Consider the following 99,806-nt stretch of genomic DNA (forward strand, 5'->3'; position numbering starts at 1 on the left):
GCACCGCGATCTCGGACTTCTCGTCCGAATCCAGATATTGCACAACGCGGGAGATGCCGCCGAAAGCGGCCCCGGCGATCTCCGCGATCCCCTTGTTGTCACTACTGACTTTCATCGTCGGGCAGCCTCACAAAGTGGTCTGTACGATCTTCACCGGCGTGGCTCAGATTCGAAGCCGCCAGTTCGGGTCGGTATCGGCGCCAGTCATAGTGTTCGTCCAGGAATTCCTCTCTGGTGATCCCGCGTACCGCGGCATCACGTTGATGCTTCCAGAATTCCATACCGGGCCGATGCCCCATATGCCACGGATCGTCGAACTCGATCGCTCGACCGGTCAGTGGATCGCGAACGACACCGTCGCCGTCACTGTTGCGTTCGAATACTTTCTCCCGCATACCTTTGCGATACCCGGACGGACGACTGTAAGTCTTGGGCTCCTCGGGCGCGGCATCCCGCGAGGTCGCCGGCGGCGCGTTCAGGTCCGCCAGCGCTTGCCGGGTCTGCTCCAACCGGATCCGCGGCGACCGCTGCCCACTGGCAAGGCCCGCACGATGCCTGTTCTGAACGGCCCCGAGCTGCAACCGGATTTCGGGCAGCGGCATCCCTCGCTCCACTGCCCGCTGCGCCGCCTGCATGACTTTCGCGGTGAGTCGAGGATCCATGTGCTCGACACTCCGGACCATCCACTCCAAGTCCGCGCCCGATCGGTGGTACAACCGTGCGAGCACATAAGGGGTCCGTTCACCGAGTGAGACCTCGAGGCGTCCCGCGGCTTCCCGCCAAGCCATCGCCAGAATGTCGTCGACCATAGAACTCTATGACTACCATTTCTCGCCGGTGACGCCCTCCCATAACCGGCCGGTGTTCCGCCGGCGATCACACCCGGTCACGTCGCGGCCGACATCCGGCGATGGGATCGAATCGGGTGCCGGGATTACCCTCACCACGTGACCACCTCCCAGCCGACCCCCCGCACCGCCCCCGGCGCCGCGGTCGCCGACGCCGTGCGCGAGGACATCCTCACCGGACGACTGGCGCCCGGTGACCGGCTGCGCGAAGTGGACCTGGCGGAACGGTTCGGGGTGTCCCGGGTACCGGTCCGCGAGGCGCTGTCGCAGTTGCAGAGCGAGGGGTTCGTGACGCTGGTGCGGTATCGGGGGGCCACCGTATCGGCGCCGTCGGGGCCGGCGGCGCTGGAGCTGGTGCAGATCCGGCGCGGGCTGGAGGTGCTGGCCGCACAGCTGGCGGCGCGGTCCAGGGGCGGGGCGGTGGCCGCGGATCTGGCGCGGGTGGTGGAGCTGGGGCGGTCGGCCGATCTCACCCATGCCCACGACGAGTTGCCGCCGCTGATCCTGCGGTTCCACACCCTGGTCGCCGAGGCGTCGGGTAATCAGCAGCTGGGGGCCATGCTGGAGCAGATCCTGGAGCGGGTCTCCTGGATCTTCGGGCAGCGGCTGGAGAGCCGTACCCATATTTCATGGAGCGATCACGCGGCCATCGCGCAGGCGATCCTCAACGGGTCGCCGGTGCAGGCGGGGTATCTGATGGACGAGCACATCGCCCGGGACGAGGAGTTGCTCGCCGATATGGACGCCGAGGCGACGGCGGACTGAGACCAGCTGTCCGGACCGTCGGCTCCACCCGGTCCGGTACCGCCGGCGAGCGCGCGGATCACCGCGGACGCCCGGCCCGCGCCTTCTCCAGGGAGCCGCCGATCGATGGTCCGCGGCCCCGGGTGAGCACCTCACCGGACAAACCGAGCGGTATGAACCGCAAGGTTTGTATACAAGAATTTGAACCCCACCTCGCCTTCTTGCATAGTTCACAACCCTGGAACCTCTGGCAACATGAGTGAAACAGTGTTTGTATACAAATTCTGGTGTTGGTTATTTCTTCTGCCCGAGGCCAGGTCCCATGTCCACAGACGCTGCCCCGACCCAGTCGCCGCCGCTGATTCCCTCCGCTTCCCTACCCTTCTGGCGCACAACACTGTTCGGTCTCCAGCACGTGCTGGTCATGTACACCGGCTGCGTCGCGGTCCCGCTGGTCTTCGGCGCGGCCCTGGGGCTGGACACCTCCACCATCGCCACGCTGGTGAACGCCGATCTACTGGTCGCCGGTGTCATCACCCTCGTCCAGGCCCTCGGTATCGGGAAACTGCTCGGCGCCCGGATGCCGGTGGTGGCGGGCGCCTCGTTCACCGCGGTGATGCCGATGATCCTGATAGGCGAGGAATACGGGCTGTCCGCCGTCTACGGCGCCATGATCGCGGCGGGTATCTTCGGCATGCTGGTGGCGATCCCGTTCTCGAAACTGGTGCGGTTCTTCCCGCCGATGGTGCGCGGCGCGGCGGTCACCATGATCGGGCTGTCGCTGATCGGCAAGGCCGTATCCATCACTTTCGGCGACGAACCGGCCGGTGGCGCCCCACTGGCGCTGGCGCTCGGGGTGGTCGTGCTGATCGTCGTCCTGATGCGCTACGGCCGCGGGATCGTCGCGCAGTCCGCCGTCCTGATCGCGCTGGTGCTGGGCACCCTCGCCGCCGCCGCGCTCTCGCTCACCGATTTCAGCGCGGTCGGCACCGCCGCCTGGTTCGGCCTGCCCGACCCCTTCCTCTTCGGCACTCCGACCTTCCCGATCGCCGGAATCATCTCGATGTGCCTGGTGATGCTGGTGATCTTCACCGAATCCACCGCCTACCTGATGGCCACCGCCGATCACCTCGGCCGGCCGCTGGAACCGAACCGGCTCGCCCGCGCTCTCGGGGCCGACGGCGCCTCGGCTGTCCTCGGCGGATTCCTGACCTCGTTCCCGGACACGATCTTCGCGCAGAACGTCAGTCTGGTGCGGATGACCGGGGTGTCGAGCCGACGTGCGGTGGCCGTCGCGGGCGGGCTGTTGGTGGCGCTCGGACTGGTGCCCAAGATGGGCGAAGTGGTCGCCAACCTCCCGGGCGCGGTGATCGGCTCGGTGAGCCTGGTCATGTTCGCCACCGTCGCCGGGGTCGGGATCGCCACCCTCGCCCGGGTCGACTACTCCCGTAACGACAACCTGCTGGTGGTGTCCCTGGCCATGGGTATCGGGATGATCCCGGTGGTCGCGCCGGAGGTCTACGAAGGGCTTCCGTCGTCGGTCCGGATCATCGCCGGCGGCGCGATCACCAGCACCGTCATCGTGGCGTTCGTTCTCAATCTCGTCTTCAACCATCTCACCGCGGCCCGCACCCCGAAGGAGAGCGCCGCATGACCGGTATCGCCCTGTTGACCGTGCCCACCGACGACCCCGGCGACACCCGCCCCTTCGAGGTCCTCACCGAAACCGGCTACCGCACCGCCGATCTCGTCTCGGTGATCGGTAAGACCGAGGGCAACGGCTGCGTGAACGATTTCAGCCGCACCCTGGCCACCGCCGTCTGGGAACCGCGTATCCCGGAGGCCGCGGTCACCGTGTTCTCCGGCGGGACCGAGGGGGTGCTCAGCCCGCATGTGAACATGTTCGTCCGGGACGACCGCCACCATCGGGGATTCGATCGCGGCCTGGTCGCGGCGGCCCGCCGCAGCCGGGTCCTGGACCCCGGGGAGATCGGCCGCGCGAACCAGGTCGACACGGTCGCCGACACCGTCGGGAAGTTGCTCGCCGAACTCGGGGTCACCCCGGCCGATGTCCATCTGGTCCTGGTGAAATGCCCGCTGCTGACCTCGGACAAGATCACCGCGCTGCACACCGCCGGCCAGGTGCCCGTCGCCACCGATACCTACGCGTCGATGGGCTGGTCGCGGGCGGCGAGTTCGCTGGGGATCGCCGTCGCGCTGGGGGAATGTGATCGCGAGACCGCGTTGCGCGCCCTCACGGGCGAGGCCGATGTCTGGTCGGCGCGCGCTTCGGCCAGCGCGGGCGCCGAACTCGACGACTGCCATGTACTGGTGGTCGCCGAAAGCCCCACGGCGGCCAACCCGCTGCGCGCCCTGCACGGCCATATGGCCGATGCGATCGACCTTGCCTCGGTGCAGCAGCTGCTGGCGCAGGTGGCGGCGGCCGGGGGCACGGTGCGGCAGATCTTCGCCAAGGCCGAAGCCGACCCCCGCGGCTCGGTGCGGGGGCTGCGGCACACCATGCTCACCGATTCCGATATCAACGCCACCCGGCACGCGCGCGGCGCCGTCGGCGGTCTGCTGTCGGCGCTCAAGGGTGACGGCGCGGTGTACGTCTCCGGGGGCGCCGAACACCAGGGTCCGCCGGGTGGCGGCAGTGTCACCGTGATCTACGAACTCCCCGCTCCCGAAGGAGCCGATGCGCTATGAGCACGGCCACGCTCACCGAACCCGAGAGCACCTGGGAGATAGAGGAGTTCGAGAACGTTCCGGTTCCCGCCGACCGGCGCCGCGGCCTGGGCTCGGTCTCCGCGGTCTGGTTCGGTTTCCCGATGGTGCTGACCTGCGCCATCTTCGGCGGTCTCATCGTCTACTCGCTGGGCTTCTGGCTGGGACTGCTCGCCATCGCGGTGGGCAATATCTGCATGATGCTGTACGTCGGCGCGTTGAGCGTGATCGCCGGGCGCACGGGTAAGAACTTCGCGCTGTCCGCCGCCGAAACCTTCGGCAAGGCCGGCGCGTTCCTCCCCTCCGCCTTCCTGGCGACCGTGGTGATCGGCTGGTTCGCCTTCCAGACCGGTATGGCGGGGGCGATCCTGCACGACACCCTCGGCTGGCACGAACAGTTCACCGCGCTCGCCGCCGGACTCGGCTTCATCGCGGTGACGCTGCTCGGTATCCGGGCACTGTCGGCGATCGGCATGATCGCGGCGCCGGTGTACATCGTGCTGGGACTGGTCGCGATCGGTCTCGCGGTGGCCGACGGCGGCGGTTCGCCGACCTCCTATCAGGGGCAGGCCGGGGCCGCGGCGATGAGTTTCGGGGCGGCGGTCACCCTGGTCATCGCCTCTTTCGTCGATTCGGGCACCATGACCGCCGATTTCACCCGCTGGTCGCGCAACGGCCGCGAAGCCTTCCTCGCCGCGGCCTCGGCCTTCCCGGTGGGCAATTCCATCGCGCTGGTGATCGGTGGGCTCGTGGTGGCCCTGGCCGACCCCGCCGCCGACGGTGGCAACTTCCTCGGACTCCTGGTCGACCACGGCGGCATTCTGGTTCCGCTGGCCGTGGCGTTCGTATTCATCAACCTGGGTTCGGTCTGCGCGCACTGCCTCTACAACGGGGCGGTCGGCTGGAGCCAGCTCTCCGGCGGCCGGATGCGGCGGCTCACCCTCGTCCTCGGCGCCGCCGGAGTGGTGCTGGCGGTCGCGGGTATCTGGTCGTACTTCGAACAGTGGCTCAATCTGCTGGGGGTGATCGTGCCGCCGATCGGCGCCGTGGTCATCCTCGACCAGCTGGTGCTCCCCCGGTTCGGTCTCGGCCCGCACGACCGTCGGGCCCGCTGGCACTGGCCCGCGTTCGCCGCCTGGGCCGGGGGCGCGGTGGCCGCGCTGCTCACCCATCGGTTCGCCCCGTGGCTGTCGGATGCCGTGATCGGTTTCGCCGCCGCCGCAATTGTTCTCACCCTCTGCGCGACCCTCACCGCGCGACGCGACAAGGAGCTCATCGCATGACCCCCACCACCGTGGACGCCACCCCCTACACCTGGCCCTTCGACGGCCCCATCGATCCCGCCCGCACGGCCTTGCTGCTCATCGACTGGCAGACCGATTTCTGCGGGCCCGGCGGATACGTCGACCAGATGGGCTACGACCTGTCCCTCACCCGCGCCGGCCTGGAACCCACCGCCCGGGTCCTCGCCGCCGCCCGTGAACTCGGCCTGACCGTGATCCACACCCGCGAAGGCCACCGGCCCGACCTCAGCGACCTCCCCGCCAACAAGCGCTGGCGTTCGGCGCAGGTCGGCGCGGAGATCGGCAGCGTGGGTCCGTGCGGCCGCATCCTGGTGCGCGGCGAGCCGGGCTGGGAGATCGTGCCCGAGGTCGCACCGATCGCGGGCGAACCGGTCGTCGACAAACCCGGCAAGGGTGCCTTCTACGCCACCGACCTCGACCTGCTGCTGCGCGGTGCGGGCATCACCCACATCGTCCTCACCGGTATCACCACCGATGTCTGCGTGCACACCACCATGCGCGAGGCCAACGACCGCGGCTACGAATGCCTGATCCTGTCCGATTGCACGGGCGCCACCGAGCGCAAACACCACGAAGCCGCGCTGAGCATGGTCACCATGCAGGGCGGTATCTTCGGCGCGGTCGCGACCTCCGACCAGTTGCTGGCCGCGCTCGGCAAGCAGTCCGTACCGGTATGAAGGTCGTGCTGATCCACGGCGTGGCCACCGACAGCCGGGTCTGGGCGGCCACCGTCGCCGCCCTCGGCCCGGCCGTCGAAGTACACGCCCCCGACCGGCCGCAGTCGGGAGATATGGACACCGAGATCGCCGCCCTCGCACCGCTGTGCGAGGGGGCGTTCGTGGTCGGGGTCAGCGGCGGCGCGACGCTCGGCCTGGAAATGGCCGCCCGCGGGGTCGGATTCGCCGGTGCGCTGCTGCACGAACCGGCGGCCGGATCGCTCGCGCCCGGACTGCTCGACGATATCGCCCGGGCCTTTCACCGGGACGGTGTGGCAGGGTTCGGCAGGGCGCTCTACGGCCCGAGCTGGACACCGGAACTCACCGCCGTGGCCCGGGCGACCGTCGCCGGGGAACTCGCCATGTTCCGCGCCTTCGAACCCCGTCCGGTGGGCGCGGCGGCCACCCGGATCACCGTGACCGTGGGACAGAATTCACCGCCCGCCCGGCATCGATCGGTCCGGGATCTCGGCGCGGCACTCGGGCTCGAAACACAGGTTCTCCCGGGTACCGCGCACGCGGTGCACCTCGAGACCCCGGCGCAGCTGGCGCGATGGGTCCGGCGCCGCACCGGTCCGGACCTCGGCTCGTACTGTTTGCCGCCCTTTCCCTGACCGCCGCCCGGTACCGGACCACCGGCGGTGATTCCCGAGATGCCGAGCCCGGCCGTTCTCTCCTGTCTCGGACTGCCCGGGTGACCCTGGTTCCCGCCTTGTGCGCGCAGCACGAGAGCGAGCGGATGTTTCATTACGCGCGCCCATATGCGTGCCGTCCGGGTCGCCCTACGATTGACTCGCCCGAACCCCTCGGGCACGCGACGAAGTCCTCGTCCACGAGCTCCGCGACGAGGAACTCGGCACCGATCGGAGTTCGATATGCCAGGCGATGGAGATATGCGGTACCGGTGACGGCCCCGCGAATCCACGGCTGATTTCTCGGTCGGACCCCAACCGGTTCATTCCACAGAAGTCCCTCGCGAAAGTACGACTCACGAATGTTCGTTCAGCTGTATCGCGCGCCGGGAAATGGATGCTCGTCGGTCCACGGCTGCGCAGATGATTCCCGGTCCCCCGTGCGGAGCGCGATACGCACGGATCGGCACACCGCACCGGGCGGGGTCTGATCGTGCGGCGGGTACACCCCGGCCCCGGCGCCTCCCTGCTGCCCAGCCCCACCGAATTGCTGTACGCGGTCGGCGGCCGGAAGGCCGAGGGGCAGGTATGCGGCCTCGCCTCGGCGCTCTCGGAGCTCTACCGGCTCGAATCCGGATCCGACGGAAATCGGTCGCAATCCCGCAGGCGGACACTGATCGCCGAGATCAATGCCTGGAGTTCGGAATATCTACCCGCGCCCACCGCGGGGATCCGCGTCTACGAACGCACCCTCGGCGAACTCATCGATGTGATCGCCGCCGGTGCCGCCCGCGCCTTCCATCTGCTGCGACACGACGACCCGTCCGGTGAACTCATGCACGCGGAATGGACGCGCCTGGCGGAACTCCAGATCGTCTACCGCGACCTGGTGCACGATATCGAGACCGGCCGCTGCTGCCTCCCGGGCGAACATCGTCCCCGGGCTGCGCCGCACCGGGTACCCACCCGGCCGGCCGCCGGAACGGGAGGTCGGTGGTGAGCGGGACCGATCGGGATATTCCCACCGAACTGGGCACGCTGCGCGTCCGGGTCACCGGGACCGGGCCGGCGATGTTGCTGTGGCCCAGCCTGCTCATGGATCACACACTCTGGGACGGTCAGGTCGCCCATTTCGCGGCCCGGTTCACCACCGTCGCCGTCGACCCACCGGGCCACGGCGCGAGCGCCCCGCTCGACCGGCCGTTCACCTTCGGCGAATGCGCGCGATGTGTCGGGCAGATCCTCGACACACTCGATATCGACCGCGCGCATATCGTGGGGAATTCCTGGGGCGCGATGATCGGCGCCACCTTCGCCGCGCGCTGTCCCGAGCGAGTGCTGACCGCCGTCCTCATGAACGGGACGGCGTCACCGGCCGGACGGCGCCAGCGCCTCGAATACGGTGCCCTGCTCGTACTCGCCCGCGCCCTCGGCGGCTTCCGGGGGCCGCTCGTCGGCTCCGCGCTGTCCGCCTTCCTCGGTCCGACGACCATGCGGACCCGGCCGGATGTGGTCGAGCGGGTACGGCGCACAGTGCGCGCCAACGATATCGGCTCGGCGCGGCACGCGGTGCGCAGTGTGGTGGTCCGGCGGCCGGACCAGCGGGAACTTCTCGGGCAGATCCGTACGCCCACCCTGATCGTCGGTGGTCGCCAGGATGCGACCTTCCCACCCGCCGAGGTCGAAGCCATGGCGCGCGCCGTCCCCGGCGCCGAGCTGTCGTTCCTGGAAGACGCGGCCCATCTGCTCGCCGTGGAAGTACCGGACGCGGTGAACACCCTCATCGACGACTTCCTGGACCGGCACGAACCGCACCGGTGAGACCCGGCACCCGGGTACGTGGGTCACGGACGACCGGCCGGCCCGGTGTTCGCGGTACGCCCGCGCTGCGCATCCAGGATCAGGCCCCGCGCCCCCTCGCCGGTCACCGACTGCCCGGCCAGGGCGTCGAACGCGCGCCCGTACACATCGATCTCCCGGGGCTGGGTGATGGTGAGTTCCGCGGCCGTGCCCTCCACCATCACCAGCCGGTTGTCGAACATGGCGAAATTGGTGGACACCACCAGCGCCTCGGCGGTGGACGGGACGACTCCGATGGTCACCCGGGGCATTCCGATGATCGAGGACAGCCGGTCGAGCTGCCCGAGCATGACCGTATCGTCGCCGACCGTGGTGTAGAGCGCCTGTTCGGCGATGAGGAAATGGAACAGATGGTCGCGCTGGTACAGGATGCGCTGGCGTTCCATACGTTTCGACACAGCATTCTCGACATCGTCGGGTATGCGATGGAATTCGATACCGCGGCGTAGTTTCGCGGTGGCGTATGCCGCGGTCTGGAGCAGACCCGGAACGATCTGCGGCTGGAAATCCCGGATATGGGTGGACGACGCTTCGAGTTTCAGCGATTTCTGCTGCCGGCGGCCGAGCCCGGCGCCGAGGATCTTGCGCCATTCGAGGTAGGCGACCTCGATACTGTTCGACGTCGCCAGCAGATCCGGTAGCTGGTCTTCGGCGCCACAGTGGCGGCAGTAAGCGCGGATATCGTCGTCGGAGGGTCTGATCCGCGCGAACTCGATCTTGCTCACCTTCGACTCGTGCCAGCCCGCGAGCTGGGCGAGTCTTCGGTTGGTGAGTCCGGCCCGGCGGCGCAGCTCCCGGAGCCGTGCCCCGAGAGCTTCTCGCGCGTTGTGCACTTCGTTCATCTGTCGACATATTCCGTGTAGGGCGTTGCCATGTCCCAGAGCCGGTGCTTCACGCAGCGGGCGTACTGGATGATCCCCCGGTCCGTCGTCACCGCGAGACCGGAGGGTTTACCGTGGTCGTCGACCAGGTTGAAGACGACCCGCTCGTCGTCGATCAACCACCAGTCGTCCGACGGCACCTCGCCGGCCAGATGCCGGGGTACGTACCGGATGTCCTCACCGGCGTCGGTGTTGGTATCGGTCACCGACAACAGCCAGCGGTGGTAGTCGGTATGCGGCACCGTCACCACGCGGACCCGGCGCACGGTGACACCGCGGCCGGTCGTTTCCCTGATCAGCGAGTTCCAGCGGTTCTTCTGCTCGTCGGATATCGCGGGCCGGCCTGCCGAGAACCGGTCGAGCCGGCCGGCTTCGGCCGGCACAGCGTAGGCGTCCCGGACTTCCAGGTGGAATGCCTCGGACGCGCATTCGCGCAAGAGCGCGGCCCAGTCCGGCGGCTCATGCGGAAGATAGAGCACCGTAGAACGTCCTCCGGGTCTTCGGGACTTCGATCGCTACTTCGTCGGGCGCCAGATCGAGCTGTTCCAAGATCTCACGCTCGGCGACCGGACGGCCGGCGAGGGTGAACGTACCCCGGCCGGTATCCTTCATCGGCGCGCCGATGAAGGTGTCGGGTTCGGCGTAACCCAGTAGCAGATGCGGAATCTCGACCGTGGCCGGTCTGTCGGTCTCCCACCCCTGGACCAGGTAGCTTCCGTGGTCGGTCGTGTACAGACTGGGGCATCCACCGAGATCCGAGCCCCCCTTACCGAGAAACCGCAGACGCATACTTCAACCCCTGTTCGATGGTTAGCACGAGTTTTCCCGTACTTCGTACATGATGCACTTCTGCGGTGTACTGCGGGAAATACCGAATCCCAGTTGTGCAAACTTGTGCTCACTGCTCGCCATGATCGGCCCGCACTCCTTAACGTCGATGCAACCGTCGCACCGAATATCTGTGCCGGAGAACAGGTGCGCGGGCGGACTACGGACCAAGGGGTGAGCATGCGATTCGAGGTGAAGGTGAGCAGTTACGGAGACCGGTGGCTCCTCTCCGCACCTGCGTTCGGTGTGCGGAAGATCGTGGAGGACGAGTCCGCCATCCGTACCGAGGCGCACCGGATGATCGCCCGATGCGGGACCGCTCCCGCCGTCTTCGAGATAGATCTCGTACCGGGCGGGCCGCCACCGGGAAACGCCGGGCCCACACCGGTGGAGGTGCACGGCCAGGGGCTCTTTCCCCGGGGCGCTTCGCTATCCGAACTGCGGGCCGCCGGGCGCGGCGTGGACGAATCACCGATCGACGACGGCTTCTGATCCGGCACGACCGTCGACCGGGACCCACCGTGCTCGCGGTTCGCGTGGTCGGGTGATCAGGTCGTCGTATTCGGCCGGGCGTGGAACCGCGCGTAACAGCGGGAGGAGATAGAGCCGGGCGGCCGGGGCGGCTACCGTGGCGGCACGCCGGGCCCGGCCGGCGATCGGGTCACAGGAAGTCGGCAAGCACCCGGTTGAACCGCTCGGGCTCTTCGGAGAACGGGGCGTGGCGGTGACCGTACGCGCCGAACTCGCCGGCCACGATGTCCCGGAACCGGCCGATTCCGTTGCAGCCGAAAGTTATCGGGACGAATCCGGACTGCTCCCGGGGGCCACCGCACCGGGTATCCGGCAGTTGCGGCAGCGGATCGGACAGCGGTCCCCGGCCCACGACCGGCGGCATCCCCCGGGCCGACGCCGCCACCGGACCTGCCACTGTGGCGAGCCCGGCCCGCCGGCTCACCCGCGAGCAGGCGAAACAACGCACGTCCCCGGTAGCCACGGCACGGTCGGCTACCGGGGACGCCCTCGGATATCACCGGATCGGGCCGGCTCTCCGAGACAGGGGTATTCAGGGTTCGGTAACTCCCGGCAGGGCGATGGCGGGGTCGATGAATTCGTTGGTCACCAGATCGGTGGCGGTGAGTCCGTCGGCGATCCGATCGCCGCGGGCGCGCAGGATCGGGGTCACCACGTCGATCACCCGGTTCACCCGCGCCTCGTCGAAATTGCCGAGTGTCCCGTCCGGACCGTTGCCGACGATCTTCTCGGCCACCTGTACCGCGACCGAATCGGTGTTACCGGCGGCGGTCATCGGCGGGCCGTCGGGGATGGTCTCGGCGATCCGCAGCAGCGCCCGGTTCACCGGTTCGGGATCGGCGATGTAGTCGACCTGGGCCTGCTGCAACATCGGGACCAGTTCGGTCAGGCAGGGTCGCAGGGCGTCGAGTTCACCGGCGCGCACCGACCAGGCGTGCGGGTAGATCTCGTAACCGGATTCGTGGATCAGCAGATAGTCGGTGGGTTTACGCCAGCCCTCCACATCGTGTTCCCATCGATAGGGTTCGTTGGACACATAACCCTGCTGCATGACACGGCCGCGTTCGGCGACGAAACGACTCGGGGTGCCGTCGAACGAGGCATCGGCCTGATCCGGCCGCACGTAACCGTTGGTGGTCAGATAGTCCATGAATATCTTGCCCTCGCTGTACACCACGGGGGCACCGGTGCCGGGTACGTCATTCCACGACCGGATCTGGTAGGTCGCCGGATCCCACATCACGATCTGCGGATTCACATCGAGCGAGGCGAATACCCCGGTCACCGGGAATTCGGCCTGCGCGCGCACGGCGTCGTCGGTGGGTACGAAACCCAGGGTGATCGAGGTGTCCTGGTACATCTGCGCGGGTACGGGCTGGCCGCCCAGGAACGGGCCACCCAGCCGGACTTCGACATTGACGCCGGTATCGCCCAGCGGGCCCGCGTAGGAGCCCTTGTTGACGTCCACCGTGCCGTCGGGGCCGACGAGCTGGAACGCGGCGGCCCGCTCCGGGGTGGCGTACCAGTCGGTCTGGATCACGACCGTCGACGGGCAGACCCCGGCCAGCGGGCCCTCACCGGTGGGTTCCGGGACCGAACTCGCACCTCCGCACGCGGTGAGCAGCGCGGTGCCCGCGAGAGCGGTGAGGGCAGACAGTGGTTTCTTCATGGCACTTCCTGAGGTGAACTGGATGGGGCGGCGGTGGGATATCAGTGGCCGCGACGGCGGCCGTGGGCCCGCTCCACGCGGACGGCCAGGAAATCGAAGAACCAGAACAGGAGCAGACCGGCGAGCGAGGAGAGCAGCAACGCGGTGAGCAGTTCCTCGGTGGCCAGCCGCTGTCGATAGACATCGATCATCCGGCCGATACCGGGTTCGCCCTGGCGGAAGAAGAAATCGGCGACGATCGAGCCGATGATCGCCATTCCGCCGGAGATCTTGAACCCGGAGATCATCGCGGGCAGCGCGGTGGGCAACTGGAGTTTCAGCAGCCGCTGCCACCGGCTCGCGCCGTGCAGCGTGAACAGATCGTGTTCGGCCGGCGCGACCGCTTTCAAACCGAACAGCGTATTGGTGACCACCGGGAACAGCGCCACCATCACACAGACGATCACCCGGCTGCCGAATTCGTAACCGAACCAGAAGCCGAACAGCGGGACCACGGCGAGGATCGGAATGGTCTGCAGGATCACCGCGTACGGGTACAGCGAGTACTCGGCCCAGCGCGCCTGGCTCATCACCACCGCGAATCCGACGCCCAGCGCCATGGCGATGACCAGACCGCTCAGCGCGACCAGCACCGTGGACCCCAGGGCGGACAGGATCTCCGAACGCACCGCCGAGTCGAGCAGTCCCTCGCTGATCACCTGGTCGGGTCCGGGGAGCAGGAATCGCGATTCCGCGGCGATCAGATGGTGACTCGCGAAGTACCAGAGACCGGTCACGACAACGAAAACCACGACGGGCGCGATGATCCGCACCGGTGCCGGGCGGCGACGAGCCGTGCGCCGGGCCGGTTTCGGCCGATCCGGGGTGACGACCGGAGTCGCGGCGGTATCCGCCGCGACCGTGGTCATGCCGCGACCTCCTGTTCGGCGGCGTGCAGTGTGCCCGAGACCGCACCGGCGATCGCGGCGAACTCCGGGGTGTAGCGCAGTCCCGGTTCCCGGGGAAAGTCCAGCGGCACCGGGATATCGGCGGCCACCCGGCCCGGACGTCCGGTGAGCACGACGACCCGGGTCGACATGAACACCGCCTCCGGAACCGAATGGGTGACGAAGACTCCCGCGAACGCGTCGCGGCGGAAGAGGCTGCCCACTTCCTCGTTCAGCCGCTGGCGGGTGATCTCGTCGAGCGCACCGAAGGGTTCGTCGAAGAGGAACAGCTCCGGCCGCAGTGTGAGCGCGCGGGCGATGGAGGCCCGCATCCGCATACCGCCGGAGAGCTGGGCGGGTTTGTGTTTCTCGAATCCGCCCAGGCCCACCCGTTCGATGGCGTCCAGCGCGGCCGCCCGGCGTTCGGCCCGATCCACCCCGGCCAGTTCCGCGGGCAGTTCCACATTGCGCAGCACCGTGCGCCACGGCAGCAGTGTGGCTTCCTGGAAGACGTAACCGAGGTGTTCGGTGGCGACCTCGACCGCACCGGAGCTGGCTTCTTCGAATCCGGCCGCCAGTCGCAGCAGGGTCGATTTACCGCAGCCGGAGGGTCCGACGAGGGAGACGAATTCGCCCGGGCGGACGGCGATATCGATATCGCGCAGCGCGGCGGTCCCGTTCTCGAAAACCATGGACACATTCCGGAACGTGAGGGCCGGATCCGGTTCGTTCGTATACATTGCCTCCCCCGGAAGGGTCGGCGCCGGGATAGCCTTTGTACTCATGGAACAGTTTTATCGGCTGCGCGTTGCCGATCGCGGTCCGCCGGATTACACCCCTGTTTCGTATACGATCAAGAAACCAATTGTCCGTCCCGAGCCACCACCCGGCCGGCCTTGAGGACCAGTTTCCGGACCGGGACACCGACCACCGCCGCCGCCGGAGTCGCGGCCTCCACCACGAGGAGGTCGGCCCGGGCTCCGGCCGCCAGCCCGTGGTCGGATACCCCGATGACCTGCGCACCGCCGAGAGTCCCGGCGGTGAGGGCCAATTCGATCTCCTCATCGGAGAGCAGCCGATCGCGGAAGGCGACGGTACTGATCCGGCGCAACATATCGCCGTCGCCGTAGGGGGTCCACAGATCCCGGATCCCGTCGTTGCCCAGCGCCAGCGTCGCACCGGCGGCATGCATCACACGCAACGGAACCACGGGCGCGTCACCGACCGCGCAGGTCACCATGGCGACTCCGGCTTCGGCCAGGCGGTCGGCGATCCGCCGCTGCTCGTCGGGCGGCAGCGCGCCCATCGCGTACGCGTGACTGATGGTGACCCGGCCGGCCAGCCCGGTGGCCTTCGTCCGCTCGATGATCAGCTCGAATTCCCAGGCCCCGAGAGTGCCACCGTCGTGCAGGTGGATATCGATCTTCGCGCCGTACCGTTCGGCCAGTCCGAAGATGAGGTTCAGCTGTCCGGTCGGGTCGCCGTCGTATCCGGCGGGGTCGATTCCGCCGACCACCTCGACGCCGCCGGCCAGCGCCTCGTCCAGCAGCTCCGCGGTCCCGGGCTGGCGGATCAGGCCGCCCTGCGGGAAGGCGACCAGTTCGACGTCCACCCGGTCGCGGTGCCGGGCGGCGGCGGTGCGCACCGCCTCCACCCCGGCCAAGCCGACCGAGGGGTCGATATCGATATGGCTGCGCACGTGCGCGGTTCCCCCGGCGATCATGGTCGCGAGCAGACCGGTGCAATAGTCGGCGTTCGGGATACCGAGTTCGGCCCGCCGGTTCTCGCCGTTGGCGATCCGCCCGGCCAGCGAGCGGCCACCGGTATTGGGCACCCACGGACCGCCCCACAGGGTCTTGTCCAGATGACAGTGGGTATCGACGAATCCGGGCAGGACCAGCGCCCCGTCCAGTTCGACGGATTCGACGCCGGGGGCCGTCAGACCGGCGCCGATCTGCTCGATCCGCCCGTCCCGGAGCAGCAGATCGGCGGATTCCAGCGCTTGCCCGGGCATCCACGGGCGCCCGTTGCGCAGCAGGAGATCGGTCATGGTTCCTTCTTTCGGGTTCACGTGAACAACATGGCGATGCCCGCACCGGCACCGAAGACGATGACCAGGGCACGGAACGCGCCGGGGCGCAGCCGGTCGGAGATCTTGGCGCCGACCATGCCGCCGAGCAGACAGGCCGGGGCCAGCACCAGGACCGACCACCAGTCGACCGGGCCGAACAGGGCCACCGCGATGGTGGCGGTGGTGGAGACGGCCAGGGTGAGCACACTCTTCAGGCCGTTGAGCAGGTTGAGGGAGGCGTCGATACCGAGCGCGAGCGCGGTGAGCAGCACGATGCCCATACCGCCGTTGAAGTAGGCGCCGTACACACCACCCAGGAACACCCCGGCGAAGAGGGTGAACCGCGAATCGCCGCCCTTCTCGGAGAGCTTCCGGGAGATCAGCGGTTGTGCGGCGAACAGCCCGGTCGCGGCCAGGATCAGGTAGGGAACCAGGGCGGTGAACACCTCGGGCGGCGCGGCGAGCAGGGCCACCACTCCGCCGATCGCACCCGCGGTGCCGACGATGATCAGCCGGGGCAGCAGGCTGCGATGTTCCACCAGCCGCGAGCGCAGCGCCGCCGCGCCACCCAGGTATCCGGGCCAGACGGCTACGGCATTGGTCACCGTCGCGGTCACCGGCGGCAGGCCGGTCGCCACCAGGGCGGGAAACGACAGCAGGCTGCCGCCGCCGGCGATGGTGTTGCACACGCCGGCGCCGAAGCCGGCCGCCAGCAGCAGAACCGCGTACACGGGATCCATGGCGTCCTTCCGATCACAAGTGACTCCGGATCGTATACGAAACCCGCTGCCTCTGCCGTCCGTGTGCTGCCGGTCACGCGGGAAACCCGCCGCTCCGGGAGGCCGCACCGGCAATTCGAATGCTTTCCTGGTATCCAGGTGAAGTACCGGGCGGCAGATCGTATGCGACCGCTCGCCGATTCATTCCCAGCCGAACCGAGGACGATGTGGACAGCACCAACCCGCGGATGACCAAACAGCAGGTGTGCCGCGCCATCCGCGACGACATCATCCGCGGCGTGTTCGCACCGGGGCAACGGCTGACCGAGGACACACTCGCGGAGAGCTACGGGGTCTCCCGGGTACCGGTCCGGGAAGCACTGCGCACCCTGGAAGCCGAGGGTTTCGCGTATTCGCGCCCCTACGCCGGTACCTTCGTCGCCGAATTGACCGAGGCGGAGGCGGCCGATCTGCTCGAGATCCGCGCCCTGCTCGAACCGCTGTGCGCGAGCCGGGCCGCGTCTCGGCGCACCCCCGAACAACTCGGCCGGCTCAAGGAACTGACCGCACTGGGCCAGGAATCGGTGCGCTCGGGCCGGCTCGACGATCTGACCAGGCTGAACAGCCGCTTCCACGAAGTACTCGCCGAGGCCTCGGGCAGTAGTCTGCTGGCCGGTCTGATCACTCAGCTCGGCTGGAAGATCGCCTGGGTGTACGCGGTCGAACTCCCGCGCCGGGCCACCGATTCCTGGGACGAGCACGAGCGGATCTGCGGCGCACTCGAGGCGCACGACGCCGAGCTGGCCCAGCGACTGGTCACCGAGCATATCGCCCACGCGACCACCGCCTATCGCCTCCGCCATGCGCGCCCGGCGCCCTCGGGCGCGGGGTCGTAACCTCCCGGAAGCAATTCGCCGGCCTACCGGAAACACCCGGGTCGTATACAAAATATGTGACCTCTTCGGCCCCTCAACTGTCCCCGGCGGCCCCGGCGCCACTCGGCACCACGGATCTGCTGCTCCGCAACGCCCGTATCGACGATGAATCAGCCCTGGTGGATATCGCCGTGGTGGATGGTGTGATCATGGCGATCGGCCCGGCGCTGCCGGTCGGCGCCGCCGACGAGATCGATTGCGCCGGCCGGGTGGTGATACCGGGGCTCGTCGAATCGCATGTGCACCTGGACAAGGCGCTGCTCGACGGCGAACGCGCGAACCCCGACGGCACGCTGGCCGGGGCCATCGCGGTCACCGCGGAGCTGAAACGAGAGTTCACCCCCGCCTCGATCCGGGACCGTGCCCGCCGCGTACTCGAACAGGCGATCGTGCACGGCACTACAACCCTGCGGGCGCACCCGGACGTGGACCCGATCGTCGGCCTGCTGGGGGTGCACACCCTGCTGGAACTGCGGGAAGAATTCCGCGGCCGGATCGATCTGCAGATCGTGGCCTTTCCGCAGGAGGGGATCTTCCGGGCGCCCGGCACTCTCGAGCTGCTGCGGGAAGGTCTGCGCGACGGCGCCGATGTGATCGGTGGCTGCACCTACAACGAGGATTCCCTCGCCCAGTGCCGGCGTCATATCGATATCGTTTTCGACCTGGCCGCCGAATTCGGGGTCCCGGTCGACCTGCACGCCGATTTCGCCGACGACACCGCCGATCCGCGCTTCGCCCTGGCCGATTACATCGCCGAGGTCACCGATCGCACCGGGATGGCGGGCCGGGTGACCATCGGCCACGCGACCTCACTGGCCGCTCGCACTCCCGCGGACCGGCAGCGGGTCCTGTTCCGGCTCGCCGACGCGGGTGTGGCCGTGGTGCCGCTCCCGGCCACCGATATGTTCCTGGGCGGCCGGGCCGATACCGCGAATATCCGCCGCGGTATCGCACCGGTCCGGGAGCTGTGGGCGGCCGGGGTACGCACCGCTTACTCCTCCAACAACATCCGCAATGCCTTCACTCCGTACGGCAATGCCGATCTACTGGATATCGGCCTGTTCCTGGCCCAGACCTCGCATCTGGCCGGCCCCGCCGAGCTGACCCGGGTCCTCGGAATGGCCACCTACGAGGCCGCCGCCGTCGTCGGGATCGCCGACGACTACGGAGTACGGGTGGGCGCGGCGGCCGATCTGGTGGTGCTGTCCACCCGCCGGATCGCCGACGCGCTGCTGGACCGGCCCGACCGCTGCTATGTGGTGAAAGCGGGCCGGGTCGTCGCGCGGACGACCCGGACCCGGGAACTGCTACCGGCGATCCCGGTCTGAGCGCAGATCAGGCGACCGCCCGCGCGCCCTGGTGGATCAACCCGTCGATCCGACGCTTGTAATCGTTGAACTCCGGAGCGGTCGCCTCCCGCTCGCGCGGCAGATCGATGGTGACCACCTCCCGTACATGCCCGGCCGTACCGTGCGCGGTACCGCCGGCCATCACCACCACCCGGTCCGACAGGTACACCGCTTCTTCGACGCTGTGGGTCACGAAGACGACCGTGACACCGGAATCCTCGTGGATACGGGCGAGTTCGGTCTGCATATCGCTGCGGGTGAGGGCGTCGAGAGCCCCGAAGGGTTCGTCCATCAGCAGCACCGCGGGCCGGTTGGCCAGTACCCGGGCGATGGCGACGCGCTGCTGCATACCGCCCGAGAGTTGGTGCGGGAACGAATCGCGCACCCGGGTCAGCCCGACGGTCTCCAGGCTGCGATCGGTGGTCTCGCGGATATCGGGCCGGGTCATTCGAGCCTGTTTCGGTCCGTAGGCGATGTTCTCCGCGACGGTGAGCCACGGGAACAGGCCGTAGTCCTGGAACACCACCCCCCGATCCGGACCCGGCCCGGTGACCGGTTCGTCACCCACCGAAACCGTGCCCTGGGAGGGGCTTTCGAAGCCGGCGAGAATCCGCAGCAGCGTCGATTTCCCGCAACCGCTGGCACCGACCACACAGACGAATTCCCCGGCGGCGATATCGAGGTTCACCCCGTCCACCGCGAATCCGGCAGCGCCCGGATAGCGTTTACCCAGTCCGTCGAGCACGATTCGCGCGGGCCGGTGCGGCCGGCGGCGAGTGGAGTAGATCTTCATGGTCGGCTCCTGGTCCGAGAAAGGGTCACGGAAGCAGCGGTCGCCGTCCGGCGACCAGGCGTACGGCGAGCATCATGAGCCGGTCGGCCAGGAATCCGGCCAACCCGATCACGATCATGACGGCGACGATGAGATCGGTACGGGACTGCTCCCGCGCCTGGGTGATCAACGCGCCCAGCCCCACCCGGATACCGACCGTCTCCCCGACGACCAGAATCACCCAGGACAGTCCGAGCGCGATCCGCAATCCGGAGACGATCGTCGGTATCGCCGCCGGTAACACCACCTTGTACAGGGTCTGCGCCGGTGGTGTGCCGAGCATCGCGGCCGCTTCGAACAGCCGGGCCGGAACGGCGCGTACCCCGGCGATGGTGTTGATCAGGATCGAGAACACCGCGGCCAGGAACACCAGGAAAATGGTGGCCCGGTCGCCGAATCCGATGATCAGCAGCGAGAGCGGCGCCCAGGCCGTCACCGGAATCGGGCGGATCAGGTTCAGTGTCGGTTCGAGCATCCGGTAGACCAGCGGTGACCGTCCCATCACGATCCCCAGCGGTACCGCCACCGCCGCCGCGATCGCGAACCCCTGGAGCACCCGGACCGTACTGGCGTACAGGTGCAGCCACAGGGTGCCGCTGTAGGAATCGTCGACGATCCCACCGACCGCCAGATCCGCCAGCCGCCGCGCCACCTCGACCGGAGTGGGCAGGAACTGCATCTGGATACCGAACGGCAGGGTCCAGCCGCCGCCGACACCGCGGTCCCACAGCAGCAGTATCACCAGCGGCACCGGAAGTGCCCACAGGAGCGCCACCGCCCGGGACCGGAAGCGGTCGCGCCGCGGCCCCGTATCCGGTGAACCGGTCCCGGCCGTGGTATCCGGCTCGGCCGTCCGCCCGGCCCTGGTCTTCAGCGTGGTCATCGCTGGGTGTCCACGGAATCGAGGAATTCGGTCCGGAAGACCTTGCTCATATCGGGGGCGGCGGGCAATTGATCGAAATCCACCATCTGCCGGGCCAGTTCGGTGACCCGCTGCCGGTACTCGTCGTCGAGTTCCCAGCGCAACTGCACATTGTCGATGGCGATATCGGTGACCGCGCGATCCAGGCCGAAGGTCTCCACGAGACCGCTCGCCCAGGCCGCGCGGTCACCTTTCATGAAACCGATGGCGCGAGCGAAGGTCTGCACGGTGTCGCGCGCACGGTCGGGGTGTTCGTCGAGGAAGCGCCCGTTGCCGCCGAGCACGATATTGGTGGCACCGATCGGGGTCTCGTAGGGCGAGACGATCTGGTGGGCACCGGCCTGCCGGGCGATCGACACACCCATTTCCGCGCTCAGGAAGGCGTCGACCCGACCGGAGCTGTAGGCGCCGGCCATATCGGAATACGCCAGATTGACCAGCTGTACATCGGTCTCGGGGTCCAGGCCGAGCTCCCGCAGAGTGAGTTTCAACGCGATCTCCTGCGAGGAACCCGCCGGGAACCCGATCCGCTTACCCCGCAGCTCCTCCGGGGTCCGGATCCGCGGCGATCCCACGAACCCGGATCCGCCGTCGGCCGCCGAGGCGATGATCTGCACATCCTGTTCGGCCGCGACGCCGGAGAGCATCGCGGGCGCGCCGAGCACGCCGATATCGATGGCGCCCGAGGCGAGCGCGTTCTTGATATCCGGCGAGTTCTCGAACAGCACGATCTCGTAGGTGGTGTTCTCCGGTGCGAACCGCTGCATGAAATACGGGGCGTAGAGATGGGGCTGGCCGCGCAGCGTCCCGATCCGGATGGCGCCGGAGTCCCCGCCGGCGCTGTCGGGTGTGGCGATACAACCGGTCAGGCCCGCCACCGCCAGCAGCAGCACCGCGACGATCGAGAAGATGTGACGGAGTGGTCGTTTCATGGTCGGTCCTCACTGTGGAGCGGTCCCCCGGCAGCGCCGAGCGCGAGACGGAGCAGGGAAAGGTCGGTGCCCGGTGCGCCGAGCAGGCAGAGGCCGGCCGGGAGACCGGTGCCGGACCGCAGCGGTACCGTCACCGCGGGCAGACCGGCGAGGGAGGCCAGACAGGTCAGGCGCAGGGTGCGGGCACGGGCCTGTCCCCAGGCCACCTGCCCGCCCGCGCGCGGCGGTGGCGGGGTCGCGACGGTCGGCAGCAGTAACGCGCGATCGCCGATCGTGGACCGCAGGCTCGCCGCGGCGGCGGCCAGGACCGCACGCGCGGCCGCCGCGTCCGCCGCCGTGACCGTCGCGGCGAAGGCGAACCGTTCGGCCACTTCGGGTTCCAGTACTCCCGGATGGGCGGCGACCCACCCCCCGTGGTTCGCCCATGCCTCGTAGGCCTGGACGGTACGAAAGGCCACGATCCAGCTGTCGGCGGGGCGCAACTCGACCGATGCCGCGCCGACCGAATCCGCCACCCGCTCGACCCTGGCCGCGAGCTCGGGGTCGGCGTATCCGCATACCGCCGGGTCCACCGCGAACCCGGAGGCGGTGGCGGTATCGGCGCCGAGTACGCATTCCGCGACGGCGGCCAGAGTCGCCCCGTCGCGGGTGATCCATCCCACGGTGTCGAAGGACTGGGCCAGCGGCAGCAGACCCGAGGTGGCGGCCCGGCCGGAGGTGGTCCGGATACCCCACAGCCCCTGATAGGCAGCCGGAACCCGGATCGAGCCCGCGGTATCGGTACCCAGACCGATATCGGCCTCACCGCGGGCCACCGCCACCGCCGGTCCGCTCGTGGATCCACCCGGAATCCGGTCGGGCGCGGCCGGATTCACCGGCATACCGAATTCGCCGTTACCACCGGTGAGGCTGTAGGCGAATTCGTCGGTCCGCGCGATACCGCCGATCCGGGCTCCGGCCGCCAGCAGTCGCGCCACCGCGTCCGCGTGACGCGGCTCCGCCACCCGTTCCCGCTGATAGGCCGCCACTCCGGCGCCGATGGGGTATCCGGCCACCGCGAACAGATCCTTCACCGCCACGGTCCGTCCGGACAGCGGCCCCGCCGCGGCCGCTTCCACCAGCGGTGCACCGGTCACCCGCCAGACGCTGGTATCGATACCGGGATCCGCGGCAACCCCGCTCATCGCACTCGCTCCAGCACCCGGCGGGCGAACGCGGTATCGGCCACCCGGTCGAAATCCGCACAGCGGACGGCGGCGTGTACCCCGCGGACCTGGTCGACCGCCTGCGAGATGGTGAAATCGGCGGCGGCACTGAGGTACAGGTACGCCTGTCTGGGATCGGCCTCGAACAGCCCGCTCACCAGTTCCACGGCGTGCGTCACGCACAACTCCAGGGCAGTGTTCAGATCCGCGTGCAAGCCGGTCGGGATCAGCAGCCCGTGCGCCGCGGCGAACGGGCCGATCCGGCCGCCGAACCCGCCCGCGATCTCGGTCGCGGGGATCAGGTCCAGGGTCAGCCGCGCGCGCAGCGGGGCCTCCAGGGCTGTCAGCGCGACCTCGCCGTCGCCCTGCGCGAAATGCGGATCCCCGATGTAGAGCAGCGCTTCCGGCACCTGGACCGGGAGGAACAGCGTGGCACCCGCGGTGAGGAGTTTGACGTCGATATTGCCGCCGTGCGGACCGGGCGGTACCGAATTCACCCGGGTCCCGGTATCGGTGGCCACCCCGATGATGCCCAGGAACGGCGCGAGCGGAAAAGTCGCGTGCCCGGCCTGTCCGGATACGTCGAGCGGCATCGTGGCGAACCAGCGATCGTCACCGGGGACGACCCGGCAGAACTGCCCGTAGTCACCGTCGAATCCGGCCCGGCCGCTGAGTACCCCCCGGCCGTGCCGGGTCGATACCACTCCGTAGGGGGCGCGCATGGTCAGCGCCTCGATCCGGATGGCGAGCAGATCACCGGGCCGGGCACCGGCGACCGCGATCGGCCCGGTCACGATATGCGGCCCGGCCCCGGGTTCGCGGGTCCGCCGCGCCGCCACCGCCACCGCGTCGGCCAGTACATCGGCGCGATCCACACCGTGGTTCCCGAAGTACCACAGCGGATCCGAGCCCTGATCCTCCAGGATTCCCTCGTGGCTGACGGTATCGATCACGACGGTGGATCCCGGCTCCACAGTGGCTACCGCGGTATCGGTCCGGCAGGGCAACCGCCCCCAGAGGACCCGATCGGGTTCGGCCGGTACGTACACCGTGCCCGGATCGATTCCGGTGTCCTGCTGCAGAACCGGAAAGGCCGGGGCCTGTTCTTGCGATGCCAGCGTCGTCACGGCGCTCCTTATTGGTCCGACCACCTGATGTACCGACCGTAAGAGCCGCTGAACCGGGACGCGACCGCTGCGGCGGAACGTAACGACCGGTTTACGGGCCCGCAATACAACCACGGAAAGTGCTGACCATCGGTAACTTTGCCGAATCATCACAGCCTGCTGGAAACCCGCGGCGACAATCGGCGGACGGCTACGTACAATCCACAACGAAGCAATCTCCCGACATTGGCCGGACCTTTTCCGGCCAGAGTTCTCCGCCGGGATTCACCAGCCGTGGCCGTTCGGCCGGTATCAGGAGGGGCCCGTATGACCTTCGCATCGATCCCACCGATGCGCCGTCAGTCGCGCAGTGTCAGCGCGGAGGTGGCCGCGCATCTGGAGAAGCTGATCATCAGCGGCGAACTACGCGCCGGCGATCGGCTGCCCCCGGAGCGGGAACTCGCCGCGAGTATGAACATCTCGCGTTCGTCGCTGCGCGAGGCCATGTTCGAACTGGAATCGAAGAAGCTGGTGCTGCGGCGTCAGGGCCGGGGCAGCACCGTCGCCGATATCCCACGGGGCGCATCCCAGTTGCACGGAAGTCTCGCCGATCTCGATGTCGAACTCGGCTACGCCACCGAACTGCGCGATCTGGTCGAACCGCGGATCGCCGAACTCGCCGCGTTACGCGCCGTGGCGTCCAATCTGCTCTCCCTCGACGACGTACTGACCCGTTCGCACGAAACCCTGCCGCCCGCGGAATCCATGCGCCTCGATATCGAATTCCACACCCTGCTGGCCCACGCGGCACAGAATCCGCTGCTGGTCACGCTGTGCACGATGACCACCGAATGGACGCAGCGCACCCGGGCGCTCTCCCATCGCACCGCGCTGGGCCGCCGGGTCTCCATCCAGGGCCACGAACAGATCTACCGCGCGGTATCCGAACACGACGGAGCCGCGGCGGCGGCCGCGATGGAGCAGCATCTGCGCGAGGTCCGCGAGATCAGCACCTCGAACAGCTGAGCTGCCGCGGACCGCGCACCGCCGGTTCCGTAGCGTGGCCCGGTGGTGGCGCAGACGAGGAGGTCCACTCATGACGGCGATCGACGGCGGGCAGACGGTACGCGCCGGTGACCGGGACATCTACTACACCGAGCACGGGACCGGCCCGGCCGTGGTGCTGCTGCACGGCGGCGGACCGGGCGCCTCCGGCCGGGCGGCCTACGCGCGCAATATCGAGGAGCTGTCCCGCCGGTTCCGGGTGATCGTCCCGGATATGCCGGGATACGGCCGGTCGGCCAAGCGGATCGATCAGTCCGACCCCTTCGGCGACCTCGCCACCGCCGTCGCCGGCCTGCTGGACGTCCTGGACCTGCAGCACGCCCATCTGATCGGCAATTCCTACGGTGGCGCGGCGGCGCTGCGGCTGGCGATGGACCGGCCGGAACGCGTGGGCCGGCTGATCCTGCTCGCTCCGGGCGGTATCGGCACCACCCGGAACCTGCCCACCGAGGGGCTGCGGGCACTGCTGGCGTACTACGGCGGCGACGGCCCGAGCCGGGAGAAACTGGCCGTTTTCCTGCGCGAATACCTGGTCCACGACGGTAGCGCGATCACCGAGGCCATGATCGACGAGCGCTACCGGGCCAGTCTGGACCCCGAGGTCGTCGCGAATCCACCGTTGCGCCGCCCCGCCGGTCCCGGAGCCGTCCGCACCCTGTTCCGGATGGACCTCAGCCGCGACCCCCGGCTGCGCCGGGTCGAGCACCGCACGCTCGTGGTCTGGGGCGCCCGGGACCGGGTGAACCGGCCCGTCGGCGCACGTCTGCTGGCGGACCGGATGCCGGCCTGCGATGTCGTGCTCCCGGCGGCCACCGGTCACTGGGCGCAATGGGAGCGCGCCGAGCTGTTCAACGAGCTGGCCGCGGCCTTCCTGAACGAGCCGTCGCACCCCTGAGTAAGAACGGCCACCGAAATACCGGACGGCCCGCGAGTTCCGGAAAACCGACGAATCGCTGTTCACTTTCCGCTATCGTCGCGATCGCCGGGCGATTGCCCGGCGGGGGCCGGTGACGCGCGAGCGACACGGGCCCCTTCTCGGCCAGGCGGTCGGCCTCCGATCGCGTCGCTTCCGTGAAGGAGCACTATGTATCCCGGCGCGCATGTCGATAAAACCCCCGATAAGCCAGCAGTTATCGTCGCCGAGACCGGCGCGGCGCTGACCTATCGGGAGCTGGAGGACAACTCCGTCCAGCTCGCCCGGCATCTGCACGCCGCCGGGTTGCGCAAGGGCGACCACATCGCATTGCTCTCCGGTAATGACCCGAAGGTGTACGAGGCCTACTGGGCTGCTCTGCGATCGGGGCTTTACATCACGGCGGTCAACCGGCATCTGTCCCCGGCCGAGATCAGCTATATCGTGAACGACTGCGGCGCGCAGGCACTGATCGTCTCGGCCGAACTGCGCGAAGCGGCGGAGGCGATCGTCGAGCAGACGCCCGACGTGGAGATCCGGCTGGCCTTCGGCGGTCCGGTCAACGGCTACGAGTGCTACGAGGACGCGCTGGCCGCGCAGCCTCCGCAACCGCTGCCCGATCAGCCGCGCGGCGCCGATATGCTCTACTCCTCCGGTACCACCGGACGGCCCAAGGGCATCGAACAGCCACTGTCGGACGCCCAGGTCGGCGACGCACCCGGCGACCCCTACACCGCCGTTTTCGGACCGCTCTACGGTTTCGGCCCCGAATCGGTCTACCTCTCCCCCGCGCCGCTCTATCACGCCGCGCCGCTGCGTTTCGGCGGTGTCGTCCAGGCACTCGGCGGCACGCTCGTGGTGATGGAACGGTTCGACGCCGAACAGGCACTGGCCGCGATCGAGCGCTACCGGGTCACCCACAGCCAATGGGTCCCCACCATGTTCGTCCGGATGCTGAAACTCGACGCGGCCACCCGCGCCCGCTACGACCTCTCCAGCCTGAAAGTGGCCGTACACGCCGCCGCCCCCTGCGCCGTCGACGTGAAACGCGCGATGATCGAGTGGTGGGGCCCGGTGCTGTTCGAGTACTACGCCTCGACCGAGGCCAACGGTGCCACCTTCATCGACAGCGAACAGTGGCTACGCAAACCGGGTTCGGTGGGCCCGGCCGGGATGGGGTCGATCCGGATCTGCGGCGAGGACGGCACGGAACTGCCCACCGGCGATATCGGCACCATCTATTTCGAACGCGACGAACTCCCCTTCGCCTACCACAACGACCCGGCGAAAACGCAGCAGGCGATCCACCCGGATCACCCGACCTGGACCACCACCGGCGATATCGGCTACGTCGACGACGAAGGTTTCCTGTTCCTCACCGACCGCAAAGCGTTCATGATCATTTCCGGCGGAGTGAACATCTATCCCCAGGAGATCGAGGACGCGCTCACGCTGCATCCGAAGGTCTTCGATGTCGCGGTGATCGGTGTTCCCGACGAGGAGATGGGCGAATCGGTGAAGGCCGTGGTCCAACCGGCACCGGATATCGCCCCCGGCCCCGAACTGGCCGCGGAACTGCGCGAATACCTACGCGAACGGATCGCCCACTACAAGGTGCCGCGAAGCTTCGACTTCGCCGACGAACTGCCCCGCACACCGACAGGAAAGCTGGTCAAGGGCAAACTGCGCAGTATCTATGGCGTCGCCTCCGGCGCCGCGGGGGCGGGGCCCTATCAACCCCGGTTCTTCACTCCGTAATATCGGCGCCGCCTCCGGCAGCGCGGGGCGGGGCCCTATTAACCCCGGTTCTTCACTCCTTCGCTCAGTCGCTGCGCTCCTTCGCTACGTCGCTCCAGAACCGGGGCGGGCCCCGCCCACCGAGGTGGGCCGTCCGGAATACGGCGGAAGGGTGGCCGGATAGCTTGCTCGCGACTCCGTGCCGGTGGGGTACCCAGGTCGGCGCGACGGCGGGTGGCCGCGACGTCGAAAATCCATCGCATCCAGTACCCGCCCGGTCCCGCCGTGATCTGGTAGCGGCACAGCGATACTCGGTCGGATGTTGGTCGCGCCGCCGTCGGCGCGGCGGCGTCCGCTCCGGTTCTTCACTCCGGCGCTCCAGAACCGGAGCGGGCCCCACCTACGAATGCCGACCGTCCGGAGCAGACGGAAGGTAGCCGGGTTGTTCTGCGGACAGGCCCGGCAATATCGGTGCACAGTGATCCGGCCCGCTCTACAGGCGACCCGGCGAGATCGACAGCTGTGCGGGGAGTGGCCGGCCTGCACGCAGCCCTCCGGCTCCGCCCCGTTCCCGAGGCCTTGTTGTCCGGCTCCGCACCGGCCCGGCCGACGGGATCGGGCCGGGGACGCATGCCGCCGGCGAGTCGACGAGTTCCGCTTGGCGGTAGCGGGCCCGACGTATGTTCCGCGCCAGTTGGGGCCGAGCCTCGCCGACCGCGCCGGCGGGGATGTTTGTCCGGCCACCGGCTGGCAATACCGCGGCCAGGAGGACCGAGCCATGAGCAACGATGCGGAGAAACGCTGGCCCGATGACGGCAGCTTCCGCCGGGCGGTGCGCTACAGCCTGGCGGTGCTCGTGCTCGCGGCGCTGGTCGGCGCGATCGCGGCGGTCTGGGCGGCGACCGGGCGGTGCCGGGACGCCGATGCGCTGATGTGCGATACGGCGGCCGCGACCGCCGTCCTGTTCGGGCCCGGAATCATCCTGTTCGCGGGTGGCGTCGGCGCCTTCGTGGAAACGATCCGGGTCTGGCGGCGCGAAGGCCCGTGGCCGATCTGGCAGGGGGCCGGTTGGTTCCTGTTCTTGATCATGCTCTTCTACCTGGGAATGGGCGCGAGCACAGTACCCGCGGACTGACCGGCGGTCCGCACCGGCCCGGGCACCCCCACGCTGGTGGGAGCAACCGCCCGGTAGCGCTGCTAACTCACCGGCACCTGTGGCAGACTTTCGAGGAATGCTCGGACTACGGCCGCTCGACGACCGTGCGCGGAAGGTGAAGCGGGAATTGAGATCGCGATGGATCTGATCGCCATCGAGGGCCGGGTGGCCGCGGACCGGCTCACGGCGCGGGACCGAACACCCGAGGCAGAACTCCAGCTCGCCACCACCCTCTGCGAGCTGGCCTCGGCCTATCTGGCCACCCAGACCGACGGTTCGGTGCGCAACCGGGTGGCGGGCGCGCTGGAACCCGCGCAGGAAGCGGTGATGATCCGGCTGCGCTGGTTCACCTCCGGTCATGTGTCGGCTGTTTTCGCCAACCAGGTCCAGGACACCCTGCGGCTGCTCGAACAGGCGGCCCGCGCCATCGGCCATCGGGAACTCGCCACGGCCACCATCCGCGATGCCTGCAACGCCTATACCCGGGTGGCGCACGACCATCCCAACGCGGCCGGAGTCTGCGCGGACGGTCTGTCGAAATGTGGTGTGTGGTTGTGCCGCCTGGATCCCGGCGCGGCGGTGGTCGCCACCGACGAGGCGGTCCGGATCCGCGCCGGTCTGTTCCAGGCCGACGCCGAACAGTCCCGGAAATACCTCGCCACCCTGAACACGCTGCTGCGCACCCTCATGGTGGGCCGCCAGCGCAAACAGGCGGTGGCCATGTATCGCGAGCGCTACACCGCGCTCACCACGCCGGCCATGGCCGCGCAGCTGCGAAACCTGAAGATCGAGGAGATCGGTTTCACCAACAAGACGCAGTCCGCGCTGCGGAAGCTGGAATGCCGGACCCTCGAACGCGCCGGTTATCTGACCCAGCAGCAGATCCTCTACCAGAGCGCAGGGGATCTGGCCACCATCGAGGAGATCAACTGGCAGCTCGCGCTGGTGGGGCTGAAACCGCTGGTGGCCGGAGCGATGCCGGATCAGCCGGCCAAACCGGTGGAGATCGGCTCGTCGTTCGGTGCGCTGAGCGTGCTGTGCTCGGCACCCGATGCGCTGGAGCAGGTGCGCGACGCGATCGTCGCCGCCTATACAGCGGCCGGTGCCGAACCGGTGGATATCAACACCGCCTACGGAGTGGACAAGGCGCACTGGGGCACCCGGGATCCGCAGCTCAACGCCGCTGCCGAACTCGGCGAGGATATCGTGCTGGTCGAGCGGATGTCGGGCAGCTGGATCGGTGTCAAAAGCCTCAAATGGGAGCTGACCCCGGTGGCGAAGAACCCGCTGGCGCTCTCGCTCTCCCAGCACTGGCCCGTGATGAGCGTGACGAGTACGGAGAATCTGGCCTACGAGTTGTGCTGGTACGAGCAGGGTGCGGCCACGCAGTACGCCGCACTCGGCCGGCCCGCCGAACCGGTGGCCCTGGATACTCCGTTGGCGCCGTTGGACTTCGGCAAACTCGCCGACTACGGCGCGGATTACGCCTCGGAGACCCAGATCCGCTCCGCGTTCGGTAATGCCACCATGTTCGCCAAGCTCACCGAGCTCCCGGCCAGTGGTATCCGGCAGGCTGCCGAGGCGCAGCCGCTGGCCGGATACGGCGAGCGGGTGCTGTGTTTCCGCGTCGCGACCTCGAAACGTCCGGGTGTTACGCGCGGGTAGCACCCGAGCACATCCGATCCGCGAATAAACCGTAACGCCCCGGCTTCGAATCCCGAAAAGAATGCCTGGTGAGAGTAGTAGTTTTCGAGACTGAAACGCCTTGCTTTCGCTAATGTCTGGGACCGAAGCACGATGCATTGCCGGGTGACCGCAGTGCCGGGATAGTGGGGCGGTGAGCGGGACCGATGACGGCGTTCGCGCGCATCCCCGGGAACGAGTTGATCTACTGTGTCCAAGCGGCTGCCACTCCCCGAATTCGCATCGGCGTTCCGATCGAGACCGAGTCGAACGCGCGGCCGCGTCGGTATCCGGACCCGGCTGCTCGCGATCGTGCTCATCACCAGCATCGCCCTACTGGCGATCGGGGTCGGCGCGACTGCGTACCTGGTGAAAATCGGCCGTCAGGCGCAGGATTGGGCAGATCTGGCGAGTAGCACCACCACCCCCGCCATCCTGATGGTGCAGGGACTCCAGGAGGAGCGGCGGCTGTCGCTGCTGTATCTGGCGGGCGATCCCGGCGCGCCGGCCGCGCTGCTGGACGCGCGGAAACGCTCGGATATCGCCCTCGCCGAGGTCACCGCCAAAGGCGACGCCGCCCAGCGGCTGGACCCCGACGGGTCGGCCGGCCAGATCGAGGGCTACCGCAAACTCTTCGAGGCCGTCCCGAATCTGCGCGCGGCCATCGACGCTCGGGCGCTCGCACGGGAAGAGGCGTTCGGATTCTTCAGCTCGGTCATCGACACCATCATCGGAGCGTCGGTCCTGGCCGCCCGGGTCGCGCCGGACGCCGGAGTCGGTATCGCGCTCAACTACGGTGTCGAACCGTTGCGGGCCGCCGAAGCGCTGTCCAAAGCCGACACCCTGGGCGCTGTCGCCTCGACCCTCGGCGAGCTCACCGATGTCCAGCTGCTCGAATTCAACCGGCAGGTCGGCGAATTCCGTGGCGAGGTGGCGTATTCCGCCACGCTGCTGAAGGGTCCGCGGCTGGCCCAGCTGCAGGCACTCACCTCCGCACCGTCCTGGCATCAGGTGATCGCCGTACAGGATGCTGTCATGCTGCGCGGCCCGGTCACGGCCGAGGACACGGAGTCCGGTAGTTCCACGAGCGAACGCTCGGGTACGCGCACCGGTTCCGGATACAGCACTACCGACGAATCCACCGATACCGAAACCCCCGCCCTGCCGATGACGGTCGCCGAATGGCAGCGGGCATCCGGCGAGGTGGTGGGCGGCCTGCTGAAGCTCTGGGAGGACCAGAGCGCCGACGCCCATGCCATCGGTCGCGCCCGGGGCGCCGATACCGCCGAGCGATCGATCGCCGGCGGTGCCGCCGTACTCCTGGTCACCGGACTGGCGTTCCTCGCCGCGCTCGTGCTGGCGAACCGCTTCATCGCCCGGATGCGCCATCTGCGTGACGACACCCTGGAACTCGCCGACCAGCGGCTGCCCGACATCATGCAGCGCCTCGACCGCGGGGAGAAGGTCGATTCGGCCGCCGAGGTGGCCCGGCTGGACTTCGGCACCGACGAACTCGGCGAAGTGGCCGACGCCTTCAACCGGGCCCAGGTCGCCGCGGTGTCGGCGGCGGTGGCCGAGGCCCGGACACGGGCCGGCTTCCATACGGTCTTCCTCAATATCGCCCATCGCAACCAGCTCGCCGTCCACCGCCAGCTCAGCCTGCTGGACAAGGCCGAACGCCAGGAGGAGAACGCCGACCAGCTCGAACTGCTCTTCCAGCTCGACCATCTCGCCACCCGCGCCCGGCGCCACGCGGAGAACCTCATCGTCCTCGGCGGCGAGCAGTCGGGCCGCCGCTGGCGCAATCCGGTTCCGCTGTGGGAACTCATCCGGGGCGCGGTCGCGGAGAGCCTGGACTACACCCGGATCCACACCGGACGCGTACCCGATGTCCTCATCGCCGGTAAGGCGGTGGCCGACCTGATTCATCTGCTCGCGGAGCTGATGGACAACGCCACCGCGTTCTCACCGCCGGAATCCCAGGTCGAGGTCTCGGCGACGGTCGTCGGCAAGGGTGTGGCGGTCGAGGTCGCCGATCAGGGGCTCGGCATGACCGAGGCGGAGATCGCCGAACGCAACAGTCTGCTGGCCGAACCACCGGATTTCGGAGTCGCGGCACTCACCGGCGATACCCGGCTCGGTCTGTTCGTGGTCGCCACTCTGGCCGCCCGCCACGGTGTCACGGTGCGCTTGACCGATTCGGTATACGGCGGGATCAAAGCGATCGCGTTGATCCCGACCGCGCTCACCGAGTCCGCTGGGCCGGAACGCGCCACTCGTCCGGCCCTCGAGCCCGCGGCGAACCCGGCGGCGACTGCGGTGGGGCCCGTTTCCCCGCCCGGCGGGTTCGGCGAACCCGCACCGATCGGATCCGCGGGCACGCATCCGATGAGCGTGATCTCGAAACCGCGGCCGGACGAGGGAGACCGTCCGGCATTGCCGCGCCGGCAGCGGCAGTCCGCCGAGGCGGATACCGGGGTGATCCCGATCGTCGACCTGCCCCGAACCCGTACTCCCGAGCAGGCCCGGAACCTGATGTCGGCCATCGAAGGCGGTACCCGATCCGGCCGCCGGACCGATGACGACTCCGCCACCACCGATCGCACTCGAGAAGAAGGCACCGATGACGACTCCGCCGCGTACTGATCTGAGCTGGCTGCTGGAAGAGCTGGTGAGCGGGCTGCCGGACGCCCAGTCCGCGGTCCTGCTCTCCACCGACGGACTCCTGATGGGACATTCGGCGCGCCTGGACCGGACCGAGGCCGAGCGGTTCGCCGCGATGGCCTCGGCGTTCCACAGCCTGGCACGCAGCGCGGGCAGCCAGTTCGAGGCCGGCGGGGTGTGCCAGACCGTGGTGGAACTGGATCGCGCGGTGCTGTTCATCACCGCCGCCGGCGGAAACGCCTGCCTGGCTCTGCTGGCCGCCGAATCCGCGAATATGGGCATGGTGGCCTTCGAGATGAACCGAACCGTGCAGCGGGTCGGCAGCCATCTGGCCGTCGACTCGCGCCCGCGGCGCAGCGGTGCGAGACAGCCGTGACCGGGCCTCGCGAACCCTGGGAGGAAGAGGAGGCCGGCCCGGTCGCCCGGCTGTACGCGATGACCGGCGGCCGGGGCCGCACCGCGCGCACCGAATTGACCCTGGACACCATGGTGGTCGATATCGGTGCCGGGTTCGCCCCGCGGCGGACCGAGCCCGAGTACGTCGACATCATCCGGTTCTGCCGGGTGCCGCAATCGGTGGCGGAGGTCTCGGCACAACTGCGGGTTCCGCTCGCGATGACCAAGGTTCTCGTCGGCGATCTCATCGACGACGGCCGGCTGTCGGTACGGGCACCGGTGGAGACCACCGATGTCACATCCGATCTCGGTTTGTTGCAGACCATCGCGAACAGTCTCCGAGGCGGCCGGGATCGGGTCACCTGATCGAACAGCCCCTGGTTACCAGCACTTTTCGCGACTACCGAGCCGGCCGATCGGCGCGCGTTCACCCGTCGTTGTAGCAACAGTCACACCCATACCCCGATGTCCATACGGTGAGACCGGTCTCCGGTCGGCGCCCAGCTTTCGCTATGGTCTGGACGAAAGCTGATGCATTGCCGGGCAATGGCAATGCCGAGAACATTGGGTGATGCGCCGGTCACCAGATGTCGTACTGGCGCATGCCCGGGAACGGGTTGATCTATCGTGGCTGTTCGGCGGCTCCTGCCCGAATCACTGGTGCGGGCATTCCGGTCCGGCAGAGACGCGACTCGCGGCCGGATGGGCATCCGCGCCCGGCTGCTCTCGATCGTGCTGATCACCAGCGTCACCCTGGTGGTCGTCGGCGTCGGCGCCGCAGGCTATCTGGTCGCGGCCAGTGTGACCTCCACGGTGTGGGCCAATCTGATCAGCGGCACCACCACACCGGTGATCGCGATGGTGCAGTCCTTCGAGGAGGAACGGCGATTGTCGCTGCTGTATCTGGCGGGTGATCCGGATGCGGCGAACAGCCTGGTGGACGCGCGGAAACGCTCCGATGACGCCCTGGCCGCCGTAATCGCCAAAGGCGAAGCGGCCCAGCGCCTCGACCCGGACGGATCGGCCGCCGAGCTGGAGACCTTCCGCCCGCTCTACAACCGGGTCCCCGGCGCGCGCACCGCGATCGACACGCGGGCGATGCCGCACAACGAAGCGTTCGAGTTCTTCAGCACCGTGATCGGCACCATCCCCAAGGCGTCGATGGTGGCGGCCCGGGTGGCACCCGACGCCGGACTCGGTATCGCCCTCGGTTACGGTGTCGAGCCGTTGCGGGCCGCCGAGGCGTTGTCGCAGGCCGATACCCTCGGCGCCGTCGCTCTCACCCGCGGCGAGCTGACACATGAGCAGCTCTTCGAATTCACCCGCTACACCGGCGAAGTCCGCGCGCAGGTCGCCTATTCGGCCACGGTGCTGACCGGCCCGCGGCTCGCCCAGCTCCAGGCCATCACGGACTCACCGGACTGGCGTCAGGTGATCGCCATGCAGGACGCTGTCGTCCTGCGCGGCCCCGTCATCGCCGCCGAAACCGACGGCACCGCCGAGTCCGGCAACGAGAACGAGGAATCCGCGGAGACCGGGGCGGCACCGCTGCCGATGACCGTACCCGCCTGGCAGGAAGCCTCTGTACGGGTCAGTTCGGCCCTGCTTAGCCTGTGGGAGAGCCAGAGTCGTGATGCCCACGCCATCGCGCGCGCGGAGGGCACCGATACCGCCGGCATCTCGCTGGTCGGTGGCATCGTGGTGCTGATCGTCACGGCGGTGGCACTGCTGGCCGCGCTGATCGGGGCCAACCGGTTCATCGCCCGGATGCGCCGCCTGCGCGACGACACCCTGGAACTCGCCGACCAGCGCCTGCCCGATCTCATGCGCCGCCTCGACAGCGGTGCCGATATCGATACCGCGGCGGAGGTGGCCCATCTGGACTTCGGTACCGACGAACTCGGCGAAGTTGCCGACGCCTTCAACCGGGCCCAGATCGCCGCGGTATCCGCGGCGGTGGCCGAGGCCAAGACCCGCGCCGGGTTCCGGACCGTGTTCCTCAATATCGCCCACCGCAACCAGCTCGCCGTCCACCGCCAGCTCGCCCTGCTGGACAAGGCCGAGCGCCAAGAAGAGAACGCCGACCAGCTCGAACTCCTCTTCGAACTCGACCATCTCGCCACCCGTGCCCGCCGCCACGCCGAGAACCTCATCGTGCTCGGCGGCGAACAGCCGGGCCGCCGGTGGCGCAAACCGGTCCCCCTGTGGGATCTCGTCCGCGGCGCGGCGGCGGAGAGCCAGGACTACACCCGAATCCACACCGGCAAGATCCCGGATCTGAGCATCACCGGCCAGGCCACCGCCGACCTCATCCACCTGCTCGCGGAGCTGATGGAGAATGCCACGGCCTTCTCGCCCCCGGAGGCCCATGTCGAGGTTTCCGCCGCCGTCGTCGGCAAGGGTGTGGCGGTCGAGGTCGCCGACCGCGGGCTGGGCATGTCGGCGGACGAGATCAGCGAGCGCAACGAGTTGCTGGCCCAGCCGCCGGACTTCGGCGTCGCGGCCCTCACCGGGGAGACCCGGCTGGGGCTGTTCGTGGTCGCCACCCTGGCTGCCCGCCACGGTGTTTCGGTCCGCCTGGCGGAATCGGTCTACGGCGGGATCAAGGCGGTCGTCCTGATCCCGGCGGTCCTCATCGAATCCGCGGACTCCCCCGAGCCACCCGCCGCCGCGTACGCAGCGGCGCCGAGTCCCGTTCCGCACGAGGCCGCTACCTCGTCCGGCGACGGGGGTACCGCCGAGCCGGCGTCCGCCTCCGGATCCACCCAGCAGGTCACCACCGCGCCGGCACCCGGCGACGGCACTCGTCCCGCGCTACCGCGCCGCCGGCGTCAGCAGGCCGATCCCGAACCCGCGGAAACTCCGGCCGCCGAGGAAACCCCTCGTACGCGCACACCGGAACAGGCTCGCAACCTCATGGCCGCCATCGAAGGCGGCACCCGGTCCGGACGCCACCCGCGTCCCGATCCGGGCACGGCCGATGGAACCCGACAGGAAGGCGACGATGACAACTCCTCCGCGCACTGATCTGAGCTGGCTGCTGGAAGAACTCGTGAGCGGGCTACCGGACGCCCGATCCGCGGTCCTGCTCTCCACCGACGGACTCCTGATGGGACGTTCGGCCGGGCTGGAGCAGACCGAGGCCGAACGGTTCGCCGCGATGGCCTCGGCCTTCCACAGCCTGGCCCGCAGCGCCGGTAGCCATTTCAATGCCGGCGGAGTGTGCCAGACCGTGGTCGAACTCGATCGGGCCGTCCTGTTCATCACCGCAGCGGGTGGGAACACCTGCCTGGCATTATTGGCCGCCGAATCCGCGAATATGGGTATGGTGGCCTTCGAGATGAACCGAACCGTGCAGCGGGTCGGCAGCCATCTGGCCGTCGACTCGCGCCCGCAGCCGAACGGCGCGCCGCAGCCATGAGCGGCCCGCGCGACGACGACTGGGACGAGGAGGACGCCGGTCCCGTCGTACGTCTCTACGCGCTGACCCGTGGGCGCGGCCGTACCTCGCGCACCGACCTCACCCTCGACACCATGGTGGTCGACGCGTCGCCGGGACTCGCTTCCCGGCGACCCGAACCCGAATACGTCGATATCGTGCGCCTGTGCCGGGTCGCGCAATCGGTCGCGGAGGTATCGGCGCAACTGCGGATTCCGCTCGCATTGACCAAGGTCCTCATCGGCGATCTGGTCGACGACGGACGGATCCTGGTCCGCGCTCCGGCCGAGACCGGCGATACCGCCGATCTCGGCCTGCTCCGTTCGATCGCGAACAGTCTGCGCGGCAGCTGATTCCGGCCCGGCTCAGGTGAGCCGGGCGATCAGCCGTTTGGCGTTCATATGGGCGATCGCCTCGATCGACACCATCGGGTTGACCCCCGAGGAGGTCGGGAAACAGGACGCGTCGGCGACGACGATATTCTTCACATCCCAGGTGGCGCCGTCCGGATCGGTCGCCGAGAGTTCCGGTGAACCCCCCATCCGGGCCGATCCCATGATGTGCAGGGCGCCGAGCGCGCACTGCCCCGGCCCGTATCCCGCGGCCCGGGCGGCCGCGGCGAACTCCGCGTGCGACCCTCGCACACCCGGCTCATAGGAATTCCCGGCCTGGTGCCCGGAGAAGATCCGGCGCGCGCCCGCGGCTTCCAGAATGCTCGCCGCGCCCTCGATCCCGGTGTGCAGATGACCGGCGTCGTAGTCGGATATGCGGTATTCGACGGTGGGCTGACCGTCGCGGTCCACCTTCACCACTCCGGAATCACGGTCGCGGGTGATGATGCCGATCGCGTTCGACCGGCCGAATTCCAGCATGTTCGCGCGATGACTGTCGGCACCGCGCCAGCTCATGAACCCGGTGGACAGCCCCGGATGCAGCGGGCCGGTCTCGTAGATGACGCCGTAGCCGTTACCGTCGAGATCCGCGTGCCGCCGGCAGATACGGGTCTGCAACCCGCCCTCCCACGGCCGGATCTCCTCGTCGAACACCCCGAACACCGCGGCCGCCGGATGCAGGCGCAGATACCGGCCGATGTTCTTGTTCGCCAGCCCGGACCGTTTCAGCAGCGCCGGGGTCTGGATCGCTCCGGCCGCCACCACCACCGCGCGCGCCCGGATCTCGAACTCGATCCCCGTGGTGGTGCGGGCCGCCACCGATTCCGCTCTGCCGCCCCGCACGTCGATCCGGCGCACATCCGCGTCCACGATCAACCGCGCACCCCGCGCGGCGGCATCGGCCAGCCAGGTCTTGGTGACCGACTGTTTCGCCCCCACCCGGCAGCCGTTACCGCACCGCCCGCATTCCACCCCGGCATCGCAGGCATCGGTCACATTGCGCGGCAACGGGTCCACCGCCCAGCCCAGGGCACCGGCACCGCGTTCCAGCACACCGTCGCGGGCCGAGAGGATCGAGCGGCGTTCGTTCACCCCGAGCCGGCGCACCACCGCGTCCAGCGATTCGGTGAACTCGGCTTCGCCGAACTGCTCGGCGCCCACCTCCGCCCATTCGTCGCGCACACCGTCCGGGGTCGGCAGTGAGGTACTCCAGTTGACCACCGTGCCGCCGCCGAGGCAGGTACCCGCCACCAGCGTGATCTGTCCCTCCGCCGACGCCGACGGACCCGGCGCGTACAACTGCTGCAGTCCGGCGAGTTCGCCCGCGCCGAAATCCTGGTCGTCGTAATAGCCGCCGCGTTCGACGACGATCACATCGAGCCCCGCTTCGGCGAGTACGGCCGCCGCCGTCCCACCTCCCGCACCGGAACCGACGATCACGACATCGCAACTGAGCGTGCCCGGTTCGGTGATCCGCTGGGGGGACAGCGCCGGCTGCGGCGCGGTCGGCAACGGTCCGGGCGGGCCCGGGTAACCGATCTCCTTCCACAGCGGATGGAACCCCGTGGGCCCGGGGGTGACGTTGTAGGCCAGCAGCGAGGCCTGCTTGAGCGCCTGGAAGACCGCCCGCACCGCGCCGATCCCGGAGTCGCCGAGCCGCAGCAGGGCCCGCTCCCGATCGGCCTGCGAAAGCTTGGAGAACCGCCGCGGCCCCCGGCCGGTGAGCAGACCGGTCACCGGTGAGTCCCAGATATCGAGCAGCATCGCCAGCTGCTTGCCCTCGGCCTCTCTGGGGTTACGTCCCAGCAGTTCGAATACGGTGTCCACGGCACCGATTTCGGTCGCCGACGGCAACGTGAGACCGTCCCCCGGCACGAACGTATCGCAGATCGTCCCGAGCGCGGCACGTTGCTTGGCAGTCGCCTTCATACCCATCCGCCTTTCAGATTGCCGAAGTTCTATCACGGCGCGCGAATGCTCGCTTACTAAAAGGGCTTAAATTTCAGCGTAAATAGTGCAAACGCACCAGAACTACGATTCACATCAATCGTAGTTCCGCGCCCGCTCGTATGCCTACGGAACGAAGAAGCCGCGCCGTCCGGTCCGGATACCGGCGCCGGGCCGTCGAGGCGCTGACCCGAGGCGGGTTCGCCGGCCCGGCATCGATACGGGCCCCGAGCCGACGCCGCTGTCCGCACCGTCGCCGGTAGGGGTGACGCCCGAACGAACGAGCCCACCCGCCCGAGCTCCGCGGACGACACACGGGCAACGCCGGGGAGGGCACAGTCAGAAGAGCGTCATGGGCTCGGCCTCGGCCGGGTCCGGCAGCAGCTCGAGTTCGGGCACGAGGATGCGGACCTCGTCGTGGAACCGGCGCGCGAGATCCCGGGAGGACGCGTTGTCCGGCGTATGCAGGAACACCGTCGGCGACCGGCCCTCACGCAGCCAACCGGCCGTCTGCTCGACCCAGGGCCGCCATCCCGCGACGGTCACCTCGCTGTCGTCGCGACCGTGGTAGCGGACGATCGGCGCACCGGTCAGCGCGTTCATCCGGCGCGGCAGCCGGGGCTTCTTGGACCGTGCCTCGAATTCGGCGGGGCTCGCCGCGGGCGCCGAGAACAACACGGTGGTATCGAAGGGCACCCATTCGGCCCCGGCCCGGCCCAGCACCCGCTCGAGTTGCGCCGCCGCGCTCTCGTCGGTGAAGAACTCCGGATGCCGCACCTCCACGGCCAGCGGGAACCCGGCGGGCAACCCCCGGAAGAACATCGCCAGCGCACCGAGATCCCCCGGCCCGAACGAGGACGGCAACTGCACCCACAGTGCGTGCATCCGCGACCCGAGCGGTTCCATCGTGTCCAGGAACTGCCGGAGCTCGGCTTCCACCCCGGACAGGCGGCGTTCATGGGTGACAGTCCTGGGCAATTTGATCACGAACCGGAAATCGGGGCCGGTCTGGTTCGCCCAGTTCTCCACGGTCCGCCGTGCCGGGACGGCGTAGAACGTCGTATTCCCCTCCACCGCGTTGCACCACTGCGCGTACCCGCGCAGTTTGTCGCCGCTGACCGGCCACGCGGTATGCGTCCACATGGCACAGCCGACGTGGAGCCGCATACTCAACGCTTCAACCCGTGCATCCCCGCGACGACCTTCTCGATCACCGACGCCGGCAGCAGCCGCCGCAGCAGGAAAACGATCGGCGCCCGGCTCCCCCTGGCGTACAGCGGTTTCGGCGTATCGGCCTCGATCGCCCGCAGCACGGTTTCGGCCACCTGCTCCGGCGAGATCCCCGCCTTCTCGTTACGGTCCAGCCGCGTGATCATGGTCCGGAAATCCGCCGCGTACACCGAATCCTCCGCGATGTACTCGGTGCGCCGCTCCCCGATCCCGGTCGCGATGGACCCCGGTTCCACCGTGCTGATCCACACCCCGAACGGTGCGGTCTCCAGCCGCGCCGCATCCGCGAACCCCTTGATCGCCGCCTTGGCCGCCACATAGGACGACCGATAGGCCAGCGGAAAACTCGCCAGCATCGACCCGACCATGATGATCCGCCCGTACCCGCGCTCGCGCATTCCCGGCAGCACCAGCTGCGCCAGCCGGACCGCCCCGAAAACGTTCAACTGGAACAGCCGCTCGATCGCCTCGATCGGTAACTCCTCGATGGGCCCCGACTGGCTCTCCCCCGCATTGTTGACCAGCACGTCCACCGGGCCCAACTCGGCACCGAACCGCTCGATACCCGCCGGATCGGTCAGGTCCAGGGCCCGGTACTCGACCCCCGCGACCCGCGCCGGATCCGCGATCGTATCCGGGTTCCGGCTGGTCCCGATCACCCGATACCCTCGCCGCACCAGCAGCGCGGCGGTCGCGCGCCCGATCCCCGAGGACGCTCCGGTCACCAGCGCGGTCTTGGTCATACGACACCCATCCTCGACGATCCGTGGTCACCCGGGTGGTGGGCCACCCGGTCCGCCAATCTAACGGACAGGCCCGCACGGCGGGAGAGGGTGTCGGCGGCGCGGCCGGTGGATCACAACTCCGGACCGTCTCGCCCGCCCCCAACGTCCGGGTCGGCCTCCGAACGTGGATCGTGTGGCGGCACAGTCGGATGACGATACTTCGATTCGGTGGATCGATCCCCTGTCACCACAGCTCGCCGTACTCGCTACCGGTTCCCCGGGTCGTCGAACAGCTGGTTCCGCAATTCGATTGCCCGCGGCAGGTATTGCGCCAGTTCACCGATCCACGCACTGAATCCGATACCGCTGCTCCGCAGAGGCTCGGTCCCGCAATATATCCAGAAATCCGGGTCCGGCCGGACGAGATCCTCGGGCCGGAAGTAGTAGAAGCTGTAGCCCTGATGCGTCTGGAAGATGAACCCCGACTCGAAAGGGGAGAAATCTCCCCGGTAATCGTCGACCACGATTTCCCGCGCGATGCCCTTGGCCTCCAACAGCCACTCGTAGTCCCATTCACCCCCGCGACTCAGCCAGTACGGATCCCGGCCGCCATATTCCAGGAACTCCCGATAGGAGTCCGGTATCTGCACTACCCCCTGAGACCGCAGCAGCTCCTCGATCTCCTCCCCCGCACAGCCCTCGATCGCGTCCCGGGTCACCCACCCCTCGTCCGCGAGGCGCTCCACCACCTGTTCCATATATCCCATATCGGGCCCCCTTTTCCGGCTCGTACCCGAAGCGTCGGCCCCGATTCTTCCGCACCGGCAGCGGCGGAGGATCTGCGCTCGGAAACTCTCGCCCAAGCACAGCCTGTCCGGATCACTCCGGAACCGGAACCTCCCACCCCGGCGGCCGGGTCACCTATTCGGGCGGACTGTGGTACTCGACCTCCACATGATCCGTCGGAAGACCCTGTCGCGTAAGACTGTCCACAACCTGGCGTGTGAACCGGCGAGCAGGCCCGTAATGGGTGCTGTGATCGGAGATCAGCACGACCCGGCCGCCTACGGCGTTCATCTCCCCCGCACCGGCGACCGGCCCGCCGGCCAGCAAACTCGAATGATGGAACTCTCCGAGAAGGTGATACGGGGACGCGTACAACCGCCCCCGGTCGTCCATCACGAAGATGGCCCGGCCACCTCCCGGCGTCCACAACGTACGCGCGTGAGTCGTGTCCAGCGGTTGCCGCTCGCTGGTGCAGAGCAAGCCGTTGTCGGCGAACAGCCGGAAAGGCTCCCGCTCCCGCGGAGTCAGATACCTGACGAACGTCTCACCCCACTGCCGGTTCCCCGGCAGATGTTCGCCCTCGAACTCACGACGCAACGGGGTGGTTTCGTACAGGGGGCGATCGGATCCCCAGAGCTCAGGGAATTTCAATGTCCAACCCCCTGCGCGCAACTCCGGCCTCATCGGACAATTGCATATCGACTCCGAAATTCCGGCACCGAACGGTCTCGGAGTATTCCGCTCACTCCGCGGCCAGACGCTTCAGCTCGGACAAGGAACTCGCTTCGGATTCGGACGCCTGCGAATCGATTTGCCCCCCAAAGATATCTTCTACATAGTTCCGAAATTCCCGGACAGTAGCGAGCGCAGTCCGACCTGCGGCGTATCCATCACTGAGCCGCGAATTCCACAGACCGGCCGCTTGTTCAGCTCGCTTCCCGGCCGCAGCCAGCGGAAGATAACCGGCCGCAGGTTCCGTGGGCGATGCCCACAGGAAGCCGATGCGCACTCCCTCGAGAACTACCGGGTAATACCGGACAGCAGAGGCGGTATCACGTTCATAGTGCGGACGCTTGACGCTCACCGCGGACGCCCATCCTCTGGAGCGATCGGCCGGGGTACCGTCCGGGAACTCGTTGTCCTGCACCCACGGGCCCTCTCCCAGTACGGGCCCCTCAGGATTGAGATCGTCCCAGAGTTCCTGGACCGTCCGGGCTTCCGATTCGCGGGTACCGGCCGGGACGCCCCCACACCGCGGGTCCTCGGGTACACCGATCCAGATTCGAATCGCCTGCTCCGGCGGCAGACCCGCCTGATAGCTCTCGGCGAGGCGTGAATCCCAGAATCCGTAGCAGGCCGGTTTGTCCGCCTCCGCCGAAAGCTTGTGCTTGTATCCGGCCACGTTACGACCAGGTGACGCATACAACGACCCGACCTGTTTCCCCGCCAGGACTACCGGCAAGAAGATGACCGGATACCGTGTCCATCGCTCGTAATCGCCCGACAGGTCCGGTGGAGGCGGTGGAGGCATCGCACCGGGTGTGGGCGGGAGCGAACCAGGATGATCGCCCGGAGGCTGCCACCACGGCCCCGGCTGCCGACCTCCGAAACCGGTCGGACCGCGAGAAGAACCACTCTGCACAGGGAATGACCCCGGGAACGACTCACTGCCACGGTTCATATGTCAGCGACCCGCCTGTATCGAGTCGATGGCAATATCGAGTACATTATCGAGATCAATCCCTCCGCGAACAGGCCGGCTTCGAAATTCAGCCAGCGAGACCCGCATGATGATGGTTTCGAGTTCCACACCGATCATCGGCAACGATCCGGACGACGTCGACCATTGTTGTGGCAGCGACGGAAAGGTCCCGTGAACCTCCCGTTCCGCATCTCCCCCTCTGCACGGAGCGTGCCATCGGCCCACCATTGAAGACTGCGACCATTGCGAATTCCTTTGACGTAGAAATCCTGAGCCAAGAGCAGGCCCGCAGCGGTCTCCACTACTTCGCCGGTAAATGGCTGGCCATCGCACTCCAACCGAAGATCATCACCGATTTCGGGTTGCATCTCGTTCAGGCCTACTCGTAGCATAATAATTCCTCAGCGATAGGCCGAAACCGCCCAGTGAAAGCACTGACATCGACACGCCCCAAGATGTGAATCTCGGTGCGCACGAGACGCAGGACCAGGGCGCACCTCAGCGACCAGGGCGGCGACGCGGCCGGATCGGCTCTCCCTGTTCATCCCACAAACTTCGGGTAATCAAGTCTCCTGCATCCGAAAATACACTCTCCCCCGCCAAACGACCGTTGCGGTGCCATTCCCTGTACACACCCCGCGGTCGTCCGTGAAAATTTTCTCCTTCAGATTTCAGTGACCCGTCATCCCACCACTCCCTACTGCTTCCGTGACGAATCCCGTCAACGTAGAACAATTGCGCAAAAAGCAACCCGGCAGCTTCTTCCACAGCCTCTCCGGTGAACGGCTCACCATCATATTCCAGCCGAAGATCGTCCCCGATAGTGTGGTTCATATCATTGAGATTAATTCGCTTCATACGGCATCCTCCGTCGGCCCGGCGTACACGTCGACCAGATTACCCTCCTGCGGCGGGAATCCTGTATACCTACCGCTGTGATTGGAAGATCCACCCATAGTCCGGTCACAGTTGGCGCAGTAGGGAGTAGCGAGTGGACCACCCCTATTGAACGGCTTATAAGTCTGAGAATAAAATTCCGCGAGCGCTTCTGGCCCGGTATCCAGTTCCGGAAGTCCTCGCTCACGAAGGCTCTCGTTCAACTCTTCTCGCGCCCAGAGCAGTTCATTGGCAGCCTTCACCTCCGCGTGCCCATATGGATTGTCGAAATGCGGATAGTTCCGTACCGGCTGCTCCGAATCGAGCTCGCCGCGCCTGTCGAGATTCGGGTACCCACCCCCCGGTAGGCTGCGACCGGCTTCGACCATGGCATCGATATTGGCCTGCAACGTCGGGTGCAATTCGTCTCGGGCCACCACGTCCAGGTCTCGGCCGTTGACTCCCTCGTAGACAAGGCCGGTACGAAGGTCCATGACAACAGCCGATACCGCACCGTGGCTAACAGTTCCGACATACGTACCGTCCGCCCGCATTTGCCGCACCCTCGCCTGTGCCCTGCCCTGCGATTCGTTGCCGATCGGGCTGTTCCGCGCTGCCGCCACACGGTACTGGTTCGCACGATCCAGCGCCATCATGTCCACGTGTTCCCGGACAGGCCTGCCATCGATCGAAGTGATCAGCCCATTCTGGTCTGTGACCATTGTCGATTCCCGGCTGAGATCGGCGAGTTCCCTGGTTCCGGCCGGAGCGAGTGGGGCTGCGGTGTGGTCGCTTGCCGGGTGACTGCTGCTATCGGCTGAAGTACTCGCTCCTACGTGCTCGGGCGCTGCGGATGCCGGGCCCGGTGACCCAGGGGAAACAGCCGTCTCAGGTGCCCTCGCCTGGTCTGAACCAGCTGCGTTGGTATCCGCCGGTCGCACGGGGTCGCCCGAGCGACCTGCGTCGGTCGTCGGCCTCTGATGCGTCGGGCCGGTGTTCCGAGCCTCCTCGCTCGCTGACGATTCCGTGTGCTCAGCCGGTTCCGGAGCAGAACCGGTATCGGCGATGTCCGCCCGGGATGGCTGCTCTAGAACTGGAAGGTGCCGGTCTGCGGCCAGGTCCCGGTCTCGTGGCTCTGGTTCTCCGCCCAGGCCGCCGCTTCGCTGCACGCCGGGTGGATCACCTGCACGTTGGTCGCCATGTGGAACGTTTGTTTGTTGATCAGCAGCAGATGATCGATCGGGGGTTCCGCCGGTGGGTTGGTCAGCGACCGGGCTTGTACCCGGTACTCGATATCGGTCGGTGTTTCCCGGGTCGCCTGGATCTGCACGGTCCAGGTCGGGGGATATACCCGGGCGCCCGGCACCGGCAGGCCCGCCCGGATCGCCTGGTCGTACTCCTGGCCGATCACTTCCGGGGGCAGGCTGCGATGTTCGGTGATCACCCCGGTCTGTTTGTTCACCACGAAGTTCCCCAGGCCCAGGCCCAGACCGGCCGCCATCTCCTGCTGGGTCAGGATCGGACGGCACACCCAGCCGAACTCCGTCTCCAGGAGGCTGAACCGGGCCTCCGGGCCGAACGGCTCCCTCAGGTACTGGACCACTCGGTTGCTGGTACGGAACGGGGGCTCCGGGTGCATTGACGACTCCTTGCTGAGGGGGTACCGGGATGGAGTACAGCTGGTTCGAATTCGCCACCATGGCCGGTGGCGGGAAAGACGAAGTCTGTCCCGATTGGGGATCCCACCACACCGGCCCGCCGGCGCCGTAGGGGTAGACGACCACGGTGGCGTGGCTTCCGCCCTGACTCCAACTGTTCACCACCAGCGCGGAAGATCCGGGTCCCATGGCGGCGATGTGATTGTGCAGGTCGAAGAATTGCTGTGGCACCGGCACGTTCGGGTTGTGCGCCTGTAGGGGGCTGCCCAGCCAGGCAGCGGCTCGCTCTACACCACCGACCTCACCCGATACCCGGTCGAGGCGGAACAGCCCCTGGCGATCCCGCCAGCGCGGCGCCGAGACCTGAGGGTCACCGTAGAACGACGACAGCGCCGACAGGGAACAATCGAGGCAGTTGTTGCCGCGACCGGCGACCGTCGGGCCACCGTCGTTGACCAATCGGCCGTACGGGTGTGAGCGGGGGTCGGCGCCTACGACGAATCGATTCCCGTTCCGGAGTGAGTCCTCGACCATTTGCTGGTAAGCCGGATTCTCGACGGGGCGGAGCCTGCCGCGGCCCTCGACACGAGAGTCCGACGGATTCGGGAAACGCGGCGCCGTATTCGCACGAGCTATGTCGTTGCTGAGCGCCCGGAGGTCGTCGGGGGTGAGCGTCGGGTCGCTGCCCGGGCGGACCGGATCCAATCCGAGTTGCTGCCGGACGTTGTCGGTGATCGTTTCAGGGGTCGAATCCACCGACCAGGTGTTGGGAGCGGTGGACCGGTCCTGCGAGGTGCTGATGTGCACATCGGCGTCGTAGGGGTTGGGGGTGAACACGACATCCACCAGCACCCGGTCGCCGCTGACGAGTTGCGGTGCGGTGTTCAGGTCACGGTCGATGCTGTGTTCGGTGTTCGCGATCAGCCGATCGATATCGGCGGAGGTGACATTCGGACCGAGCGTGGGATGGACGCGCACGGTGAGTACCTGCACTGTCTCGCCGTTGGGTAGCTGATGCCGGGTGGTGCGGTACGCCGGGCGCCCGTGCGGGTTTCGGCTGCTCCGGACCGGGGTCACCCGGTTGCCGGGTGGAGGTTGGTTGCGATAGAACTCGCGGGCTGCCCGAGCAGCTCGTATATCGCTGTCCGAACGATTCGGACGGTGCTGATCGGGTCGCCACCACGAACGACCCGGATCGGAGGGCTCCGGGGTGCGGGCCGGCGAGTTCTGGAGTGGGCCGCCGGGCGATGACGGATCGGTGGGACGAGTGTTCGCCGGCCCCGAAGGTTCCGGACCGGGACCCGCGGGATCGGTCGGTGGGACGGAGTCCGGCCGACCACCGGCATCCGTGCTCGCTGCTCGGGACTGCTCGGGCGAGTTCCAGATCGGATCGGTCGAAGGGATCGGAGGGGGTCGGGACGAGTCGGGCCGCGCCTGATCTGGAGTGGAATCGCGCGCGCTTTCGTCGGTGGTCCCGGACGGAGCGGATGGTTCGACAGGGGGCGTGCGCGAGCCGTCGGGCGAATCCGCACGGGATGGATCGGAGGGGGCCGAAGGGTCGTTCGGCCGGTGTGGTCCGGTATCGGCCGATTCGGCACGGTCGGTGGCCGGCGTGGTCCGGCTCGGGATGGGCGGTCTGGCGAAGTCGGCGAGGAACCGTGCGTGGTTGGCGGGGTCGAAGAGGTTGTAGGGATAGCCCGGTGTGTTCGGTGTCGGGTCGGGCGGTGGTGTCCCGGGTGCGGTGTGGTCCTGGTCGCGCGTGGTCTCGGCGGCGTCGCGGGTAGGGCGTGCGGTTCCGGATGCCGGTGGGCGAGATGGATTTCCCGAAGGGGAATTCGCGCCCGCCGATGCCGGGGCCGCCGTGGTGTCCGAGGCCGAATAAGTGCGAGGAGTATCTGCCGGAGCACCGAGCGGGGTGGGTGGCGCCATCGGCCCGGCTTGGACCGTCGGCGTCGTGGCGGCGGCCGAGGTGGTGGTAGTTTCCGCGGCCGAGGTCTCGGGTGGTGTCGCGGGTGTGGAGTTCGCAACTCGGGGGACCTCGGTGGTCGGGCTCCCGGCGGGTGGAGTTTCGCCGGTGGTCGGATCGCCCGGTGTTGTCGTGGGTCCCGGATCGGTGCGCGACGGGCCGGAATTGTCCGGCGACGGAGACTGCGTGGTGGGTGGGCTCGGCGTGGACTGCGGGCCCGGTGTCGTCGCTCCCGGGACACCTTGTGCCGGCGGGTTTTCCTGACCGTCGGAGGTCTCCGATGTTGTCGTGCCGGTGGGGGTGTCCGCGTTCGTCCGGGTGTCGGGAGTGGTCGAGGACTCCGGAGTCGCGGCGGAAGGTGTGCCGGTATCCGGCGCGGCCGGGCTGTCGGGGCCGAGATCGAGGCTGGAGGTCCGGCGGGGTGGTTCCGGGCCGGTTTCGGGGGGCGGATTCGAGGCGGGGGAATCGCCGGGTGTGCCTGCGGTCTCCGGTTCGCCCGTGGTATCCGGTGTGGGCTGGGACTCGGCGGGCGTATCAGTTGCTGCCGAGGATGTTCCGTTGTCGGAGGTCTCCGGTGGTGTGTCCGGAGTTCCGGAGTCGGCCGGCTGCGCCTGTTGCGGATCGGGGGTGCTCGGTGGCGATTGTTGCGGGTCTGGAGTTGCTGTATCCGAGGCTGCCTGCTGCGGCGAATCGGGAGTACCGTTTCCGGATTCGGTCGGTTGCGGCGAATCGGGCGCATCGGTAGGCGGAGAGTCGTGTTCGGAGCCCCCGGGAGCCGCCGCGGGCGGAGCGTCCTGGCCCGGCTGCGATGACGGCTGTTGTTGTGCCGACTGTGATCCGGTATCCGTGGGCTGTCCGGGCGGCTGCTGCCCCGACGACGACGGCTGGGTCTGTGTGGAAGTGTCCGACGACGGCGGGTTCGTACCGGCCGGCTGGGTCGGCTGCTGACTCTGGTTCCGGGTTTCGCGGTCGCCGGTGTCCTGATCCCGACTCGAATCGGGTGCTTCGTTGTCGTTGCCGGGCCGGTCGCCGCTGTCCGGTGACTCGTTCGGCTCGCCGCTGTCGTTCTCTCCGGTGTTGTTCGGGCCGTCGCCGGAACTGCTCTCTCCCAGCGTTTCCCCGCCGCGCTGCAACCCGCCGGCCGCGGCCGAGGACAGGTTCTCCGGTGCGAGCGCGTTCTCCCAGCTGAACTCGCGGTCGTTGAGGGCCGCGTCGGTGGCCTCGCCGGCCACCTCCCCCGCGACACCCGCGACGGTCTCCTTGGCCGCGTCCTTGGCGGCGTTGGCCAGCGGATTTCCGCCTTCCGGGCCGCCGGGGACATTCCGGCTGGTCAGCCCGTCGGGTCCCATCGCACCCGTAACCGCGCCGCTGGCCGCGGCGGTCAGCGCGGCCTTGCCGGCGTCGGTCAGATCCTCGGTGGTGATCTCGTCGCGGCGGCCTGTCGCCACCTGAAGGGCTTTGGTGCCCAGATCGAGCGCTGTCTCCTCCAGCGCGGCGTCCCAGGCACCGCGCACCGCCGCCCGGGCCGCGGCTTTCAGCGCGGCCTTCGACAGGATGCGCTGCACCAGTTGTTTGATCGCCGTGCGGATCGCGATTCGTGTCGTGACCTGGGCGGCGGCCGCTTCGGCGGCGGCCGCGGGCGCACCGATCCCGGTGGACGCGGCGGCCAGCGCCACGGCCATTTCGACCGCGAAGATCGCCAGGCTCGCCAGGATCACCAGTTTGGTCTGCTCGATATCGGCCGCGCCGTCACCGATCTCGTCGGCGAGGGTTTCGATATGGGCGATCAGGCCGTCGAACGCGCCCTGACCGTGCCCCAGCTGGGTCCATCTGTCCGAGATCGCCTGCGCGGTATCGCCCTCGATCGAGGCCAGCACCTGGTCGATCGCGTAGTTGGCGTCGGCGTCCAGATCCCGCAGATCGGTGGCGAGCTGCGTCCACGCCGACTCGACCCGGCGCATCGCGGTCTCGTCGCCCTCCGGCCAGTCGCCGGCGCCCACCACGTACTTCGCCACCCACTGCAGCGATTCCGGGATCTCGATACCCATTCAGCGCGCTCCTGCCGAGGCGAACGTTGCACCCGGCGCGGGGCGGCGGCCGCCGCTTTCCCATTCGCCCTTCGAGCGGCGCATCGTCCCACCCCTCGACCTCGACAACAGATCCATCACCCATATCCGACGGCGACGAACGCGCCCCGGTTCCATCGGTCCGGAAATTTTTTCGATCCACCGAGTCGAACCGGATTGTGCCAGCCGCCGGCGCCGGGTGCCCGGGGAAGAACGACAGGTGCCACCGCGCGAACCGGGCCGGTGGCCGACCCGCACGAAGCCGGTCCGTCGGAGAGGTCCCATATGCTGACCACTGTCCGCGCAATCGCGGCCGATGCCGACGGAGTCCACACCGAGCGGGCGCGTGGAGCCGACCCTCCGCACTGTCCGCACCGACCACCCCGTGCCCGACCACCGGACTCGGTAACGCGCAGGTGGTGGTGCTGGTCCACGACACCGAGCGTCGACCGGAAGGGCGTGACGGCAGTGGATCCGGCGCCCGATACGAAAGGAACTCACCGTGCAGAGTGAATTGTTCGCCGCGGAGAACACGGCCCAGCCCGCGACAGCCCCGGGGCTGACCGCGCAGAGCGGGAAATCCCTGAAGTACGCCGTGAACGGCGAATGCCTCGCCCGGCAGGGGTCGATGGTCGCTTTCCGCGGCGATCTGCGCTTCGAGAAGAAAGGGCAGGGCGTCGGGAAGTTCCTGCAGCGCGCGCTCACCGGCGAAGGGGTACCGCTGATGACCGTGCGCGGGCACGGCGAGGCGTGGTTCGCGCATTTCGATCGCAACTGTTTCATCGTCGATCTGGTCCAGGGTGATGCGCTCACCCTCAACGGCAGCAATGTCCTGGTGTTCGATTCGAGCCTGCACTACGACATCCGCATGGTGCAGGGCGTCGGTATGGCCGGAGGTGGGCTGTTCAACTGTGTCTTCTCCGGGCAGGGGCGGCTGGGGCTGGTCTGCGCGGGCACACCGATCATCATTCCGGTGCACCCGCAGGCCCCGGTCTTCGTCGATACCGACGCCGTGGTCGGTTGGAGCGCGAACCTACAGACCTCGCTGAACCGGTCACAATCGTTCGGTTCGATGGTGCGGGGTGGTTCCGGTGAGGTGTTCCAGCTGCGGCTCGACGGTGAAGGTTTCGTCATCGTCCAGCCCAGCGAGGCCTGACCGGCCGCCTCACGGTTCCGAAGTGGTCCGCAACCGCATCAGGTGCGGGTGGTTGGCTTCGTCGAGGGCGAGGGCGGCGGTCCACAGGGAGGTGTCGAGCGCCGTGCCGATCCGCCATTCGCCCGGCGGCGCCGCGGGTATGTGGATTCGTACCGGGTCCAGTTCGGTCAGATGCCTCCCGACCACGGCCCACCACTGCCGACCGGTCGCGTCCGCGATCGCGGCCACGATCAGATCGTCCGCACCGGGCAGCTGCCCGGCCGCCACACGCACTTGTTCGGGAATATGCCCGTTCGCCGGCCCGTCGGTCAGCTGATCGGCGAATACGACGAAAACCAGCCCGAAACCGAACATTCCCGGGCCGAGCACCCGGCGCAGGTCCGCCGCAAGCAGGTGGATCGGATTGGGTTCGTTTTCACCCCGATCACCGGCGAGGTCGACGGCCGCGCATTCGGCATCGATGGCCCGGCCGTCGAAACGGAACCCGTACAGCATCGGCATCAACGTGGTCGGCAACGACAGCAGATAGCGGGCGGTGATCTCGTCGACCGACTCGGCATCGGGATAACGGATCCCGGTCATCCGCGGCCGGTCCCGGTCGCGAAGGAAGTCCAGAGGTCGTGGCGGACCGCGTCCCACAGCGGCGCCAGGTCCGGGCATCGCTCCCGCATCTCCGCCAGATCGGGTGCACCCGAGACCGGTATCCGGGCACCGGATTCGTCGCGCACCTCGATGATCCGGACACAATGCCGGTCGATTCGCCAGAGCACCGAGCGGCCACCCGACTCGGTGCGGCGTACGACAGGCACCGCGCCCCGCCGCGCCGGGCGGCCTTCCGGCCCGGGCCACACCCCGGTGATCACTCGCGCCCATCCGGCTCCCCGCCCGCCGTTGTCCGCGCCGGACCTGCGGTCGCGGACCTGTCGTATCGCCCTGGTCAGTGGGCTTCCGTGTTGCTCGGCCATGTGGTTATGTTGCTGCCCGCACGCCGCGTCCGTACGGCTGAGCGGGACAGCACAATTCAGTGCGTCCGCACGCCCAGACCACCGTCCGGTCCACCCGGCGGCGTTATCCGAAACGGACCTTCACCTGGGCCGTTGCGGACCGACCAGGGGAAGGGGATCTGTGACTGGAACCGATCGACCCGGTTCGACACTGCCGCGGCGGCAGCTCGGCCGCGCCCTGCGAGAAGCGCGAGAGGGAGTGGGCTTCACGCTGGAACAAGCGGCACGGGAGATGGAGATGAGCAAAACCGCGCTCATCCGGTTGGAGAAGGGACACAACGAGAAGGTCAAACTGCGCGATGTCGAGGGATTCGGGAGGTTGTACGAGCTCGGCGATGCCTATATCGAGGATCTGAAAGAGCTCGCACAGCAAACACCGACCGAGTCCTGGTGGAACGAAACCCGCCGCATGTTCAGGGGCGGATTCACGAGCTACCTGCGACTCGAATCGGCGGCATCCCGACTGAGTACATTCCAACCTTCGATCGTCCCCGGACTTCTGCAATCGTTCGAGTACACGAGAGCTGTGGAGAAGCCGTTCTTCTCGCAGGATACGGAGGAATCGGTCGAACGGCGTATCGCGCTGCGTATGCGCCGAGCAGCTGTTCTGACTCGGAGAAACAGTCCTGTATCGGCCGATTTCGTGGTGCACGAGAGTGCTCTGCACACGCGGGTGGGATCAGCGTCGGTAATGAGTGCCCAGCTGCGGCATATGGCCGATATGAGCACTCTTCCCACCGTCGCCGTACGGATACTCCCCTTCGCGGCGGGTTTTCCGGGAAAGTGGACCCCGGTTCTTCCCTACGTCATCCTCGATTTTCCGGAACAGAGTCGGGAGTTTCGAGACGAACCACCCGTGGTCTACACCGAAACCACCACCGGATCAATGTTTTTCGAGAGTGCAGCCGACCTCGGGATCTATCGCGATATCCACGAAACACTCCGACACGCAACGCTGGACGAAAAACGTTCTCGGGACCTGCTGCGACAAATAGCAAGGAGGTACGCATCATGACGCTCGATCGACCTCACGGCCACTGGTTCGAATCATCACGCAGCCGTGCGACTGGAGAGCGCGGCGAAGTCGCTCGGCTCGGCAGCGGGAAATCGGTGTCGGTGGTTCGAGGGCCGGACGCGCCTGCTTTGATCTTCGACCCGCGAGCATGGAACACGTTCACGAACAGCGTGTACCGAATCAGAGATGAGATCCGAGCTCGCGAGGTCGCCGACTCGATCAACTTTCGGGCCCGGAAACCCCGCTGCTCATCCGGATGCCGCGGCAGTGCCGCAGCGACACACCAGCCAGTATGATGAGCCAGGTCCGTGTGGAGGAATCCCACGTATTGGCAGGAGGGGCATGCATACCGCGAAGAAGCGCAGGGCGGGGCTCGCGGGTCACGCAATCCTCGTTCTGGCGGCCATGGGCGCGGCAGCCGGATGCGGAGTCACCGTCGATGGGGAGCCTGCGGTGGAGGAGCAGTCCACGAATAGTGCTGAAGCATCCGTCGAGTGGAACCCGTGCTCGGAACTGTCGGAGGAGTCACTGCGTGCGATGGGGACAGATCCCTCGCAAAAGAACACTACGTTCGACGCCCCAGGTGACCAGGCACTGTTTCGAGTCTGCTCTTGGGATTCAGTCGATGGCCCCTATCACGTAGGTGTTGGTTCGATCAGTTTTTCCCAAGACGAGTGGTATCAGAACACGGAAGTGACCGGCGTCCGCCCACAACAGGTGAACAATCGGTCCGGGTTGACCTTCTACCCGAACGACGGCGAACAGCCGATCCGCCAGTGCTACGTCAGCCTGCCGATGACAGACGGTTCGCTCTTCGTCAACGTCGACTGGGCGTACAGCCAGCGCAGCTCGATGCCGGAATCGCCACCCTGCCAACTGGCGGTTGAGCATGCGCAAAAGCTCGAACCATACCTGCCGAAATAGCGACGGCACGAGCCCGGAGATCCGATCTGGCAGGCATCCAGTTGAATGGGGGTAGACACCGTGGCCCAGCAAGAACAAGACGCCACGCAGGTGGCAGCGCTACAGCAGTGGCAGAATCTGAAGTCTCGAGCCGAGAACGGCGAACTCCGCATGGATACGGCGATAGTGGACAAGCTCAAGGCCCGTTGCGACGGGTTCATCGGCGAGCTGGAAGATATGCTGAACCAGGCCGGCTTCCTCGCCACCCTTTCCGGTTTCGGCACGTTGAGGTCCGCAGAAGCCCTCCAGAACAAGTTCGCAGCAAAGGCCGTCACCGACACCGATTCTGCTTCCAACCGCCTGAAGACGGCGATCGACATTGTCATCTTGATGAAGGAGACCTTCGAGCTCTCCGCAGGGCGAGTCCTGGAAACCGATACGTCCACATCTAGCGCCCTGGGTAATGCCGGGGCCGGAGCTTAACTATGTCCAGTCTCTCTCAGTGGCTCAACCCGATTCTCGATGGATCGAACCAGGCATCGAAGAACAAGTCCGACGACACCACTCGGGCCGAGGATCAGAACACCACCTGGAATCAAGACCGCGCGGCCTTCGGCGGAGAGTGGGCCGGTCTCGTCAGCGAGTTCGGTGGTGAGTTCGCACCGGCCGCCATCCTGGAGAAGGACGGTTTTCCGGCCATGACCCATCAGCAGATCTGGGATGCACTGGCCTCTGTGAATTCGACAGGTATCAACGACTATGCGACCGCCTGGCGAAACCTTACGGACAAGGCCCGCACAGCGAACAAGGAATTCCTCGACGGCGTCAACGCCGACCTGGAAGCCGGTTGGGACGGTCGGTCCGGCACCGCCGCAGTGAACGGCGTCCGCGAATTCTGCACCTCCTTCACCTCCTTGGCCGCGAGTTTCCAGATGGTCGCTCACGGCCTCGACCTGATGGAGGGGCATCTCGCCCAGGCCAAAGCATCCGTCGGCGAACCCGACTCGGTGACCCTCGGTGACAAAGTCATCAACAACCTGCCGTTCGGCGATACCTTCAAGAGCCCGCAGTACCGGGCCGACGAGGCCCAGGAGACCGCCCGCTGGGTGATGACCACCTACTACGAACCCGGCGCCACCGACGTGGACAGCCGAACCCCGGTACTTCCCGAGCCGAAGAAGGCCGTCGACGACGGCAGTGCCCCACCGCAGCAGCCGGTGCAGCCGGGGCCGTCGATACCGCCCGGCCCGGCCTCGCAACCGGAGCCCACCGATACCGGCGACGACCCGCCCACCGGGGACGGTACCGAGGATCCGGGCGGGACCGAGCAGGAGGATCCGCAGGCGACCGAACCGCAGAGTACGACGCCGCAGTCGACCACGCCGGAAACGCCGACATCCCCCGCGCTCACCACCGGTACCCCGACCACCACCTCGCCGGGCAGTCCGTCGGGCACACCGTCCGGAACCCCTTCCGGCACACCGCAGACCACCGTTCCCTTCGTGCCCGGGCAGACTGTGCAGGGTGCGCCGAAGTCTCCCACCGGGGCTCCGGCCGCGGCTTCCACCAGCGCGTCCAATCGAGCCGGGCGAAGCGGTATGCCGGGCATGATGTCGCCGGGGGCGCGTGGGAACAAGGGTGATGAGGACGACGAGCACAAGATTCCCGACTATCTGGTGTACGACCGGGGTAGTGAGCTGCTCGGCACCCAGCCGCCGGCGCTACCGCCGGGCGGAGTGATCGGCGGGTGAACGATTCACAGTGGCGCCTGGACGGGGAGATGTTCGTCCAGGCGGTCCGGGCGTTCGGACGGGACCGGCTGCCGTATCCGATCCGGGTGTTGCCGCTCGGGCCCACCGAGACACCGCCGACGTTCGACGAATACGAGCAGGTCCGGCGGACGGCGGCGCGGCGGCTGGCGGAACTGGCCGACGAGCGGTTGTTCCGCACGCTGGAGACGCTGCTCGAACCCCAGGCGCGTATCGAGGTCCACGGAATGTACGACCGGGGATTCGAACGGGTGGTGCGGATGCACGCGGGTGTACACGGGAAGTCCGCCACACTCGCCGTGCAGGCGCCGGGGGCGACGAAGGACTACGGCGGGGATGTCCTGCTGGAACAGCTACCGGCTCAGCAGTTGGTGCCGCGGATCGTGGCCTACCTGCCGCGCTGCGCGACCGGTGGATACCCCACGGTCCACGGCATGCGCACCGAGATCGGGAAGATCGAATACTCCCGCCACCCCACCCGGATCTCCCGGATCGAGGAGATCAACCGGATCATCCGGCGCCCACGTTCCGGTATCGGTGAGATCGGCGTGTTCGCCGGACCGGCGATCGACTCGCGGCCCACCGGAAACCCGCACGGGTTCCACTGGATGGACTACCTGCCGAAGGACGGCCGGTATCTCCTGATCAACCATACGAAAGAGGAATTCACCCTCACCCCCGGTTCACCGGAGGAGATCACGCGGCGGCTGCAGCAGGCCATCGTGAACGTGCGCCCGTCCGCGTCCGCCCGTCCGGGTGCCCGCACCCGGGACGATTTCGAGGACGACTACCAGCGGGAACGCAACGCGCGCGGCTGGACGACCTGATCCGGCTCATCATCGAAGTGAGTCGCTGCTGCCGAAGCCAGGGCCGGCCACCCCGGGCGCCGGTTTCTGACACCCGTCCAGAATGAGGTTGTCGAGCCCGATTCCGCATTGGGATGTGGTGGAGGTCAGGCAACCTCAGCTGGAAGAGACGGCTTCCTCATAGGCACGAAGTGGTGTTATGACCAGGGCGCGCTGCTCGGCGGTCAACGGGCCCAGCGCGGCGCGCCGACCCCGATCGGCCCCGCCGAGCCAGGCCGCTACCGCCGTTCGATACGAATCGGCGATAACGACGAGGGTTCGCCGCCGGTCGTTGTCGTCGGGACGGCGGTCCAATACTCCTCGGCGGCTGAGGTCGCCGATCATGCCGGTGGCGTCGATCATCGGCGAGCTGGGCGTTTTCGCGGTGCTGCCGGCGGGATTCACCGCCGGGCAATCGTTCCGAGCGCGCTCACCATTCCACAAGAAGCTGTTTCGGGCCGCGTACCAGCAGCCCGGACTTCCACGGGATCTCGTCGAGCGGCTTCGCCAGACGCAGCGACGGGAACCGCTCCAGCAGTGCTTCCAGCGCGACCTGGAGTTCGACCCGCGCCAGTTGCGCCCCCAGGCAGTGGTGCGCGCCGTAGCCGAAGGCCACATGCGGGTTGCGCTGCCGGGTGAGGTCGAGGGATTCGGGGTCCTCGAATACTGCCTCGTCGCGATTGGCGGCCTGGGTGTTCACGAAAACCGCGTCCCCGGCCCGCACGGTGACACCACTGAGCACGACATCCTCGGTGGCCACCCGGGGCTGTCCCGCACCGGCGCCGAGCTGTACGTAGCGTAGGAGTTCCTCGACCGCGCCGGGGATCAGCTCGGGCTCCGCGCGCAGCAACTCCCAGTATTCGCGCTGCGTGAGCAGCGAATAGGTGAAGTTGGCGATCTGGTTGGCGGTCGTCTCGTGGCCCGCGATGAGCAGTCCGACACCGAGATTGACCAGTTCGGGTTCGCTGAGGCGGTCCTCCTCGTCGCGGGCGGCCACCAGCGCGCCGAGCAGATCGTCGGTGTCGGCGGGCCGCTGCCGGCGTTCGGCGACCACCTCGGCGAGGTAGGTCTCCAGAGAATCGCGGGCGCTCTCGATCTGCTCCCGGGTATAGGCCGTGGTCGACAGGATCGCGTCGGAGAAATCGCGGAAGCGGTGCTGATCGTGCGGCGGAACACCGAGCATCTCACAGATCACGGTGACCGGAAGCGGCAGCGCGAAACCCTCCACCAGATCGGCGGGCGCACCGGCGTTCTCGAGCGCGGAGAGCTTCTCGTCCACGATTTCGCGAGTACGCGGGCGCAGCTCCGCGACCCGGCGGCTGGTGAACGCTTTCGCCACCAGTTTCCGCAGCCGGCTGTGCTCGGGCGGGTCCATGCTCAGCAGCGAATCGGGGCGGGCGGGGGCGGGGGTGGCTCGCGGCAGATCTTCCCGGCCGACTGTCGCGGCCCGGCTGAACCTGGGATCGGCGAGGACCAGTTTGACGTCTTCGTAGCGGGTGACCAGCCAGCCCTCCCCGCCGTAGGGCAGTTCGACCCGGCAGACCGGCTCTTCACGGCGCAATTGCGTGAAGAGCGGATCCATATCGAGGCGAACCGGTTCTCCGAAGGGGTACTGGCGTACCTCGGTGTTCACGGTCATAGGTCTCCCTTTCCCGACGCCCGACGGCTGCAATGTGTAAGCGATTGCTTACTTAGGCAGGGTAAGGGTCTTCCGGATGCGGAGTCAACGACGTAGCAGCGTTACACCGGAGGGAATTTCGCGTCGTTGCGTTCCAGCAGCACCCCCGCGGCCCGTAGCACGTGCCCGGCGACCTCCTCCGGATCGGCACTGTGCAGCGGCTCCCGATGCAGCACGGACCGCACCAGGCCGATCCCCAGTAGCCAGGCCAGCAACAGATCCGCGCGCAGCTCCCCGTCGGCATCGTCGGTGAGCGTCGACAGCGCCCGGATGTACTCCTCCCCCAGTTCCCGGCGGATCACCGACGCGCCTTCCTCGTGCCCACTGGACCGTAATGCGGCCTGTAACCAATTCCCCGGTGAGACAGACTCGTTCGGCTCCAGCGCCCGCTCCAGCAACCGGGACAGCAGCGCGTCCACGGGTCCGGCATCGAGCACCGAACGCCCGCGATCGGTCATCGTCGCGCGGAACAGTTCGTCCTTGTTACCGAAATACCGGAACAGCAGCGCCTGATTCACCCCGGCCCGGGTGGCGATATCACGCACGGTGGCGCGCTCGTACCCACGTTCGGCGAACAACTCCTGCGCCGCCGCCAGAATCGCGGCCCGCGTGGCCGAGGCATCCCGCCGACGTCCCACCGGCTCGTTCTCGCTGACCATGCATCCTCCGCTCGCCGCCATTTGGAAGAGCAGCGTAAGGCACACCGGATCGGACAAAGCGGGCGCCCAGCAACGTCCCCGCACACCGGCCGGGCAGAACATACCCTGGACGCGAGCCGGGCCGGGCTCTACGCTCGGGTCACCATGCCGGAACTCCTCGGGATCAACCATCTGACGCTGGCCACGACGGACCTGGACCAGCTCGTGGCGTACTACACCGGAGTGCTGGGGGCACGTCTGGCCTTCGAGCGGCCCGCGACCGCCACCGATCCGCGCATCACGGTCCTGGACGTCGGTGGCGCCGACCACCTGGCGATCGTCGAGACCACGGCCGGGCCGACCACCGACCTCGACCCGCTCGGCCGCGCCGGCTGGGGGTTGCGGCTGGCGACCTACGCCCAGCTGTGCGAGGTACGCGAACGGATCATGGGCGCCGGGCTCCCGGCGGGTCCGATCGAAACGCTCCCCACCCAGTGGACGATGACGGCCTACGACCCGGACGGACGTCCGGTCGATATCCGCGCCCACCGGCCCTGAACCACCGACCGCCCGGCTCTGTCGGCAGTTGCCTCAGGAGCGGGCGGGCGCCGCCCCGAGGTCCGTCCGGTCCCGGCTACCCGGCCACCTGTCCGTTCGGCGATCCACGCAGCACCGCTCGGGCCTCCATCAGCGCGAACCCGAGCAGGTTCGATCCCCGCCACTGCGCGGGATCCGCCGCGCGCGGATCGTCGGCCGCCAGCCCTATCCCCCAGATCCGGTCCATCGGACTGGCCTCCACGAGCACCCGGTCCCCGGTGTTCAGCAGGAAGCGCCGAAGTTCCTCGTGCTGACCGAACTTCGCGATACTCCCCGCGACGACGATCCCGAATCGGTGCATCTCCCACAGCGCATCGTCGAAGCCGGCGATCCGGCGCCCCAGCGCCTTGGCCGCTCCCGGGCTGTCGGCCGCCAGCACCTGCGCGCCGATCACGGCGTCGTCGAACAGATTCGCCTTCCGCCACATCATGTAATGCTCGGCAGTCGGAAAGACCGAGCCGTCGATGGTGAATTCCGCCGGCCACCACTGGCTCAGGCAACCCGCGCCGACAGTTCCGTCCGGACGGGGACGGTGGCCCCAGAACGGCAGGTACTTCACTGGATCACCGTCTGCCACCACGGCGAGCAACTCACCGACACTCCGGACCGTCATCCCGTCGACTCTGCCGGAGATATCGACGGAACGCACCCGGTTTCACCGCGATCGGCCGAAGTCGAGCCGAGCTCGGGTGGGCGATCCCCGCAGCCCCGGTCCGGCGGCCGCCCGGTCCGTACGGGATCTCGGGCACTCGCGATATCCCGGTCGCGCATCCGCATTCGATACCGGGTCGTCGAATCGTCCGGGTTCCACACCTGATCCGCAGGTCACGGTGGTCGCAGCGCGCGTAGGTCACATAACGCGCAGCGCGGTCATCTTCCAGGGCGTCGTGGGGCCGCGTTCGATACGTCCCGCGACCACGAACCGCCGCGAGCCCCGCTGGTAGGTGGCCATCAGCTCGGCTCCCCGCTCCTCGACCTGGAGCAATCGCACGGGGCCGAGCACGGCCGAACCGAGTGTCCGGCCGGGCGCGTGATCACCCGCCACCAGGGAACCGACCGCGCACACCAGACCGGGTGCGCACAGCGCATTCAGTTGCGCGACCGGACGCCGGCGATCCAGCACCTCGAGCAGGATCCGGATCGCGGTCGTGGCGAAGGCCCGGGCACCGGCGGGCTCCGCACGCCGAGCCGCGGCGTGGTCCGCCCGCTGGGCAGTGGCGTGGCCCGCACGCCGGCCACGCCGGAGTCCGGCCGGGGCACTGTGGTTGCGCCGGAGCGCTTTCCGGTCCGGGCGGGCGGCGCAGGCAGAGGTGGATACGGCCCGGTGCGGGCCGGGGTGCACCGGACCGGTGTCGTGGATCGGATCTTCTCCCTGCGGCTCGACGGCTTCGCGGACCTTCACCTGCACGGCCGTGCCTCCCCATCGCGGGGCGAGGGAAGAGTCCGGCGCTGCCGACGGCTCGCTGCGCGCCCCCGCGTGAACCGGTTTCCCGGGATCCGGTGGCGGCAGGACCGCGGCCGCCGTGCTCGCCGCCGACCGGGCACGGCCCGGTGGGTACCCGCGCATATCCGGCGAGACTGCGCAGTTACGCGCGCACGTCCGGAGCACCGGCGGCTCGTAGGCCGGCGCCCGATGGAGAACCGGCTGGAAATCAACCATTTTCGAAGCCCCCCTCGAAGAAACGGACCGCCCCACGACGATCCGACCGGGCCAGCATCGCAGCTCGGCGCGCGGCAGTACAGACGAACATCGGATCTCGCACCGGAACACCGGTCGGCACGGCGTGTTCCGGCGAGGGAGCGCAGTCGGCGAGTCGTGCCCGTGACCGACGAGATCCGACCTGTCGGGATCGATTGCTAACTTTGACCGTTACCGTTCGTCCGCTTTTCAGATACCGGGAGAGTCAGTGCTCGGCCATTCCCACGCCACCAGTGGAGCCCTCGCGTTCGTCACCGCTGCCACCGTCGTCCCGCCCACCGTGCTGGAGTTCGTCCAAGGACCGGTGCAGATCAGTGCGCTGGAACTCGTCCTGGGGGCCTTCATCACGGCGGGGGCCGCGCTGCTCCCCGATATCGACCATCCCAACAGCACTATCGCGCAATCACTGGGGCCGGTGAGCAATACGCTCGCGAAAGGGGTATCGGCGGTGGCCGGTGGGCACCGCAAAGGGACGCACGGCGTGTTGTTCGTCCTGCTCGCCGGATGGGCGACCTGGGCCGGAGTGCACTATCTGGGCCGGTACTTCACGCTCGGTGTGGTGTTCGTGATGCTCGCCTTCGGGTTGCGGGCGCTGCACCTGACGCCGAAGGGGGATTCCTTCCGGGCCTACGGCCTGTGCATCCTGCTGGCGGGCGCGGGCACTGTTCTGATGGACCGCTGGCTACCGGATTCGCCCTACTGGCTACCGTTCGCGATCGGGCTGGGCGCGCTGATCCATATCGTCGGCGACTGTCTCACCGACCGGGGCTGCCCGCTGTTGTGGCCGCTGAAGCCCAAACTGACGCTTCCGGTCATCTCCCGGACAGGGAACAAGGTGGAGACCTGGGTGCTGACGCCGTTGATGGGTCTGGTCACCATCGGCCTGCTGTACATCTACGCGGTGCCCAACTAGACCGTGCGGGAACATACGAGCGGCCGGCCTGTCCGCACCGGCGATTGTTCGCATAGTGTGCGGCTATGACCGAGGCGGCGGAGAACGAATACCTCCCGCAGACCGGGCTGGCGGCGAAACTCAATTGGCTGCGGGCCGGTGTGCTGGGTGCCAATGACGGGATCGTATCGACCGCGGGGCTCGTCGTCGGGGTCGCGGCCGCTTCCTCGGATACCGACGCCATCCTCACGGCGGGGATCGCGGGGATCAGCGCGGGCGCCATCTCCATGGCGGTCGGTGAGTACGTCTCGGTGAGCACCCAGCGGGATACGGAGAAAGCCCTGCTCGCACAGGAGAGTATGGAACTGGAGCAGGATCCCGACGACGAACTGAACGAACTCACCGCGATCTATCACGCGAAGGGCCTATCGGCCGAAACCGCGCGAAAGGTGGCCGAGGAGCTCACGGCCTACGACGCGTTCGCCGCGCACGCGGAGGCCGAACTGGGTCTGAATCCCGATGAGCTGACCAATCCGTGGCATGCCGCGTTGTCCTCGGCGATCTCCTTCACCGTCGGCGCGCTGCTGCCGCTGCTGGCGATCCTGCTGCCGCCGACCTCGGCCCGCATCCCGGTCACCATGGTCGCGGTCCTGCTCGCCCTGGCGCTCACCGGTTCGATCAGCGCCGGACTCGGCGGTAGCAGCCGGCCACGTGCGATGGCACGGGTGGTGATCGGCGGCGCCCTGGCGATGGCCGTCACCTATGGGATCGGTCAGCTCGCGGACGTCGCCGGTATCTGAAGTGCCATGAATTCTGTTGCCGGAGTGACATTCTTGTGAAGTGAACCAGCGCCGAGTCGCATCTTTTGCTCTACTTGGCGGGTGAGCTCTCTTTTCGCCGTATTGCCCGCGTCCGGGATCGAATCGGCCGCCCGGGCATACGAGCGTTACCAGTCCCTGGCCGGTGCACCCGAACCGACCCCGCCCGCGCAGCCGGTGGGTGTCGTCTGCACATTGATCCACCGTTCCGGGACCGGATTGCGGGTGTACCGGCGCCCCGACGCCCGCGGGGCACTGCTGGAGGCCACTGTCGACGACAGATTCGATTGCCTGCGCGCACTGCTCGCCCTCACCGCGGACCGTGATCTGGCCGTACTGGATGTCGCGACCCGCCGCTTCTACAACCCGCGCGGAGCCGCCCGGGTACCGGTGACCACGGGCGATTTCCGGCTCCCCTACCTCACCGAGAGCATTCTCGACGAGATCCTCGAAACGCCTCCGGACCCGCGCGACCCGGCGCTGAAGGTGATCCGCGCCCCCATGTGCCATATCCGCGCACGCCGACTACCGGAGGACATATTCGAATTGGAGCATCGCGATCTGGACGCGTTCTTCCAGCTCTACACCGATGACGCGACCCTGGTGCGCAAAACCATCTGGGCCTGGGCCACCGGTGACCCGTGGTGGCAGCAGGCCATCGCCTGGCAACCGATCGACGCCCCGGATCCGCGCCGCCGCCCCCCACCCGAGGACGATATCGATTCCGTACTGGCCGAACTGCGGCAGATGGCCGAGGAGACACCCTTCGAACTCGGCGCGCTGGACCTGATCTCGGCGCTGGGCGATGTCGATTCCCAGGCCCAGGCCATTCTCGACCGCGCGGACAGCGACAGCCCCGAGCGTCCCTGAGCAGTCCGGACGATCCGCCGGGACGGTGGGAAACCGGGCGCCCGCGATCCCGGTGGGTCAGCTCGTAGCGATCTCGGTGAATGCCTCGCGGAACCGCTCGGTTCCGTCGGCGCCGGTGAATCGGCCGATGTCGTAGAGGATCACGTGTTCGCAACCGGCCCGGTGGTACTCGTCCAGGCGTCGGCGCACCTCGGCGGGTGAACCGTGCAGGACCGCTTGTTCGACGATTTCGTCGGGGATCCGCCGGAGCAGCATCTCGGCGTCCGCGGCGGGGATCTCCTGCGGGATATAGCCGTGTTCCAGCGGATAGCGTGCGCCGGCTGCCTCGAATGCGGAGCGGCCGCGATAGAGCGCGACCCCACGGACGGTGGGATGGTCGAGAAGGGCCCGGCTCTCCGCGCGGGTACCCGCCAGCGCGGTCCAGACGAACAGCAGCGGTTTGATCGAACGCGGTTCGCGGCCGGCCGCCTTCGCGTGGCGCCGGAGCAGGCCGAGCTTCTCCGCGTAGTCGGCGGGCGTGAGGGAGGACGGGATCCAGCCGTCACCGTAGCGAGCGGTGAGTTCGAGCATCCGGGGCCCGTGCGCGGCGATATAGAGGTCGTAACCGGTGCGCTGCGCGACCGGAAGGTCGGCCTCCGGCCACGCTGCGCCCGGGGTCCGGAGCGCGTGGAGTTGTTCGACGGCGGGCCGCACATGGTGCAACCGCCCGGTCCGCTCCCTGCTCTGGTGCAGGCCGAAGGGACGCAGCTGGCCGGGGTCGCCCGCTCCGATACCGAGCTTCAGGCGGCGGTCACCCAGCCGGCCGATGGTGCTCGCGGTATGCGCTAGAGATACGCTCGTACGCCGGATCGGATCGGTCACGGCGACTCCGATATCCACCCGGCGGGTGGTGGCGGCCCCGGCGGCCAACACAGTCAGCGCCTCCAGCGTGTGGTGCGGGTCGGCGAGGACAGGACTGGGGGCACCGCGCGGGTACCAGCCCTGGAGATGGTCGATGATCCAGGCAGCGGTGGCCGCCGAGTTCTGGTCGGCCCAGCGGATATCGTCGAGCGGGTCGGCGTCGGGGTGGATGGCGATCGGGGCGCCGAAGGTCAGCGGTTCCGTCATGGTGGTTTCCTCGAGGTGGTGAGCCGGGACGGTCCGGCCGCGCGAGCGGCTACTGCGCGGCGCTCGCGACGGGCGGGAAGTGGGCTCGGTCAGGTGGTGGACGGCGTCGCGGCCGGTGCTGGTCCCGCACGATCCGGAGCATCCGGATCGGTGTCCGGCGGTAGTTCGCGCATCGCCAGGGTCGCGAGGAACGAGATGATCCCGAACCCCGTCATGAAGCCCGCGACGGCGTACCAGCTGCCCGTCACCCCCAGGAACGAGGTGGCGATCAGCGGGGAGAATCCGCTGCCCACCACCGTGCCCAAGCTGTATCCGACGGCCATCCCCGAGTACCTGATCCGAGCCGGGAAGACGTGCGCGAAGAAGGCGGGCATCGTTCCGTAGGTGGCACAGTAGGGAATGAAGAGCAGAACGAAGCCGGCGAACATGACAAGTGTGTCGGCGGAAGCCAGCATCGGGAACCACAGCCACGGCAGTATCGCCATACCCACGATGCCGGCCAGGTAGACCGGTTTGCGGTCGAACCGGTCCGAGAGCCAGCCGAACAGGGGGACGCCCACGATCGCCACCACGGTGACTCCGGTGACGAGTTCCAGGGTGGTGGAGCGGTCGACGCCGAGGTGCTGAGCGCCGTAGGACAGCGAGAACACAGTCGCCACATAGAACGTCGCGCCGGCCGACAGGTACGACAGGGCGAGTAGAACGACCGAGCGCCAATGCTCGACCAGCACGGTGCGCAGCGGCTGTTCCGGGATCCGGTTCTCGTGTGACACGGCCTGGAACTCCGGACTTTCGCTGATGGTGACCCGGATGGACATACCGATCGCGATGAGTACCGCGCTGGCCCAGAACGGGACCCGCCAACCCCAGGTCCGGAACGCGTCATCGGGCAGATAGGACAGCAGCAGGAAGACCAGTGAGGCGAGCAGCAGACCCCAGCTCGCGCCGGTGTTGATCAAACTGCCGAAGAAGCCGCGCCGGGAGGGTCTGGTGTGCTCGATGCTCATCAGCACCGCGCCGCTGTATTCGCCACCCAGCGAAATGCCCTGGACTATCCGCAGCACCACGAGGATCACCGGGGCCAGTACGCCGATGGTGTGGTAGGTGGGCAGACAACCGATGACCACTGTGGCAGCACCCATCATGCTCAGCGAGACGACGAGCAGTTTCTTACGGCCGAGGCGGTCGCCGAAATGACCGAAGATCGCCGCGCCGACCGGTCGCGCCAGGAAGGCGAGTGCGAAGCTGGAGAGTGCCAGCAGGGTCCCGACCAGCGGATCGGCACTGGGAAAGAACAATTCGCCGAAGATCAGCGCCGATGCCGTGCCGTAGATGTAGAACTCGTACCACTCGATCACGGTGCCGGCGAGGCCGGCGGCCACGACACGTTTCGATTGTGCGGATGCGGGAGGAGTTGTCGCCATGGTGGATCTGCCGTTTCTCGAGCCGTGGAAGCCGGTCGACACGCCGTTGTGCTCTGGAGCCCGGGCGTGGAGCGCCGGTCCGGGGGGCCGGAAGGCCCAACTTGTCTCCTGTTCGAACAAGTGACAAGTGGGATGCTAAGCTCGATCCGGCAAGTTGGCAACCGGTGGGCGTTCGAGCAGAGGGACACAGGATGGAGTTATCGGCGGCATTCTCGACCTCGCTGTCGCGGCGGCCGCTCCCGGAACTCATCGCGGAGCGAATCGTGGCCGCGATCGCGGCCGGTGTGTTCACACCCGGCGACCGTCTGCCGTCCGAACCCGAGCTGGCCAGGCAGATGAGTGTCGGCCGGGGCTCGTTGCGCGAAGCGCTGGCGAAACTGCAGGATGCCGGGATCGTGGAAATCGTCCGGGGGCGCGGCGCCTTCGTCCGCGAGCCCGTCGGCGACGACTCGCGCCTTCGTTTCGCGGTATGGAGCCGGGCCGAGAGCGCCCAGGTGACCCAGCTGCTGGAAGCGCGGATCGGGCTGGAGTCCACGGCGGCCGGCCTCGCCTGCGAACGAGCCGGAACCCTCGACTCCGAAGCACTGGCGACGGCCTGTGCCGAACACGAAAAAGCACACCGGGCGGGCGATCTCACCGCCATGGTGGAAACCGACGAGCATTTCCACAATGTGCTCGTCGCCTGCGCGCACAACGAGGTCGTGAGCGATCTCTACCGCACACTGGTCCCCGGGCTCAAGGAGTTCCGGCAACAGCTGCTCTCCCGGGAGGGAGCCGAACGACGGTCCACCCACGATCATGCGCGGATCGTGGCCGCCGTGGCCGACAGGGATCACAGCGCGGCGCGTAAAGGTGTGGTCGCCCATCTCTGGCCGATGTATGTCGAGGTGGTGGCCGCGGCGACCGGCGGCGGCAAGAATCCGGGCTACGAGGGCGCGGAAATATTCGTGGACTGATCCGCGGCGCACGCCGGTCCGGGGGCGGGCACCCGCCGCCCGGGTTATTTGACCCCTACCCGCAGGCGCACCGAATCGTCGGTGGTGCTCTGCAGGGCCTGCCCGAGGAGACTGCCGATATCGAGCGGCGGCGCGGCGGAGCTCAGGGCGTCGGTGAGGGGCACCAGCCCCGGTTGCAGTGCGGCCAATTCGGGTCCGGCCTCGTCGAGGAACGCGCGCAGGCGTTGCAGCAGCGGCACCAGACCACCGTCGGCCAGGTACATCTCCGGTGATCTCTCGGCGCCGGTGAATCTCCCCACCGCCTCGACGAAATCGTCCAGTACCTCGGCAAATCGGGTGAATTCGGTGGCCGCGGCCGAGGTGGCCGGGCCCGACCAGTCGCTGTCGGCGGCGGTCTCGAAATTGTCGAGCAGTTCGGCGATACGCGGTTCCCGGGACATGATCGTCGCCGCGAGCAGATCCGCGGCGCGGGTGAGTTCGGGCAGGGCCGCGTCGGTGCCGTGCAGGGCATCGCGCAGCGTCCGCACCAGCGATCCCATGGTGGCCGGGTCGAGCTGGTTCATGGTCCGGGTGACCATCCGCGCGGCCTCCGGGATGGACAGCGGGCTGTGGATATCCTCCGATTCCAGCCGCTGGCCGTCCCGCAGATACGGGCCGGCTCCGGTCTTGGGGGCGAACTGTATGTACGGCTCCCCCAGCGCGGACAGATGTTCGACGGTGACGACACTGTCGGTGGACAGCCGATGCGAATCGTCGACCCGGAAGCCGACTTCCACCCCGTCGGCGATACGGTCCAGCGAGGTCACCCGACCCACTTCGATACCGGTGAGCAGGACCGGCGAACCGACCCCGAGGCCGCCGGAGTCGGCGAGGACCAGGGAGGCGTTCACATAGTCGGTGAACGGGTCCGCGCGCACCACACCGAAGGTCAGATAGCTCGCGCCGAGCACACTGATGGCCGCGATCCCACCCAGGGACGCCAGTGAACCGATTTTCATCGCACGGCTCCGATCATGCGCAGGGTTTCGATGATCCGGTTCACCTGGTCGTCGGTGGACAGCCGATCTCCGGCGTGTACCGACCGGACGTTCACCCGGGGCCCGTTCTCCACGAAGGGGATGACCTTGTCTCGCAGCAGCGCGACCAGCAGGTTCAGATTCGAGGGTTGCCGCAGGTCGAGTGGGCCACCGGTCGCCAGCGGGATGAACGCCGCCGCGGCCGCGCCGCCGGATTGCGCCAGCGGCGCCAGCCAGGACAGCGACTGCCCGACCGGGCCCAGCCCGCTGAAGATCTCGGTGACCCCGGCGATGGATTCGGTGGCGGCGTTCATCTGCCGCACCGATTCGGGCCGCAGGATATTGTCCAGCTCGTCCTGGATACCGTGCATCACCTCGGCATTGGACGCGACACCGTTGAGCAGCAGGTCGACCTGGTCCAGATGGGCCGCCAGATCGACCGCGTCGGTGGCCAGCACCTGGGCGATCCGCTTCGTTTCGGCCGGATCCCGGGGCAGTACCGAATTGACGCGGGAGACGATGTCCTGCAACTGGCCGACCGCCCCGCTGTTCACGAAGAACGCGATCGCGGCCATGGTGTCCTCGAGTTGGACCGGCGGCCGGGTGTGGTCGCGGGTTATGGTGTCGCCCGGGCGCAACAGGGTCGGGTAACCGTCGGGCGGGGTGGTCAGCGCGATGTGGATATCACCGAGGACGGTGTTCTGCCGCAGTTCGGCGATGGTGCTGGCCGGTAATTCGACCGAATCCTGGACCTCGATATCGACGACCACGTATCCCTGGTTCGTGGCATCGCCGGGCACGACCTCGACCCGGTCCACAGTGCCGATCTGGGCGCCGTTGGCGATCACCTTCGCCCGCGCGGGCAGGTTCAGCACATTGGTGAACTCGATCCGCAGCCGGTAGCTGTCCCCGGCGACCATCGCCCCCGGGACCGGGATATCGGAGGGGTCGAACGCGCAGCCCGAAATACCCAGGGCCGCCGCCAGCCCGCATGCGGCCAGCCCGCGCCGCAACCGGGTGAGATCGACTGTCACGCGCGCGGTCATCGAGCACCCACCGATCCCAGCACCAGCTGCGTCAGATCCAGATCGACCATGCCGTCGGCCGCGCCCGCGCACCGGCCGGGCGATACCGCGTTCACCGCCGCGCACACCTGCTCGGCGTTCGCCTGCGGAACGGCGACGCGGGGCGGGGCGTAGGTGAGTCCGGGCGCCCCGGTCGCCGGATCGGTGATCGTCCGGAATGCCGAGACCAGTACCGGAGTGGTGCGCACGATCTCGCCGAGCGAGCCGACATTCGCACGCAGCAGTTTCACCAACGGGACCAGCCCGTCCAGTGACGCCATCAGCGGATCGGACAGGATGACCGTGAGATCGTTCAGCACCGGCAGGATCTCGCTCAGCCCGTCGAACAACGCGATACCGGGGGTGAGCAGTTCGCTGTGTGCCTGATTCAAAGTCGGCGCCAACCGGGTCAGCATCAGCTTCAGATCACCCCAGTGCTCGGCGACCTTGTTCGATACCGACGCGTAGGCGTCGAAGATTCCGGCGAGATGGGCGATATCGGCATCCGGGGATTCCAGGACCCGGCCCAGCTGATCGATCAGGTGATTGATCTGGGGTCCGGTGCCGGCCGAGGCCGCGTCGAGTGCGTCCAGCCCACCGGCCAGCGCGTTCGGCCGGTCTCCGGTACCGCCGATCCGATCGGACAGTTCCGCCAGCGCGGTGACGGTCTGGGTCAGGCTCTTGGGCGTGAGGGTTTTGGTCACGCACTGCCCCGGATCCCATTCCTCGGTGGATTTCCCGCTGGACAGCACCGCCAGCTCCCGGTCGGCGACTACGGTGTTGGAGACGGTGGTGGCACCGGAGTCGGCGTAGAGCGGATGGTCGGCGTCTACCTCGAAATCCACGCGCACCTTCGCGCCCGCCGGGGCGATACCGGTGACGGAACCGACGGCGATACCGCGCATCGACACCTGATTGCCCTGGTAGAGACCGATGCTGTCGGGCATGATCGCGCAGTACGCGCGGGTCTGTTTCATCGGTTCGAAGGCGATCACATACGCCGCGGCCACGGCCAGTACCAGCACCGCCGCCCCGGCGATCGACATGAGACCCGGCGATCCGAGCATCCGTTTCAGCATCAGCACGCCTTCCCGGGAAGCGGAATACACACGACCGCACCGGGCGCGGTCACCGTGGTCCCCGACCGATCGATCCGCACCCCGCCGTCCGGACCGACCAGCTCACGCAGTTTCGTGCTCAGGCTCTGCGCCGAGACGATCATCGGCTCCAGCCCGCGGCCGTATTCCTCGAATCGCGGCAGCGCGTCGGCGAGTTGCCGGACCCTGGGCTGCAGGGTGTCGTCCCAGGCCGGGGCCAGCGCGCTCACCCGCTGCACGACCGAACTCAGCAGCGCCAGCGCCTGCTTCAGTTCGGCGCGTTTGTCCAGCAGTACGGTCTCCATCAGATTGACGTTGTCCATCAACCGGCCCAGATCGGTTTTCGCGCCGTCGTACATGGTGACGTACTCGTCGGCGGTGGCGATGGCATTCGAGACCTGGCTGCGCTGGCGTTCGATGGCATCCAGGTAGCTGCCGACCGTATCCAGCACGCTGCGCAGCGATTCCGGTGCGGCGTCGATCGAGGTGTCGAGCGCGGCGAGGTTGCGGCGCAGGGTATCGCCGTCGGTTTCGCGCAGTGGCGCGGTGGCGTCCTGGAAGGTCTCCATCAGGCTGTAGGGCAGCCGGACCCGGTCGGCGGGAATCGGCTCGTCGCCCAGTTCTTCGCCGCCCGCCGGGAAGAGCGCCACGTAGTGGCCGCCGACCAGGGTCAGCATCCGGATATCGAGGGAGCTGCGGTCACCGACGAAAACGTCACGGTCGACGGTGAAGGTCATGGTCACCCGATCCGGTTCCAGCTCCAGCGATTTCACCTCGCCCACCGGCACGCCGGCCAAGCGCACATCGTCACCGGGTTTGACCGACTGCGCCTCGCTGAGTTCGGCGGTGTAGGTCCGCTTACCCAGCGGCACCACGTACAGCGCCCCGACCGCGACCGCCAACGCGGCCACCGCGCACACTCCGATAACCCCCAGCCGCAACTGTTTGCGCATTTTCGTGGGTTCGTCGGTGATCGGCTGATCGCGGTCGAACCAGCGGTTCAGCGCGGCCGCCCACTGCGTGAGGTTCACCCGTTGCATATCGCCACCTGCTGTCCGCCGATCAGCACCCGCACCGGTGCCGGCACTTCGGCCGCGCCCTTACTGCACTCCGGCCGGAATCCCACCGCCGTCCGCGGGAACGAGGTGTCCACGGCGGCCAGTAGGCCGGGCAGCCGGCCGAACACCTCGACGGCCTGCTGCGGGTCGGGGAACAGGTTCCGGATCATGGCATCGATTTCGGGGCCGGACTCCGGCCTCAGTCCCGCCGCGGCCAGTAGCCGGTCCACGGGTTCGAGCACCGAGGGCGCGCTCATCGCGAAATCGGCCAGCCCGCCGACATTGCGTTGCAGCGCCTGGAAGATATCGGTGAGCCGGGCCAGCAGCGGCACCAGGTGGTAGAGCCGGCCGCCCACTCGTTCGGACAGATCGGACATGTTCCGGACCAGCGTGCCGATCACCTGCTGGCGGTCCCCCACGTATTCGCTCAGCGTGCCGATGGCGTCCAGGGCCGGGCCGATACCGGCGCCGTCGCCCTCGATCACCGCGAGCAGGCTCTCGGTGAGCTGGTTGACGGCCTCCGGCGACAGAGTCGCCAGCACCGGTTGCAGACCGTTGAACAGGCTCGTCACATCGAAGGACGGGACGGTCTGCTCCGGTCCGATGGTGGCCCCGGCGGCGAGCCGGACGCCGGCGTTCGGCTGCTGCTGCAGGTCGATATACCGCTGGCCGGTGAGGTTCTGATAGCGGATGGCCAGCGTGCTGTTGTCGTAGACGGGGGTGTCGGTGGTGACGGTCAGCCGGACCTCCGCCCGGTCGCCCGCCAGCGTCACGGCCTCGACCTTGCCGACCTGGACCCCGAACATCCGCACATCGTCGCCGGTCTTCAGACCGTTGGCGTCGGTGAAGAGGGCGTGGTGGGTTTCGGTCTCGCCGTCGACGGGTCGTTCGATGGCACCGATCACCAGGGCGAGCACCAGCGCCATCACTCCCGCGAACAGGGCCAGCCGCCAGGCGGCGCCGCGCGCTGTCATCGCGCACCTCCCAGTTCCACATCCACCTCGAGTACCGGGCCGTCCGGGCCGTCCCGGAACGCGAGCCCGAGCCGGGTGAGCAGGGTGCGCAGATCGGCAGCCGACTGCTGCGGGTCCGGTACGGCCAGAGCCAGGAGGTTCAGGGTCGGCGCGAGCGAATCGGTGTACCCGGACAGTTGACCGGCGCTGTGCGCGGTGGCGGCCAGGGCCGGCAGGATATCGCCGGTGAGCGCCGCGACCCCCGCGTCGTAGTCGGCACGATCGGTGCGCAATACGTCGATATCGACGATCTGGTCGAGTACCTCGATGGTGGCGCCGGCGAACTGGCCGCCGCCCTCGAACGCCGGACCCAGCCGCCCGACGAGTTCGTTCGCGGGCATCGACTGGTGGTCGGCGATCACCCGGCCGGCGGTGATCAGCGCCTCGGCCAGCGGGGCGAACGCCTTGACATCGGCGGCGGCCTGCGAGATAACCATGGCCATATCGGGGGTGAATACAGTGTCGCCGGTCTGCGAGAGGCTGCGCAGCAGCGCGCCCATGGTCGCGTCGTACACATCAGCGGCGCGCCGGCCGGTCAGATCGACCACCGCGCCGGATTCCAGCGGGGCGCCGCCGGCACCCGGGCGCAGTTCGATCTCGCTGATACCGAACAGGTTGGCGGGCGCGTAGTCGATCATCATGCTGTCGTCGATCCCGTGTATCCGGTCCCGGTCCAGTGTCAGCCCGATCTCCTGGGTGCCCCGTCCGGCGGGCGCGATATCGGTGACCGCACCGACCCGGACCCCGTCGATCCGCACCAGCGTGCCCGCGACGACTCCGTCACCGATCTGCTCGGTCCGCAATGCGATGCGCAATCCGTCGTCCGCGGTCAGTGCCCGGTACCCGTAACCGGCCAGGGCGAGCACCACCAGCACCACGAGCACGACCGCGCCGACCCGCCGCGCGCTGCGCGGATCGGCGGCGACCCCGGGCATTCCGTACTTCGGCATCTCTCCCTATCCCGTGAAGCTGATCGCCGCGTCGAAGCCCCACAGCACGAGGGTCAGCACCATATCGATGGCGATGATGGCGACGAAACTGGCGCGGACGGCGCGGCCGGAGGCGATACCGACACCCTCGGGTCCACCGGTCGCGAAGAAGCCGTAGTAGCTGTGCACGCAGATCACCACGGTGCCGAATACCGCGACCTTCACCGTGGCCGCGATGATGTCGAATCCGGCGATGAACTGGAAGAAGTAGTGGTCGTAGACCCCGGCGGACTGGCCGTGCACCAGGGTGATCAGCCCGCGACAGGCGAAGTACGAACCGATCAGCGCGATCAGGAAGGTCGGCACGATGGCGATCGCCCCGGCGATGACGCGGGTGGTCACGACGAACGGCACCGACCGCAATCCCAGCGCCTCGATGGCGTCGATCTCCTCGGAGATACGCATGGCCCCGATCTCCGCGGTGATCCGGCAGCCCGCCTGCGCGGCGAAACCGACCGCCGCGGCGATAGGGGCCAGTTCCCGGGTGGTCGCGAAGGCGGAGACGATTCCGGTGACCGGGCCCATCCCCAGCATGTCGAGGGTGGCGAAGGATTCGACGCCGATCGACGCCCCGATCACCAGGCCCAGCACGATCATCATGGGCACTGTGCCGCCGCCGACGATGATCGAACCGCGGCCCCAGGTCATATCGGTGATGACGCGCAGGGTCTCGGCGCGGTACCGGCGCAGGGCCAGCGGTATCGAGGACAGCACCTGCCAGCAGAACACCACCACGAAACCCAGTGAGTCCACCGCCCCCAGGACGCGGCTCCCGCGCCGGAAGTAGCGCGCGAGGAAACCGAGCCCCTTCGGGGCGTACGAGGTCGCCGCCATCACGCCAGCCTGGTGGGCAGGAACATGGTGGTCACCTGGGTCATCGCCAGATTGACGATCACGATCGACACCACCGACAGCACCACGGCCGCGTTCACCGCGTCGGCGACACCGCGCGGTCCGCCCTTGGCCTCGAGACCGCGCTGGCAGGCGATCACCACGACCAGGAAGCCGAAGACCAGCGCCTTGAGCAGGGATACCCATACGTCGGCGGCGGTGGTGAAGGAGCCGAAGGTCGCCCAGTAGGAACCGGGCGTCACCCCCTGACCGCCGATCGCGACCAGGTATCCGGCGATGACACCGACGAAGATCACCAGGATATTGAGCAGCGGCGCGACCAGCAGCATCGCCACCATGCGGGGAATCACCAGCCGGTGCACCGGGCTGATACCCATCGTGTGCAGGGCGTCGATCTCCTCGCGGATGGTGCGCGCACCGAGGTCGGCGGCGATGGCGGCCGCGCCCGCGCCGCCGAGCAGGAAGCCGGTCGCCATGGGTGCGCCCTGTTTGATGACGCCGAGACCGCCGGTGGCGCCGAGCAGCGAATCGGCCCCGAGATTGTGGATGAGATTGCCGACCTGCACCGAGACGATCACCCCGAACGGGATCGCCATCAGGATCGCCGGGAAAGCGGTGACCGTGACCAGCCGCCACGCCTGAACCAGCATCTCCTGCCACTGGAACCGGTTGCGCACCAGATCCGAGGCCGCGCCGCCGACCGATTCCCGAGCGATCCCCACCGCGCGACCGAAGGTACGCAGCGAGGACACCACGGTGCCCGAGAAATTCCGCTGAACGATTTCCCGCGCGGACGGCTTTCGCGCGAGTTGGGCGGAATTGTCCACGGGATCGATCGCCGCGGTCCGGGACTCGGAGTTCATGGCCGAGATCCAGGTACCGCTCTCGCGGGACGGATTGTTGCGAAATTCATGCGTGTGATCTCTCCGGTCCGGCATCGATGCCAACGGAGAGGAAGCTAATCGTTACTCGAGGTGACGGACAAATCCGCGACGGTGTGACAGTGCGCACGACATATGGCCGCGATGTATCAATTTCCGGTATTCATGCGAGCGGTCACCGCGATATTCCGTAAGAATTAGAACATGTTTCACCGAATTTTCCGGTGCGTTCCACACGAATATCCCCGGCCTGTTTCAGCCGTCCAGATCGACGCGAATCGTCAGCAGGTCGGTGCCCATCACCCGCACCACGGCACTGTTGCCACGCGGTAGCGAAGCCAGCCTGCCCACCGCGTCGTCCGCGGGGAGCGGATGCGCGGTTCCCGAATACCATTCGCCGCCCAATCGGACCCGGACCCGGGCGTCCGCGCGAATATTGCGCACATAGTCCGAGCGGTCGCCGAACTCGGAGACGAACCAGAACTCGTTCCCGGTCCGCCGGCCGCCGACCGGCACGACCCGCGGTATCCCACTGACCCGTCCGGTCGTCTCCAGCAACTGCTGCGCCGGTCGCTTCCGGTTCAGCGGATTGGCCACATACCGCTGGAAAGTGGTGACAATGCGATGTTTCATACGCCGCATATCGATCATGTGGCGACGGTAACACCGGCGCGTCCGACGCGCCCGGAATCAACCGGCCGGGGGAATCGTCGGTTCATTCGACCGAAGCGCGTGCCATGGGTGACAATTCCCCCGTGCGAACTCAGTTCACCAACGAGCTCGTCGCGTTGACCGCGGATCTGACGCAGATGTGCCGCATCACCCATGAAGCGGCCGAACGTGTGACCGATGCCGTCGTCGGGGCCGACCTCGCCGCGACCTACGAGGTCTTCGCTCTCGACGAGCGCCTACAGGCGATGTACGGCGCCTGCGAGGCGCGTACCGTCGTCCTGCTCGCACTACAGGCACCGGTCGCCCGCGATCTACGCCATGTGGTGACCGCGATCCAGATCGCCGGTGAACTGTCCCGGATCGGCCGGCTGTTCAGCCACGTGGCCGATCAGGTGTATCAGACCCATCCCGACCCGATCGCCCCAGCGCCCGTACTCGGCGTCCTGGCGCAAATGGCGAGTCTTACCGCGGAATGCACCGCGCGAGCCCAGCGTGCCGTCACCCGCGGCCGGCACACCCCCGCCGACGACACCGGCGCCGCGGCCATGCAGACCCTGAACCTGGAACTGCACAATGCGCTGTCGGCGACCGAGGGCACATCCACCGAAACCGCGATCACGCTCGCGCTGATCGGCCACAAACTGTTGCGCACGCTGGACCACACCGAACGTATCGAGCGGTTGATCCACTTCCTGGACACCGGGATCCCGCCGACCGCCCAGCTCCCCGCCGACGACGAGGCCGCCGAACTCGCGGAATGACCCGGCATCCGGGGCCGCCGGCCGACCCCGGGGCCCGATTCGTCCCAATCATGGGAATTGCCTATGCTTTTCACCTGACGGCGGATCGGCATACACCCGGAGTCGGGACATACGCCATCTACCGGACACCTACACTTTCATACCGATAGACCGGCCGGAGCGATCCGGCCCCAGTACGTCACGGCGAGCGCACACCGGTGCGGAAACAACCACGGGTCTCCCCCTCATCAAGCCCCGCGGTGCGTCGCGGTCACCGGTCCGGACAACCGGCCCGCGGCCCGCACCGGCCTATACAGCTCTCGCTCGTGACAAGCCCGCCCCCGAGTCGGCGCCGGCACGGCGACTCGGGGGCGGTGCCCTTTCCGAACGGAACAGGAATACCCCGCGCGCCCACCGGGTACCCCGGGACAGGTATGCCGAATCTCACACCGGACAGTAGCTTTCGGTTAGCTGACCGGCCGGTAGCTTGACGCTCGGCACATTCCGGTACCTCGGCAAGGAATTTTGTTGAAGCGCACAGCAAATGAATACGAACAGGGCTCAGCGCCCATCGCCCATCGATCCACGGAGGTCCGGCGATGAACTCGCTGCTGTCCGCTCTCCCCGCCCCGGCCCGCAAGTTCGCCGCCTTCGTCGTGCCCGTACTGATCGCGGCAGCCCTGGTCGCCGGCTTCGTGCTCGAGGGCTGTAGCAGCCCGACCGATCCCGCTGCCGGCGCCGCGAAATCGGTCTCCGGCAGCGCCGCCGATATCCGGTCCGCGCTCGACCAGCTGCCGGTGAAGAGCGAGATCGCGATGGCCGGATACAGCCGGGAGAAGTTCCCGCACTGGGACAACAACGAGGCCGAACACGGTTTCGGCCCGGAGTTCGCCCAGTACAGCAAGTGCACCACCCGCGAAGTGATGATGCTGCGCGATGCCACCGGCGACGTCAGCCTCGATCCGAAGACCTGCGATCTGAAGATCGGCCAGGGTGGCGGCTGGCAGGACGCCTACGGCGTCATGGACAACAAGACCGGGAAGCTGAAGCCGTACAAGTTCATCGCCGAGGCCAAATCGGTCGACGCCGAGCACATCGTCCCACTCGCCGAGGCCTGGCGATCGGGTGCGAAGGATCTCGACACCGATACGCGGCGCCGGATCGCCAACGACGCGCTGAACCTCATCGCCTCCGATCCGTCGGCCAACCGCTCCAAGGGCGATCAGGACGCCGCACACTATCTGCCACCGGGAAGTTTCCGGTGTGGCTATATCTCCCATTACGTCCAGGTCAAGCTAAAGTACGGCCTGAGCGTGGACCCAGAGGAACAGACCGCACTGCGCACCGCGGTGGACGACTGCGTCGAACGGGGTGAGTTCAAATAGCCGAAGTCATCGAGCTACCCGAAGCGGCATCGGTGATGACCCGGGAAGCCGGGACCATCTCCGGCGATCTCGATATCACCCTCGATCCCGAGGGGTTCGGTCTCGTCCGCTATCGGGAGACCGAGGACTGGTACACGATAGGCAATCTGGACGACGACGAACCGCGCACCTGGCAGACCGGTGCGGAATTGGTGGAAGCGATCACGAAGGGAATCGGTGCCCGCGACGCCGCGGGCAACACGATTCCCTTCGAATGCTGAATCCGGCGGCGGGATCGAGGTCCCTCGGTCCCGCCCCGGACTCGCACCGGACATGAGCGCGAACCGGTTCACCGAAGCCGCCGGCGGGCACATCACCCGGACGTCCGGCTCACGCCTCCAGCGGAGAACGGTGGGAAGGGGGCCACCCTGCCCGCCGGTCCCGGCGCCAGCTCCGGGATCACGCCGGCTTCTGCGTCACACCCGCTTCAACCGGCCCGCGTCAGGGGCCGACCCAGAATTCGCCGCGATACGTACCGGCTCGTCCCAGTCGATCCGGTAGCGGTGTTCGCCCGCGAGGGTCTTCTCCGGGTTCATCACCGTGCGCGCCATGATCGGCATGATCACCTGCATCACTCGGCGGGCCACCGGCCCCGGGGTCTTGCTGTGGTTGATCTTCGCGGCACGTGCGGCCACCCCTTCCACCCGTGGCCGGCGCAGCTGCTCGTAGGCGGCGAACGCGGCGGCGGGATCCGGGATATCGCGCAGACAGCGCGCCAGCTGGACCGCACTCTCGATCGCCAGTGACGCCCCCTGGCCGGAGCTGTTCGACGGCGCGTGCACGGCATCCCCGACCAGCACCATCCGGTCGCGGTGCCAGTGCGGAACGGGCGGCATGATGTGCAGCGCGCCGACGACCTCGAGCTGTTCCGGAGTGGTCGCCCGGGCCAGCTGCCCGCCGGGCGTGTCGTCACCGTAGGTCTCCCGCAGGATCTCCAGCCACCGTTCGGCCGGTACCTGCCGGGCGTCCGACAGCGAGAGATACTCCTTGCTGGGCAGATTCGCACCCCAGCTGATCCGGCCCGGCCCGGCGGGCCAGTACAGGTAGTACGCCCGGGCACCGTAGGCGAAGACCATGGTCTCCGGTTCGGTATCGACCGGGCAGTCGACGGTCGCCCCGAAACCGAGCATCCCGGTGAAATCCGGCCCCGGGGCGTCCGGATCGATCAAACGGCGCACTGCCGACCGGATACCGTCAGCGCCCACCAGCACATCCGCCGTGGCGGTGGTGCCGTCGGCGAACCGCGCGCGGACCCCGTCCGCTGTCTGCTCGGCCGCGACGAGGCGCTTGTCGAATTCGACCGGCACCCCGGCTGCCACCGCCCGCTCGTACAGCACCCGGTGCAGTTCGCTGCGCTCCACCAGTTGCAGCGGCGGTTGATCACCCAGCGTGGGCATGGGCAACGTCTTCGGGCCGACCGACAGCGCCATCCGCGGCACCGGTACCGCGATATCGCGGACAGCGTCCCCGGCACCGATCACATCCAGGGCCGCGACCCCGTTGGGTGCCAGAGCCAAACCGCTGCCGATGGTGTGGGCCGGGCCCGGGTAGGACTCGTAGACGCGGGCCTCGATACCCGCTTTTCGCAATGCGGTGGCCGCCACGGGCCCCGCGATACCGCCGCCGATCACCAGCGCGGTCTCGATTCCGGACATGGGTGTACTCCTCAGGAGGTCGATTCGGATTCACAACCGAACCGCCCCGGCGTTCCACCACCCGGTTATCCTGTGTTCTGCCAAACTCGTGGCCGGGTGTGCGTTCGCGCGGGCACGGTCCGAGACGGTAACCCGAGCTCGATGGTGGTGTTGCCGCACCTCCATCGAGCCCGGTTTCTCGATTCACTGACCGGTCGTCGTATCAGCCTCCTCCACATAGGCACGGGCACGGGTGCCGTCCACACCGGACCCGCTCCGATGCCACGACTGCCATTCCGCCATATCGGGGAAGGTCCCCTCGATCAGTTCCGCGCGCAGCCCCCTGGACCACTCGGCTTCGGCTTCCAGGATGGCCAGCCCGTACTCGGTTTCGATCAGGAACAACCGGGGCAGGGTCCCGGCGAGCTGCGCGAGTTCCGTTTTCACCTGCGCGATCTGCTCGTCCAGCGCGGTGAGCCGGCGTCCCAGCAGCTCGGCCACCTCGTCCGGCGGCAGTGCCGCCAGGATCGACAGACCGGCGAGGAATCGTCCGCGTTCGGGTTCGGGCTCGGCGATCAGCTCGCGGGTCCAGTCGACGAGTTCGGCTCGTCCGGCCGCGGTGATGCGGTAGATCACCCGCTCCGGCCGCGAACCCTCCCGCTCACTGCCGACCACTTCGAGAAAGCCGGCTTTCGCCAGGTTCTGCACAACCGTGTACAGCGATCCCCATTTGATATCGAGATCCCGGTCCTTGCCGTAGTCACGCAGGCGGGCGGCGATCTGGTACCGGTGCATGGCTTCGTCCTGCATCACCGCGAGCACCGCGAGGGCCAGCAGATTGCCGACCTTGCGTTTCTTCGCCATACACCCTCCTTACTCGTCTACGAATATACGTGAGCGAGTATATGGCGGCAATGGTGGGTTCTTCGCGGGCGGGCACTGCAAGACGCCATGGGTGACAGGTCCGTGTGACCGTCCGGCGGCGGCAGACGCCCCGATCGGCTACGGCACCTCTGTTCCCGCCGGTTCGGAAGCCAGGCCGGCCGGGGCGGCGAGACGCCACGAGTCCAGAACTATGTCGCGCATTTCGTCGAAATCGTCGAGTGCCGCGAGCCGGACCCGCACCCATGCGTTGTTCGCCTCGTGCCCCGCGATCCAGAACTTGTCCGGCTCCGCGGCGACCAGTTCGTCGCGATCCACGATCGGGCAGCGCACCGCCATCGAGGTCTCGTCCTCGGGCAGGGTCAGGAACAACCGGCGCTCCACCCGGAAGATCGGCATACCCCAGGCGAATTCTTCGGTGGTGGCCGGTAGGGCGAGGGCATAGGCGCGGACATCGTCCGCGGTGGCGGTCATGACCGTGATTGTGCACCGGGGCAGTGACAAGCGGCCCGGCAGCGAACGGCCCCGTGCGGACCGGCCTCAGGCGCCGGCGGTGACCACCGCACCGGAGAGCTCGACTCCGGCGCCGTTCAGTTCGTCGAGCGCCTTCTCGACGGTGGCCGGAGCGACCCCGGCCGTCAGGCCCAGCAGGATACGGGTGGCGAAACCGGCTGCCACCGCGTCCAGAGCGGTCGCCCGCACACAGTGATCGGTGGCGATACCGGCGATATCGACCGCGCCGATATCTCGGGCACGCAGCCATTCGGTGAGCGTCTCCCCCGCGGTCGAGGCGCCCTCGAATCCCGAATACGCGGCCGAGTACTCACCCTTGGAGAAGACCTCCTGCACCGCCCCGGTATCGAAACTCGGATGGAATTCCGCCCCCGGGGTGCCGACCCGGCAGTGCGGCGGCCAGCTGTCCACGAAATCGGGGGTCTCGGAGAAATGGGGACCGGGATCGATGTGATAGTCACGGGTGGCCACCACCGCGTCGTAGCCGGGTGCGGCCAGATATTCGCTGATCAGCTCCGCGACGCGGGTACCGCCCGATACGGCAAGAGTTCCGCCCTCGCAGAAATCGTTCTGCACATCCACCACGATCAGCGCGCGTTTCATAGCCTCAGTCTCCTCGTCCTCGGCCGGTCAGGCCAGGAATGTGGTCGGAACCGCCGGTTCACCGTCGGAGAGTTTGAGCCCCTCCCACGGCAGGCTCACCAGACCGCGGGCCACCAGTTCCCGGGATTCGGCGAGAGTCGGCAGGTCCTGGACAGCACCGCCGCGAACGAGCGGAACCAGTAGGTCGCGTACTTCGTATCCGTCGGGCGCCGGGCGATCGGCGATCGCCGGGTAGACGATCTCCTCGACGATGGTCCCGGTACGGCGTGCCGCGCGCACCGCGCGTTTCGCGCCGCCGCGGGATTCCTTGTGGCTGGACCGTTTGGCCACCGGCACCCCGTCGACCTCGACCAGTTTGTAGACCATCCCGGCGGTCGGCGCACCGGAGCCGATGACCAGCTGGGTACCGACCCCGTAGGCGTCCACCGGTTCGGCCCGCAACGCCGCGATGGCGTATTCGTCGAGATCCCCGGAGACGACGATCCGGGTTTTCACCGCACCGAGTTCGTCCAGCTGCCGGCGCACCTGCCGGGCCAGCACACCGAGATCGCCGGAATCGATACGGACGGCTCCGAGCTCCGGCCCGGCGACCTCGATCGCGAGCGCGACGCCGCGGGTGATGTCGAAGGTGTCGACCAGCAGAGTGGTACCGGTCCCGTGCGCCGCCACCTGGCTGCGGAACGCTTCGATCTCGTGTTCTCCGTCGGCTCCGCTGTGCACCAGGGTGAACGCGTGCGCACTGGTCCCCGCGCCGGGAACACCGTAGCGGCGCACCGCTTCCAGGTTCGAGGTCGCGTCGAAACCCGCCAGGTAGGCCGCCCGCGCACTGGCCGGGGCAGCCTGTTCGTGCGTGCGCCGTGACCCCATCTCGATCATCCGGCGCCCCGCCGCGGCACCCACCATCCGGGCCGCCGCGGACGCGATCGCACTGTCGTGGTTGAGCACCGACAGGGCCAGCGTCTCTAGCACCACACATTCGGCGAAGGTGCCGGTGACCGAGAGAACCGGCGAACCCGGGAAATACAGCTCGCCTTCCGGATAGCCGTCGATATCGCCGGTGAACCGATAATCACGCAACCAGGCCACCGTCTCCGCGTCCAGGAACCGGGCGGCGATCTCCAACTCGGCGGTACCGAACCGGAAGCGGGCCAGCGCATCGAGGAAACGGCCGGTACCGGCCACTACTCCGTACCTGCGGCCGTGCGGCAAGCGCCGGGCGAACACCTCGAACGTGCACCGTCGCGCCGCGGAACCGTCGCGGAGAGCGGCGGCCAGCATGGTGAGCTCGTATTGGTCGGTCAGCAGAGCAGTGCTGCCGGCCGCGTCGCGCAGGTCCACGGATGTCACTGTAAACAGCCCGTGCGCGCCGCGGGGAAGCCCACCTGGACCGGCGCCGGGCGCCGAGCACGTGCGACGGCGTGTCGCCCCTGGGGCGCGACGCCACGACGGACCCGGCCGGGCCCATCGTTGCTGCTCCGGGTGTTGTGAATTACTCCTCGAGTCGTACCCTTGATTTCATGGCCCTGTGCAACACCGCACCCCCTTCATGGACGGCAGAGGTCCTCCTCGGTGCCTCCGACGCCACGATGTCGGCGCCCCAGGCGACGCCGGAGGCCGTGGAGTACACCGAGATCCTGGAGGCAGAGGACCGGCCGTGGGTCACCGTGGTCTGGGACGATCCGGTCAACCTCATGCACTACGTCGCCTACATATTCCAGAAGCTGTTCGGCTACAGCAAAGCCAAGGCGACCGAGCTCATGCTCAAGGTGCACAACGAGGGCAGAGCGGTCGTATCGTCGGGTTCGCGGGACAAGATGGAACAGGATGTCCGCCGCCTGCACGCGGCCGGGCTGTGGGCGACCATGCAACGAGACGACTGATCGGACGGTTACCGTAGCGACGTGCGTAAATGGAGCCGGAAGAACTCATTGGGCGGTCTCAAACTGCGGTCGGAGATGGATGCGCGCGAAGCCAGTGTGCTGCGCTCCCTGGTCGGAGCGGTTTCGGGTCTGCTGGGTGAACGCGCCTCCTCGGCACCCGAGGACGAGCTCGCCGCCCTCACCGGTCTGCGCAGCGGTAACACCGCGCCACCCGACGATCCGCGACTGGCCCGGCTGCTGCCCGAATTCCATCGCGCCGAACCGGGCTCTCCCGACGCCGACAGAGCCGATCTGAACAGCGCCCTGCGCGGTCTGCACGAGCCGGAGATCATCGACGAGAAACTGGCCGCGGCGGGGGTGGTGCTGCACACGCTGCCCGAGGACGGCGGGAAGATCCTGATCACGCCCGAGGAGGCCGACTCCTGGCTCACCGCGCTGACCGATGTGCGGCTGGCCCTCGGGGTGGTCCTGGAGATCGACGCCGACACGCCCGAACAGTTCCCGCCCGACGATCCGCGCGCACCACATCTGGACGTCTATCACTGGCTCACCTGGATGCAGGACTCCCTACTGCAGGCGATGGCGCCGTGACCGCCGCCCCCGGACCGCGTAACGCGCTCACCGACGTCGCCGGCCTGCTGGTCGGCCACCACCAGGTACTCGACCCGGACGCCATCCGCGGCTCCGGCGCGGCCACCGGTTGCACCGTGGTCCGGGCGCCGGGCGGCGCGGTCGCGGCGGTGGATGTACGCGGCGGCGGGCCCGGCACCCGGGAAACCGATCTGCTCGACCCCGCCAACACGGTGCGACAGGTACACGCGGTCCTGCTCACCGGCGGCAGCGCCTACGGCCTGGCGGCCGCGGACGGGGTGATGCGCTGGCTCGAGGAGCACGGCGAGGGTCTGCCCATGTCGCCCGAGGATCCGGCCCGGGTGGTGCCGATCGTGCCCGGTGCCGTCATCTTCGACCTACCGATCGGTGACTGGTACACCCGCCCGACCGCCGAATTCGGCTATCACGCAACCGAAGCCGCCGGACCGGATTTCCTGCGCGGCTGCGTCGGCGCCGGTACCGGTGCCCAGGCCGGTGCCCTCAAAGGTGGTATCGGAACCGCCAGTATCCAGTTCACCGACGGCGTGGCCGCTGGAGTGACGGTGGGCGCGCTGGTCGTCGCCAACCCCGTCGGCTCGGTATTCGACCCCCGCACCGGGATCCCGTGGGGCGCGGGCACCGACGGCCCGGAGTTCTTCGGGCTGCGCGCCGGCACCCCCGCCGAACTCGCCGCCGCGAACGCGCTCGCTGTGAAAGGTACGGTGCTCAACACCACCATCGGCGTGGTCGCCACCGACGCCCCGCTGGATCCGGCGGGCTGCCGCCGGCTGGCCACCGTCGCCCACGACGGTCTGGCCCGCGCGGTACGCCCGGCCCACTCCCCGCTCGACGGCGATACTTTCTTCGCGCTGGCCACCGGTACCGCGAAACCACCGGACGGTCCACGAATGCCCGCCGCCTTCCCGGCCGACCTGCCGTTGCTCGATGCCCTGAGCACCGCCGCCGCGGTCTGTGTGGAACGCGCGATGGTCGACGGGATCCGCGCCGCACACACCGTCGCCGGTATCCCCTCCTACAGCGAGCTCTTCCCGGGCTGATCCGCGCTCCGTACGGGGGCCGTGTCGAGTGCCGGGAATACCCGAATATCCTCGACAGTTGTCGGCAGTGACAGGTCGGCGATGGCCGTGACCAGAGGTGGAAGGGTTCGATTGTGCTCGTGATCAGGGCCGACCTGGTGGATGCGATGGTCGCGCACGCGCGCGCCGACCATCCCGACGAAGCCTGCGGCATCATCGCGGGACCCGAGGGTTCCGACCGGCCCGAACGTTTCGTGGCGATGACGAACGCCGAGCGCTCCCCCACCTTCTATCGTTTCGACTCCGGCGAGCAGTTGAAGGTCTGGCGGGCCATGGACGACGCCGACGAAGAACCGGTGGTCATCTACCACTCGCACACCGCGACCGAGGCCTACCCGAGCCGCACCGATATCTCCTACGCCTCCGAACCCGGCGCCCACTACGTGCTGATCTCCACCCGCGACCCCCAACAACACGAAGTGCGCAGTTACCGGATCGTCGACGGCGAAGTCACCGAGGAACCGGTGCGGATCGTCGGAGCCTACGAAACCGCCTGACCACCACAGTTTTCCGACCCATACCGAGTACACAGCGAGGAGCAGCACCCATGCCGGTCACCGTGTCCATCCCGACCATCATGCGCACCCACACCGGAGGCGAGAAGCGCGTCGAGGCCAAGGGGTCCACGCTCGCCGCCGTGATCGAGGATCTGGAAACCAACCACCCGGGCCTGGCCGAGCGGCTGCTCAACGAGGGCAAGCTGAACCGGTACGTCAACATCTACGTCGACGACGAGGATGTGCGGTTCTCCGGCGGACTGGAAACCGCGGTGGGCGAGGGTTCCACCGTCACGATCCTGCCGGCCGTCGCGGGCGGGGCCCGATAAGTCCCGTGGCACGCTACGAGTCACTGATCGCGACCCTCGGGAACACCCCGCTGGTCGGACTGCGCACCCTGTCCCCGCAGTGGGAGGGCGAACAGCCGGTGCGGCTGTGGGCCAAACTCGAGGACCGCAACCCCACCGGATCCATCAAGGACCGTCCGGCGCTGCGCATGATCGAGCAGGCCGAAGCCGAAGGCCGGTTGACGCCCGGATGCACCATCCTGGAACCCACCAGCGGCAATACCGGGATCTCGCTGGCCATGGCGGCCAAACTGAAGGGATACCGGCTGATCTGCGTCATGCCGGAGAACACCTCGGTGGAGCGGCGGCAGCTGCTCACCATGTTCGGCGCCGAGATCATCGACTCCCCGGCCGCGGGCGGGTCGAACCAGGCGGTCGCCAAGGCCAAGGAGATCGCGGCCGCGAACCCCGACTGGGTGATGCTGTACCAGTACGGCAACCCGGCCAACGCGCTCGCCCACTACGAGACCACCGGCCCGGAGATCCTCACCGATCTGCCCGAGATCACGCATTTCGTGGCCGGGCTGGGTACCACCGGAACCCTCATGGGAACCGGCCGGTACCTGCGCGAGAAGGTACCGAATATCGAGATCGTCGCGGCCGAACCCCGCTACGGCGAACTGGTCTACGGCCTGCGCAACATCGACGAGGGCTTCATTCCCGAACTGTACGACGAATCGGTGCTCACCAGCCGTTTCTCCGTCGGCCCGTACGACGCGGTCCGTCGCACCCGGGAACTGGTCCTGGAGGAGGGCATCTTCGCCGGTATCTCCACCGGTGCGATCCTGCACGCCGCGCTCGGGGTCGCCCGTAAGGCGATCGCGGCGGGTCGGCGCGCCGATATCGCCTTCGTCGTCGCCGACGGGGGCTGGAAATACCTGTCGACGGGCGCCTACGACGGCACCCTCGAAGAAGCCGAGGAACGCCTCGACGGCCAACTCTGGGCTTGAGTTGATGGCGGCGCCTTCGGCGCCGCGGGGCGGGGCCCTATCAACCCCGGTTTTTCACTCCTACGCTCAGTCGCTGCGCTCCTTCGCTCTGTCGCTCCAGAACCGGGCTCGGCGTCCCCGAAGCGGATCCATCCCGGATCTGCACCGACTGTCGGGGTGAAGACCCTGGTCGAACGGGCCGCTCGACCGGCGACGCCGGAATCGGTGCCGTGCTCCCGGGTACCCTCGGGAACAGCGCACTGGGTCGAGTAGTGCGTGCGAGGAGGAGATCATGACCGGTGGTGCACCGCTGGGCGCTTCGTTCGACCCCGACCGTATCGCCGCACTCCGGCCGCAACAGGGCGGTGGCGCGGCACCCGGTAAGCCGGGCACCGGTCGGTTCGCCGCGACCCGTCGCACCTGGTCGCAGGCCGGGATCGTCACCCTCGTGTTCGTGCTGGCGTTGTATCTGATCGAGGCCGTCGACGCGATGATCGATTTCTCCATCGATCGGACGCTGGGCATCGCACCCCGCGAATTCGACGGTATCGACGGGATCGCCTTCGCGCCGCTGCTGCACCACGGCTGGGATCATCTGATCGGCAACACCCTGCCCGTGCTGATCCTCTTCTTCCTGACCCTCGCCACCGGTATCCGCCGGGGGCTGGCCGCCACCGCGGTCATCTGGATCGTCGCCGGGGTCGGTACCTGGCTGACCGGCGGCGAGGGCACCGTGCACGTCGGTGCTTCCTCGCTGGTGTTCGGCTGGCTCACCTATCTCATCTGCCGCGGCTGGTTCGCCCGGCAGCCCGGGCAGATCGTGCTCGGGCTGGTGGTCGGCGTCCTCTACGGCTCGCTGCTGTGGGGCGTACTGCCCGGTCAGGACGGAATATCCTGGCAGGGACACCTTTTCGGCGCTATGGGTGGACTGTTCGCCGGGTGGGTACTCTCCAGTGATGAACGTCGACACCGCCGTCAACTCCGCACCGGGCCACTCGCGCCACCCCGGTGACCGCGGGTGCGGCCAGTATTTTCGGGGGATGCTGTCTTGAATCGGGAAACATCGTGGCAGCATGGTGACATGCGCCTCACCGTCCTCGGGTGCTCGGGCAGTGTGTCCGGCCCGGATTCCCCAGCGTCGGGTTATCTGCTGACCGGTCCGGATATGTCGCCGGTCGTCATCGATTTCGGTCCGGGCATCCTCGGTGCGCTGCAGCGTTTCGCCGATCCGGGTGAGGTCGACATCTTCCTCACTCATCTGCACGCCGACCACTGCCTGGACCTTCCCGGGCTCCTCGTGTGGCGGCGCTACCACCCCACTCCTCCCAGCGGACGAGCGATCGTGCGCGGCCCCTCGGACGCGCCGCTGCGGATCGGCAACGCCTCGGCCGAGGTCGGCGGGGAATGCGACGACTGGTCCGATGTGATCGATTTCCGCCGGTGGGCCGAGGGCGAGACGGTGGAGTTCGGGCCAGGGCACACCATCACCGCCCGGCGGATGTTCCACCCGCCGGAGTCCTACGGGCTGCGGATCGTCACCGCGACAGGGCGCGTCTTCGTCTACACGGGCGATACCGCGGTCTGTCCGGCGGTCCAGGAACTCGCCCGGGACGCGGACGTTCTCATGGCCGAAGCCTCGTGGACCCACGATCCCGCAAATCGTCCCGCCGGTATCCATCTCTCGGGCACCGAAGCCGGCCGGATCGCCGCGGAGGCCGGCGTCGGCGAACTGCTGCTCACCCATATCCCGCCGTGGACCTCCCGCGAAGATGTCATCGCCGAGGCCAAGGCCGAGTTCGCCGGACCGGTGCACGCGGTGACACCCGGTGAGGGCTTCGAACTCTGACCGTCCGGTCGGCCGGAACCCATCCGCGATCAGCGCACAGCCGTAGCGAACACGCGGGGTAGGCCAGGCCCCCAGGCATATCCCGGCACAGGTACCCCACTACGCTGAGCCCGTGTCGAGACGAGCCGATGGCAGGGCGGACGACGAACTCCGCGAGGTACGGATAACTCGAGGCTTCACCACGCATCCGGCGGGTTCGGTGCTGGTGGAGTTCGGGCAGACCCGGGTGATGTGCACGGCCAGCGTCACCGAGGGTGTGCCACCGTGGCGGCGCGACTCGGGTCTCGGCTGGCTCACCGCCGAGTACGCGATGCTCCCGGCCGCCACGCATACCCGCAGCGGCCGGGAATCGGTCAAGGGGAAGATCGGCGGACGCACCCAGGAGATCAGCCGGCTGGTCGGCCGTTCCCTGCGGGCCTGTATCGATCTCGCCGCTATCGGCGAGAACACCATCGCCGTCGACTGCGATGTACTGCAGGCCGACGGCGGCACCCGGACCGCCGCGATCACGGGCGCGTACGTGGCATTGGCGGATGCGGTCACCTATCTCGGCGCGGCCGGTGGGCTGGCCGATCCGCAGCCGATCTCCTGCGGAATCGCCGCGGTGAGTGTCGGTGTGGTGGACGGCCGGGTCCGGCTCGACCTTCCCTACGAGGAGGATTCCCGCGCCGAGGTCGATATGAATGTGGTGGCCACCGATACCGGAACCCTGGTGGAGATCCAGGGCACCGGTGAGGGCGCGACCTTCCCGCGGTCCACCCTCGACAAACTGCTCGACTCGGCCTTGGCCGGATGCGAGCGGTTGTTCACTGTGCAGAAGGAAGCGCTGGCCCTGCCCTATCCGGGTGTGCTGCCGGAGGCCGCCGAGAACTCGAAGAAGAAGTGATGGCGCGCCGGGTCCTGCTCGCCAGTCGCAATGCCAAGAAATTGACCGAACTGCGCCGCATCCTGGCCGAGGCCGGCGTGGCCGGCCTGGAGATCGTCGGACTCGACGATGTGCCGGAGTACCCGGAGGCCCCTGAGACAGGCGCGACCTTCGAGGAGAACGCGCTGGCCAAGGCACGCGACGGGGCACGTGCGACGCGGTTGCCGTGCATCGCCGACGATTCCGGGATCGCGGTCGACGCGCTCAACGGGATGCCGGGGGTGCTGTCGGCGCGCTGGTCGGGCCGCCACGGCGACGACGCCGCGAACAACACGCTGCTGCTGGCGCAGCTCTCCGATACACCGGACGAGCGGCGCGGCGCCAGTTTCGTCTCCGCGTGCGCGCTGGTGATCCCGGCCGGTGCGGAGATCGTGGTGCGGGGTGAATGGCCGGGGACTCTCGCCCGGGAGCCGCAGGGTGACGGCGGTTTCGGCTACGACCCGCTGTTCCGCCCCGACGGCGGAGAACTCAGCGCCGCCCAGCTCAGCCCGGCCGAGAAGGACGCGGCCTCACATCGCGGTCGTGCCCTGGCCCAGTTGCTCCCGGCGCTCTCGGCGCTGGCGGGCTGACGCGGCCCGATCGGATCAGACCCCGAAGTCCCGCTTCACCTGCTGAGTGTTGCGGTGCTCCACGAAGAACGACAGCAGCGGGATCGTGCCCGCGAGCAGGGTGCCGACGGTGCGCTTGATCGGCCAGCGGACCTTCACCGCAAGATCCGCGGTGAGGATCAGGTAGATGAAGTACGCCCAGCCGTGCACCACCGCGATCCAGCTCGGCGTATCCACGCCGAACCCGTATTTGGCGACCATCTCGGCGGTGAGGAACAACAGCCACAGGCCGGTGACCCAGGCCAGGACGCGGTAGCGCAGCAGCGCCCCGGCGATCCGCCGGTCGCCGGTGGGCGCGGCGGGGCCGGCCTCGGGTGCGGTGGTGGCGTTCTCGCTCGCGGTCAACCCGCGCTCCTCTCGGTATCGCGGGCCGCGCCCGCCGGGCGGCCCGCGACGCCGTCATCGGTGTTCAGACGGGCCAGGTAGCTGTTGTATTCGGCGAGCACGGGGTCGTCGTCCCGGGTCGCACGCGGACGTTCGGGCAGGAAACCGGCCGGGATCTCACGCGGCGCGTACGCCGGCACGCTGCGACGGATGGCGAACAGTCCGGTCTTCGCACGCGATCGGGATGCGCCGGAGCCGGACCCGGCCTCCGATCCGCGGCCCGCGGATCCGGCCGGGGTATCCGCGGACGTGGGCTCTCCCGCACTGCCGGACTCTTCTTCCAACCGCACGAACCGGAAGTAGGCGTACAACGCGAACCCCGCGAACAGCGGCCATTGCAGCGCGTACCCGAGATTCTGCGCGGTACCGCTCGCCGAGGAGAACCGCTCCCACTGCCACCAGCCCAGAGCCAGCGCGGCCGAGGCCAGCACGACCACCATGACGATCAGGGCCGGGCGGTGCACGGTACGGCGGGGTGTTGCGGACACGGCTACCACGGTACCCGTCTACTACACGGACCGTAGTGTGAGGTGGGTATCGCGGCAGCCGGTATCGGTGCCGGTCAGAACTTGTAGAAGACCCCGGTGAGGCGCTCGGATTCCGCCCACAGCCGCTGCCACAGCTCGGTGTTCTTGGACAGGCGGGTCGACGGAGACGCTTCCACCGGCCCCTGCGACTGGAACAGCCGGGTCGGGCCCCAGTACGTATCCGGGTCGGCATCCGGAGTGGTCGCGGCGAAGAGGGTCGAATGCGCGGCCTTCGCCGGAGCGTGGCCGACCAGTCTGATGACCGGTTTGCTGACCCAGTCCAGCGGGGTCTCGGTGCGGGTGAACAGTTCGGTGGCCGATACACCCGGATGCACCCCGTAGGAGCGTTTCGCCGACCCGGCCGCCGCCAGCCGGCGCTGGAGTTCGCGCGCGAACATCAGGTTGGACAGTTTGGCCTGAGCGTAGGCCAGATTGCGCTGGTAGCGCCGGTGCTCGTAGTTCAGGTCGTCGACCCAGAACTTCGGGGTCTGCTTGTGCGCGATACTGGCCAGCGTCACCACCCGGTCGCGCATCCGGTCCAGCAGCAGCCCGGTCAGCGCGAAGTGTCCGAGGTGGTTCACCCCGAACTGGGTTTCGAATCCGTCTACGGTCCGTGAGAACGGCACATTCATCAAGCCCGCGTTGTTCACGAGCACATCGAATTCGCCTGTCGCGTCGGCGAATTCCCGGATCGAGGACAGATCGGCCAGATCCAGCCGGCGGACCCGGAGATCACCGCCGATGGAATCGGCGACCTGCTGCGCCTTCTCGGTGTTCCGGCAGGCCAGCACCACGGTTGCCCCTTTCCCGGCGAGTACCTTGGTGGTCTCGGCACCGAGCCCGCCGTTGGCCCCGGTGACTACGAAGGTGCGCCCGCGCTGGTCGGCAATCTGATCAGGTTTCCACGCCATGATCCGACCTTACTTCCGAGTAAGATCGGTGGGAAGTAGCGAAACGGGTCTCCGGTGCCGCACGGGAAGGACAGGCCCGGTTCGCGACTGGGCGCACAGCTGTCGGTACGGCGCAGTAGGCTGCCCGAGTGCCCGAACTCCCGCCCGTATCAGACCTGCTGGCGACCGCTGTCACCGCGCTCGGCGGTAAGGAACGCCCGGGGCAGATGACGATGGCCGCGGCAGTGGACAACGCCATCCAGAACAAGGAACATCTCGCCGTGCAGGCCGGGACCGGCACCGGGAAATCGCTCGCCTATCTGGTGCCCAGCCTGCGGTACGCGGTACGCACCGGTCGCACGGTGGTGATCTCCACCGCGACCATCGCGCTACAGCGCCAGCTGGTGGATCGCGACCTCCCCCGCCTGGCCCAGGCACTCACGAAACCGCTGGGCCGCACACCGGAATTCGCGATCCTCAAGGGGCGCAACAACTATCTGTGCCTGAACAAGATCAATAGCGCCATCCCGGAAGAGCCCGCCGAGGCCGAACTGTTCGACGCCTTCGCGGTCTCGCGGCTCGGTCGCGAGGTGAAACGGCTCAACGAATGGGCCTCCGATACCGAAACCGGCGACCGCGACGAACTGGCGCCGGGCGTCGGCGACCGGGCCTGGCGGCAGGTCAGCGTCTCCTCGCGCGAATGCCTCGGCAAATCCCGCTGCCCGTTCGGGCAGGACTGTTTCGCGGAACGGGCGCGGGCCGAATCGGCGCAGGCCGATATCGTCGTCACCAACCACGCCCTCCTCGCGATCGACGCCATCAGTGGTGTACAGGTCCTGCCCGAACACGATCTGGTGGTGGTGGACGAGGCCCACGAACTGGTCGACCGGGTGACCGGGATCGCGACTGCCGAACTGTCCGCCACCGCCATCAGCGCTGCCGCCCGGCGCTGCGCGAAACTCATCGACGAGCGGGAGGTCGATCGGCTCGAGGAGGCGGCCGAATCCTGGCACACCTTGCTCGACGAACTGCCCCCGACCCGCTGGGACACCATGCCGGAGGGTGTCGCCGGGGTGCTGGCGCTGATCCGGGACGCCGCCTGGAACGCCCGCACCGCGCTCAATCCGCAGGGCAATCAGGGTAACGACCCAGAAGCCGCCGCCGGCCGGAACATGGCCGTCGCCGGGGTGGAGGAGATCCACGACAGCGCGGTCCGCGCACTCACCGCCTTCGACGAACCCGATCCGGCCGTGCGCCGGGATGTGGTGTGGCTGTCGGCGGACGAGATCCGCGGCGTCCCCCGTCGTACGCTGCGGATGGCACCCTTGGCCGTGGGCGGTCTGCTGCGCAGCCAATTATTCGGCGCGGCAACGGTTGTCCTCACTTCGGCAACCCTGCAGATCGGCGGCAACTTCGACGGTCTCGCCCGCACCTGGGGTCTGCCACCCCGATCCGGCGGCCGGGTGGATACCGCGACGGCCAACAGCGCGGAGGCGCCCAGCGATGCCGATACCGTGCGCTGGACCTCGCTGGACGTCGGTTCGCCGTTCGATCACGCCAAATCCGGGATCCTCTACGTCGCCCAGCATCTACCGGCACCGGGCCGCGACGGACTACCGCCGGCCTACCTCGACGAGATCGAGCGCCTGGTCGGCGCCGCGGGCGGGCGTACGCTCGGACTCTTCTCCTCCATGCGGGCCGCCAAGGCCGCCACCGAGGTACTGCGCAAACGCCTGGACACCCCTATCCTGTGCCAGGGTGAGGACTCGACCGGCGCCCTGGTACGGAAATTCGCCGACGATCCGGAAACCTCGCTCTTCGGGACTCTTTCGCTCTGGCAGGGCGTGGATGTCCCCGGCCCGTCGTTGAGCCTGGTGATCCTGGACCGTATCCCGTTTCCCCGGCCCGACGATCCGCTGCTGGCGGCCCGGCAGCGGGCCGTCGAATCGCGCGGGGGCAACGGATTCCTCACGGTTGCCGCGAGTCACGCGGCGCTCCTGCTCGCCCAGGGCACGGGGCGGTTGCTGCGCAGTGTCGACGACCGCGGGGTCGTGGCCATCCTCGACCCCCGCCTGGCCACCGCGCGCTACGGCGGATTCCTGCGGGCGTCGCTGCCTCCGTATTGGGAGACGGCCGACCCGGCGGTAGTGGCCGAGGCGTTGCGGCGCCTGTCCGCGGCCGCCACAGTCTGACCGGACCTTCGTTCGCGGAAGACGACATGCGGACCAGCGCACTGTGCCGGCGCGCGGCGGCCCGCCCGGAACGCCGGTCCCCGACGTATGGATGGGCACCGGCGCCGGATTTGCCGGCACTTACGGCCGGGGCCCGACGCTGTTCCCGGAAGCTCGTGACGGCGCTGAGCGCGCCGGACCCCGGGGCCGCCGTGCCACTACCGAAAGCTCAGAGCGCGCTCTTGAAGATCAGGGTGAGCACCGCGGCGACCACGGCGACCGCCACCGCGATCGCACCCCAGACCACTCCGCCACGCGCCCACGGACGATTGCCGTCCACCGAGAAGCGGCCCGGCCCGGTGAACGCCAGGGTGGCCGCGCCGGTCGCGTAGAGCAGACCCGTCTCGTAGCCGTGGCCGGTGAGCAGCCCGCCGCTGAAAGTCGTATTGATGATGACGATGGTGGTGCCCAGTACGATGGCCGCGCCCAGCGGGGACAGCGCGCCCAGCGCCAGCAGCAGTCCACCCACGGATTCGCAGAGCCCGGCCAGCGTGCCGAAGAAGTCGCCGGGATTGAATCCCATATGTTCGAAAGCGGCGTTGTTGGCTCGCAGGCCCGGCCCGTCGAACCAGCCGAAGAGTTTCTGGCTACCGTGCGCGGCCAACAGCAGGCCGAACACCACCCGCAGGATCAGCAGGCCGATATCGGAGGATAAATTCCGGTCCGTGCTCGCCGGAACGGCGGTACGGACCGACGTCGAGTCGACGGTCATGAGAACCCCTCATTCCTATCCGGATAGTTAGCCACGGAAACAAACGGACCGAAGTCCTGTTCTTTCCGATACCGGTAGCCAACCAGGTCCTCGGCTATTCCGCCAGGAAGAAGAAGTAGCTCAGGAAGATCAGCGTCAGCACCCACATCACCGGATGCACCTCGCGGAACCGGCCGCGGGCCACCATCACCACCGGGTAGAAGATCATGCCCATGGCCAGGCCGTTCGCGATCGAATACGTCAGCGGCATCATCACAATGGTGATGAACGCCGGAACCGCGAACTCCAACCGGGTCCAGTCGATATCCCCCAGTGACCGAGCCATGAGCACCCCGACCACGATCAGCGCGGCCGCCGTCACCGCACCCGAACCCGCCACCACCGCGAAGATCGGATAGCAGAACATCGCCACCGCGAACCAGGCGGCGGTCACCACGGCGGTGAGCCCGGTCCTACCGCCCGCCGAGACCCCGGCTGTCGATTCCACATAGGCCGTGGTCGTGGAGGTACCGATCACCGCCCCCGCCATGGTGCCCACCGCATCGGCGGACAACGCGCTCGCGGCCCGCGGCAACTCCCCTTTACTGTTCAGCAGGCCGGCCTGGTTGGCGACTCCGATCAGGGTTCCCGATGCGTCGAAGAAATCGACGAACAGCATGGTCAGGACCACCACGGCCATCTGCGCGGTGAACGCGTCGGGCAGATGGATGATCGCCTGCCCGAAGGTCTCGTCCAGACCGCGCGGCAGCGCGGCGACGCCGTCGGGCACATCCACCAGTCCGGCGAACATCCCGACCACCGCGGTCAGCACGATCCCGTACAACACCGCCCCGTGCCAGCCCCGCACCAGGAAGATCACCGTCACCACCAGGCCGAACAACGCCAGCACAGTCGTGCCCTGGGTGAAGTCGCCGAGTTTCACCAGCGTCGCGTCACTGTCGACCACGATGCCGGCGTTCTTGAATCCGAGAAATGCCACGAATACGCCGACCCCGGCCGCGACCGCCAGCTTCAACTGCAACGGGATCGCGTTGAGGATCTTCTCCCGGATCCTGGTCACCGCCAGCACGAAGAAGATCACACCGGACAGGAAGGTGCCCGACAGCGCGACCTGCCACGGAATTCCCATACCCAGCACCACGGAGAACGCGAAGAACGCGTTCAGGCCCATCCCCGGCGCCAGCGCGATCGGATAGCGCGCCCACAATCCCATCACCAGGGAACCGGCTACCGCCGAGACGGCCGTCGCGGTGAACACCGCCTGGGTCGGGATGCCCAACTCGCCGAGCGGACCCTGATCACCCAGGATGGACGGATTCACCGCCAGCACGTAGCACATGGCCAGGAACGTCACCGTTCCCGCCATGAGTTCGCGGCGCATGGTCGAACCGTGCACCCCGACGGCGAAATACGTATCGATCCGCCCGCGGGTCCGGGTCATGAGATCGGTGGCCATGGGACCTCCAGTCGGCTGGACAGGATATCCGCCCGTATGCGGGCGAACAGCGGACCGGAGTCCGGCAGGAACTCGCCGGGCACCACTCCGGCCGGTACCCGGCGTGTACGTGCCGGACCCGAACCGGAAGGCGACAGCCCCATACGCCCCGGCTGGTGGTCGCGCAGTACACAGCGGGAGGTCCGGCGCCCGGCAGCGCCAGTGTGGAACGGTATCCGATCGCTGTTACGAACCGAAGTCGCCACCGTCGGGATCGCTCAGGCGTTCACCACCCGGCCCAGTTCGGCGGGCGTCGCGAGCAGATCGTGGGACGGCAGCACCCGGACCGTGTAGCCGACCGCGCCGGACAGCGGGACCGGGGTATCGGCGGTGAACACCTCGAGCGCCGAGTCGGCGGACTCCCGGCCGGCCGACGACATCGAGACGGCGGTCGTATCGGAGAGATCGTCCTCGGGCGAAACCCGGCCCAGGACCGCCTCGACCGTGACATCGCCGGGACGCAGACCGCCGAGATCCACCCGCGCGGTCAACGACAGCCGCGCCCCGATCACCGGTGTGTCCGGCAGACCTGCCGCGTCCACCTGCACCACCCGCACACCCGGCCACGCTTCCTCCACCCGCCTGCGGTACTCCGCGACTTCCCGCGCACCCCGCAGATCCGCCTCGGTGACCCGGCGGTAGGCCGCGGCCGCCGGCGCGTAGTACCGCTCGGCGTACTCGCGCACCATCCGGTCCGCCGGTACCTTCGGCCCGAGGGTGTGCAGGGTGTGGCGCACCATCTCCACCCAGCGCGCCGGTATCCCGTCCACACCGCGATCGTAGAAATGCGGTGCGACCGTCCGCTCCATCAACTCGTAGAGCGCGGTCGCCTCCAGATCGTCGCGGCGTTCCTCGTCGGCGACCCCGTCGGCGGTCGGGATCGCCCACCCGTTCTCGCCGTCGAACATCTCGTCCCACCAACCGTCCAGGATCGACAGGTTCAGGCCACCGTTGAGCGCCGACTTCATACCGGAGGTACCGCACGCCTCCAGCGGACGCAGCGGATTGTTCAGCCACACATCACAACCCCAGTACAGAAACCGGGCCATGGACATGTCGTAGTCGGGCAGGAACACGATCCGGTGCCGCACCGCCGGATCGTCGGCGAACCGCACCACCTGCTGGATCAGTGCCTTACCGCCCTCATCCGCCGGATGACTCTTCCCGGCCACCACCAACTGCACCGGCCGGTCCGGGTCCAGCAGCAGATCCCGAAGCCGGTGCGGATCGCGCAGCATCAGGGTCAGACGCTTGTAGGTCGGCACCCGGCGGGCGAACCCGACGGTCAGGACCTCCGGGTCGAATACCGAATCCACCCAGTTCAGTTCGGCATCGGCGGCTCCGCGCTGCCGCCACGACTCCCGCAACCGCCGCCGTACTTCCCCGACCAGCTTCGCGCGCAGAGACGCCCGGATCCGCCAGAGCCGCTCCGGCTCCAGCTCACCCATCCGCTCCCACACCCGCGGGCAGTCGGCGGTATCGAGCAGTTCCCCCCATTCCCGGGCCGCCCAGGTCGGGGCATGCACACCGTTGGTCACCGACCCGATCGGCACCTCGGCGGCATCGAAACCCGGCCACAGCGGGTTGAACATTTCGCGGCTCACCGACCCGTGCAGCCGCGAGACGCCGTTCGCGCGCTGGGCCAGCCGCAACCCCATATGGGCCATATTGAACACCGTGGGATCGGCTTCCCGGCCGAGCGCGATGATCCGATCCACCCCGATCCCGGGCAGCAACGGCGACTCCGCTTCCCCCGACGACCCACCGAAATACCGGTGGACCAGCGAGACCGGGAACCGATCGATCCCGGCCGGAACCGGGGTATGCGTGGTGAACACCGTGCCCGCGCGCACCGCGGCCAGGGCGGTATCGAAATCGTGCCCGGCGGCCAGGTACTCACGGATCCGTTCCAGACCGAGGAACCCCGCGTGCCCCTCGTTCATATGGAAGACCTCGGGCCCGTCGAGACCCGCCGCCGCGGTATAGGCCCGCACCGCCCGCACCCCGCCGATACCGGCGAGGATCTCCTGCTCGATCCGGTGTTCCTGATCGCCGCCGTAGAGCCGGTCGGTCACCGACCGCAGCGCCGGATCGTTGGCCGCGATATCGGAATCCAGCAGTAGCAGTGGCACCCGCCCCACCTGCGCGATCCACACCCGCGCCGTCAGCACCCGCCGGCCCGGCATCGCCACATGCACCAGCACCGGCGACGAATCCGCGGTCAGCAACCGCAACGGCAGGCCCTGCGGATCCAGCGCCGGATACCGCTCCGCCTGCCAGCCGTCGGCGGTCAGCGACTGCCGGAAGTACCCCGACCGATACAACAGCCCCACCGCGATCAACGGCAACCCGAGATCCGACGCCGCCTTCAGATGATCGCCGGCCAGGATCCCGAGCCCACCCGAATAGTTGGGCAGCACCTCGGTCACCCCGAACTCCATCGAGAAGTAGGCGATCCCGCGCACCCCGAAATCGGCGACCGGCCGATCCAGATAGGCCCGCAGATCGGCCGCCACCGCATCGACCCGCCCACAGAACTCGGCGTCCCCGGCGAGTGTCTCCAGCCGCTCCGGCGGCACCTCCCCCAGCATCCGAACCGGGTCGTGCCCGATCTCCTCCCACCGGTCCGGGTCCAGCGCGGCGAACACATCCTGCGTCGGACCGTGCCACGACCAGCGCAGATTCGTCGAGAGTTCGCCCAGCGCGGCCAGACGCTCCGGCAGGTGGGCGCGGACGGTGAACCGACGCAGTGCCTTCATCCGGGTGAGCTTATTGGCTGTGTTTATTTGCCCCGCCTTCGGCGGGGCGGGGCGGGGCCCTATTAACCCCGGTTCTTCACTCCTTCGCTCAGTCGCTGCGCTCCTTCGCTACGTCGCTCCAGAACCGGGGCGGGCCCCGCC

The 99,806-nt window shown here is 68.0% G+C and carries 101 protein-coding genes (1 of these 101 cut by a window edge); 47 read left to right on the forward strand and 54 right to left on the reverse strand.

Annotated elements, in window-relative coordinates:
- A protein-coding gene (locus ACWEWT_RS16180) for a suppressor of fused domain protein (protein WP_452559653.1) crosses the window boundary here: on the reverse strand, positions 1-115 show its 5' end (the start). It extends 476 nt beyond the left edge of the window; the window shows 115 of its 591 coding nt (coding positions 1-115); its start codon is at positions 113-115; its stop codon lies off the left edge, out of view.
- Entirely contained in the window at positions 102-809 is a 708-nt protein-coding gene (locus ACWEWT_RS16185) for an HNH/ENDO VII family nuclease (protein WP_452559655.1), read from the reverse strand. The genes ACWEWT_RS16180 and ACWEWT_RS16185 overlap by 14 nt, the downstream gene beginning before the upstream one ends.
- Positions 810-947: 138 nt before the next feature.
- Here ACWEWT_RS16185 and ACWEWT_RS16190 point away from each other — a divergent pair, with 138 nt between their 5' ends.
- From ACWEWT_RS16190 to ACWEWT_RS16225, 8 genes are all read left to right on the forward strand, one after another.
- Positions 948-1,613, forward strand: a complete 666-nt coding sequence (locus ACWEWT_RS16190) for a GntR family transcriptional regulator (protein ID WP_452559656.1) — start codon at positions 948-950, stop codon at positions 1,611-1,613.
- Positions 1,614-1,914: 301 nt separating this feature from the next.
- Positions 1,915-3,246 carry a nucleobase:cation symporter-2 family protein gene (locus ACWEWT_RS16195; RefSeq protein ID WP_452559658.1) on the forward strand — a complete coding sequence of 444 codons (1,332 nt, stop codon included), beginning with the start codon at positions 1,915-1,917 and terminating at the stop codon, positions 3,244-3,246.
- Positions 3,243-4,301, forward strand: a complete 1,059-nt coding sequence (gene atzD, locus ACWEWT_RS16200) for a cyanuric acid amidohydrolase (RefSeq protein WP_452559660.1) — start codon at positions 3,243-3,245, stop codon at positions 4,299-4,301. Before ACWEWT_RS16195 ends, atzD begins: the two co-directional genes overlap by 4 nt.
- Complete coding sequence (locus ACWEWT_RS16205) at positions 4,298-5,602, forward strand: cytosine permease (protein ID WP_452559662.1); 1,305 nt, start codon at positions 4,298-4,300, stop codon at positions 5,600-5,602. Before atzD ends, ACWEWT_RS16205 begins: the two co-directional genes overlap by 4 nt.
- Positions 5,599-6,300: a biuret amidohydrolase gene (gene biuH, locus ACWEWT_RS16210; protein ID WP_452559664.1), complete on the forward strand. Its 702-nt coding sequence runs from the start codon at positions 5,599-5,601 to the stop codon at positions 6,298-6,300. The genes ACWEWT_RS16205 and biuH overlap by 4 nt, the downstream gene beginning before the upstream one ends.
- A complete protein-coding gene (locus ACWEWT_RS16215; RefSeq protein WP_452559666.1) occupies positions 6,297-6,953 on the forward strand; it encodes an alpha/beta fold hydrolase in 657 nt (218 codons plus the stop codon). Before biuH ends, ACWEWT_RS16215 begins: the two co-directional genes overlap by 4 nt.
- Before the next feature lie 511 nt (positions 6,954-7,464).
- Positions 7,465-7,971: a hypothetical protein gene (locus ACWEWT_RS16220; RefSeq protein WP_452559667.1), complete on the forward strand. Its 507-nt coding sequence runs from the start codon at positions 7,465-7,467 to the stop codon at positions 7,969-7,971.
- Entirely contained in the window at positions 7,968-8,792 is an 825-nt protein-coding gene (locus ACWEWT_RS16225) for an alpha/beta fold hydrolase (protein WP_452559669.1), read from the forward strand. The genes ACWEWT_RS16220 and ACWEWT_RS16225 overlap by 4 nt, the downstream gene beginning before the upstream one ends.
- A gap of 23 nt (positions 8,793-8,815) precedes the next feature.
- On the opposite strand, the gene ACWEWT_RS16230 is transcribed toward ACWEWT_RS16225, so the two are convergent.
- Genes ACWEWT_RS16230 through ACWEWT_RS16240 form a run of 3 tightly spaced genes read right to left on the reverse strand, consistent with a single transcriptional unit; the run spans position 8,816 to position 10,501 of the window.
- A complete protein-coding gene (locus ACWEWT_RS16230; RefSeq protein ID WP_452559671.1) occupies positions 8,816-9,673 on the reverse strand; it encodes a helix-turn-helix domain-containing protein in 858 nt (285 codons plus the stop codon).
- Positions 9,670-10,191, reverse strand: a complete 522-nt coding sequence (locus ACWEWT_RS16235) for a DUF6879 family protein (protein ID WP_452559672.1) — start codon at positions 10,189-10,191, stop codon at positions 9,670-9,672. Before ACWEWT_RS16235 ends, ACWEWT_RS16230 begins: the two co-directional genes overlap by 4 nt.
- Complete coding sequence (locus ACWEWT_RS16240; RefSeq protein ID WP_452559674.1) at positions 10,172-10,501, reverse strand: hypothetical protein; 330 nt, start codon at positions 10,499-10,501, stop codon at positions 10,172-10,174. Before ACWEWT_RS16240 ends, ACWEWT_RS16235 begins: the two co-directional genes overlap by 20 nt.
- 213 nt (positions 10,502-10,714) lie before the next feature.
- On the opposite strand from ACWEWT_RS16240, the gene ACWEWT_RS16245 reads away from it, so the two are divergent.
- Positions 10,715-11,032: a hypothetical protein gene (locus ACWEWT_RS16245; RefSeq protein WP_452559675.1), complete on the forward strand. Its 318-nt coding sequence runs from the start codon at positions 10,715-10,717 to the stop codon at positions 11,030-11,032.
- Positions 11,033-11,201: 169 nt separating this feature from the next.
- On the opposite strand, the gene ACWEWT_RS16250 is transcribed toward ACWEWT_RS16245, so the two are convergent.
- From ACWEWT_RS16250 to ACWEWT_RS16275, 6 genes are all read right to left on the reverse strand, one after another.
- Positions 11,202-11,534 (reverse strand): hypothetical protein, encoded by a 333-nt coding sequence (locus ACWEWT_RS16250; RefSeq protein ID WP_452559677.1) that lies wholly within the window; start codon positions 11,532-11,534, stop codon positions 11,202-11,204.
- A 69-nt stretch (positions 11,535-11,603) separates the two neighbouring features.
- Positions 11,604-12,740, reverse strand: a complete 1,137-nt coding sequence (locus ACWEWT_RS16255; protein WP_452559679.1) for an ABC transporter substrate-binding protein — start codon at positions 12,738-12,740, stop codon at positions 11,604-11,606.
- A 41-nt stretch (positions 12,741-12,781) separates the two neighbouring features.
- The gene (locus tag ACWEWT_RS16260; RefSeq protein ID WP_452559681.1) at positions 12,782-13,648 is read right to left on the reverse strand and encodes an ABC transporter permease; all 867 of its coding nucleotides are present in this window, start codon (positions 13,646-13,648) and stop codon (positions 12,782-12,784) included.
- Complete coding sequence (locus ACWEWT_RS16265) at positions 13,645-14,406, reverse strand: ABC transporter ATP-binding protein (RefSeq protein ID WP_452559683.1); 762 nt, start codon at positions 14,404-14,406, stop codon at positions 13,645-13,647. Before ACWEWT_RS16265 ends, ACWEWT_RS16260 begins: the two co-directional genes overlap by 4 nt.
- A 113-nt stretch (positions 14,407-14,519) precedes the next feature.
- Positions 14,520-15,716, reverse strand: a complete 1,197-nt coding sequence (locus ACWEWT_RS16270; protein ID WP_452559685.1) for an amidohydrolase — start codon at positions 15,714-15,716, stop codon at positions 14,520-14,522.
- 17 nt (positions 15,717-15,733) lie between these two features.
- Positions 15,734-16,477 carry a sulfite exporter TauE/SafE family protein gene (locus ACWEWT_RS16275; RefSeq protein WP_452559687.1) on the reverse strand — a complete coding sequence of 248 codons (744 nt, stop codon included), beginning with the start codon at positions 16,475-16,477 and terminating at the stop codon, positions 15,734-15,736.
- Between the two features lie 206 nt (positions 16,478-16,683).
- Between ACWEWT_RS16275 and ACWEWT_RS16280 the strand changes: the two genes are divergently transcribed.
- Together ACWEWT_RS16280 and ACWEWT_RS16285 are read left to right on the forward strand one after the other, a co-directional pair.
- Entirely contained in the window at positions 16,684-17,352 is a 669-nt protein-coding gene (locus ACWEWT_RS16280) for a GntR family transcriptional regulator (protein ID WP_452559689.1), read from the forward strand.
- 56 nt (positions 17,353-17,408) lie between these two features.
- Positions 17,409-18,719 carry an amidohydrolase family protein gene (locus tag ACWEWT_RS16285; protein ID WP_452559690.1) on the forward strand — a complete coding sequence of 437 codons (1,311 nt, stop codon included), beginning with the start codon at positions 17,409-17,411 and terminating at the stop codon, positions 18,717-18,719.
- A 7-nt stretch (positions 18,720-18,726) separates the two neighbouring features.
- Here ACWEWT_RS16285 and ACWEWT_RS16290 read toward each other — a convergent pair whose 3' ends face one another.
- Genes ACWEWT_RS16290 through ACWEWT_RS16310 form a run of 5 tightly spaced genes read right to left on the reverse strand, consistent with a single transcriptional unit; the run spans position 18,727 to position 23,758 of the window.
- A complete protein-coding gene (locus ACWEWT_RS16290; protein WP_452559692.1) occupies positions 18,727-19,533 on the reverse strand; it encodes an ABC transporter ATP-binding protein in 807 nt (268 codons plus the stop codon).
- A 25-nt stretch (positions 19,534-19,558) separates the two neighbouring features.
- Positions 19,559-20,455 carry an ABC transporter permease gene (locus tag ACWEWT_RS16295; RefSeq protein ID WP_452559694.1) on the reverse strand — a complete coding sequence of 299 codons (897 nt, stop codon included), beginning with the start codon at positions 20,453-20,455 and terminating at the stop codon, positions 19,559-19,561.
- A complete protein-coding gene (locus ACWEWT_RS16300) occupies positions 20,452-21,426 on the reverse strand; it encodes an ABC transporter substrate-binding protein (RefSeq protein WP_452559695.1) in 975 nt (324 codons plus the stop codon). The genes ACWEWT_RS16295 and ACWEWT_RS16300 overlap by 4 nt, the downstream gene beginning before the upstream one ends.
- Positions 21,423-22,610: an amidase family protein gene (locus tag ACWEWT_RS16305; RefSeq protein ID WP_452559696.1), complete on the reverse strand. Its 1,188-nt coding sequence runs from the start codon at positions 22,608-22,610 to the stop codon at positions 21,423-21,425. The genes ACWEWT_RS16300 and ACWEWT_RS16305 overlap by 4 nt, the downstream gene beginning before the upstream one ends.
- A complete protein-coding gene (locus ACWEWT_RS16310) occupies positions 22,607-23,758 on the reverse strand; it encodes an acetamidase/formamidase family protein (RefSeq protein ID WP_452559698.1) in 1,152 nt (383 codons plus the stop codon). The genes ACWEWT_RS16305 and ACWEWT_RS16310 overlap by 4 nt, the downstream gene beginning before the upstream one ends.
- Positions 23,759-24,064: 306 nt before the next feature.
- Between ACWEWT_RS16310 and ACWEWT_RS16315 the strand changes: the two genes are divergently transcribed.
- From ACWEWT_RS16315 to ACWEWT_RS16365, 11 genes are all read left to right on the forward strand, one after another.
- Entirely contained in the window at positions 24,065-24,763 is a 699-nt protein-coding gene (locus ACWEWT_RS16315) for a FadR/GntR family transcriptional regulator (protein ID WP_452559700.1), read from the forward strand.
- A gap of 70 nt (positions 24,764-24,833) precedes the next feature.
- Entirely contained in the window at positions 24,834-25,697 is an 864-nt protein-coding gene (locus ACWEWT_RS16320) for an alpha/beta fold hydrolase (RefSeq protein ID WP_452559701.1), read from the forward strand.
- Between the two features lie 189 nt (positions 25,698-25,886).
- The gene (locus tag ACWEWT_RS16325) at positions 25,887-27,473 is read left to right on the forward strand and encodes an acyl-CoA synthetase (RefSeq protein WP_452559703.1); all 1,587 of its coding nucleotides are present in this window, start codon (positions 25,887-25,889) and stop codon (positions 27,471-27,473) included.
- 757 nt (positions 27,474-28,230) lie between these two features.
- On the forward strand, positions 28,231-28,587 hold the full coding sequence (locus tag ACWEWT_RS16330) for a hypothetical protein (RefSeq protein ID WP_452559705.1): 357 nt from the start codon (positions 28,231-28,233) through the stop codon (positions 28,585-28,587).
- A gap of 159 nt (positions 28,588-28,746) precedes the next feature.
- Positions 28,747-30,273, forward strand: coding sequence for a hypothetical protein (locus ACWEWT_RS16335; protein ID WP_452559706.1), 1,527 nt, complete (start codon positions 28,747-28,749; stop codon positions 30,271-30,273).
- Positions 30,274-30,603: 330 nt separating this feature from the next.
- Entirely contained in the window at positions 30,604-32,937 is a 2,334-nt protein-coding gene (locus ACWEWT_RS16340) for a sensor histidine kinase (protein ID WP_452559708.1), read from the forward strand.
- Positions 32,915-33,331: a roadblock/LC7 domain-containing protein gene (locus tag ACWEWT_RS16345; RefSeq protein ID WP_452559710.1), complete on the forward strand. Its 417-nt coding sequence runs from the start codon at positions 32,915-32,917 to the stop codon at positions 33,329-33,331. The genes ACWEWT_RS16340 and ACWEWT_RS16345 overlap by 23 nt, the downstream gene beginning before the upstream one ends.
- Positions 33,328-33,717, forward strand: a complete 390-nt coding sequence (locus tag ACWEWT_RS16350) for a DUF742 domain-containing protein (protein ID WP_452559712.1) — start codon at positions 33,328-33,330, stop codon at positions 33,715-33,717. Before ACWEWT_RS16345 ends, ACWEWT_RS16350 begins: the two co-directional genes overlap by 4 nt.
- A 261-nt stretch (positions 33,718-33,978) precedes the next feature.
- Complete coding sequence (locus tag ACWEWT_RS16355) at positions 33,979-36,378, forward strand: nitrate- and nitrite sensing domain-containing protein (protein WP_452559714.1); 2,400 nt, start codon at positions 33,979-33,981, stop codon at positions 36,376-36,378.
- Complete coding sequence (locus ACWEWT_RS16360; RefSeq protein ID WP_452559716.1) at positions 36,356-36,772, forward strand: roadblock/LC7 domain-containing protein; 417 nt, start codon at positions 36,356-36,358, stop codon at positions 36,770-36,772. Before ACWEWT_RS16355 ends, ACWEWT_RS16360 begins: the two co-directional genes overlap by 23 nt.
- On the forward strand, positions 36,769-37,143 hold the full coding sequence (locus tag ACWEWT_RS16365; RefSeq protein WP_452559718.1) for a DUF742 domain-containing protein: 375 nt from the start codon (positions 36,769-36,771) through the stop codon (positions 37,141-37,143). The genes ACWEWT_RS16360 and ACWEWT_RS16365 overlap by 4 nt, the downstream gene beginning before the upstream one ends.
- Before the next feature lie 12 nt (positions 37,144-37,155).
- Here ACWEWT_RS16365 and ACWEWT_RS16370 read toward each other — a convergent pair whose 3' ends face one another.
- The 9 genes from ACWEWT_RS16370 to ACWEWT_RS16410 form a co-directional block, all read right to left on the reverse strand.
- Positions 37,156-39,111 (reverse strand): GMC family oxidoreductase, encoded by a 1,956-nt coding sequence (locus ACWEWT_RS16370; RefSeq protein ID WP_452559719.1) that lies wholly within the window; start codon positions 39,109-39,111, stop codon positions 37,156-37,158.
- A gap of 357 nt (positions 39,112-39,468) precedes the next feature.
- On the reverse strand, positions 39,469-40,296 hold the full coding sequence (locus ACWEWT_RS16375) for a DUF72 domain-containing protein (RefSeq protein WP_452559817.1): 828 nt from the start codon (positions 40,294-40,296) through the stop codon (positions 39,469-39,471).
- 2 nt (positions 40,297-40,298) lie between these two features.
- The gene (locus ACWEWT_RS16380; RefSeq protein WP_452559720.1) at positions 40,299-41,102 is read right to left on the reverse strand and encodes an SDR family oxidoreductase; all 804 of its coding nucleotides are present in this window, start codon (positions 41,100-41,102) and stop codon (positions 40,299-40,301) included.
- A 248-nt stretch (positions 41,103-41,350) separates the two neighbouring features.
- The gene (locus tag ACWEWT_RS16385) at positions 41,351-41,851 is read right to left on the reverse strand and encodes a hypothetical protein (protein WP_452559722.1); all 501 of its coding nucleotides are present in this window, start codon (positions 41,849-41,851) and stop codon (positions 41,351-41,353) included.
- Between the two features lie 154 nt (positions 41,852-42,005).
- Positions 42,006-42,521: a hypothetical protein gene (locus ACWEWT_RS16390; RefSeq protein ID WP_452559723.1), complete on the reverse strand. Its 516-nt coding sequence runs from the start codon at positions 42,519-42,521 to the stop codon at positions 42,006-42,008.
- Positions 42,522-42,612: 91 nt separating this feature from the next.
- Positions 42,613-42,954: a hypothetical protein gene (locus ACWEWT_RS16395; protein WP_452559724.1), complete on the reverse strand. Its 342-nt coding sequence runs from the start codon at positions 42,952-42,954 to the stop codon at positions 42,613-42,615.
- A 600-nt stretch (positions 42,955-43,554) separates the two neighbouring features.
- Positions 43,555-43,689 carry a hypothetical protein gene (locus ACWEWT_RS16400; RefSeq protein WP_452559725.1) on the reverse strand — a complete coding sequence of 45 codons (135 nt, stop codon included), beginning with the start codon at positions 43,687-43,689 and terminating at the stop codon, positions 43,555-43,557.
- Positions 43,690-44,070: 381 nt separating this feature from the next.
- The gene (locus ACWEWT_RS16405) at positions 44,071-44,430 is read right to left on the reverse strand and encodes a toxin-antitoxin system YwqK family antitoxin (protein WP_452559727.1); all 360 of its coding nucleotides are present in this window, start codon (positions 44,428-44,430) and stop codon (positions 44,071-44,073) included.
- Positions 44,427-50,120: a toxin glutamine deamidase domain-containing protein gene (locus tag ACWEWT_RS16410; protein WP_452559728.1), complete on the reverse strand. Its 5,694-nt coding sequence runs from the start codon at positions 50,118-50,120 to the stop codon at positions 44,427-44,429. The genes ACWEWT_RS16405 and ACWEWT_RS16410 overlap by 4 nt, the downstream gene beginning before the upstream one ends.
- Positions 50,121-50,640: 520 nt before the next feature.
- Here ACWEWT_RS16410 and ACWEWT_RS16415 point away from each other — a divergent pair.
- The gene (locus ACWEWT_RS16415) at positions 50,641-51,294 is read left to right on the forward strand and encodes an AIM24 family protein (RefSeq protein WP_452559730.1); all 654 of its coding nucleotides are present in this window, start codon (positions 50,641-50,643) and stop codon (positions 51,292-51,294) included.
- Between the two features lie 9 nt (positions 51,295-51,303).
- Here ACWEWT_RS16415 and ACWEWT_RS16420 read toward each other — a convergent pair whose 3' ends face one another.
- On the reverse strand, positions 51,304-51,876 hold the full coding sequence (locus tag ACWEWT_RS16420) for a hypothetical protein (protein ID WP_452559731.1): 573 nt from the start codon (positions 51,874-51,876) through the stop codon (positions 51,304-51,306).
- Entirely contained in the window at positions 51,873-52,259 is a 387-nt protein-coding gene (locus ACWEWT_RS16425; RefSeq protein WP_452559824.1) for a hypothetical protein, read from the reverse strand. Before ACWEWT_RS16425 ends, ACWEWT_RS16420 begins: the two co-directional genes overlap by 4 nt.
- On the opposite strand from ACWEWT_RS16425, the gene ACWEWT_RS16430 reads away from it, so the two are divergent.
- The 5 genes from ACWEWT_RS16430 to ACWEWT_RS16450 all read left to right on the forward strand — a co-directional run bounded on the left by ACWEWT_RS16430 (position 52,258) and on the right by ACWEWT_RS16450 (position 56,812).
- Positions 52,258-53,313, forward strand: a complete 1,056-nt coding sequence (locus ACWEWT_RS16430) for a helix-turn-helix domain-containing protein (protein WP_452559819.1) — start codon at positions 52,258-52,260, stop codon at positions 53,311-53,313. The two genes, ACWEWT_RS16425 and ACWEWT_RS16430, sit on opposite strands and share 2 nt — an antisense overlap.
- A 342-nt stretch (positions 53,314-53,655) precedes the next feature.
- Positions 53,656-54,237, forward strand: coding sequence for a DUF3558 domain-containing protein (locus tag ACWEWT_RS16435; RefSeq protein ID WP_452559733.1), 582 nt, complete (start codon positions 53,656-53,658; stop codon positions 54,235-54,237).
- Positions 54,238-54,297: 60 nt separating this feature from the next.
- Complete coding sequence (locus ACWEWT_RS16440) at positions 54,298-54,699, forward strand: hypothetical protein (RefSeq protein ID WP_452559735.1); 402 nt, start codon at positions 54,298-54,300, stop codon at positions 54,697-54,699.
- A 2-nt stretch (positions 54,700-54,701) separates the two neighbouring features.
- Positions 54,702-55,967, forward strand: coding sequence for a hypothetical protein (locus ACWEWT_RS16445; protein WP_452559737.1), 1,266 nt, complete (start codon positions 54,702-54,704; stop codon positions 55,965-55,967).
- Positions 55,964-56,812 (forward strand): ESX secretion-associated protein EspG, encoded by an 849-nt coding sequence (locus ACWEWT_RS16450; protein ID WP_452559739.1) that lies wholly within the window; start codon positions 55,964-55,966, stop codon positions 56,810-56,812. Before ACWEWT_RS16445 ends, ACWEWT_RS16450 begins: the two co-directional genes overlap by 4 nt.
- Before the next feature lie 135 nt (positions 56,813-56,947).
- Here the strand turns inward: ACWEWT_RS16450 and ACWEWT_RS16455 are convergent, their stop codons facing one another.
- The 3 genes from ACWEWT_RS16455 to ACWEWT_RS16465 form a co-directional block, all read right to left on the reverse strand.
- Positions 56,948-57,235 (reverse strand): hypothetical protein, encoded by a 288-nt coding sequence (locus ACWEWT_RS16455; protein WP_452559741.1) that lies wholly within the window; start codon positions 57,233-57,235, stop codon positions 56,948-56,950.
- 25 nt (positions 57,236-57,260) lie between these two features.
- Entirely contained in the window at positions 57,261-58,469 is a 1,209-nt protein-coding gene (locus ACWEWT_RS16460; protein WP_452559743.1) for a cytochrome P450, read from the reverse strand.
- A gap of 101 nt (positions 58,470-58,570) precedes the next feature.
- Entirely contained in the window at positions 58,571-59,167 is a 597-nt protein-coding gene (locus tag ACWEWT_RS16465; RefSeq protein ID WP_452559744.1) for a TetR/AcrR family transcriptional regulator, read from the reverse strand.
- Positions 59,168-59,311: 144 nt separating this feature from the next.
- On the opposite strand from ACWEWT_RS16465, the gene ACWEWT_RS16470 reads away from it, so the two are divergent.
- Entirely contained in the window at positions 59,312-59,704 is a 393-nt protein-coding gene (locus ACWEWT_RS16470; protein WP_452559746.1) for a VOC family protein, read from the forward strand.
- A 76-nt stretch (positions 59,705-59,780) separates the two neighbouring features.
- Here the strand turns inward: ACWEWT_RS16470 and ACWEWT_RS16475 are convergent, their stop codons facing one another.
- Together ACWEWT_RS16475 and ACWEWT_RS16480 are read right to left on the reverse strand one after the other, a co-directional pair.
- Entirely contained in the window at positions 59,781-60,356 is a 576-nt protein-coding gene (locus ACWEWT_RS16475; RefSeq protein ID WP_452559747.1) for an NADAR family protein, read from the reverse strand.
- A 237-nt stretch (positions 60,357-60,593) separates the two neighbouring features.
- A complete protein-coding gene (locus ACWEWT_RS16480; protein WP_452559749.1) occupies positions 60,594-61,151 on the reverse strand; it encodes an Rv3235 family protein in 558 nt (185 codons plus the stop codon).
- 499 nt (positions 61,152-61,650) lie between these two features.
- Here ACWEWT_RS16480 and ACWEWT_RS16485 point away from each other — a divergent pair, with 499 nt between their 5' ends.
- The 3 genes from ACWEWT_RS16485 (at position 61,651) to ACWEWT_RS16495 (ending at position 64,022) form a co-directional block, all read left to right on the forward strand.
- Positions 61,651-62,355: a metal-dependent hydrolase gene (locus tag ACWEWT_RS16485; RefSeq protein WP_452559751.1), complete on the forward strand. Its 705-nt coding sequence runs from the start codon at positions 61,651-61,653 to the stop codon at positions 62,353-62,355.
- Between the two features lie 65 nt (positions 62,356-62,420).
- Complete coding sequence (locus tag ACWEWT_RS16490) at positions 62,421-63,134, forward strand: VIT1/CCC1 transporter family protein (protein ID WP_452559752.1); 714 nt, start codon at positions 62,421-62,423, stop codon at positions 63,132-63,134.
- 81 nt (positions 63,135-63,215) lie between these two features.
- Positions 63,216-64,022: a hypothetical protein gene (locus tag ACWEWT_RS16495; RefSeq protein WP_452559753.1), complete on the forward strand. Its 807-nt coding sequence runs from the start codon at positions 63,216-63,218 to the stop codon at positions 64,020-64,022.
- A 57-nt stretch (positions 64,023-64,079) separates the two neighbouring features.
- Here the strand turns inward: ACWEWT_RS16495 and ACWEWT_RS16500 are convergent, their stop codons facing one another.
- Both ACWEWT_RS16500 and ACWEWT_RS16505 read right to left on the reverse strand, forming a co-directional pair.
- Positions 64,080-65,129 carry an LLM class flavin-dependent oxidoreductase gene (locus tag ACWEWT_RS16500; RefSeq protein ID WP_452559755.1) on the reverse strand — a complete coding sequence of 350 codons (1,050 nt, stop codon included), beginning with the start codon at positions 65,127-65,129 and terminating at the stop codon, positions 64,080-64,082.
- 89 nt (positions 65,130-65,218) lie between these two features.
- Positions 65,219-66,511 (reverse strand): MFS transporter, encoded by a 1,293-nt coding sequence (locus ACWEWT_RS16505; protein WP_452559757.1) that lies wholly within the window; start codon positions 66,509-66,511, stop codon positions 65,219-65,221.
- Between the two features lie 233 nt (positions 66,512-66,744).
- On the opposite strand from ACWEWT_RS16505, the gene ACWEWT_RS16510 reads away from it, so the two are divergent.
- Positions 66,745-67,509 (forward strand): FadR/GntR family transcriptional regulator, encoded by a 765-nt coding sequence (locus ACWEWT_RS16510; protein ID WP_452559759.1) that lies wholly within the window; start codon positions 66,745-66,747, stop codon positions 67,507-67,509.
- 44 nt (positions 67,510-67,553) lie between these two features.
- Here the strand turns inward: ACWEWT_RS16510 and ACWEWT_RS16515 are convergent, their stop codons facing one another.
- The 9 genes from ACWEWT_RS16515 to ACWEWT_RS16555 all read right to left on the reverse strand — a co-directional run bounded on the left by ACWEWT_RS16515 (position 67,554) and on the right by ACWEWT_RS16555 (position 76,130).
- On the reverse strand, positions 67,554-68,507 hold the full coding sequence (locus tag ACWEWT_RS16515) for an MlaD family protein (protein WP_452559761.1): 954 nt from the start codon (positions 68,505-68,507) through the stop codon (positions 67,554-67,556).
- Entirely contained in the window at positions 68,504-69,571 is a 1,068-nt protein-coding gene (locus tag ACWEWT_RS16520; protein WP_452559763.1) for an MlaD family protein, read from the reverse strand. Before ACWEWT_RS16520 ends, ACWEWT_RS16515 begins: the two co-directional genes overlap by 4 nt.
- Positions 69,568-70,668: an MlaD family protein gene (locus ACWEWT_RS16525; protein WP_452559765.1), complete on the reverse strand. Its 1,101-nt coding sequence runs from the start codon at positions 70,666-70,668 to the stop codon at positions 69,568-69,570. Before ACWEWT_RS16525 ends, ACWEWT_RS16520 begins: the two co-directional genes overlap by 4 nt.
- Positions 70,668-71,726 (reverse strand): MCE family protein, encoded by a 1,059-nt coding sequence (locus tag ACWEWT_RS16530; RefSeq protein WP_452559767.1) that lies wholly within the window; start codon positions 71,724-71,726, stop codon positions 70,668-70,670. Before ACWEWT_RS16530 ends, ACWEWT_RS16525 begins: the two co-directional genes overlap by 1 nt.
- Positions 71,714-72,718, reverse strand: coding sequence for an MlaD family protein (locus ACWEWT_RS16535; RefSeq protein WP_452559769.1), 1,005 nt, complete (start codon positions 72,716-72,718; stop codon positions 71,714-71,716). Before ACWEWT_RS16535 ends, ACWEWT_RS16530 begins: the two co-directional genes overlap by 13 nt.
- Complete coding sequence (locus tag ACWEWT_RS16540; protein WP_452559771.1) at positions 72,715-73,707, reverse strand: MlaD family protein; 993 nt, start codon at positions 73,705-73,707, stop codon at positions 72,715-72,717. The genes ACWEWT_RS16535 and ACWEWT_RS16540 overlap by 4 nt, the downstream gene beginning before the upstream one ends.
- Before the next feature lie 6 nt (positions 73,708-73,713).
- On the reverse strand, positions 73,714-74,580 hold the full coding sequence (locus tag ACWEWT_RS16545; protein ID WP_452559772.1) for an MlaE family ABC transporter permease: 867 nt from the start codon (positions 74,578-74,580) through the stop codon (positions 73,714-73,716).
- Positions 74,580-75,461 (reverse strand): MlaE family ABC transporter permease, encoded by an 882-nt coding sequence (locus tag ACWEWT_RS16550; RefSeq protein WP_452559774.1) that lies wholly within the window; start codon positions 75,459-75,461, stop codon positions 74,580-74,582. The genes ACWEWT_RS16545 and ACWEWT_RS16550 overlap by 1 nt, the downstream gene beginning before the upstream one ends.
- 273 nt (positions 75,462-75,734) lie before the next feature.
- Positions 75,735-76,130 carry a nitroreductase/quinone reductase family protein gene (locus ACWEWT_RS16555; RefSeq protein WP_452559776.1) on the reverse strand — a complete coding sequence of 132 codons (396 nt, stop codon included), beginning with the start codon at positions 76,128-76,130 and terminating at the stop codon, positions 75,735-75,737.
- Positions 76,131-76,234: 104 nt separating this feature from the next.
- Between ACWEWT_RS16555 and ACWEWT_RS16560 the strand changes: the two genes are divergently transcribed.
- From ACWEWT_RS16560 to ACWEWT_RS16570, 3 genes are all read left to right on the forward strand, one after another.
- The gene (locus tag ACWEWT_RS16560; RefSeq protein WP_452559777.1) at positions 76,235-76,912 is read left to right on the forward strand and encodes a phosphate signaling complex PhoU family protein; all 678 of its coding nucleotides are present in this window, start codon (positions 76,235-76,237) and stop codon (positions 76,910-76,912) included.
- Between the two features lie 578 nt (positions 76,913-77,490).
- Positions 77,491-78,276, forward strand: coding sequence for an HNH endonuclease family protein (locus tag ACWEWT_RS16565; RefSeq protein ID WP_452559779.1), 786 nt, complete (start codon positions 77,491-77,493; stop codon positions 78,274-78,276).
- A gap of 35 nt (positions 78,277-78,311) precedes the next feature.
- Positions 78,312-78,536, forward strand: coding sequence for a hypothetical protein (locus ACWEWT_RS16570; RefSeq protein WP_452559780.1), 225 nt, complete (start codon positions 78,312-78,314; stop codon positions 78,534-78,536).
- Positions 78,537-78,731: 195 nt separating this feature from the next.
- On the opposite strand, the gene ACWEWT_RS16575 is transcribed toward ACWEWT_RS16570, so the two are convergent.
- From ACWEWT_RS16575 to ACWEWT_RS16595, 5 genes are all read right to left on the reverse strand, one after another.
- On the reverse strand, positions 78,732-79,970 hold the full coding sequence (locus ACWEWT_RS16575; protein WP_452559782.1) for an FAD-dependent oxidoreductase: 1,239 nt from the start codon (positions 79,968-79,970) through the stop codon (positions 78,732-78,734).
- A gap of 183 nt (positions 79,971-80,153) precedes the next feature.
- On the reverse strand, positions 80,154-80,813 hold the full coding sequence (locus ACWEWT_RS16580; RefSeq protein ID WP_452559784.1) for a PadR family transcriptional regulator: 660 nt from the start codon (positions 80,811-80,813) through the stop codon (positions 80,154-80,156).
- A gap of 138 nt (positions 80,814-80,951) precedes the next feature.
- Entirely contained in the window at positions 80,952-81,305 is a 354-nt protein-coding gene (locus ACWEWT_RS16585) for an MmcQ/YjbR family DNA-binding protein (RefSeq protein WP_452559786.1), read from the reverse strand.
- A gap of 66 nt (positions 81,306-81,371) precedes the next feature.
- A complete protein-coding gene (locus tag ACWEWT_RS16590; RefSeq protein ID WP_452559788.1) occupies positions 81,372-81,947 on the reverse strand; it encodes a nicotinamidase in 576 nt (191 codons plus the stop codon).
- Between the two features lie 27 nt (positions 81,948-81,974).
- Positions 81,975-83,225 (reverse strand): nicotinate phosphoribosyltransferase, encoded by a 1,251-nt coding sequence (locus ACWEWT_RS16595; RefSeq protein ID WP_452559820.1) that lies wholly within the window; start codon positions 83,223-83,225, stop codon positions 81,975-81,977.
- A gap of 239 nt (positions 83,226-83,464) precedes the next feature.
- On the opposite strand from ACWEWT_RS16595, the gene clpS reads away from it, so the two are divergent.
- From clpS to rdgB, 10 genes are all read left to right on the forward strand, one after another.
- Positions 83,465-83,827: an ATP-dependent Clp protease adapter ClpS gene (gene clpS, locus ACWEWT_RS16600; protein ID WP_452559789.1), complete on the forward strand. Its 363-nt coding sequence runs from the start codon at positions 83,465-83,467 to the stop codon at positions 83,825-83,827.
- A 21-nt stretch (positions 83,828-83,848) separates the two neighbouring features.
- Entirely contained in the window at positions 83,849-84,418 is a 570-nt protein-coding gene (aosR, locus tag ACWEWT_RS16605; RefSeq protein WP_452559791.1) for an oxidative stress transcriptional regulator AosR, read from the forward strand.
- Complete coding sequence (locus tag ACWEWT_RS16610; RefSeq protein WP_452559792.1) at positions 84,415-85,476, forward strand: P1 family peptidase; 1,062 nt, start codon at positions 84,415-84,417, stop codon at positions 85,474-85,476. The genes aosR and ACWEWT_RS16610 overlap by 4 nt, the downstream gene beginning before the upstream one ends.
- A 113-nt stretch (positions 85,477-85,589) precedes the next feature.
- The gene (locus ACWEWT_RS16615) at positions 85,590-86,012 is read left to right on the forward strand and encodes a Mov34/MPN/PAD-1 family protein (protein ID WP_452559794.1); all 423 of its coding nucleotides are present in this window, start codon (positions 85,590-85,592) and stop codon (positions 86,010-86,012) included.
- Between the two features lie 50 nt (positions 86,013-86,062).
- Positions 86,063-86,341, forward strand: coding sequence for a MoaD/ThiS family protein (locus tag ACWEWT_RS16620; RefSeq protein ID WP_452559796.1), 279 nt, complete (start codon positions 86,063-86,065; stop codon positions 86,339-86,341).
- A gap of 5 nt (positions 86,342-86,346) precedes the next feature.
- Positions 86,347-87,309: a PLP-dependent cysteine synthase family protein gene (locus ACWEWT_RS16625; protein ID WP_452559798.1), complete on the forward strand. Its 963-nt coding sequence runs from the start codon at positions 86,347-86,349 to the stop codon at positions 87,307-87,309.
- A 271-nt stretch (positions 87,310-87,580) separates the two neighbouring features.
- Positions 87,581-88,300, forward strand: a complete 720-nt coding sequence (locus ACWEWT_RS16630) for a rhomboid family intramembrane serine protease (protein WP_452559800.1) — start codon at positions 87,581-87,583, stop codon at positions 88,298-88,300.
- A 69-nt stretch (positions 88,301-88,369) separates the two neighbouring features.
- Positions 88,370-89,134 (forward strand): cyclic nucleotide-degrading phosphodiesterase, encoded by a 765-nt coding sequence (locus ACWEWT_RS16635; RefSeq protein WP_452559802.1) that lies wholly within the window; start codon positions 88,370-88,372, stop codon positions 89,132-89,134.
- Positions 89,135-89,246: 112 nt separating this feature from the next.
- Complete coding sequence (gene rph, locus ACWEWT_RS16640) at positions 89,247-90,020, forward strand: ribonuclease PH (protein ID WP_452559804.1); 774 nt, start codon at positions 89,247-89,249, stop codon at positions 90,018-90,020.
- Positions 90,020-90,628 (forward strand): RdgB/HAM1 family non-canonical purine NTP pyrophosphatase, encoded by a 609-nt coding sequence (gene rdgB / locus ACWEWT_RS16645; protein WP_452559805.1) that lies wholly within the window; start codon positions 90,020-90,022, stop codon positions 90,626-90,628. The genes rph and rdgB overlap by 1 nt, the downstream gene beginning before the upstream one ends.
- A 15-nt stretch (positions 90,629-90,643) precedes the next feature.
- On the opposite strand, the gene ACWEWT_RS16650 is transcribed toward rdgB, so the two are convergent.
- The 3 genes from ACWEWT_RS16650 to ACWEWT_RS16660 all read right to left on the reverse strand — a co-directional run bounded on the left by ACWEWT_RS16650 (position 90,644) and on the right by ACWEWT_RS16660 (position 92,489).
- A complete protein-coding gene (locus ACWEWT_RS16650; RefSeq protein ID WP_452559823.1) occupies positions 90,644-90,943 on the reverse strand; it encodes a DUF3817 domain-containing protein in 300 nt (99 codons plus the stop codon).
- Positions 90,944-91,008: 65 nt separating this feature from the next.
- The gene (locus tag ACWEWT_RS16655; protein ID WP_452559806.1) at positions 91,009-91,539 is read right to left on the reverse strand and encodes a transcriptional regulator; all 531 of its coding nucleotides are present in this window, start codon (positions 91,537-91,539) and stop codon (positions 91,009-91,011) included.
- A 74-nt stretch (positions 91,540-91,613) separates the two neighbouring features.
- On the reverse strand, positions 91,614-92,489 hold the full coding sequence (locus ACWEWT_RS16660; RefSeq protein ID WP_452559808.1) for an oxidoreductase: 876 nt from the start codon (positions 92,487-92,489) through the stop codon (positions 91,614-91,616).
- 128 nt (positions 92,490-92,617) lie between these two features.
- Here ACWEWT_RS16660 and ACWEWT_RS16665 point away from each other — a divergent pair, with 128 nt between their 5' ends.
- Positions 92,618-94,660 carry an ATP-dependent DNA helicase gene (locus ACWEWT_RS16665; RefSeq protein ID WP_452559809.1) on the forward strand — a complete coding sequence of 681 codons (2,043 nt, stop codon included), beginning with the start codon at positions 92,618-92,620 and terminating at the stop codon, positions 94,658-94,660.
- Between the two features lie 208 nt (positions 94,661-94,868).
- Here the strand turns inward: ACWEWT_RS16665 and ACWEWT_RS16670 are convergent, their stop codons facing one another.
- The 3 genes from ACWEWT_RS16670 to glgP form a co-directional block, all read right to left on the reverse strand.
- The gene (locus tag ACWEWT_RS16670; RefSeq protein WP_452559811.1) at positions 94,869-95,411 is read right to left on the reverse strand and encodes a DoxX family protein; all 543 of its coding nucleotides are present in this window, start codon (positions 95,409-95,411) and stop codon (positions 94,869-94,871) included.
- 94 nt (positions 95,412-95,505) lie between these two features.
- Positions 95,506-96,867: an NCS2 family permease gene (locus ACWEWT_RS16675; RefSeq protein WP_452559812.1), complete on the reverse strand. Its 1,362-nt coding sequence runs from the start codon at positions 96,865-96,867 to the stop codon at positions 95,506-95,508.
- 257 nt (positions 96,868-97,124) lie between these two features.
- Positions 97,125-99,665 carry an alpha-glucan family phosphorylase gene (glgP, locus tag ACWEWT_RS16680; RefSeq protein ID WP_452559814.1) on the reverse strand — a complete coding sequence of 847 codons (2,541 nt, stop codon included), beginning with the start codon at positions 99,663-99,665 and terminating at the stop codon, positions 97,125-97,127.
- Positions 99,666-99,806 lie beyond the last annotated feature (141 nt).

Source organism: Nocardia sp. NPDC003963 (assembly GCF_053605105.1).

Excerpts from the sequence above, each read along its gene's own strand:
- ACWEWT_RS16375 (WP_452559817.1), bottom strand. The coding sequence starts at position 40,296 with ATGCGGCTCCACGTCGGCTGTGCCATGTGGACGCATACCGCGTGGCCG.
- ACWEWT_RS16240 (WP_452559674.1), bottom strand. The coding sequence starts at position 10,501 with ATGCGTCTGCGGTTTCTCGGTAAGGGGGGCTCGGATCTCGGTGGATGC.
- ACWEWT_RS16545 (WP_452559772.1), bottom strand. The coding sequence starts at position 74,580 with ATGGCGGCGACCTCGTACGCCCCGAAGGGGCTCGGTTTCCTCGCGCGC.
- atzD (WP_452559660.1), top strand. The coding sequence starts at position 3,243 with ATGACCGGTATCGCCCTGTTGACCGTGCCCACCGACGACCCCGGCGAC.
- ACWEWT_RS16540 (WP_452559771.1), bottom strand. The coding sequence starts at position 73,707 with ATGCCGAAGTACGGAATGCCCGGGGTCGCCGCCGATCCGCGCAGCGCG.
- ACWEWT_RS16420 (WP_452559731.1), bottom strand. The coding sequence starts at position 51,876 with ATGACCGGGATCCGTTATCCCGATGCCGAGTCGGTCGACGAGATCACC.
- ACWEWT_RS16215 (WP_452559666.1), top strand. The coding sequence starts at position 6,297 with ATGAAGGTCGTGCTGATCCACGGCGTGGCCACCGACAGCCGGGTCTGG.
- ACWEWT_RS16620 (WP_452559796.1), top strand. The coding sequence starts at position 86,063 with ATGCCGGTCACCGTGTCCATCCCGACCATCATGCGCACCCACACCGGA.
- ACWEWT_RS16320 (WP_452559701.1), top strand. The coding sequence starts at position 24,834 with ATGACGGCGATCGACGGCGGGCAGACGGTACGCGCCGGTGACCGGGAC.
- ACWEWT_RS16465 (WP_452559744.1), bottom strand. The coding sequence starts at position 59,167 with ATGGTCAGCGAGAACGAGCCGGTGGGACGTCGGCGGGATGCCTCGGCC.
- ACWEWT_RS16325 (WP_452559703.1), top strand. The coding sequence starts at position 25,887 with ATGTATCCCGGCGCGCATGTCGATAAAACCCCCGATAAGCCAGCAGTT.
- ACWEWT_RS16345 (WP_452559710.1), top strand. The coding sequence starts at position 32,915 with ATGACGACTCCGCCGCGTACTGATCTGAGCTGGCTGCTGGAAGAGCTG.
- ACWEWT_RS16195 (WP_452559658.1), top strand. The coding sequence starts at position 1,915 with ATGTCCACAGACGCTGCCCCGACCCAGTCGCCGCCGCTGATTCCCTCC.
- ACWEWT_RS16370 (WP_452559719.1), bottom strand. The coding sequence starts at position 39,111 with ATGAAGGCGACTGCCAAGCAACGTGCCGCGCTCGGGACGATCTGCGAT.
- ACWEWT_RS16530 (WP_452559767.1), bottom strand. The coding sequence starts at position 71,726 with ATGCAACGGGTGAACCTCACGCAGTGGGCGGCCGCGCTGAACCGCTGG.
- ACWEWT_RS16305 (WP_452559696.1), bottom strand. The coding sequence starts at position 22,610 with ATGAGCGGGGTTGCCGCGGATCCCGGTATCGATACCAGCGTCTGGCGG.
- ACWEWT_RS16590 (WP_452559788.1), bottom strand. The coding sequence starts at position 81,947 with ATGAAACGCGCGCTGATCGTGGTGGATGTGCAGAACGATTTCTGCGAG.
- ACWEWT_RS16435 (WP_452559733.1), top strand. The coding sequence starts at position 53,656 with ATGCATACCGCGAAGAAGCGCAGGGCGGGGCTCGCGGGTCACGCAATC.
- biuH (WP_452559664.1), top strand. The coding sequence starts at position 5,599 with ATGACCCCCACCACCGTGGACGCCACCCCCTACACCTGGCCCTTCGAC.
- glgP (WP_452559814.1), bottom strand. The coding sequence starts at position 99,665 with ATGAAGGCACTGCGTCGGTTCACCGTCCGCGCCCACCTGCCGGAGCGT.
- ACWEWT_RS16635 (WP_452559802.1), top strand. The coding sequence starts at position 88,370 with ATGCGCCTCACCGTCCTCGGGTGCTCGGGCAGTGTGTCCGGCCCGGAT.
- ACWEWT_RS16525 (WP_452559765.1), bottom strand. The coding sequence starts at position 70,668 with ATGCTGAAACGGATGCTCGGATCGCCGGGTCTCATGTCGATCGCCGGG.
- ACWEWT_RS16630 (WP_452559800.1), top strand. The coding sequence starts at position 87,581 with ATGACCGGTGGTGCACCGCTGGGCGCTTCGTTCGACCCCGACCGTATC.
- ACWEWT_RS16265 (WP_452559683.1), bottom strand. The coding sequence starts at position 14,406 with ATGTATACGAACGAACCGGATCCGGCCCTCACGTTCCGGAATGTGTCC.
- ACWEWT_RS16185 (WP_452559655.1), bottom strand. The coding sequence starts at position 809 with ATGGTCGACGACATTCTGGCGATGGCTTGGCGGGAAGCCGCGGGACGC.
- ACWEWT_RS16520 (WP_452559763.1), bottom strand. The coding sequence starts at position 69,571 with ATGACCGCGCGCGTGACAGTCGATCTCACCCGGTTGCGGCGCGGGCTG.
- ACWEWT_RS16475 (WP_452559747.1), bottom strand. The coding sequence starts at position 60,356 with ATGACGGTCCGGAGTGTCGGTGAGTTGCTCGCCGTGGTGGCAGACGGT.
- ACWEWT_RS16595 (WP_452559820.1), bottom strand. The coding sequence starts at position 83,225 with ATGCTGGCCGCCGCTCTCCGCGACGGTTCCGCGGCGCGACGGTGCACG.
- ACWEWT_RS16585 (WP_452559786.1), bottom strand. The coding sequence starts at position 81,305 with ATGACCGCCACCGCGGACGATGTCCGCGCCTATGCCCTCGCCCTACCG.
- ACWEWT_RS16385 (WP_452559722.1), bottom strand. The coding sequence starts at position 41,851 with ATGGGATATATGGAACAGGTGGTGGAGCGCCTCGCGGACGAGGGGTGG.
- ACWEWT_RS16300 (WP_452559695.1), bottom strand. The coding sequence starts at position 21,426 with ATGAAACGACCACTCCGTCACATCTTCTCGATCGTCGCGGTGCTGCTG.
- ACWEWT_RS16675 (WP_452559812.1), bottom strand. The coding sequence starts at position 96,867 with ATGGCCACCGATCTCATGACCCGGACCCGCGGGCGGATCGATACGTAT.
- clpS (WP_452559789.1), top strand. The coding sequence starts at position 83,465 with ATGGCCCTGTGCAACACCGCACCCCCTTCATGGACGGCAGAGGTCCTC.
- ACWEWT_RS16400 (WP_452559725.1), bottom strand. The coding sequence starts at position 43,689 with ATGATCGGTGTGGAACTCGAAACCATCATCATGCGGGTCTCGCTGGCT.
- ACWEWT_RS16570 (WP_452559780.1), top strand. The coding sequence starts at position 78,312 with ATGACCCGGGAAGCCGGGACCATCTCCGGCGATCTCGATATCACCCTC.
- ACWEWT_RS16365 (WP_452559718.1), top strand. The coding sequence starts at position 36,769 with ATGAGCGGCCCGCGCGACGACGACTGGGACGAGGAGGACGCCGGTCCC.
- ACWEWT_RS16565 (WP_452559779.1), top strand. The coding sequence starts at position 77,491 with ATGAACTCGCTGCTGTCCGCTCTCCCCGCCCCGGCCCGCAAGTTCGCC.
- ACWEWT_RS16580 (WP_452559784.1), bottom strand. The coding sequence starts at position 80,813 with ATGGCGAAGAAACGCAAGGTCGGCAATCTGCTGGCCCTCGCGGTGCTC.
- ACWEWT_RS16550 (WP_452559774.1), bottom strand. The coding sequence starts at position 75,461 with ATGAACTCCGAGTCCCGGACCGCGGCGATCGATCCCGTGGACAATTCC.
- ACWEWT_RS16275 (WP_452559687.1), bottom strand. The coding sequence starts at position 16,477 with ATGGATCCCGTGTACGCGGTTCTGCTGCTGGCGGCCGGCTTCGGCGCC.
- ACWEWT_RS16205 (WP_452559662.1), top strand. The coding sequence starts at position 4,298 with ATGAGCACGGCCACGCTCACCGAACCCGAGAGCACCTGGGAGATAGAG.
- ACWEWT_RS16510 (WP_452559759.1), top strand. The coding sequence starts at position 66,745 with ATGGAGTTATCGGCGGCATTCTCGACCTCGCTGTCGCGGCGGCCGCTC.
- ACWEWT_RS16360 (WP_452559716.1), top strand. The coding sequence starts at position 36,356 with ATGACAACTCCTCCGCGCACTGATCTGAGCTGGCTGCTGGAAGAACTC.
- ACWEWT_RS16295 (WP_452559694.1), bottom strand. The coding sequence starts at position 20,455 with ATGACCACGCTGAAGACCAGGGCCGGGCGGACGGCCGAGCCGGATACC.
- ACWEWT_RS16230 (WP_452559671.1), bottom strand. The coding sequence starts at position 9,673 with ATGAACGAAGTGCACAACGCGCGAGAAGCTCTCGGGGCACGGCTCCGG.
- rdgB (WP_452559805.1), top strand. The coding sequence starts at position 90,020 with ATGGCGCGCCGGGTCCTGCTCGCCAGTCGCAATGCCAAGAAATTGACC.
- ACWEWT_RS16500 (WP_452559755.1), bottom strand. The coding sequence starts at position 65,129 with ATGACGGAACCGCTGACCTTCGGCGCCCCGATCGCCATCCACCCCGAC.
- ACWEWT_RS16460 (WP_452559743.1), bottom strand. The coding sequence starts at position 58,469 with ATGACCGTGAACACCGAGGTACGCCAGTACCCCTTCGGAGAACCGGTT.
- ACWEWT_RS16380 (WP_452559720.1), bottom strand. The coding sequence starts at position 41,102 with ATGACCAAGACCGCGCTGGTGACCGGAGCGTCCTCGGGGATCGGGCGC.
- ACWEWT_RS16405 (WP_452559727.1), bottom strand. The coding sequence starts at position 44,430 with ATGAAGCGAATTAATCTCAATGATATGAACCACACTATCGGGGACGAT.
- ACWEWT_RS16555 (WP_452559776.1), bottom strand. The coding sequence starts at position 76,130 with ATGATCGATATGCGGCGTATGAAACATCGCATTGTCACCACTTTCCAG.
- ACWEWT_RS16335 (WP_452559706.1), top strand. The coding sequence starts at position 28,747 with ATGGATCTGATCGCCATCGAGGGCCGGGTGGCCGCGGACCGGCTCACG.
- ACWEWT_RS16670 (WP_452559811.1), bottom strand. The coding sequence starts at position 95,411 with ATGACCGTCGACTCGACGTCGGTCCGTACCGCCGTTCCGGCGAGCACG.
- ACWEWT_RS16315 (WP_452559700.1), top strand. The coding sequence starts at position 24,065 with ATGACCTTCGCATCGATCCCACCGATGCGCCGTCAGTCGCGCAGTGTC.
- ACWEWT_RS16260 (WP_452559681.1), bottom strand. The coding sequence starts at position 13,648 with ATGACCACGGTCGCGGCGGATACCGCCGCGACTCCGGTCGTCACCCCG.
- ACWEWT_RS16330 (WP_452559705.1), top strand. The coding sequence starts at position 28,231 with ATGAGCAACGATGCGGAGAAACGCTGGCCCGATGACGGCAGCTTCCGC.
- ACWEWT_RS16535 (WP_452559769.1), bottom strand. The coding sequence starts at position 72,718 with ATGACAGCGCGCGGCGCCGCCTGGCGGCTGGCCCTGTTCGCGGGAGTG.
- ACWEWT_RS16430 (WP_452559819.1), top strand. The coding sequence starts at position 52,258 with ATGTGGTTATGTTGCTGCCCGCACGCCGCGTCCGTACGGCTGAGCGGG.
- ACWEWT_RS16660 (WP_452559808.1), bottom strand. The coding sequence starts at position 92,489 with ATGGCGTGGAAACCTGATCAGATTGCCGACCAGCGCGGGCGCACCTTC.
- ACWEWT_RS16425 (WP_452559824.1), bottom strand. The coding sequence starts at position 52,259 with ATGGCCGAGCAACACGGAAGCCCACTGACCAGGGCGATACGACAGGTC.
- ACWEWT_RS16575 (WP_452559782.1), bottom strand. The coding sequence starts at position 79,970 with ATGTCCGGAATCGAGACCGCGCTGGTGATCGGCGGCGGTATCGCGGGG.
- ACWEWT_RS16445 (WP_452559737.1), top strand. The coding sequence starts at position 54,702 with ATGTCCAGTCTCTCTCAGTGGCTCAACCCGATTCTCGATGGATCGAAC.
- ACWEWT_RS16490 (WP_452559752.1), top strand. The coding sequence starts at position 62,421 with ATGACCGAGGCGGCGGAGAACGAATACCTCCCGCAGACCGGGCTGGCG.
- ACWEWT_RS16255 (WP_452559679.1), bottom strand. The coding sequence starts at position 12,740 with ATGAAGAAACCACTGTCTGCCCTCACCGCTCTCGCGGGCACCGCGCTG.
- ACWEWT_RS16410 (WP_452559728.1), bottom strand. The coding sequence starts at position 50,120 with ATGGGTATCGAGATCCCGGAATCGCTGCAGTGGGTGGCGAAGTACGTG.
- ACWEWT_RS16470 (WP_452559746.1), top strand. The coding sequence starts at position 59,312 with ATGCCGGAACTCCTCGGGATCAACCATCTGACGCTGGCCACGACGGAC.
- ACWEWT_RS16290 (WP_452559692.1), bottom strand. The coding sequence starts at position 19,533 with ATGAAGATCTACTCCACTCGCCGCCGGCCGCACCGGCCCGCGCGAATC.
- ACWEWT_RS16515 (WP_452559761.1), bottom strand. The coding sequence starts at position 68,507 with ATGAAAATCGGTTCACTGGCGTCCCTGGGTGGGATCGCGGCCATCAGT.
- ACWEWT_RS16270 (WP_452559685.1), bottom strand. The coding sequence starts at position 15,716 with ATGACCGATCTCCTGCTGCGCAACGGGCGCCCGTGGATGCCCGGGCAA.